Genomic DNA, 113,793 nt, shown 5'->3' on the forward strand with positions numbered 1-113,793 from the left:
GGGTAACCCGGCAGGACGCCGGGTTAGCCGTCCTGGGCCAGGGATGGCCCATGACGGCGGCCCACGGTCCAAAGCCGGAGTGAGGGCACACCGAGCCTAGGCGAGGTGCCGAGTGGTGGGGCAAGAGCGTTTTGCTTACTTTTGCGCTCTTCAAAAGTGAGCCGCTGTAAGAGCGGAACCAATAGAGGCCGTTACCCAAACAACGGATATGTACCCTCAACCGTGCTTCTTGTAACGACGAATCCGAATATCCGCCTGCTCCTTGTGCCCCGCAAACCCTTCCATCCCGCAAAGCCGCGAGCAGTATTCCCCTACCAACACCGAAGCCTCATCCGTCAGCACCCGCTGGTACGTGCACGTCTTGATGAACTTGCCGACCCACAGCCCGCCGGTGTACCGCGCAGTCCCGGTGGTAGGCAATGTGTGGTTAGTCCCAATCACCTTGTCGCCATAGGAAACGTTGGTGCGCTCACCAAGGAACAACGCGCCGTAATTGGTCATGTGCTCCAGGAAATACAACGGATCGCGGGTCATCACCTGCACGTGCTCGGAGGCGATGCGATCGGCTTCCTGCACCAGCTCGTCGATGCTGTCGCACAGGATGATTTCGCCATAGTCGCGCCAGGCGACAGAAGCAACCGGTGCGGTGGACAGGATCGCCAACTGCCGCTCGATCTCCGCCGGCAGGGTTTGCGCCAACTCCGCACTGTTCGTCAAAAACACCGCAGGCGAATTAACCCCATGCTCCGCCTGCCCCAACAAATCGGCAGCGATGATTTCAACATCGCTGCTGTCATCAGCAATCACCAGTGTCTCTGTAGGCCCGGCAATCAAGTCGATACCAATCTTGCCGAACAACTGACGCTTGGCCTCGGCCACATACGCATTACCCGGCCCAACGATCATATCCACCGGCTTGAACGTATCGGTGCCCAACGCAAACGCAGCAATCGCCTGCACCCCGCCCACGCAATAGATCTCATCGGCACCCGCCAAATACATCGCCGTCACAATGGCCGGATGAGGCTTGCCATCAAACGGCGGCGCGGCCGCAACAACGCGCTTCACCCCGGCCACCTTGGCTGTCAGCACGCTCATATGCGCCGACGCCAGCAACGGGTACTTGCCGCCCGGAATGTAGCAAGCCACCGAGTTCACCGGAATATTGCGATGCCCAAGGATCACGCCAGGCAAGGTCTCGACTTCCACATCGTGCATCGAGGCTTTTTGCACCTCGGCGAAGCGCCGGACCTGGGCCTGGGCAAAGGTGATATCGCCGATTTCCTGCTCGGACAGGCTCGCCACGCAGGCGGCAATTTCTTCGTCGCTCAGCCGGAAAGATACAGGCGACCACTGATCAAACTGCTTCGAGTATTCACGTACGGCCGCATCGCCGTTACGGGCGACGTTGGCGATGATGCGCTCAACGGTATCGCGGACTTGGGCGGCAATCTCGGCTTGGGCTTCGACCGGTTTAGGCGTTTTCAGGTAACGAATCATCAGTGGCTCCAGGTGGTTCTTGAGGGCACGCGACATGCCCCCGGCATTGGCAACCATCTTTTCCTACCCCCCTGCCCCGGGCAATTTCGCAGCCTCCCTATTGGTGACGCAACCTGACGCAACACAGACGCAGTGTTGAAGCACTGCGGCGGGCTGCTGATGTTATTCGTATAACCCCCGATGAAAAACATGTAAGCCCCATTGACTTAGGGATTCGGAGTGATAGGTTAAATAAGCGGTTATACGTATAACCTAACAATCACACCCAACGTAAAGAGGTGATCAACCGTGAGTCGAGTCTTGTATCTATTCGGTGGCTGGCCCGGCCATTTCCCCTACGAAATTGCGGCATGGGCGCGCACCGTTTTCCAGGAACTGGATTTCGAGGTCGAAGAGTCCACCGACATCTTCACACTGGACAGGGACTTGACCGGTTATGACCTGATCGTGATCGGCTGGAACAACGCCGTCACTACCGAGACGCTCACCGCGTCCCAGGAAAACCGCCTGCTGGAAGCGATCGAAAGCGGCACCGGCCTGGTGGGTTGGCACGGCGCAGGCGCGGCGTTTCGCGCCAGCCTCAAATATCACTGGGTGCTCGGCGGCTCATTCCTCGAACACCCGATGGGCGAAGGCTTTCCCCACCCGTACCAGGTCAACGTCATCGACCACAGCCACGAGGTGACCCAGGGCGTCGAGGATTTCGAGGTACGGTCCGAGCAGTACTACATGCAGGTCGACCCGAACATTCATGTGCTGGCTGAAACCACCTTCGACGGCAACCCCTTCCCCTGGCTCAACGGCCATCGCAGCCCGGTGGCCTGGGTGCGCCAGTGGGGCCAGGGGCGGGTGTTCTATCACTCCATCGGGCACGACACCAGCAACCTCGCCGACCCGAATATCCGCCGCCTGACCAAGCAAGGCCTGAACTGGGCGACACGCGGGCGTGCAGCCAGTACCGCCGAGGCAACCCCCTCCGTTTCATCAACCCAAGGAGTCCTGTCATGACTAAATTGACCGGCAGCCAGATCGTGGCTCAAACCCTGAAAAACTATGGCGTCGAATACGTCGCCGGTATTCCCGGCCACGGTATCTGGACCCTGACCGACGCCTTCCTCGAAGAAGACTCCAAGCTCAAGTTCATCCAGGTGTTCCATGAGCAGAGCGCGGTGCACCTCGCCGACGGTTACTACCGGGTGAGCGGCAAGCCGATGGCGGCAGTGACGTCCATCGGTGCCGGCGCCGCCAACACGGTGATCGGCATGGCCACCGCGTTTACCGACTCCACCAGCCTGATGCTGATCACCGGCGGGCCACCCACTCACATGCGTGGCCATGGCTTGCTGCAGGAGCTGGAGCGCTACACCGACAACGACTTCCCGAAAATCGCCGAGGCCGTGACCAAGCGTCATTGGGTGGCGACCCGTGTTGAAGAGTTGCCGTTCATGATGCACCGCGCCTGGAGCGCAATGGTCACCGGACGCCCGGGGCCGGTGCACCTGGAAATCCCGATGGATGTGCAGGCCGAGGCCGCTGAAGTGACCCTGCATGCCCTCGAAGAGCGCACCCCGATCGGCAAATGCTTCCCGGACCCGGCAGCCACCGCACGCGCAGTGGAAGAGCTGAAACTGAGCAAGCGCCCGGTGCTGGTGATCGGCGGCGGCGTGATTACCGGCGAAGCCAGCGCGGAATTGTTCGCCCTGGCCGAAGCCTGGAAGATCCCGGTGGTCACCACCTGGAACGGCAAGAGCGGCTTCCCGGAAGATCACCTGTTGTTCGCCGGCAGTGTCGGCCAGACCGGCACCCTGTGCGGCAATAAAGTCGCGTCCACCGCAGACGTGATCATCGCCGTGGGCTGCCGTTTCACCGACTGGTCGTCGTCCAGCTACGCCAAGGGCGTGACCTTCGCGATCCCGCCGTCGAAGCTGATCCACATCGACATCGACCCGCATGAAATCGGCAAGAACTACCCGGTGACCGTGGGCATTTGTGCCGACGCCAAATACGCCCTCGCCGCCATTGTCGAAAGCCTGAAAGGCGAGACGGTTGAACGCGAAGAGTACCTGAGCGACCTGCGCGGTTATCAGGAAGAATGGGAAACCAAACTGGCGGGCCGTCGTGACTCCGATCGCTTTCCGTTCACCTCGCAACGCCCCCTCGGCGCGCTGCGCAAAGTGTTCCCGCGGGACACCATCGTGGTGGTTGGCTCGGGCAATACCCAGGGCGCGGTCAAGCAGACTTTCCCGGTCTATACGCCACGTACCCACCTGACCTCCGGCGGCTTCTCGTCCATGGGCTGGGCCGTACCTGCGGCCATCGGTGCGAAGCTGGCGGCGCCTGACCAGCCGGTGGTGTGCATCCTCGGGGATGGCGATTTCCTGATGACCTCCCAGGAAATTGCGATCTGCGTGACCAACAATATCCCTGTGGTGTTCCTGATCCAGAACAACGCCGGCTACATGTCGATTCGCGGTGGCCAGCGCAAGCAGACCAGCCGCCATATCGGCACTGAATTCAACCACCCGGACGGCACGCCCTACAGCCCGGACTTCAAGGCGGTGGGCGAAGCCTTCGGCCTCAAATCCTACCGTGTGGAGCGCCCGGAAGACCTTGAGCCTATCCTGCAGGAAGCGCTGGATTTGAATGTGCCGGTGCTGATCGAAGTACCCACCGACCGCGATGCGGCTGGCCCTTGGGTGCCCGGCTGGTGGGACTTCCCGATTCCGGAATACATCACCGACGAACGCCAGGATGAGTACTGGCAAATCCGTAATTCCGAACAACACCTGTAAATGCCGGAGCGGCTCACATGAGTGATGCATTGATTTCGCATCATGCAGAGCTGAATCCACAACCGGGGGCGCCGCGCGAACCGCGCGCCCTCGACGTGGTGACACCTGATGCAGATGGCACGATCAACTGTGACGTGGTGATTATCGGCTCGGGCATGGGCGGTTCGACCTTCGCCCATGCCCTGCGTGACAGCGGGCTGGATATTGTGATCGTCGAACGAGGGGATTTCCTGCCCCGGGAAATCCAGAACTGGAGCGCTGAAGCGGTGTTCGGCCAAGGACGCTATCGCAATGCCGAACCGTGGCTGGACCAGGCCAACCAAGCATTTTCGCCGGGGGTGTTTTATTACGTCGGCGGCAACACCAAATTCTACGGCGCCATGCTGCCACGGTTTCGCGAGGCGGACTTTGGCGAGATCCAGCATGCCGAGGGCGTGTCGCCTGCGTGGCCCGTCAGCTACGCCGAGTTTGAACCCTGGTACGCCGAAGCGGAAAAGCTCTACCGCGTGCATGGCCAGGCCGGCATTGACCCCAGCGAACCCTGGCGTTCAGGACCCTTCCCGCAACCGGCACTCAAGCACGATCCGGCCCTGGTTGCGCTGGAGCAAAGCATGCAGCGTGCCGGACTCAAGCCGTTCGTGATGCCGGCGGCGGTGGACTATGGCGATGGCGGCGATTGCGTATTGTGCTCAACCTGCGATGGCTATCCGTGCCTGGTGGAGGCCAAGGCCGACGCTGAAGTTTCTGCGCTCAGGCCCGCCCTGCGCAGTGGCAGCATTCGGCTGATGACTCGCACCACGATCAGGCAGCTGAACACCGATAACGATGGCAAAACCGTGACTCAAGCGCGGGGTCTGTTCGATGGACGCGAGGTGACACTGCGTGCCAAACGCTTCGTGCTGGCGTGCGGCGCAGTCAACAGTGCGGCATTGCTGTTCAAGTCTGCGAACGCTCAACATCCTCATGGCCTGGGCAATAGCTCTGGGCAGTTGGGGCGTAACTACATGGTGCACAACAGCACCTTCATGCTGGCGGTGGACCCGCGACGCAAGAACAACGTGACCTTCCAGAAAACCCTGGCCATCAATGACTGGTACAGCGCCAGCCCGCACAACGCATTCCCCTTGGGTAACGTGCAGATGCTGGGGAAAATCCGCGAGCCGATGATCAGTGCCATGCGGCCCTGGCTGCCGAAATTCGCTTCACGCTATATCACTGACCACAGCGTAGACCTGTACCTGACCTCGGAAGATCTGCCGACCCAGGACAACCGCGTCACCTACGACACACAGCGCGGTGCGATCAAGGTTCACTGGACGCCGAACAACCTCAAGGCCCATGAAGGACTGGTGAGCAAGGCCACCCAAACCATGCGTGATGCAGGGTATCCGCTGATCCTCAAGGCGCGCATGGGCATCGCGACGAACTCCCACCAGTGTGGCACTGCCGTGATGGGCAAGGACCCAACCACCAGCGTGCTGGACCTGAACTGCAAGCTGCATGACCTGGAGAATGTATGGGTGGTGGACAGCTCGTTCTTCCCGTCGTCGGCGGCGGTTAATCCGGCACTGACCATCGCGGCGAATGCCCTCAGAGTAGCGGCACACTTCAAGGGGCAGCCCGGGTAAAGGTGGGAGCTGGCTTGCCTGCGATGCAGTCGACTGGGTCTGTCAGTGGTATTGAGTCGATGCCATCGCAGGCAAGCCAGCTCCTACAGCGATCCCTTAACAACGGGATCAGGCGTCTGCCTGCTGGATACTGCGGGTCGACGTACGCACCACCAGCTTGGTGGCGAAAATCTTCTGCTCGGGCGCCAGCGGCGCATCAACCGGGGCATTCAATTGCTCGGTCAGCATGCGTGCGGCGTACACGCCCTTCTCCACCATGGGTTGCGCAATGGTGGTCAAACCGAGTTGCACCGCCTCGGGAATATCGTCGAAGCCGATCACCGAAAGTGTCTGCGGCACTTGGCGACTGAGGGCGTGGGCGGTTTTCATGCAGGCAATCGCCATCACATCCGAGCACGCCACCACTGCCGTGACGTCGTTGGAGGTCAGCAATGTGAACGCTGCGGCCTGGCCGGACGTGGAATCCAGCCCACCGGCCTCGATCACGCTCAGGTCTTCAAACGCCAGGCCCGCGGCGGTGGCCGCCTCCACGTAACCGGTGAGGCGTTCGCGGACAATCCGCTCACTGGCACTTTTGAAGCGTTGCAGGTCAATCGGGCCGCGGTAACCATCCGGATTGAGGCGGTCAATGATGACGCCGATCTTGCGGTGGCCCAGGTCCAGCAGATGCTGCATTTGCGTGCGAGCCGCACCGCGATCGTCGATGCCGACAAAAAACGAATTCTCGACCAGCGGCGAGTCGATCACCACGAACGGAATACTGTGCTTCACCACCGCCAGCACCGCCGGGTGATCATCGGGCAGGGTCGAGATAATCAGGCCATCCACCAGCCCGCGCAGGGCCAGGCTGCCGTGGCTCGCCGCCGGGCCCCGGCCCACCAGGCGGTTGTTGTTGAGCGGAAACAGTGTCAGTGCGACATTTTCCAACTCGCCCACTTCACTGATGCCGCGCAGCATGGCGATGGTGCACGGGTCGGCAAAGGCCAGGGACAACTTGTCCATCATCATCAACCCGATGGCGCCGATCTTGCCCGAGCGCAGGCTGCGGCCCAGCACATTGGGGCCCGGGTAGCCCAATGAAGCGGCCACCTCGAGGATATGCTCGCGCTGGGCCGGGGACAGTTTGGAAGGTCGGTTGTAGGCGTAAGACACCGCAGGCTGGGACACCCCTGCCGCCAGTGCTACGTCTTTCATTGAAACGGCCATCGCTTGCTTCCCAATCCTTTTGAAACCTCATGCGAGGTCATGAAAAAACAGGCGCTCAGTGTACCCGTTGAGGGGAAACCTTCGGAACCAGTCGTGTGGCACTGAACATGATTGCGACCATCAGCGAGGCAACCGCCAGCAGCGCCCAGGATAGATTCGTCGCGTGGGCGAACAAGCCGATCACCGCCGGGCCCATCAGGATACCCAGATAACCGAGGCTGGTGGCAGCGGCAATCGCCAGTTCCCCCGGCATGGTCTTTTGCGCGCCCGCCAGCGACAGGTACACCGGCGCGATGTTGGCCAAACCAATGCCGATGACCGCAAACCCCACCAGGTTCACCTGCCAGTTCGTCGCGAGCACCACCGTGAGAAAGCCCAGGATTACAATCAGGCCACCGCCCACCAGTACTAGCCGGGCGCCGAGCCTGAGCAGAATCCGGTCGCCACTCAAGCGCCCCAACGCCATCATCACGGCGAAGCAGGCGTAGCCCAGGCCTGCAATGGAAGGCTCGACATCACGCACCTGGGTCAGGAACACCGCGCTCCAGTCGAGAATCGCACCTTCGGCCAGGAACGCGAACAGGCACAGAATCCCCAGCACCAGGACTTTACGCGTGGGCCGCACAAAGATCGGGCTGCCCTCTTCGCCGCTGCGCCCGAGCATCTGGCGCCCGTAACTCAGGACAAACGCAGCCAGTGCCGCCATCACCGCGCTGCTGGCCAGCAACGGCGTGGCGCCCAGCCAGAGCAGCGCGGTGATCCCCGCCGCACTGACAATCGTGCCCAGGCTGAACAAGCCATGAAAACCCGACATCAAGGACCGCCCGGTCGCACGCTCAACCATCACGCCCTGTACGTTCATCGTCACATCCACTGCGCCGCACCCTGCACCGAACACGGTCAGGGCAAACATCAAGCCCAAGAATGAATGTGTGGTCGCCAGCAGAGGCAGCGTCAGAAACACCAGGGCGATGCCGATGTGCATGGTAAAGCGGCAACCTTTGCGGGCGTTCAGGATGCCCGCCAGCGGCATCATCACCAGTGAGCCGAGGCCCAGGCACAGCAACAGGATGCCCAATGCGCCGTCGTCCACCCCGGCCCGGCTGCGCGCATAGGGAACCAGCGGCGCCCAGGCGCCCATGCACAGGCCGGACAGCAGAAACGTCAAGCGGTAGGCCGACATATGCGGCGTGGAGCACGGCAATAACAACTCTTGAGACGACACGGAAACCCCAATACCTGGACAGTTGGAGTTATACGTATAACTTAAAACTCAAGCGCCAGCCACTGCCTTGTGACTGTTACATATTCTGGATTGATAAAGCATTGACAGCCTACAGGGTGCAGGTTTTACTTCCGTAAGGTTATTCGTATAACCCAAAATTGCATAACCACCCCACAAAAACAAAAGGGACCATGCAGCGTGATAAGCACTTTCCAGAAAACCCCGATCCCCCCGCGTATTCGCAAGGCACGTATCGCCACCTTTCTCGGCTTCATGATGATCGGCGCCATGATGTACATCTGGTCCACCGGTGTAAGCGTGTTCAGGACCCAGCTTGGCCTGACGGGAGAACTCGGGGACTCGAGTTTCGGCCTGATTGCCCTCGGGGTCGGGGTCGGCTCCGCAGCCGGTGCGCTGCTGGTCGGGCGGCTGCTGGACACCTTCGGCGCCAAGCCGGTAATTACCCTTGGCGCCCTCGCCTATCCCCTTTCGATTATCCCGCTGGGCTTCGTCAACGGTTTCTGGTTTGCGCTGTGTTTCGGCTCTGTGCTGGGGCTGTTGCGCGGCGCCCTGGATACCGCCTTGAATGCCCACGGCGTGCAGGTTGAACGGTTTTATCGACGCTCGATCATGTCCGGCTTCCATGCCTTCTATTCCCTGGGCGGCTTCCTGCTGGGCATGGCATGCAGTTGGCTGACCCGGTTCTACACCGACAGCGTGCTGGTGCCTTACACCGTACTGGGCCTGGCGATGTTCATTCTGGGCTGTGTGTTCAGCCGATGGTTGCTGGGCAAGCATGATGTGCCCGACGCCCAGCTCGACGACTGGCAAGCCGGCACCCAGTCCCGGGACGAAACCGGCAAGGGCCCTTCGGCCAAGACGCTGCTGGTGATGATCGCTCTCGGCACCTTGCTGCTGGGCAGCATGATGGGCGAAAACGCAATTGCCGACTGGGGCCAGGAATACATTCGCCGGGAGTTCGCGACCACCACCTCGACCGCAGGCATGGCGGTCTCACTGTTCGTCGGTGCGTCATTCGTGGGGCGTCTTTTTGGCGACCGCCTGGCCGCTGCGTTCGGTAATGCGCAGGTGGTGTTTGGATGCGGTACGTTGTGCGTCCTCGGCATGATCACCACGATATTGGGCGGTACGGCCGTGACCGGCGTTGTCGGCTTCGCGTTGTTTGGCCTCGGCCTTTCGTGCATCGCACCGTTGATGATCTCCGCCGCCGGGCGCCGGGACCCGGCACATGCCGGGCGCAATATCGGCATCGTCAACTGCATCGGATTTTCCGGGATGCTGGTGGGCCCCGCCGTCATCACCGTCATCGTCAGCAACTTCGGCCTGAGCAAGCTGATGTTCTTCCCGCTGGTGATGCTCGGTTTGCTCGCGACGTTCGGCCCACTGCTGATGCGCGCGCCGAAGAAAACCGTTGCCCGCGGCAAAGCGCAAACCGAGGTGTGAGGGAGGCCCGCATCGTCACTGCACCGGCAGGAAATTCATCAGCAGCAAGCTTTGCGCGTAGTTGAGCCCGATGCGCCGGTAGCGTTCGTCGAGCATCTGGGTCAACAGGTCGAGGCGCGCGACGATCTTGCCGAACTCCACGGCAAAGCTGAGGTTGCTGCCCGCCTCCGAGATCTCGTTGGAGAACAGCAACAGCGAGCCATTGGCATCCTGGCGCTGACTGAGCAGCCAGGTGGCCTTCTCGATATTGCGCGCGGCATTGCTGACGAACTGCGGGTTGATCGAGTCCGTTATATAAAACTCGGTGCGCCCGCCGTGTGCCGTCACCAGCATGCTGCCGATCGCGTAGATGAAGGCGCCTACCCGGTCGCCGCGAAACTCCGGGCTCAGGGAATAGCTCAGCGCCGCCAGGTCGCGACGATCCCCCAGGGCGGGCAGTGGTTGGCGAAGTTCGATGGCCTGGCGGATTTGCCGGGCGGCGGTCACCGCGTCGGTGTAACCCGATTGACGCCACTGGTTGGGGTTGCGCAGGTAGAGCTTGCTCATCAGCAGATACAGGCTTTGCAGGTTGTCGCGCATGCTCAGGGTGGCCATGCGATCAACGCTGGTCTGGAAGAACTCGTCGGGCTTGCCGTTGCGGAACTGCGTGGCAATATCGCGCCCCTGCTGCTGGCTGCAACCGTTGGCGCAAAGCATCAAAACCGCAGCCAGCCACAGCGGCTGACGCATCCATCGGGTGATAAAAACAGGTAACGTGCGATCCATCGGCACCAGGTCTGGGTCTGCTGTCCACGCCGGAAATTAGTGTGGTCGGGACAGAGATAGATCGGAAGAACGGGAAAAAGTGCAGTGAGGGCGGCAAACCAATAATTTTTCCAGAGGTGCATCCACTTTGATCCTTGGTACGTAGATTCAATACCCTCACCCGGAGGGCACAAGCACCAAGGAGATACATCATGCACGCCATCTACAAAAAAATTGCTGCCGTTGCCTGCTTTACGATCCTCTCCGTCACCACATCCCTAAGTTTTGCCGCCGACACCGTAATGGTGGGCGGCGCGGCGATGTATCCGACGAAAACCATCGTCGAAAACGCAGTCAACTCAAAGGACCACACCACTCTGGTTGCGGCGGTCAAGGCAGCCGGACTGGTGGATACCCTTAACAGCAAAGGCCCGTTCACCGTATTCGCACCGACCAACGAAGCTTTCGCCAAGCTCCCCGCAGGCACCGTGGATACGCTTGTGAAACCTGAGCACAAAGCCGATCTCACAAAAATCCTGACCTATCACGTGGTGGCTGGCACTCATACCTCTGCACAACTGATGGCCGACGCCAAGAAGAACGGCGGTACCGTGATGTTGAAAACCGTGCAGGGTGAGTCGCTGACGATCAAGCTGCATGACGGCAAACTGTGGGTGGTGGATGCCAAGGGTGGCAAGGCCAGCATCAGCATTGCGGATGTGATGCAGTCCAATGGCGTGATTCATGTGGTTGATTCGGTGCTGATGCCGTAATCGTCGCTTGACACCGAAAAGCCCGACGCAGTGTGCGTCGGGCTGATTCGGATGCTTCAGTTGTCGGGGTGTTCACTCGCGACAGAATCAGCCGCATCCACATCCGACATATCCTCTTCCAGAGGGGCATCATCGTCCGGTGGTAGAGGCGCTTCAGGTTGATCGCGCCGAGGATCATGCCCGGTTTCATTGTCTGTACCGCGCGTTACGCCTTGCTGGGATACGTTCCCAGGGGCCTTCTCGTTAATTTCCATGCTGGCTCTCCGTTCTAGCGCGGGATGTCCGTGCTTGAACATGAGAAACGATGCGGTGTCGCGAGTGCCGGCCGATGGACGAACGGTGGGGATCAATTTCATAACGGCCCTAACGCTCCGAGAGACTCTATCCACCGCAGGATCGCGGGTTTCTCTGCTGGTTTTTCGCCAATGCAACACACCTCGGGGTCGGTGAGAGAACACCAGACAGACACCGGGTCTCCCACTCGCAAGCCATACGAGGCTTTACGAAGCGCCGTCGTTGACCAAGCGTCAACCGTCTCGTTGAGAGACTTGTGAAAGTGCTGCCCATTGACGCTATAGCTGAAGCTCATGAACTGGCGTCCGGCCCACGATGCCTCACGCCCGACGAAGGTTTCGTAGCCAGGCACCACTTGCCCCACGTCCATGGCGCTCATGAGTTCTCTCCTGAAAACAGCCCGGAAACACGTTTGTTTTTTGTGCTTTTACACTGTTATAGCTCAGAGGCCCGCAGCGCGACACGTCCTTGGTCGCCGCCTCCGGTGAGGCCTGAAACTGACTACCCTTTATATCTGACACACATTGACATATCGATAATTCTCGATATGATCGCGCCATGGACTTACTCGAAATATTCAAAGCCCTCTCAAACCAGACACGCCTCGAAATCCTGAAAGGTTTGAAGGACCCCGAGAAGAACTTCCCTGCACAAGATGAAGGGGACGTTCACACGGTGGGCGTGTGCGTCAGCAGTATTCAGGAAGGCATCGGGCTCTCGCAGTCGACGGTGTCTGGTTACCTGGCAACGCTGCAACGGGTGGGTCTGGTCGAAGTCAGGCGCATCGGCCAGTGGACTTACTACAAGCGCAATGAAGCCACCATCCGCAGGCTTGCCGAGATCATAGGGAAAGATTTGTAGTTTTTTTACCACAGAATATCGAGATTTCGCGATATCCCTTTTTATCGAAACGAGGAAATGCAATGAAGGCGTTGATACTCAAGTCATTTGGCGGCCCGGAATCATTCGAACTTCGCGACGTTCCCAAGCCCGTTCCGCACACGGGGCAAGTCCTGGTCCGCGTACACGCAACCTCCATCAACCCGCTGGATTACCAGGTCCGACGTGGCGACTACGCTGACCTGGTGCCGCTACCGGCGATTACCGGGCATGACGTATCGGGGGTCGTTGAGGAAGTCGGGCCGGGGGTTACGTCCTTCGCGCCAGGCGACGAAGTCTGGTACACCCCGCAAATATTTGACGGACCCGGCAGCTATGCCGAATACCACGTGGCGGCCGAAGGCATTATCGGGAAGAAGCCCCCTGCCCTGAGTCACCTTGAAGCGGCAAGCCTGAGCCTGGTCGGCGGCACCGCCTGGGAAGCGCTGGTGGTGCGTGCAGCCCTCAGGGTGGGAGAAAGCATCCTGGTGCACGGCGGCGCGGGCGGCGTCGGCCATGTGGCGATCCAACTGGCGAAAGCCATTGGCGCCCAGGTGTTCACCACCGTACGCGACGTCAATGTCGAGTTCGCGCGAAGCCTGGGTGCGGACGTAATCATCGACTACGAAAAGGAAGATTACGTCGACGCCATCCTGCGGGAAACGGGTGGCCGTGGCGTTGATGTGGTGTTCGATACCATCGGCGGCACCACATTGTCCCGTAGCCCGGACGCGCTTGCGCAACTGGGTCGCGTGGTCACGATTGTGGACACGGCGCACCCCCAGAACCTCGTCCAGGCCTGGGGCAGGAACGCGAGTTATCACTTCGTCTTCACACGACAGAACCGCGGCAAGCTGGATGAAATGAGCGCACTGATCGCCAACGGTCAACTGCGGCCACACGTTGGCGCGGTCTATTCCCTTGCCGACATCCCGCTCGCCCATTCCCGCCTGGAAAGCCCCAACAACGGCATTCAAGGGAAAATCGCGATTGCCGTGTCCGCCGGCTTACAGGAGGATTGGCGCAACGGTGCTTGAGCTGATCGCACTGAACCACTTTTTTGGAGAGCACGGGTAAATGGCAGAACTGATGGAAAGGCTCGACGGCCCAAGGACCGCACAGCAGGAACTGTTCTACGACCTCGAAGATGCGACGGCCGTTATCGCCTGGTCGGTCAATCAATTGGCCACTATCGCCGGGGTCGCCAAATCACCCGACGAAGCAGTCGCCCTGATGAAGATGGGTGCACTGCTCGCGGCTCAGCAGGAAAAGCTCAGCGGGTACGCGGATGAGGTGAAGGCCGGAAGGATTGTGCGAGGAGAGGATCACTCGTGATAAATACGCTACGCACCCAACAACCTTTCACATCCCTTTCACACTCGAGCGCTTATCGTCACTCCAGCTCCTAAGTGAACACCTTTAAGCCCGCACTCCCCATCGCGGGCTTTTCTTTGCCTGGAATTTGGTAAAAGGGATATCAAAACCTTCATCCAGTTTCATTTGTTGATGGCCTGGGCTGTCGCCTTAATGCTCCCACACGAACTCGTGCACAGGAGCAAAATATAATGAAAAAACGTCAACCGTTACTTCAGCTCAATACCTTGGCCGTGGCGCTGGCATTTGCCTTGCCGGCCATGAGCTATGCCAGCGATCAGTCCGACTCCAAGGGCTTTGTCGCCGACAGCAGCTTGAATATCCTCAACCGCAACCTGTTCTGGAACCAGAACGGCAACGGCGCCCACACCCGTGACTGGAGCCAGGCGCTGATGGCAACCTACAGCTCGGGCTTCACTCAAGGCACCATTGGCATCGGCATTGATGCGTTTGCCGACCTGGCGTTGCGCATCGACGGGGACACCGACCGCGCCGGTGGCCCGAACATACCGTCCGACGCCAATGGCAATCCGGATCATGGCTTCGCGAAGGCCGGTGGTGACGTCAAGTTCCGTATTTCCAATACCACGCTCAAGGTCGGCGACCTGCAGCCTACGTCGCCGGTGTTCGCCACCGCCGATAACTACCTGATGCCACAGACCGCAACAGGCTTCCAGATCGACAGCCATGAAATCACCGGCCTGAACCTGGAGGCCGGCCATTACACCTCCGGCACCGGTACCACCACCACCTCGCGCAGCGGCGACATTCTCGCCAGCTATGCGGGCGTGGAAGCGTCGTCGGCCAGCTTCGCGGGCGGCAAATACCAGTTCAGCAAGGAATTCACCGCGTCGCTGTACGGAGCACACCTGGAAGACGTGTGGAATCAGTACTACGTCAACCTGAACCTTGTTCATCCACTGACCGATGACCAATCCGTCGCGCTGGACTTCAACCTCTATCGCACACTGGACGACGGCAGCGCCAAGGCCGGGACCATCGACACCACCGCAGCCTCGCTGGCGGCTGCCTACACCCTGGGTGCACAGACCTTCACCCTGGCCGGGCAGAAAGTGCATGGTGACGAGCCGTTCGACTACGTCGGCTTTGGGGAGACCAATGCCGGCGTCGGTGCCGGGCGCTACGGCAACTCGATCAACCTGGCTGACTCGGTGCAATACTCCGACTTCAACGGCCCGGGCGAGCGGTCCTGGCAGATGCGCTATGACCTGGACATGGGAGCCTTTGGCGCCCCCGGCCTGAGCTTCATGGCCCGCCATATTCGCGGTGCCGGCATCGACGGTACGCATACCCCCGGCAATTCGGCCTACACCGGGTTCTATGGCGCCAACGACCAGGAACACGAAACCGACGCCGAAGTGAAATACGTCGTGCAGAGTGGCCCGGCCAAGAAGCTGTCCTTTCGCCTGAGGGAAGCCTGGCACGATGGCGATGCTTCCACCGGGGGGCATCTGGTGCAGACACGCCTGATTACCGAGTACCCGTTGAATATCTTCTAAACAGGCGGGAGTGCCCGGTTGATGGATCTACCGGGTACTCTGCGTAGCCAGGTATTGATCGGTAGGCGTTTTGATTCCACACACAAAAAAAGGCGCTACCAAGAGCGCCTTTTTTGTTACCGCTGACTTATTGCAAACTAACCTGACGCAGTTCGGGCTCTTTCCCGCTACCAATCGTGATGCGCTTGGGCTTGGCCTCTTCAGGAACCACGCGCAGCAAGTCGATGCTTAACAGCCCGTTGTTCATCGAAGCACCGCGCACCTCGATATGATCTGCCAGCCGGAACGACAGCCGAAATGCTCGTTGCGCGATGCCCTGGTGCAGATAAGTGACTGCTTTCTCGGTTTCGCGCTTGTCGCCAACGACTGTCAAAACGCCCTTCTCGACCTGAATATCCAGATCCGCTTCAGTAAGCCCAGCGACAGCAATGACAATGCGATATTCGTCATCACCGTGCTTTTCCACATTGTGAGGCGGATAAGTGTTCGGAGCCTCGCTGCGAAGCGCCGACTCAAACAGGTCATTGAAGCGATCGAAGCCCACGGATTGACGGAACAAAGGGGCCAAGGAAAGGGTAGTAGCCATCTCAAAATCTCCTGATTAAATCCAAGTGATTAAGTGCGCGACCCGCATTCGGCGTCGCGTGATAAAAATTTATGTTCGCCGGGAAAATTTTCAAGAGGGCAGATAAAAATTTTTACATTTGAGTACCAGCCGGGAACGGCTTGCTCGGTTGGATAGACAGGCCGCCCTCAGGCTGCGATGCGTAGTCAGCCCACCTTTCTCTTGAGTGCTTGCCTGGGTCGGGTTCAGCAAGCGGTGGCTTCGTGGAACTCTCTGGCATGTTCGCCATTACTCGCGGCATGTTTTAAAATATCCGGTTGCCGAAGAACCGCCATGACATATCCATGAAGGGCTTCAATCCTTTACAAGTAAGTGTGGTCAAGATGAACAAGCCTTTCATTTCGCTGTGCCCTGAAATTACGCGGGCGCACGCGCTGACGTTGATGGATTGGTTAGAGGATGAGCGCATCACCTGCTACCTGAGCGATTCGCGTCATGTCTCCCGCTCCATTGAGCAAGTCATTGATCGGACTCAGTTGCCGATCCTGACTCATCTATTCAACCAGGGCGGCAGATTCTTTATGGCCTATGACCGGCATGACGCCCCGGTGGGCTTTGTCCGTCTCATCAAGACCGGCTCAAATTGCGAGATTGTCCTGGTCATCGGAGACAGCGACAAATGGGGCCGGAACCTGGGCGCCAGCACGATCCGCGAAGGCATGAAACTGGCCTTCCTCGACATGCGGGCCGAGAAGCTCATCGCCAAGATTCACCCGGACAACTCGCGCTCGCTGAAAGCCTTTCTGCGCAGCGGCTTTATGCTGGAGAGCGAAACGCCGACATTGACGTCATTTTCCATGACGGCGGCGAGCTATTTCCAGTTCTTGCGCGAAGGCGCCGGTGGCGACTCCACCAGGATCTACATCACTGAAATCGACAAGGCCAGGCTCGAGGATCTGATCGCGTTCGAGCAAGGCCCGGCGGTTGTTGAACTCGAACATGAGCTTGAGCGGGCCATTGTCGTCAAGCCGCAGCAGGTGGCGTGCAATGTCATCACGATGAACTCCAGGGCCTTGCTGCAACTGGACGATGAAGAGTTCGAAGTGGCCTTGGTCTACCCTGAAGACGCGGACAGCAACGCAGCAAAGCATTCCGTGTATTCCGACATAGGCACCGCCATCCTTGGCTATCAGGAGGGAGACGCCATCGACTGGCGAATTGCTGACCGGACCCGCCGGATTGAGATCAAGAAAGTGCTTTACCAGCCGGAGGCTGCGGGCGACTTCCACCTGTAATTGCGCCTTTTCTCAGTAACGAATCACGCCAGACAGCGCGCCCGGCTTGGGTGCCTGACTTCTCCAGCGTGAACTGATAACCGAGACGGTTATCGGCGCGGGGGGTGAGATCGTGAAACCTACCCGCTGACGCCCACTTTTTGCAGAGTTGCGGAAACTGCCTGAAATGATACGGAAACGATTAGAGGTGTATTCCTGAACCCCAGAAACGCAAAAGCCCCGCAATAGCGGGGCTTTTGAGTAAATCTTGGCGGGAAACCAGGGATTCGAACCCTGGAGACGCTATTAACGTCCGCCGGTTTTCAAGACCGGTGCATTCAACCACTCTGCCAATTTCCCTTGTGCAACACAGGATTAGCATAGCCCATCCTGTCTCAGCGGGCGCCATAATACCCGAATGAAACACACTGTCAAACTCTCGCCATAGCTTGTTACAGAGCGTCTGTTATGATCCTTGCGACTGAATGTTTCAAAACTGAAGGAGTGTCGCCATGCGCGAACAAAATTACGCAGTGAATGGAAACGCGCAGGCTGAGCAGCTAGAAGTTAGCCGCGTCCTGCGCAATACGTACGGCTTGCTCGCTCTCACCCTCGCGTTCAGCGGCGTGATGGCCTTCGTAGCCCAGCAAATGCGCGTCGGCTACCCGAATATCTTCGTCGTGCTGATCGGCTTCTACGGTCTGTTCTTCCTGACCAACAAGCTGCGCGACTCGGCCTGGGGCCTGGTGTCGGCGTTTGCCCTGACCGGTTTCATGGGCTTTATCCTCGGCCCGATCCTTAACCGCTACCTCGGCATGGCCGGCGGCGCGGAAGTGGTCAGCTCGGCATTTGCCATGACTGCCCTGGTATTTGGCGGCCTGTCGGCCTATGTGCTGATCTCCCGCAAGGACATGAGCTTCCTGGGTGGTTTCATCACCGCCGGTTTTTTCGTGTTGCTGGCTGCCGTACTGGCAGGCATGTTCTTCCAGATCAGCGGCCTGCAACTGGCGATCAGCGCAGGTTTCGTGCTGTTCTCCTCGGCCTGCATCCTGTTCCAGACCAGCGCAATCATCCAGGGTGGCGAGCGTAACTACATCATGGCCACCATCAGCCTGTATGTATCGATCTACAACCTGTTTATCAGCCTGTTGCAGATCTTCGGCATCATGGGCCGCGACGACTGATCGCAGCCGCATGCAAAAAGCCCGCTTCGGCGGGCTTTTTGTTGCCTGCGGCTTTATCATTGCCACAGGTTTTGCCTTCAGAGTGTTCCATGAAGTTCGCGATTGCGCTTTTTTCCGCCGCCCATGCGCCCTCCTCGCGCCGTGCCTTGCTGTTCGCCCAGGCGGCGCTGGCGGGTGGACATGAGATTGTGCGGCTGTTTTTTTATCAGGATGGCGTCTACAGCGCGTCCACTAACATTGTTGCGCCGCAGGATGAGCAGGATATCGCCCGTCAGTGGCGCGAGTTTGTCAGCGAGCATCAGCTCGATGGCGTGGTGTGCATCGCCGCGGCCCTGCGCCGTGGCGTGCTGAATGCCGAAGAGGCCACCCGTTATCAGCGCAGCGCGGTGAACCTGGACGCGCCTTGGGCATTGTCCGGGCTTGGGCAGTTGCATGACGCCGCCCAGTCCGCTGACCGCTTGATCTGCTTCGGAGGGCCGTGACATGTCGAAATCCTTGCTGGTGATCAGCCGACAGGCGCCGTGGTCCGGCCCCAGCGCCCGTGAAGCGCTGGATATCGTATTGGCTGGCGGCGCGTTTGATTTGCCGATTGGCCTGTTGTTTCTGGATGACGGCGTGTTTCAACTGGCCGCGAGCCAGGACGCCAGGGCCGTGCAACAGAAAGACCTGAGCGCCAACCTCCAGGCCCTGGAATTATTTGGCGTCGAAGAGGTGTTTGCCTGCAGCCATAGCCTCGCCGTGCGCGGGCTGGCCACCTCCGGCAACGCACAGCCGCTGAGCAGTGAACAAATTTCACAGATGATTGACCGTTACGACCAGGTGATTACCCTCTGATGTCGACCTTGCATGTGGTATCCCACTCGCCTTTTACCGACAGCCGGCTGGACAGCTGCCTGCGCCTCTGTGGCACCCAGGATGCGATCCTGCTGTGCGGCGACGGCGCCTACGCCCTGCAACCCGCCAGCGCGACTTGCCAGGCCCTGCAGGCCAGGGGCGTGAAAGTGTTTGTACTGGCCGAAGACAGCCAGGCGCGTAACCTCGCCGTGCCTGAATGGGCCGGCAGTGTCGATTACCCGGCGTTCGTCCAGCTGTCGATCGACTATGACAAAGTCAACACCTGGCTATGAACACTTTGACCGTAGGTGAACGCACCCTCGAACTGGACAAGGACGGCTACCTCGTCGACCTGACCGAGTGGTCCAGCGACGTGGCCAACGCCCTCGCCACTACCGAGGAGCTGGAGCTGACCCCGGAACACTGGGAAATCCTCGAACTGCTGCGCGGCTTTTATACCGAATTCCAGCTGTCGCCCGCCACCCGCCCGCTGATCAAGTACACCGCCTTGAAGCTGGGCCCGGAAAAGGGCAACAGCCTGCACCTCAACCGACTGTTCAAAGGCACTCCCGCCAAACTCGCCGCCAAGCTGGCGGGCCTGCCCAGGCCGACGAATTGCTTATGACTGATTTTGCCCCGTTGATCACTGAAACCCCTGCCGAGCACCCGTTCGCGCCGTTCGTGCGCATCCTCGGCAAAGGCAAGCGCGGCGCCCGCAACCTCACCCGTGAGGAAGCCCGGGAAGCCATGGGCATGCTGCTGGACGAGAAGGTCGAAGACACCCAGCTCGGCGCCTTCCTCATGCTGCTGCGGCACAAGGAAGAAAGCCCGGAAGAACTCGCAGGCTTCACCGAAGCCGTGCGCGAGCGCCTGAATGCACCGTCGCTCAATGTGGATGTCGACTGGCCGACCTACGCCGGTAAAAAACGCCACCTGCCGTGGTACCTGCTGGCAGCCAAGTGCCTGGCACAGAACGGCGTGCGTATCCTGATGCACGGCGGCGGCGCGCATACGGCAGGCCGGCTCTACACCGAGCAGTTGCTGGATGGCTTGCAGATTCCGTTGTGCCGCAATTGGCAACAGGTGGAAGCGGCCCTTGAACAGGGCAACCTGGCGTTTATTCCCCTGGGGGACTGGGCGCCGCAACTGCAGCGCATGATCGACCTGCGCAACACCCTGGGCCTGCGCTCGCCGATCCATTCACTGGCGCGCATCCTCAACCCGTTGAGCGCCCGCTGCGGCCTGCAAAGCATCTTCCACCCGGGCTACCAGGGCGTACACCGCGATGCCAGCGGCCTGCTTGGCGACAACAGCATCGTGATCAAGGGCGACGGCGGCGAGATCGAGATCAACCCGGACACCATCAGCCACCTGTACGGCACTACCGGCGGCGAAAGCTGGGATGAAGAGTGGCCCGCCCTCTCCGCCCAGCGCCACGTCAAGCCTGCGGCCCTGGAGCCCGAGCATTTGAAGGCGCTATGGCGCGGTGAGGTGCAGGACAGCTACCCGCAACTGGCACTGATCGCCACCATGGCCCTGGCCTTGCGCGGCCTCGGCCACCCGCGGGAACAGGCGTTCGAACTGGCCCAACAGTACTGGGATGCCCGGGACAAATCGATTTAGTCGATCATTAACCCCCAGCCTTTGCGCTTTTTGTTCGAACTCAGACCTTTAGACTGCACTCCAACGCTTATTAGCCAAGGAGTCAGTCATGGGTTTGCTGATCGAAGGACGCTGGCATGACCAGTGGTACGAAAGTAGCGCAGACGGCGCCTTCCAACGGGAGCAGGCGCAACGCCGCAACTGGGTGACCGCCGATGGTGAACCCGGCCCGACCGGCGAAGGCGGTTTCGCGGCTGAAGCCGGTCGTTACCATTTATACGTATCCCTCGCCTGCCCCTGGGCGCACCGCACATTGATCCTGCGCAAGCTCAAAGGCTTGGAAAGCCTGATCGACGTGTCGGTGGTCAGTTGGCTGATGCTGGAAAACGGCTGGACCTTCGACAAGGCCCATGGCTCCAGCGGCGACAAGCTTGACGACTTCACCTTCATGCACCAACGCTACACCGCCGACACCGCCAGCTACACCGGGCGGGTCACAGTGCCGGTGTTGTGGGACAAGAAGCTCAAGCGGATTGTCAGCAATGAGTCGGCGGAGATTATTCGCATGTTCAACAGTGCGTTTAATGAACTGACCGGCAATCAACTGGATTTCTATCCCGAAGCCCAGCGCTCGACCATTGATGCACTGAACGATCGAATCTATCCCGCCGTGAACAACGGTGTGTACCGCGCAGGCTTTGCCACGTCACAAAAGGCTTATGAGGCCGCATTTGATGATGTGTTTGCCGAACTGGATCACCTTGAGCAGCACTTGGGTGAGCATCGTTACCTGGCGGGAGAATACCTGACTGAAGCCGATGTAAGGCTTTTCACCACGGCGATCCGGTTTGATGCGGTGTACTACAGCCACTTCAAATGCAACCTGCGGCGAATTGCGGATTATCCGAACCTGTCGAACTGGCTAAGGGAGTTGTATCAGTGGCCGGGGATTGCCGAGACGGTGGATTTTGCTCACATCAAGGGGCATTACTACGCCAGTCACCGCACGATTAATCCGACGGGGATTGTGCCAAAGGGGCCGTTGCAGACGTTTGAGGCGGAGCATGACCGGGAGCGGTTGAGCGGGAAAGGGATTTGGAGTTGATCCAAGCCCTGTAGGAGCAAGCTTGCTCGCGAAGGTCGTCAACGATAACGCGCTCATGCTGAATGAACGCGGTGACCTTGAGTTTTTCGCGAGCAAGCTCGCTCCTACAGTTGAACATCTGTCGCGGTTATCAGACTTGCGACTGAGCGCCTTCAAACCACTTCAGCTTCTCACGCAACTGCACCACTTCTCCCACAATCACCAGTGTCGGCGCATGAACCTCATGTTCCGCCACCATGCGTGGCAGGTCAGCCAGGGTACCGGTAAACACCCGCTGGTTGGACGTGGTGCCCTGCTGGATCAACGCCGCCGGCGTATCCGCCGAACGACCATGCTGGATCAGCTGTTCGCAGATGATCGGCAACCCGATCAAGCCCATGTAGAACACCAGGGTCTGCGAAGGGCCCACCAGGTCACTCCACGGCAGGTCCGAAGTCCCGTCCTTCAAGTGCCCGGTAATGAAGCGAACCGATTGCGCATAGTCGCGGTGGGTCAGCGGAATACCGGCATACGCCGCGCAACCACTGGCCGCGGTAATACCCGGCACCACCTGGAACGGGATGCCATGGGCCGCCAGCTCTTCGATCTCTTCACCGCCACGCCCAAAGATGAACGGATCGCCACCCTTGAGCCGCAGCACGCGCTTGCCTTGCCTGGCCAGGTCCACCAGTTGCTGGTTGATCTGGTCCTGCGGCACCGCATGGTCGGCGCGACGCTTGCCGACATACACCCGCTCGGCATCGCGACGGCACAATTCAAGAATCGCCGGCGCCACCAGGCGGTCGTACAGCACCACGTCGGCCTGTTGCATCAAGCGCAAGGCGCGGAACGTCAGCAGGTCCGGATCACCCGGGCCTGCGCCCACCAGGTAGACTTCGCCCGGTGCGTGGGGCGGTGCGCCGTTGATTTTCTCCACCAGCAGACGCTCGGCTTCATCGCCCTGCCCGGCCAGTTGCCGATCAGCAATCGGGCCTTGGAAGACGTCTTCCCAGAACGCGCGACGTTGCTGCACATCCGGGAACAAGACTTTGACCTGGCTGCGAAACCGCGCCGCCAACCCGGCCAACTGGCCATAAGTCGACGGAATCCAGGTTTCCAGCTTGGCGCGGATCAAGCGTGCCAGCACCGGCGCATCGCCGCCGCTGGACACTGCGATCACCAACGGCGAACGGTCGACAATCGCCGGGAAGATCACGCTGCACAAGGCCGGCGCATCCACCACATTGACCGGTACGCAACGACGCCGGGCATCGCTGGACACTTGCGCGTTCAGCGGCTCGTCGTCGGTCGCCGCGATGATCAGGGTGCAACCGTCGAGGTCAGCCTCCTGATAACCACGCAAAATCAGTTCACCGCCACTGCCCTGCACCAGTTCACGCAACTGGTCTTCAATCTGGGGAGCAACCACCCGCAACAACGCGCCGGCGTCGGCCAGCAGCCGGGATTTGCGCAAGGCAATCTCCCCGCCACCGACGACCAACACACGACTGCCGCGCAGGTTATGAAACAGCGGCAGAAATTCCATTTAGCCGATGACCTCAACGCCCGCCATGTACGGCTTGAGCACTTCAGGCACGCGGATCGAACCGTCAGCCTGCTGGTAGTTTTCCAGCACGGCCACCAGGGTACGGCCTACTGCCAGGCCCGAACCGTTGAGGGTGTGGACCAGCTCGGGCTTGCCGGTTTCCGGGTTACGGAAACGCGCCTGCATGCGACGGGCCTGGAAATCACCGCAGTTGGAGCACGACGAAATCTCGCGGTATTTGTCCTGGCTCGGCACCCACACTTCCAGGTCGTAAGTCTTCACGGCACTGAAACCCATGTCGCCGGTGCACAGCGCCAGAACGCGGTACGGCAGCTCCAGCAGTTGCAGGACGCGTTCGGCGTTGGCGGTCAGGCCTTCCAGCGCTTCCATGGAAGTCGACGGCTCGACAACCTGCACCATCTCGACCTTGTCGAACTGGTGCTGGCGAATCATGCCGCGGGTGTCGCGGCCCGATGCACCGGCTTCGCTGCGAAAGCATGGCGAGTGGGCGACAAACTTGATCGGCAACTGCTTGGCGTCGAGGATTTCCCCGGCCACGATATTGGTCAGCGATACTTCGGCGGTCGGGATCAGGTACAAGTCGGCTTCGCCATCGCGGCTGATCTTGAACAGGTCTTCCTCGAATTTCGGCAGCTGGCTGGTGCCCATCAGCGCCGGAGCCTGGACCAGGTACGGGGTGTAAGCCTCTTCGTAGCCGTGCTCGCCGGTGTGCAGGTTGATCATGAACTGCGCCAGGGCGCGGTGCATGCGTGCAATCGGGCCACGCAGCAAGGCAAAGCGCGCGCCGGACATTTTGGCCGCCGTTTCGAAGTCCAGGCCACCGGTCAGTTCGCCCAGGGCGACGTGGTCCTTGATCTCGAAATCGAAGGCTTTTGGCGTGCCCCAGCGACGGACTTCGACGTTGCCGTCTTCGTCTTCGCCGATCGGCACGGATTCGTGCGGCAGGTTCGGGATGCCCAGCAGGATCGAGTCCAGTTCGGTCTGGATAACGTCCAGCTCGACTTTGCCGGAAGCCAACTCGCCAGCCATACGCTCGACATCCGCCATCAACGGCGCGATGTCTTCGCCGCGCTGCTTGGCCTGACCGATGGATTTGGAACGCGCATTACGCTCAGCCTGCAGTGCTTCGGTGCGGGTCTGGACGGTCTTGCGCTGTTCTTCCAGCGCTTCGATGCGCGCAACATCCAAGGCAAAGCCACGGGATGCCAGGCGGTCCGCTACGTCCTGAAGGTTGCTACGTAACAGTTTGGAATCGAGCATGTCGGTCTCTCGTTTATCAAAGTTTGGTCAAGGACAGGCCAGCCCAGGTGGCGAGCAGCCCGCCGAACACGCTGACGGCCAGGTACCCGAAGGCGACCGGTGCCTGCCCGCTTTCCAGCAGGCGTAGCGTGTCCAGTGAAAAGGATGAAAAGGTCGTCAGACCGCCTACAAAACCGACAATCAAGCCGGCACGAATCTCAATCGGCACTTCCGGGCGAAGCAGAAACCACCCGTACAACAAGCCGATGATCAAACAGCCCACGAGGTTGACCGCCAGGGTCGCCGCATAAAAATGCTTCGGCCAATTGGCGCTGACCCAGGTGCTGGTGGCGAAACGCAATAATGTACCAGCGATGCCGGCCACGGACACGGCAAGAATCGTTCTGAGCACTACTTTCTCCGCTGTTTCGGACTGAGCCGGTCAAGTTGGGCCAGGTGATTGAGCTTTTCGCCGATCTTCAGCTCCAGGCCACGGGGCACCGGCTGGTAGAACGGCTGCGGCTCAAGGTCATCCGGGAAGTAATCTTCGCCAGCCGCATAGGCGTCCGGCTCATCGTGGGCGTAGCGGTATTCATCGCCGTAGCCGAGTTGCTTCATCAGCTTGGTCGGCGCATTGCGCAAGTGCAGCGGCACTTCCAGGGAACCATGCTCGGCGGCAGCACGCAGGGCGGACTTGAAGCCCATGTACACCGCGTTGCTCTTCGGTGCGCAGGCCAGATAGGTGATGGCCTGGGCCACCGCCAACTCGCCTTCCGGGCTGCCCAGGCGTTCCTGCACTTCCCAGGCGGCCAGGCACAGGCTCAGCGCACGCGGGTCGGCATTGCCGATATCTTCACTGGCCATGCGCACCACGCGCCGGGCCAGGTACAGCGGGTCGCAACCGCCGTCGATCATCCGCGCAAACCAGTACAGCGCGCCGTCTGGGTTTGAGCCGCGCACAGACTTGTGCAACGCGGAAATCTGGTCGTAGAACGCTTCGCCGCCCTTGTCGAAACGCCGGCGGGTGTCGCCCAACAGGCTCTGCAGCAAGTCGACGCCGATTTCGCTGCCATCCTCGGCCAGGTCGGAAGCGTTTTCCAGCAGATTGAGAAAACGTCGACCGTCGCCATCCGCAGCAGTCAGCAGGATCTTGAAGCCTTCCTCACTGACACTCAACTGGCGCTTGCCCAGGCCCTTGTCTTCGTTAAGCGCACGCTGCAAGAGCTTCTGCATCGCGGCTTCGTCGAGGCTCTTGAGCACATAGACACGCGCCCGGGACAGCAAGGCATTGTTCAGTTCAAAAGACGGGTTTTCGGTGGTGGCACCAATAAAGATCAGCGTGCCGTCTTCGACATACGGCAAGAACGCATCCTGCTGCGACTTGTTGAAGCGATGCACTTCGTCGACGAACAGGATGGTGCGCTTGCCGTACTGCCCGGCCTGCTGCTTGGCGACTTCCACCGCCTGGCGGATCTCCTTGACCCCGGCCAGCACCGCCGAGACCGTCTCGAAGTGTGCATCCGAGACTTTTGCCAGGAGCCGCGCCAGGGTGGTCTTACCCACGCCCGGCGGCCCCCAGAAAATCATCGAGTGCAGCGCACCCTGCTCAAGGGCCTCGCGCAAAGGCTTGCCGCGGGCGAGCAGGTGTTCCTGCCCGACGTACTCGTCCAGGTTGGTCGAGCGCAGGCGCGCCGCCAGAGGCTGAGCAATCGGGTCACTTCGAAACAGGTCCATGGGCAGCGTTTGAAACCTCTGGGCAGTTTATTCCTGGATCACGTCGGCACCCTTCGGGATGTCGAACTTGAACTTGGATGCCGGTACCGGCTGGTTGGCCTTGACCCCGGAGAACAGGATATCGGTGCGCTGGCCGACGCTGTCAATCAGACGCATGTTGTTGATCACGCCGTTGCCAAACGACAGGGACAGCGTGTCAAAGAGCGTGTCCTTGGATTTCGGCTTAAGGGTGAATTCAATCACGTTGCTGGTCTGCTTGGAGGTAATGTCGAAGCTGTCGTTGATCTTCGACACATCGCCCGACAGCAAGAGCGCTGGCGTCTGGTTCAGGCGCGGGTCGAGCTTCTTGATGGTCGCCTGCTCCAGGTCCGGGTCCCACAGGGTGACTTTCTGGCCGTCAGAGACGATGGTCTGCTCGGCCTTGCCTTCTGTGTGCCAGTAGAACAGCCCTGGGCGCTGCACAGCCATCTCGCCGGCGGTTTCCTGCAATTGGGTGCCACCGGCATCCAGCGTGAGCTGGGAGAAGCGAGCGGTCAGGGTCTGGGATTTGTCCAACAGGTTTTTCAGGCTCGCGACGGAAGCCGGGTCAGCATGAGCCGAAACAGCAGTCAGGGCCAATGCAGGCAACAACAGCATGCGGATAAGACGCATGGGAGTCCTCTTAGATTCGGTTGCAAGGCGTGCCGCGTGTTGCCACGCGGCACGTAATCAGTCACGCATCTGCGCTGGCGCAATCACTTCGCGCGAGCCGTTGGTGTTCATCGAGGTGACCACGCCGGCCATTTCCATGGCTTCGATCATGCGGGCAGCGCGGTTGTAGCCAATCTTCAGCTTGCGCTGTACGGCGGAAATCGAGGCGCGGCGGCTTTCAAGCACGAACTGCACCGCTTCGTCGTAGAGCGCATCGGTCTCGGCATCGTCGTCGCCACCGCCGCTGCCACCGTCGAAGCCGCTGCCGGCCTCTTCGACGCCGGCGAGGATGTCGTCGTTGTATTCCGGGGCGCCACGCAGCTTCCAGGCTTCCACCACACGGTGCACCTCATCGTCAGAGACGAACGCGCCGTGGACACGGATCGGCAAACTGGTGCCCGGCGGCATGTAGAGCATGTCACCGTGGCCCAGCAGTTGCTCGGCGCCGCCCTGGTCGATGATGGTCCGGGAATCGATCTTGCTCGACACCTGGAACGCCATGCGGGTCGGGATGTTGGCCTTGATCAGGCCGGTGATCACGTCCACCGACGGACGCTGGGTCGCGAGGATCAAGTGGATCCCGGCGGCCCGCGCCTTCTGGGCGATACGGGCGATCAGCTCTTCGACCTTCTTGCCGACGATCATCATCATGTCGGCAAATTCGTCGACCACCACCACGATGGTCGGCAATTTGGTCAACAGCGGCGCTTCGTCGTGGATGCTTTCACGCTTGTACAACGGGTCGGTCAGCGGCGTGCCGGCGTCCTGGGCTTCCTTGACCTTGGCGTTGAAGCCCGACAGGTTACGCACACCCATCTTCGCCATCAGCTTGTAGCGCCGCTCCATCTCGGCAACGCTCCAGCGCAGGGCGTTGGCCGCATCCTTCATGTCGGTCACCACCGGGCACAACAGGTGTGGAATGCCTTCGTAGATCGACAGCTCAAGCATTTTCGGGTCGATCATGATCAGCTTGGCGTCATCCGGGCCCGACTTGAACAGGATCGACAGGATCATCGCGTTCACACCCACCGACTTACCGGAACCGGTGGTACCGGCAACCAGCAAGTGAGGCATTTTCGCCAGGTCGGTGATCACCGGCTTGCCGCCGATGTCGTGGCCCAGGGCCAGGGTGACCGGCGATTTGAAGTTGTCGTATTCCGGGGTCGACAGCACTTCGGAGAAGCGCACGATCTGCCGGTCTTCGTTGGGAATCTCGATACCGACGGTAGTCTTTCCCGGAATCACTTCCACCACCCGCACGCTGGTCACGGCCAGCGAACGCGCCAGATCCTTGGCCAGGTTGGAAATGCGGCTGACCTTGACGCCGGCAGCCGGCTGGATTTCGTAGCGGGTAATCACCGGGCCCGGGTGGATCGAATCCACCGAGACTTCGACGCCGAATTCCTTGAGCTTGATTTCCAGCAGGTGGCCGACGGCCGCCAGGGATTCAGGGGAGTAATTGAGCTGTTTCTTTTCCGCAGGATCAAGAATCGAGATCGGCGGCAAGGTGCCTTCCACGGCGCTGTCGACAAACAACGGCGCCTGTTTCTCTTTCTGCACGCGGTGGCTTGGCTCGGGGGCCTTCGGCGGCGCAGGGGCAATCACCGGCGGCACTTGCTTCTCGCGGTCCGACATGTGCTTGGTCAGGGCCTGCTCGCGTTCGATCAGGCGTTCCTTGACCTTGGCCTGCTCACGCCGGTCCGGCGTGCTCGGGGCTACCACCTCGTTGACGCGGGTATCCACCTCGCGCAGTTGCGCAACCATGCGTTTGCGGTCCACCCGGGCCGACCACCAGCGATTCGCGGCGCCCTGGAACAGTTCGAGCAGGTCGAGGGTGATCTTGCCGGTCACGTCCATGACCTTGAACCAGGACAGGTCGGTAAACACGGTGAGGCCGAACAGGAACAGCGCAATAAACATCAGGGTGCTGCCCTGGATATTCAGGGTCCTGCGGGCCAGATCGCCGAGGCTTTCGCCCAGAGCGCCGCCGGCACCGGCCGGCAGACCGGTAGGTGCATGGAAATGGATATGGGCCAGGGCCGCGCCGGACAACACCAGGAACACCAGGCCGATCAGGCGCCAGGAGAACAGCCAGCCGCTCCATTGCCACGGCTCGTGACGCTGGCGGAAAATCTGCCAGGTCTTGATGGCCAGCAGCAACGGGAAGATGTAAGCGAAGTAACCCAGCACCATGAACAGGATGTCGGCGCTGTAGGAACCGGCCGGACCACCGAAGTTCTGCACGTCTTCGATCTTGCTGTTGTGGCTCCAGCCTGGATCGTCCTTACCATAGGTGAGCAAGGCCATCATCAGGAACAGGCACAGCGCGCCGATGGCGATCAGTGCACCTTCCTTGAGTCGGTAGTGCAGGTGCTGGCGCCAGGCGGGCACGACTGCGGCTTTAGGTGTTGCGGCGGATTTCTTCAAAACGGGTCTTTTCCTGCGCCTTTAGCGCGTCCATCTGTTGAATGACTGCAAAACACTGCCCAATCCGGGCAGGTAAAAAATGAACGAGTGCCAGTGGAGCTACTTTTAACACCCTGCTACTGATTCATGAAACGGCGATAACGCCCCAATGGCCGCATTGTACGGGTTTGTGTGCGCGATGCCACGCACTTGGCCCTACGTTACACAGCATAGCCAATGTTCAATTTCATAACGTTCAATTTGAGCATGCATTGTCTTTACTGACAAAGGCTTATGAGCTGTTTTTGCCAATCCAGGCTAGCTTGCCGACCGACGTACGCGATTACGACCACGCCCCCGGCATAGAGTTGCAGAAACACCCGTTCATGCTTATCTGCATCGATCCCATGTTCGGGGTAGCCCCAGAGCGTTTCGTCGACAATAATCACAGCTCTTGCAACGGACAACATCGCCGTTACCGCCCTCCCCTTCCGTAAGCCTGGATGCCATGCTGACCTGGTTACAACGCAACACCCTGACCTTCCCACCGCTGGCCAAGGCCATGCGCGAACCCAATGGCCTGCTCGCTGCCGGTGGCGACCTGTCGGCCGACCGCCTGATCCAGGCCTACCGCCACGGCTGCTTTCCCTGGTTCTCGGAAGGCCAGCCCATCCTCTGGTGGTCGCCCGACCCACGCACCGTACTGTTCCCCGATGAGCTGCACGTTTCCCGCAGCCTCGGCAAATTGTTGCGCCAGCAGCGTTACACAGTGACCTTCGACCAGGACTTCGCTGCGGTCATCCAGGCGTGCGCGGCGCCGCGCAGTTATGCCGATGGCACCTGGATCACCGAAGCCATGCAGAACGCCTACCTGCAACTGCACCAGCGCGGTTATGCGCATTCGGTGGAGGTGTGGGACGCGGGCGAACTGGTGGGCGGCCTGTACGGCCTGGCGATGGGCCAGTTGTTTTTCGGCGAGTCCATGTTCAGTCGCGCCGACAACGCCTCGAAATACGGCTTTGCCACCCTGGTTCGGCAACTACAGGCCTGGGGCTTTGTGCTGATCGACTGCCAGATGCCCACCGATCACCTGCACAGCCTCGGCGCCCGCGCCATTCCCCGCAGCGACTTCGCCAACTACCTGCGCGACCATTTGGACCAAACCAGCTCTGCTCCGTGGGTTTCCTAGGCGACTTCCCCGCACCTGGCTTACACTTATTTCAAAGCTTATCCGAGGGTTGATCATGACCGAGCTGGCGCGTTTGAAGTTTTATGCCACTCAACCCCACTCATGCAGCTATCTGCCCGATGAGCAGGCCACCACGCTGTTCCTCGACCCCAGCCAGCCGATGGACGTGCATGTGTATGCCGATTTGTCGGAAATGGGCTTCCGGCGCAGCGGCGACCACCTTTACCGGCCGCACTGCCAGAACTGCAACGCCTGCGTACCGGCGCGCATCCCGGTGGCGCAGTTCCTTCCGGACCGCAACCAGAAACGCATCCTGAAGCGCAACGCCGACCTGACCGTTACCGCCACCAAACCCGGCTTCAGCGAAGAATATTTCGACCTTTACCAACGCTACATCGAACAGCGCCACGCCGACGGCGACATGTTCCCGCCCAGCCGCGACCAGTTTTCCACCTTCCTGGTGCGCGACCTGCCCTTCTCGCGCTTCTATGAGTTTCGGCTCGAGGGACGACTGGTGGCGGTCGCCGTGACTGACCTGCTGCCCAATGGCCTGTCGGCGGTCTACACCTTTTATGAGCCCGCCGAGGAACGGCGCAGCCTGGGACGCTTTGCGATCCTGTGGCAGATCGGTGAAGCCTTGCGCCTGGAATTGGAGGCGGTGTACCTCGGATACTGGATCAAAAACTGCAAAAAGATGAACTACAAGACCCAATATCGGCCCATTGAGCTGCTAATTAACCAAAGATGGGTCACGTTGAACTAGAACCTCTTGGCTTAAACACCCTTTTTCGGGCACAATGCACGCCGCTTTTGCCTGGCGCAGTTGCACCGGGCCATTCACTGGATACCGAGGGCTTTACTGCATGTCGAAAGAAGACAGCTTCGAAATGGAAGGCACTGTCGTCGACACCCTGCCCAACACCATGTTTCGTGTGGAGTTGGAAAATGGGCACGTCGTAACCGCGCATATCTCCGGCAAGATGCGCAAGAACTACATTCGTATTCTTACCGGTGACAAAGTGCGCGTCGAACTGACGCCCTATGACCTGAGCAAAGGGCGCATCACTTACCGCGCCCGTTAATCAAGTCAATACAAAACGCCCGGTTATGCCGGGCGTTTTTGTGTGCGCGCGATTTACCTGAAACCAGAAATCCCTTGTGGGAGCGGGCTTGCTCGCGAATGCGGCATATCAGTCACTGACTGTGTCGACTGGCACACCGCATTCGCGAGCAAGCCCGCTCCCACATTTGATCTGCATCGGGTTCAAGGCAGCAAAAAGGCGCCTCTTGGCGCCTTTTTGTTTTGTTGCGTCAGCTATCAGGCCATTTCAGCCGTGGTTTCGAAGTCGAAGGTCAGCTCGCCGTCCTTCAGATCGATATGCACCACGCCACCATGGTCTGCCAGTTCGCCAAACAGGATCTCTTCCGCCAGTGGGCGCTTGATCTTGTCCTGGATCAGGCGAGCCATTGGCCGAGCGCCCATTGCCGCGTCGTAGCCACCTTCCGCCAGCCAGTTGCGCGCCGCGTCCGAGACTTCCAGCTGCACGCGCTTGTCTTCCAACTGCGCCTGGAGCTCGGTGAGGAACTTGTCCACCACGCTTTTGATGACCTCATGGCTGAGGCGACCAAACTGGATGATGGTGTCCAGGCGGTTGCGGAATTCCGGCGTGAAACTCTTCTTGATCACTTCCATGGCGTCGGAAGAGTGATCCTGATGAGTAAAGCCAATGGAAGCCCGCGCGGCCGTTTCGGCACCGGCGTTGGTGGTCATGATCACGATCACGTTGCGGAAGTCCGCCTTACGCCCGTTGTTATCGGTCAGGGTGCCGTGGTCCATGACCTGCAACAGCAGGTTGAAGACTTCCGGGTGCGCCTTCTCGATTTCATCGAGCAGCAGCACGCAATGTGGCTGCTTGGTGATCGCCTCGGTCAACAGGCCGCCCTGGTCGAAGCCGACATAGCCCGGAGGCGCACCGATCAGGCGCGACACGGTGTGACGCTCCATGTACTCGGACATGTCGAAACGCACCAGCTCGATCCCCATGGCCTTGGCCAATTGCCGCGCCGCTTCGGTCTTGCCGACGCCGGTAGGCCCGGCGAACAGGAACGAACCGACCGGCTTGTCCGGCGACTTGAGGCCAGCGCGGGACAGCTTGATCGCGGTGGACAGCGAGTCGATCGCCGCATCCTGACCAAACACGGTCAGCTTGAGGTCGCGCTCCAGGTTACGCAGCAGCTCCCGATCGGAGGTGTTGACGTGTTTTGGCGGAATCCGCGCGATCTTCGCCACGATATCCTCGACCTGAGGCACGTCGATGCGTTTCACACGCTTCTCTACCGGCTGCAGGCGCTGGTAGGCACCCGCCTCGTCGATCACGTCGATGGCCTTGTCCGGCATGTGCCGGTCATTGATGTAGCGCGATGCCAGCTCGGCGGCTGCACGCAGCGCCTCATCGGTGTACTCGATGCCATGGTGCGCTTCAAAGCGCCCCTTGAGCCCGCGCAGGATGCCAATGGTGTCTTCTACCGAAGGCTCGGACACATCCACTTTCTGGAAGCGGCGCGCCAGGGCGCGGTCTTTTTCGAAGATCCCGCGGAATTCCTGGAACGTGGTCGAACCGATGCAACGGATATCGCCCGAAGACAGCAGCGGCTTGAGCAGGTTCGACGCATCCATCACGCCACCGGAAGCAGCACCGGCACCGATGATGGTGTGGATTTCGTCAATGAACAGGATCGCCTGCGGGCGTTTTTTCAGCTCGCCGAGCAACGCCTTGAAGCGCTTCTCGAAATCGCCACGGTACTTGGTCCCGGCGAGCAATGCGCCCAGGTCAAGGGAGTAGACGACGCTGTTGGCCAGCAGGTCGGGCACCTGGTTATCAACAATGCGTTTGGCCAGGCCTTCGGCAATCGCGGTTTTACCCACGCCTGCCTCACCGACCAACAACGGGTTGTTCTTGCGGCGACGCGCCAGGATCTGCGCCACGCGCTCAACTTCCAGCTCACGCCCCACCAGCGGATCGATCCGCCCCTGGCGCGCCAGTTCGTTGAGGTTGCTGGCATAAGCGTCCAGCGGGTTGCTCGAAGAAGAAGACTCACCGCCCTCGTCATCCTGCATATCCTGCTCACCTTCCGAGTGATCGCCATGCCCCGGCACCTTGGAAATGCCATGGGCGATGTAGTTGACGACATCAATACGGGCAACGCTTTGCTGCTTGAGCAGGAACACAGCCTGGCTTTCCTGCTCGCTGAAGATCGCCACGAGCACATTGGCCCCTGTGACTTCGCGCTTGCCGGAGCTCTGTACGTGGAAAACGGCACGCTGCAGTACCCGCTGGAAGCCCAGGGTTGGCTGGGTCTCGCGGTCCTCGTCATGAACGGGGATCAACGGCGTGGTGGAGTCGATAAACTCCTGCAGGTCATGCTTGAGTTTGTCGAGATTGGCACCACACGCACGCAGTACGGTGGCGGCAGCTTCGTTATCCAAAAGTGCCAGCAGCAGGTGTTCGACGGTCATGAATTCATGACGCTTCGAACGGGCCTCCTTGAAGGCAAGATTGAGGGTGACTTCGAGCTCGCGGTTTAACATAGCTTCACCTCATACCCAAGTGGTCGGAGTTAACCGTCCTTCTCGATTTCACAGAGTAGCGGATGCTGGCTTTCCCTGGCGTACTGGTTGACCTGCATGGCCTTTGTCTCGGCGATGTCGCGGGTAAACACTCCACATACTGCCCGTCCTTCTGTGTGAACGGCCAGCATTACCTTGGTCGCCAACTCGCGGTTCAGGTTAAAAAACACCTCGAGCACTTCGACGACGAAATCCATCGGTGTGTAGTCATCATTGAACAAAACCACCTTGTACATCGGCGGCGCCTGTAAAGCAGGCTTGGCCTCCTGGATAGCAATGCCTGCAGAACCGTCGTCGTCTTCTTGATGATCCGGGCGATCCTGATTGAATGTTAGTCGAATCTGGCTGATTGCATGCATGGAAAGAAAGGTTCGTCAGTGGTTCAAATACAGTGGTGGGGGCGACCTGTCAGAATTTCAACTCTGACCGACTGGTCGCCTTGACTATCGGCAAATCAGTGTTACAACCAATAGAACCCACAGTGGGTAAAAAAGGTCCGCGCAGTCAACCTTATTTATTCGGGTTAGGACGGATAAACTGGATGATACTCCAGTGATGGAGTCTGGTGCAGAGGGATATGGGCATGGCGAGCGGTAAGGTCAAGTGGTTCAACAATGCCAAGGGTTACGGCTTCATCAACGAAGACGACAAGACTGACGACCTATTTGCGCATTACTCGGCTATCCAAATGGATGGCTACAAGACACTAAAGGCAGGGCAACCGGTTTCCTTCGACATCATTCAGGGACCCAAGGGCTTGCACGCAGTGAATATCAGCGCTCCAGTCAGCGCCACTACCCCCAAAGAGGGCGTCGCTCAAAAATCAAAAAGACAACTGGCCTGATCAGCCACTGAGCAAACGCTCTAAAAAAAACCGGCCCATCAGGCCGGTTTTTTTACGCCCCTGTATCAGCTTACATATGCGAAATCAGCGCATCCCCGAACGCCGACGACGACAGCAACTTGGCGCCGTCCATCAAGCGGTGGAAGTCATAGGTCACCGTCTTGGCCGAAATGGCGCCGTTGGTACCCTTGATGATCAGGTCCGCCGCTTCGGTCCAGCCCATGTGGCGCAACATCATTTCCGCCGACAGGATCAGCGAACCCGGGTTGACCTGGTCCTTGCCGGCATACTTCGGCGCAGTACCGTGGGTGGCTTCGAACATCGCCACGGTGTCGGACAGGTTGGCGCCCGGCGCAATACCGATACCGCCCACTTCCGCCGCCAGGGCGTCGGACAGATAGTCACCGTTAAGGTTAAGGGTGGCGATCACGTCGTATTCGGCCGGGCGCAGCAGGATCTGCTGGAGCATGGCGTCGGCAATGGCGTCCTTGACCACCACATTCTTGCCGGTGCGCGGGTTCTTGAATTGCATCCACGGGCCGCCATCCAACAGGGTCGCGCCGAACTCTTCGGCCGCCACTTCGTAGGCCCATTCCTTGAAGGCACCTTCGGTGAACTTCATGATGTTGCCTTTGTGCACAATGGTCAGCGAGTCGCGGTCGTTATCCACGACATACTGCAAGGCCTTGCGCGCCAGGCGCTTGGTGCCTTCCAGGGACACCGGCTTGATGCCGATCCCGCAGTTCTGGTCGAAACGGATCTTGGTGACGCCCATCTCTTCCTTCAGGAACTTGATGACCTTGATCGCTTCCGGGGAGCCGGCTTTCCACTCGATGCCGGCGTAAATATCCTCGGAGTTCTCGCGGAAGATGGTCATGTCCACATCGCCTGGCTTCTTGACCGGGCTTGGCACGCCTTCGAACCAGCGCACCGGGCGCAGGCACACATAAAGGTCGAGCTGTTGGCGCAGGGCCACGTTCAGCGAACGGATACCGCCACCGACTGGGGTGGTCAGCGGGCCCTTGATGGAAACCACGTAGTCCTTGACCGCATCCAGGGTTTCCTGGGGCAGCCAGGTGTCCTGGTCGTAAACCTGGGTGGCCTTTTCGCCGGCATAAACCTCCATCCAGGAGATTTTGCGCTTGCCGCCATAAGCCTTGTTAACAGCTGCATCGACCACCTTGATCATCACCGGGCTGATGTCGACGCCAATACCGTCACCCTCGATGAAGGGGATGATCGGGTTGTCAGGAACATTGAGAGAATGGTCTGCATTGACGGTGATTTTGTCGCCGACTGCCGGAACCTGAATCTTCTTGTATCCCATGCTGAACTCCATCTATGGATTGAACATCTGGCTGCGTTCGAGCCTACTCCAGATAAATGAGGACTGAAACCTCAGGCCCTGCACATTTGCGTCGAAAACAGCACATTTAGCGGCCTACAAGCTTGAAAGCAAAGGGAAAAGCGCCAATCTTGAGCACATCATGCGACTTTAGGCGCAACCCGCTGCCTGCGACCTTTAGACCAATGGACGACACACCTTTTGTATGAAGGCTCGGCGTAAGCATAGCGACCTATGTATAATGCCGCCGCTGACCAAAGAGTCACGACGGCCGACCGCTCTAGACAGACGCCCTCCGCCAGAAAAGCCGAGCTACTACAGTAGCTCACCCGCTTGACGCTCGACTGATGCAACCCAACATCACCGCGAAGAAACTTCGACATTTCGCTCATGGATGACTTTGAACGAACGCGCTTTACCCGGCGCATCTCGAGTTTCTGCGCATGCTTTCAGCAAAGAAGAGAGTTAATCCGAATATGCCCACCCGCTCGAAGATCATCTACACCTTCACCGACGAAGCCCCAGCCCTCGCCACCTATTCACTGCTGCCTATCGTAGAGGCCTTCACCGCTTCCGCTGATATTGCCGTGGAAACCCGCGACATTTCCCTGGCCGCGCGCATCCTCGCAAGCTTCCCCGAGCAACTGGGCGCCAAGGCCGTGCCGGACCACCTCGCCGAACTGGGCGACCTGGCCGTTACCCCTGAAGCCAACATCATCAAGCTGCCGAACATCAGTGCCTCGACCCCTCAGCTGCAAGCTGCGATCAAGGAACTGCAGGCCCAGGGCTACGCCCTGCCGGACTACCCGGAAACCGTAACCACCGACGCGGAAAAAGAAACCCGTGCACGTTACGACAAGGTCAAGGGCAGCGCCGTGAACCCGGTACTGCGCGAAGGCAACTCCGACCGCCGCGCCCCGCTGTCGGTCAAGAACTACGCTCGCAAGCACCCGCACAAAATGGGTGCCTGGGCTGCCGACTCCAAGTCCCACGTTGCCCACATGAGCAACGGCGACTTCTACGGCAGCGAGAAAGCCGTTCAGATCGAAGGCGCTGATGCCGTCAAGATCGAACTGATCGCCAAGGACGGTACTGCTACCGTCCTGAAGGAAAAAACCAGCGTACAAGCTGGCGAGATCATCGACACCGCCGTGCTGAGCAAGAAAGCCCTGCGCAGCTTCATCGCCGCTGAAATCGAAGACGCCAAGAAACAAGGCGTGCTGCTGTCGGTTCACCTGAAAGCCACCATGATGAAGGTTTCCGACCCGATCATGTTCGGCCAGATCGTTGCCGAGTTCTATAAAGACGCACTGGCCAAGCACGCTGTGGTGCTGGAGCAGATCGGCTTCAACCTGAACAACGGCATCGGCGACCTGTACGCTCGCATCAAGGCCCTGCCGGCCGATCAGCAAGCGCAGATCGAAGCCGACATCCAGGCGGTATACGCTGCTCGCCCTTCCCTGGCGATGGTCAACTCCGACAAAGGCATCACCAACCTGCACGTGCCGAGCGACGTCATCGTCGACGCATCGATGCCTGCCATGATCCGTGACTCCGGCAAGATGTGGGGCACCGACGGCCAGCTGCACGACACCAAGGCTGTGATCCCGGATCGCTGCTACGCCACTATCTACCAGGCAGTGATCGAAGACTGCAAGGCCAATGGCGCCTTCGACCCAACCACCATGGGCAGCGTGCCAAACGTTGGCCTGATGGCGAAAAAAGCCGAAGAGTACGGTTCCCACGACAAGACCTTCCAGATCAAGGCTGACGGCGTAGTCCGCGTCACCGACAGCAAGGGCAACCTGCTGATGGAACAGGCTGTTGAAGCCGGCGACATCTTCCGCATGTGCCAGACCAAAGACGCGCCGATCCAGGACTGGGTCAAACTGGCCGTCAACCGCGCCCGCGCCAGCAACACCCCGGCCATCTTCTGGCTGGACCCACAGCGCGCGCACGACGGCGTCGTGGTCGAGAAAGTTCAGGCTTACCTGAAAGACCACAACACCGAAGGCCTGGACATCCGCATCATGTCGCCGGTCGACGCGATGAAGTTCACCCTGGAACGCACCCGCAAGGGCCTGGACACCATCTCGGTGACCGGCAACGTTCTGCGCGACTACCTGACCGACCTGTTCCCGATCATGGAACTGGGCACCAGCGCCAAGATGCTGTCGATCGTGCCGCTGATGAACGGTGGCGGCCTGTTCGAAACCGGCGCTGGCGGCTCGGCTCCGAAGCATGTGCAGCAACTGGTTGAAGAGAACTTCCTGCGCTGGGATTCCCTGGGCGAGTTCCTCGCCCTGGCCGCATCCCTCGAGCATTTGGGTGTGACGTACAACAACCCGAAAGCCCTGGTACTGTCCAAGACCCTGGACCAGGCCACCGGCCAGTTCCTCGACAACAACAAGTCGCCATCGCGCAAAGTCGGCAACATCGACAACCGCGGCAGCCACTTCTACCTGGCGCTGTACTGGGCTCAAGCCCTGGCGGCCCAGACCGAAGACACTGCACTGCAAGCGCAGTTTGGCGAACTGGCCAAGACCCTGACCGCGAATGAGGCAACCATCGTTGCCGAGCTCAACGCTGTCCAGGGCAAGCCAGTGGACATCGGTGGCTACTACGCACCGAACGCCGAGCTGACCAGCAAGGCCATGCGCCCAAGCGCCACCCTCAACGCGGCAATCGCTGCGCTGGTGTAAGGTTGTAAGGATGCAAAGAAGCCCCGGCCCTGTGCCGGGGTTTCTGTTTCTGGACATGGCGCTTTTATTGAAGAAACCCAATCAAAATGTGGGAGCGGGCTTGCTCGCGAATGCGGTGGATCAGTCAATACGTCTTTAACTGACACGCCGTATTCGCGAGCAAGCCCGCTCCCACACTGAATGCAATCGCGCCTGAAGACAGCGTTACACCTTGAATCGAGGCACTTTATGACCTGGCTCCCCCACATCACCGTCGCCACCATCGTCGAAGACAACGGCCGCTTCCTGATGGTCGAAGAACTCAAGGGCGGCCGCGCCGTGCTCAACCAGCCCGCCGGCCACCTCGACCCGAACGAAACCCTGACCGAAGCCGCCGTACGCGAAACCCTCGAAGAGACCGGCTGGGACGTCGAAGCCACCGGGATTGTCGGGATTTACCTGTACACCGCTCCCAGCAATGGCGTGACCTATCAGCGCGTATGCTTCATCGCCAAGGCCCTGCAACACCACCCGGACTACCCACTGGACGACGGTATTCTGCGCGCCCGCTGGCTGACCCGTGACGAATTGATGGCCCTGCGCGAAGACTGGCGCAGCGAGCTGATTATCCGCTGTATCGATGATTATCTGGCCGGCCAACGCCACAGCCTCGAATTGATCCGCCCTTCTCTTTAGCCTTGCAGACGCGAGCCTGCTAGAATCGCGTCCTTTTTAAAGACTCCCGTTGAAATCCTATGCGTGATCCAGCCCCTTCTGACACACAAAAGAAGCGCGTCATCGTCGGTATGTCCGGCGGCGTGGATTCTTCCGTTTCCGCCGTTCTGCTCATGGAGCAGGGTTATGAGGTGGAAGGCCTGTTCATGAAGAACTGGGAAGAAGACGATGGAACGGAATATTGCACCGCCATGGACGACTTGGCGGATGCCCAGGCCGTCTGCGACAAAATCGGCATCAAGCTGCACACCGCCAACTTCGCCGCCGAGTACTGGGACAACGTGTTCGAGCACTTCCTGGCCGAATACAAGGCCGGTCGCACGCCGAACCCGGACATCCTGTGTAACCGCGAGATCAAGTTCAAGGCGTTCCTCGACTACGCGATGATCCTCGGTGCCGATCTGATTGCTACTGGCCACTACGTGCGCCGTCGCGACATCGATGGCCGCACCGAGCTGCTCAAGGGCCTGGACGCCAACAAGGACCAGAGCTACTTCCTGCACGCCGTCGGCGGCGAACAGATCGCCAAGACCCTGTTCCCGGTGGGCGAGCTGGAAAAGCCCGAAGTGCGCGCCATTGCCGAGAAACACGGCCTGGCCACCGCCAAGAAGAAGGATTCCACCGGGATCTGCTTTATCGGCGAACGCCGTTTCAGCGACTTCCTCAAGCAGTACCTGCCGGCGCAACCGGGCGAGATCAAGACCACCGAAGGCGAGATCATCGGCCGTCACCACGGCTTGATGTACCACACCATCGGCCAGCGCCAGGGCCTGGGCATCGGCGGCCTGAAAGACGCCGGCGAAGAGCCGTGGTACGTGCTGGTCAAGGACCTGGAGCACAACGAGCTGATCGTGGGCCAAGGCAATGACCACCCATGGCTGTTCTCCCGCGCGCTGCTGGCCTCGGACATCTACTGGGTCAACCCGGTGGACCTCAGCAGCCCGCGCCGCCTGACGGCCAAAGTGCGCTATCGCCAGAGCGACCAGCCCTGCACCCTGGAAAAAACCGCCACCGGCTATCGCGCCACCTTCGACGACCCGCAGCGCGCCGTAACGCCGGGCCAATCGGTAGTGTTCTATGACGGAGAGATTTGCCTGGGGGGCGGTGTGATCGAAGTTGCCGAACCCTGGAGCAGCCAGGCATGAGCCCGACCCAGGAGCAACTGACGGCACTGGGCGGCGTATTTCTCGCCGCGGTGCTGGTGGACAAGATCGCCAAGACCGGCCAGGTCACCGAGGCAGGCCTGACCTGCATGCTCGGCAGCCTGCTGATCCGCGACCCGAAGGACACCCTGGAAGTGTACGGCGGCGACGACCTGGCCCTGCGCGAAGGTTATCGCGCACTGGTCGGCGCCCTCGAGCGCGATCCAAGCACCTTGCAGCGCGAGCCGCTGCGCTACGCCCTGTCGATGCTCGGCCTGGAGCGTCAATTGGCCAAGCGCGACGACCTGCTGGACACCATCGGCAAGCGCCTGCCGCAGATCCAGTCCCAGGTCGAGCATTTTGGCCCGGCCCACGAAAACGTGATCGCAGCCTGTGGCGCCCTGTACCAGGACACCCTGAGCACCTTGCGCCAGCGGATCCAGGTGCACGGCGATATGCGCAACCTGCAACAACCAAACAACGCCTCGAAAATCCGCGCCCTGCTGTTGGCCGGTATTCGTTCGGCGCGGTTATGGCGCCAATTGGGCGGTCATCGCTGGCAGTTGGTGGTCAGCCGACGCAAATTGCTGAAAGAGCTTTACCCGTTGATGCGCAACGAATAAGTCGCAGCAACCGATTTTTTTATAGCCCCACGCGTAATACGCCGGTCAGTTGGCAACGGACCGGCGGATTTTTTCATGTATGATACGCGCCCCATTTCGTTGCCCGACTGTCCGAGAACACCCCATGCAGCTTTCTTCGCTCACTGCGGTTTCCCCTGTTGACGGCCGCTACGCCGGCAAAACCCAGGCCCTGCGCCCTATTTTCAGCGAATACGGCTTGATCCGTGCTCGTGTTCTGGTTGAAGTGCGCTGGCTCCAGCGCCTGGCCGCTCACCCTGGCATCAGCGAAGTGCCGGCGTTCTCTGCCGAAGCCAACGCTGTGCTGAACGCCCTGGCGGAAAACTTCGCTCTGGAGCACGCCGAGCGTGTCAAAGAGATCGAGCGCACCACCAACCACGACGTTAAAGCCATCGAATACCTGCTCAAAGAGCAAGCGGCCAAGCTGCCGGAACTGGCCAAGGTCAGCGAGTTCATCCACTTTGCCTGCACCAGCGAGGACATCAACAACCTGTCCCACGCCCTGATGCTGCGCGAAGGCCGTGATGACGTGATGCTGCCACTGATGCGCCAGACTGCCGACGCCATCCGCGAACTGGCGATCCGTTTCGCCGACGTTCCGATGCTGTCGCGCACCCACGGCCAGCCGGCTTCGCCGACCACCCTGGGGAAAGAACTGGCCAACGTGGTGTACCGCCTGGAGCGCCAGATCGCTCAAGTTGCAGCCGTACCACTGCTGGGCAAGATCAACGGCGCCGTAGGCAACTACAACGCCCACCTGTCAGCCTATCCTGAGATCGACTGGGAAGAAAACGCCCGCGCCTTCATCGAAGACGAACTGGGCCTGGGTTTCAACCCGTACACCACGCAAATCGAACCCCACGACTACATCGCCGAGCTGTTCGACGCGATTGCGCGCTTCAACACCATCCTGATCGACTTCGATCGCGATATCTGGGGCTACATCTCCCTGGGCTACTTCAAGCAGCGCACCATTGCCGGCGAAATCGGTTCATCGACCATGCCGCACAAGGTCAACCCGATCGACTTCGAAAACTCCGAAGGCAACCTCGGGATCGCCAACGCCCTGTTCCAGCACCTGGCCAGCAAGTTGCCAATCTCCCGCTGGCAGCGCGACCTGACCGACTCCACCGTACTGCGCAACCTCGGCGTGGGCTTCGCCCACAGCGTGATCGCGTACGAAGCCAGCCTCAAAGGCATCAGCAAACTGGAGCTCAACGAGCAGAAGATCGCCGCTGACCTGGACGCTTGCTGGGAAGTCCTGGCCGAGCCGATCCAGACCGTGATGCGCCGCTACAACATCGAAAACCCGTACGAGAAGCTCAAAGAGCTGACCCGCGGCAAGGGCATCACCTCCGAAGCGCTGCAAACTTTCATTGACGGCCTGGACATGCCAGCCGCCGCCAAGGCCGAGCTGAAACTGCTCACCCCGGCCAACTACATCGGCAACGCTGTGGCTCAAGCCAAACGCATCTGATAGAAGCTTGACCCCTTGAGACGCCCGGCAGCGCCGGGCGTTTTTATTCCCGTCTGAAAAGTGCTTTTTTTCAATAGGTTACACATGAATCCTGACATTCCTCTTCAACTTCTGGGCGGCATCACGGCACGGGAATTCCTGCGCGACTACTGGCAGAAAAAACCCCTGCTGATCCGCCAGGCCATCCCTGACTTCGAAAGCCCGATCGACGCCGACGAACTGGCCGGCCTGTCGCTGGAAGAAGAAGTCGAGTCGCGCCTGATCATCGAACACGGCGAACGCCCGTGGGAGTTGCGCCGCGGCCCGTTCGCCGAAGATGCCTTCAGCACCCTGCCCGAGCGCGAGTGGACCCTGCTGGTGCAGGCGGTCGACCAGTTCGTGCCGGAAGTGGCCGAACTGCTGGAAAACTTCCGCTTCCTGCCAAGCTGGCGCATTGACGATGTGATGATCAGCTACGCCGCCCCGGGTGGCAGCGTGGGCCCGCACTTCGACAACTACGACGTGTTCCTGCTGCAAGGTTCCGGCAAGCGCAACTGGAAGATCGGCCAGATGTGCAACTCCGAAAGCCCGCTGTTGCAACACGCGGACCTGCGCATCCTCGCCGAATTCGAAGAAACCGCCGAATGGGTGCTGGAACCGGGCGACATGCTCTACCTGCCGCCACGCCTGGCCCACTGCGGTGTGGCCGTGGATGATTGCATGACCTACTCCGTAGGCTTCCGCGCCCCGAGCGCCGCTGAAGTGCTGACCCACTTCACCGACTTCCTCAGCCAGTACCTGACTGACGAAGAGCGCTACACCGACGCCGATGCCCAGCCGGTCAGCGACCCGCACCAGATCCAGGGCGACGCCCTCGACCGCCTGAAAAGCCTGTTGGCCGAGCACATGAGCGACGAGCGCATGCTGCTGACCTGGTTCGGCCAGTTCATGACCGAGCCGCGCTACCCGGAACTGGTCGCCGGCCCGGAAGTGGAAGAAGAAGACCTGCTGGGCAGCCTGGAAAACGGCGCCGTGCTGATCCGCAACCCGAGCGCCCGCCTGGCCTGGTCCGAAGTCGACGACGACCTGCTGCTGTTCGCCAGCGGCCAGAGCCGCCTGTTGCCGGGCAAGCTGCGGGAACTGCTGAAGCTGGTGTGCGCCGCCGACGCCCTGCACATCGACAACCTCGGCCCATGGCTGGCGGATGAAGATGGCTGCGCCCTGCTGTGGGAACTGGTCAAGCAAGGGAGCCTGGGGTTTGCCGATGAATAAGATTCACGTAAGTGTCGCGGACTGGCAAAAGGATATCGCCGAGATACGGCGCATTCGTGAAGCGGTATTTATCGCTGAACAATCGGTTCCACCGGAGCTGGAATGGGATGCAGACGACGCGAGTGCCGTGCATTTCCTGGCGTTCGAAGGCGACTTTCCCATCGGTACTGCACGCCTGCTGCCTACCGGCGAGATCGGCCGCGTGTCGGTTCTCAAAGACTGGCGCGGCCTGAAGGTCGGCGACAAGCTGATGGAAGCGGTGATCGGCGTGGCCGAGAAACGCGGCCAGACCCGGCAGATCCTCAGTGCACAGGTCCATGCGGCGCCGTTTTATGAGCGCCTGGGCTTCAAGATTGTCAGCGATGAGTTTTTGGAAGTCGGGATTCCTCACGTTGATATGGTGCGCGAGGGCTGATCCGAGACCGAGTCGCTCCCTTCGCAGGCAAGCCAGCTCCCACATTCGATCCAGTACATCCTTTGGAATGAGGTCAAATGTGGGAGCGGGCTTGCTCGCGAAGGCGCCATCAGCAACACCTCAAAAGGCCCTGCCATCCCCCGATGCCAGGGCCTTTTGCCGTCCAGGATTCAACTTGCACCCCGCCAGGCCGACAAACTGGCAATATCTAGCCTAAATGACTCGCAGAGATAACGGACATGTCCCTACGCACCCTGCTCACCCTGTTGCTCCTGGCCACCAGTTTCTCGGTGATGGCCGCCACCGAAGTCGTGCCCCTGAGCAACCGCACCAGCGCCGACCTGCTGCCGGTGGCGCAGAACTTTATCGGCAAGGACGGCACCGTCAGCGCCTACGGCAACCAACTGATCGTGAACGCCGAGCCCGACAAGATCCAGGGCCTGCGCGCCCTGCTCGCGCAACTGGACACGCCTTCCAAGCGCCTGCTGATCACCGTCGACACCAACGAAAACAACCAGCAGAGCAACGGCAACAATCAAACACAGGTCATCACCTACAGCACCGAAAGCCGTGACGGCGGGATCCAGCAGATCCAGGCCAGCGAAGGCGTGCCCGCGCTGATCCAGATCGGCCAGAGCGTGCCCCTCACCACCACCCAGCCCGATGCCTACGGCCGCCCACAGAACCAGACCCAGTATCGCAACGTAACCCAGGGCTTCTACGTGACGGCCAGCGTCACCGGCGAGACCGTTCACCTGAGCATCAGTACCAATCGTGACCGCATGAGCCAGGAACGTCCCGATGTAGTGAACGTGCAAAGTACCGACACAACTGTCAGCGGACGCCTGGGCGAGTGGATCACCCTGGCCGGTATCAACCGCCAGACCCAGGCCGACAAAACCACTACAACCCGCAGCTACTCTACTCAAGGGCGCGATGACCTGACATTGCGGGTCAAAGTCGACACGCTGAACTGAAGCACCAAAAACTGACTGGCGAGTCGTATTAGACTAAAGATGTAGTGCTTGAAAAAAAGCACTACAAAACATTTGACGATCCAAAAAAGCATGGGCATGATGGCCTCGCTCCCGCTAATCAGGGGCCCTGGCAAGGGCCTTCGGATCGTCGCTCAAAGCCACCCACCTGAGCCGATTCGTGTCTGTACCGCCCACAAGGTGTGTTTGACGAGGTTGCGACTGGAACGAAGTTGTCCCGAGGGACGGAAGCTAACCAGGTAACCCGGCAACACACTGATGGATCGTACAAAGGCCCACGACGCCCGAAGACTGTTCGCAGTTCGCCCTTACCTGCTCAACTCCCCCTTGAGCCTATCGTTCATCCCGTCGCCTTCCCCGCCAAGCCTGACTTGACCGCCTAAGCTTCTGGTCAGCGAGCAGCCATAACCACGCACTGATTACGTGGCTGGCAAATGGAATTTTCCACCTAGACCTATGCGACGAGGTTTTTCCCCATGGCACTGACACGCGAACAGCAAATTGCAGCCCTTGAAAAAGACTGGGCTGAAAACCCACGCTGGAAAGGCGTGACCCGCGCTTATTCCGCTGCTGACGTCGTCCGCCTGCGTGGCTCGGTTCAACCTGAGCACACCTTTGCAAAACTCGGCGCCGAGAAGCTGTGGAAGCTGGTCACCCAGGGTGCCAAGCCGTCCTTCCGTCCCGAAAAAGATTTCGTCAACTGCATGGGCGCCCTGACTGGCGGCCAAGCGGTTCAACAGGTCAAAGCCGGTATCCAGGCGATCTACCTGTCTGGCTGGCAAGTGGCAGCGGATAACAACTCCGCTGAATCCATGTACCCCGACCAATCGCTGTACCCGGTGGACTCCGTGCCAACCGTGGTCAAGCGCATCAACAACTCGTTCCGCCGTGCCGACCAGATCCAGTGGAAAGCCGGTAAAGGCCCGGGCGATGAAGGCTACATCGACTACTTCGCACCGATCGTTGCAGACGCTGAAGCCGGTTTCGGTGGCGTACTGAACGCCTACGAGCTGATGAAGAGCATGATCGAGGCAGGCGCTGCCGGCGTTCACTTCGAAGACCAGCTGGCTTCGGTGAAGAAATGCGGCCACATGGGCGGCAAGGTACTGGTTCCAACCCAGGAAGCTGTTCAAAAGCTGACGGCTGCTCGTCTGGCTGCTGACGTTGCTGGCACTCCGACCATCATCCTGGCCCGTACCGATGCCAACGCGGCTGATTTGCTGACCTCGGATTGCGACCCGTACGACCAGCCGTTCGTGACTGGCGAACGTACCCAGGAAGGTTTCTATAAAGTGCGCGCCGGTCTCGACCAGGCGATCGCTCGTGGCCTGGCCTACGCGCCGTACGCCGACCTGATCTGGTGCGAAACCGCCAAGCCGGACCTGGACGAAGCTCGCCGCTTTGCCGAAGCCATCAAGAAGGAATACCCGGATCAACTGCTGTCCTACAACTGCTCGCCTTCCTTCAACTGGAAGAAGAACCTGGACGACGCGACCATCGCCAAGTTCCAGCGTGAACTGTCTGCCATGGGCTACAAGCACCAATTCATCACCCTGGCCGGCATTCACAACATGTGGCACAGCATGTTCAACCTGGCACACGACTACGCCCGCAACGACATGACTGCCTACGTGAAGCTGCAGGAACAAGAGTTCGCTGATGCTGCCAAGGGTTACACCTTTGTGGCGCACCAGCAGGAAGTGGGCACCGGCTACTTCGACGACATGACCACCGTGATCCAGGGCGGCACCTCGTCCGTGACTGCGCTGACCGGTTCGACCGAAGAAGAGCAGTTCCACTAAGTACTGAGTACACGGCCACTGCGGCCCCACGGAAGACCTAACCGCAGTGCCGCACAGCAATCACGCCCCGACTGGTTCGGGGCGTTTTTTTTGCGCTGATGAAACCCTGCCTGACACAACACAGATCAAAATGTGGGAGCGGGCTTGCTCGCGAATGCGGTGTATCAGTCAACAGATTCATTGGCTGACCCACTGCATTCGCGAGCAAGCCCGCTCCCACAAGGGGAATGTGTGCATTCTGAAAATTTGTGCAAAACATTGATCTAGAGCGGTATCTGCATCAACCAGATCGGTTAAAAGATCTCCGTCAGCAACTAAGCGACAATCTAGCAAGTAACGGCAACTTCCCCCGCCACACGAGAAACATTCGCTTAAACCCCACGCAAACAATATTCATTATCATTTAGAGCATGAAAACTTCTTTACCGGTTAAACAAAACACAATTCGTGAAAAGCCCGCTAATGCCCGCAGCACAAGGGCTACAGCCCCAAGAAGGTGCACTATGTGCTTATTCCATCGAATAATTTCGCTATAGGAATTTTACTTGCCCGGTGTTTAGCCATAAAATCACCGCGATTGATTGCGCTGCGACATATCGTCACTGCATCGTTACTTTTTCGAGCTCAGAGACCTTTGCTCTCTGTTAAGGATTTCCAGCATGACCGAAGCGACAGGACTCATGGCCCACAACTGGGGCTTTGCCATTTTCCTCCTCGGTGTAGTCGGCCTTTGCGCCTTCATGCTTGGCGTCTCCAGCCTCCTCGGGTCAAAAGCCTGGGGCCGCAGCAAAAACGAACCGTTCGAGTCCGGCATGCTACCTACAGGTGGCGCCCGCTTGCGGCTCTCAGCCAAATTCTATCTGGTCGCGATGCTCTTCGTGATCTTCGACATCGAAGCCCTTTTTCTCTTTGCCTGGTCTGTGTCCGTCCGCGAAAGCGGCTGGACCGGATTCGTCGAAGCCCTCGTTTTCATAGCAATTCTGTTGGCAGGCCTTGTCTACCTATTTCGAGTGGGCGCCCTTGACTGGGCTCCGGAAGCTCGTCGCAAGCGGCAAGCGAAGCTGAAACAATGAGGCTTTGGCGATGCAATACAATCTCACCAGGATCGACCCGGATGCTCCTAACGAGCAGTACCCAATCGGCGAACGGGAAACCGTTTCCGACCCGTTAGAAGACCAAGTCCACAAAAACATCTACATGGGCAAGCTGGAAGACGTGCTGAGTGGCGCGGTCAACTGGGGACGTAAGAACTCCCTGTGGCCGTACAACTTCGGTCTGTCCTGCTGCTACGTGGAAATGACCACCGCCTTCACGGCGCCCCACGACATCGCGCGCTTTGGCGCCGAAGTTATCCGGGCATCGCCGCGTCAGGCGGATTTCATGGTTATCGCCGGTACCTGCTTTATCAAGATGGCGCCGATCATTCAGCGTCTCTACGAGCAAATGCTCGAGCCAAAGTGGGTTATCTCCATGGGTTCGTGCGCCAACTCCGGTGGCATGTACGACATCTACTCCGTGGTTCAGGGGGTGGACAAGTTCCTGCCCGTGGACGTCTACGTGCCTGGCTGCCCGCCCCGCCCTGAAGCATTTCTGCAAGGCTTGATGCTGTTGCAGGAATCGATTGGCAAGGAGCGTCGCCCACTTTCCTGGGTTGTCGGAGATCAAGGCGTATACCGCGCCGAGATGCCGTCACAAAAGGAACAGCGCCGCGAACAGCGTATTCAGGTAACCAACCTGCGCAGCCCCGACGAAGTCTGATCCAGAACCGCTTCTTTTATAGAACGAAAACCTGGCTTCATTCTTTACGTTGACCGAAAGCGATAAAAAACCATGACTACAGGCAGTGCTCTGTACATCCCGCCTTATAAGGCAGACGACCAGGATGTGGTCGTCGAACTCAACAACCGTTTTGGCCCTGACGCCTTCACCGCCCAGGCCACACGCACCGGCATGCCGGTGCTGTGGGTGGCGCGTGCCAGGCTCGTCGAAGTCCTGAGCTTCCTGCGCAACCTGCCCAAGCCGTACGTCATGCTCTATGACCTGCATGGCGTGGACGAGCGCCTGCGCACCAAGCGCCAGGGGCTGCCGAGCGGCGCCGACTTCACCGTGTTTTACCACTTGATGTCGCTTGAACGTAACAGCGACGTGATGATCAAGGTGGCCCTCTCCGAGAGCGACCTGAGCGTTCCGACCGTGACCGGTATCTGGCCCAACGCCAACTGGTACGAGCGTGAAGTGTGGGACATGTTCGGCATCGATTTCCCGGGCCACCCGCACCTGTCGCGCATCATGATGCCGCCGACCTGGGAAGGTCACCCGCTGCGCAAGGACTTCCCTGCCCGCGCCACCGAATTCGATCCATTCAGCCTGACCCTCGCCAAGCAACAGCTTGAAGAAGAGGCTGCGCGCTTCCGTCCGGAAGACTGGGGCATGAAGCGCTCCGGCACCAACGAGGACTACATGTTCCTCAACCTGGGCCCGAACCACCCTTCGGCTCACGGTGCCTTCCGCATCATCCTGCAACTGGACGGCGAAGAAATCGTCGACTGCGTACCGGACATCGGCTACCACCACCGTGGTGCCGAGAAGATGGCCGAGCGTCAGTCGTGGCACAGCTTCATCCCGTACACCGACCGTATCGACTACCTCGGCGGCGTGATGAACAACCTGCCGTACGTGCTCTCGGTCGAGAAGCTGGCCGGCATCAAGGTGCCGGACAAGGTCGACACCATCCGCATCATGATGGCCGAGTTCTTCCGGATCACCAGCCACCTGCTGTTCCTGGGTACCTATATCCAGGACGTCGGCGCCATGACCCCGGTGTTCTTCACCTTCACCGACCGTCAGCGTGCGTACAAGGTCATCGAAGCCATCACCGGTTTCCGCCTGCACCCGGCCTGGTACCGCATCGGCGGCGTCGCCCACGACCTGCCGCGTGGCTGGGAACGCCTGGTCAAGGAATTCATCGACTGGATGCCCAAGCGTCTGGACGAATACCAGAAAGCCGCCCTGGACAACAGCATCCTCAAGGGCCGGACCATCGGCGTCGCCCAGTACAACACCAAAGAGGCCCTGGAATGGGGCGTCACCGGTGCTGGCCTGCGTTCCACCGGTTGCGATTTCGACCTGCGTAAAGCACGCCCGTACTCCGGCTACCAGAACTTCGAATTCGAAGTGCCGCTGGCGGCCAACGGCGATGCCTACGACCGCTGCATCGTGCGCGTCGAAGAAATGCGCCAGAGCCTGAAGATCATCGAACAGTGCATGCGCAACATGCCGGAAGGCCCGTACAAGGCGGATCACCCGCTGACCACGCCGCCGCCGAAAGAGCGCACGCTGCAACACATCGAAACCCTGATCACGCACTTCCTGCAAGTTTCGTGGGGCCCGGTAATGCCGGCCAACGAATCCTTCCAGATGATCGAAGCGACCAAGGGTATCAACAGTTATTACCTGACGAGCGATGGCGGCACCATGAGCTACCGCACCCGGATTCGTACGCCAAGCTTCCCGCACCTGCAGCAGATCCCTTCGGTGATCAAAGGTGAAATGGTCGCGGACTTGATTGCGTACCTGGGTAGTATCGATTTCGTTATGGCCGACGTGGACCGCTAAGCATGAATAGCACGCTTATCCAGACAGACCGTTTCACCTTGAGTGAAACCGAGCGCTCGGCCATCGAGCACGAGCTGCATCACTATGAAGACCCGCGCGCGGCGTCGATCGAAGCCTTGAAGATCGTCCAGAAGGAACGTGGCTGGGTGCCGGACGGCGCCCTCTACGCCATCGGCGAGATCCTCGGCATCCCCGCCAGCGACGTTGAAGGCGTGGCGACGTTCTACAGCCAGATCTTCCGCCAGCCGGTCGGCCGCCACATCATTCGCGTGTGCGACAGCATGGTCTGCTACATCGGTGGCCACGAGTCCGTGGTCAGCGAGATCCAGAGCAAGCTGGGCATCGGCCTGGGCCAAACCACTCCGGACGGGCGCTTCACGCTGCTGCCGGTGTGCTGCCTGGGCAACTGTGACAAGGCGCCGGCGTTGATGATCGACGACGACACATTCGGCGACGTGCAGCCTGCTGGCGTCACCCAATTGCTCGAGGGCTACCCATGACCCTGACTTCCTTCGGTCCTGCCAACCGCATCAAGCGGTCGGCCGAGACTCACCCGCTGACCTGGCGCCTGCGTGACGACGGCGAGCCTGTATGGCTTGACGAGTACCAGGCCAAGAACGGTTACGCGGCCGCGCGCAAAGCCTTTGCCGACATGGCCCAGGACGACATCGTCCAGACCGTGAAAGACGCAGGCCTTAAGGGCCGCGGCGGTGCAGGCTTCCCCACGGGTGTCAAGTGGGGCCTGATGCCCAAAGACGAATCCATCAACATCCGCTACCTGCTGTGCAACGCGGATGAAATGGAGCCGAACACCTGGAAAGACCGCATGCTGATGGAGCAACTGCCCCATCTGCTGATCGAAGGCATGCTGATCAGTGCTCGCGCCCTGAAAACCTACCGGGGCTACATCTTCCTGCGTGGCGAATACACCACCGCCGCCAAGCACCTGAACCGTGCCGTGGAAGAAGCCAAGGCCGCTGGCCTGCTGGGCAAGAACATCCTTGGTTCGGGTTTCGACTTCGAACTGTTCGTGCACACCGGCGCCGGGCGTTATATCTGCGGTGAAGAAACCGCACTGATCAACTCCCTCGAAGGCCGCCGCGCCAACCCGCGTTCCAAGCCGCCCTTCCCTGCCGCCGTGGGCGTGTGGGGCAAGCCGACCTGCGTGAACAACGTTGAAACCCTGTGCAACGTGCCGGCAATCATCGGCGACGGCGTGGAGTGGTACAAATCGTTGGCCCGCGAAGGCAGCGAAGACATGGGCACCAAGCTCATGGGCTTCTCCGGCAAGGTCAAGAACCCGGGCCTGTGGGAACTGCCTTTCGGCGTGACCGCACGCGAGCTGTTCGAGGACTACGCCGGCGGCATGCGCGATGGCTACACCCTCAAGGCCTGGCAGCCAGGCGGCGCCGGTACCGGCTTCCTGTTGCCAGAACACCTGGACGCTCAAATGTACGCCGGCGGCATCGGCAAGGTGGGCACCCGTATGGGTACCGGCCTGGCCATGGCCGTGGACAACACCGTGAACATGGTGTCGTTGCTGCGCAACATGGAGCAATTCTTCTCCCGCGAATCCTGTGGCTTCTGCACCCCGTGCCGCGACGGTTTGCCATGGAGCGTCAAGCTGCTGATGGCCCTGGAAAACGGCGAAGGCCGCGAGGGCGACATCGAGACCCTGCTGGGTCTGGTCGGTTTCCTCGGCCCAGGCAAGACCTTCTGTGCTCACGCACCGGGCGCCGTGGAGCCATTGGGCAGCGCGATCAAATACTTCCGCTCGGAGTTCGAAGCCGGCATCGCGCCTACCAGCGCCGCCGTCCCGCCTCTGGCAAGGCCGATCGTAGTCGGCGCGTAACGCTTAAAAAGGCGAAGGGTCCGTGCCCTTCGCTTTCTCATGTGCTGACGCCTTCAAGGCTGTGTTGATGCACATGAATAACAAGATTCCATTAGCCACGCCCGCTGACACCGGGCCAACGAAGAACTTTGAACCATGGCCACTATCCACGTAGACGGCAAAGAGCTCGAAGTCGATGGGGCAGACAACCTGTTACAGGCGTGTCTGTCGCTAGGCCTCGACATTCCATATTTCTGCTGGCACCCCGCCCTTGGCAGCGTTGGCGCTTGCCGCCAGTGCGCGGTCAAGCAGTACACCGACGAGAACGACACCCGTGGTCGTATCGTCATGTCCTGCATGACCCCTGCCACCGACGGCAGCTGGATCTCCATCGAAGACGAAGAAGCGAAAGTGTTTCGCGCCAGCGTCGTCGAATGGCTGATGACCAACCACCCGCACGACTGCCCTGTGTGTGAGGAAGGCGGTCACTGCCACCTGCAAGACATGACCGTGATGACCGGCCACAACGAACGCCGGTATCGCTTCACCAAGCGTACCCACCAGAACCAGCAACTGGGCCCGTTCATTTCCCACGAGATGAACCGCTGCATCGCTTGCTACCGCTGCGTGCGCTTCTATAAGGACTACGCCGGCGGTACCGACCTCGGTGTGTTTGGCGCCCACGACAACGTGTACTTCGGTCGCGTTGAAGACGGCACCCTGGAAAGCGAATTCTCCGGCAACCTCACCGAGGTCTGCCCGACCGGTGTGTTCACCGACAAGACTCACTCCGAGCGCTACAACCGCAAGTGGGACATGCAGTTCTCGCCGAGCATCTGCCATGGCTGCTCCAGCGGTTGCAACATCTCCCCGGGCGAACGCTACGGCGAACTGCGTCGGATCGAAAACCGCTTCAACGGTTCGGTCAACCAGTACTTCCTGTGCGACCGTGGCCGTTTCGGCTACGGCTACGTCAACCGCGAAGACCGCCCGCGTCAGCCACTGCTGGCCGACGGCGCCAAGCTGAGCCTCGACGAAGCACTGGATAAAGCCGCTGACCTGCTGCGCGGTCGCAACATCGTCGGAATCGGTTCGCCCCGCGCCAGCCTCGAAAGCAACTACGCGTTGCGCGAACTGGTGGGTGCCGAGCACTTCTACTCGGGTATCGAAGCCGGTGAACTGGAGCGCATCCGCCTGGTGCTGCAAGTCTTGAACGACAGCCCGCTGCCGGTTCCGAACATGCGCGACATCGAAGACCATGACGCGATCTTCGTCCTCGGTGAAGACCTGACCCAGACCGCTGCCCGTGTCGCCCTGTCCCTGCGCCAGTCGGTAAAAGGCAAGGCCGAAGACATGGCCGACGCCATGCGCGTCCAGCCATGGCTCGACGCTGCGGTGAAAAACATCGGCCAGCACGCGCTGAACCCGCTGTTTATCGCCAGTCTGACCGCCACCAAGCTCGACGACATCGCAGAAGAATGCGTACACGCCGCGCCTGACGACCTGGCCCGCATCGGTTTCGCCGTGGCCCACGCCCTCGACGCCAGCGCGCCTGCCGTTGAAGGCCTGGACGCTGAAGCCGTTGAACTGGCCCAGCGCATCGCCGACGCCCTGCTGGCCGCCAAGCGTCCTCTGATCATTGCCGGTACCTCGTTGGGTTCCAAGGCGCTGATCGAAGCCGCTGCCAACATTGCCAAAGCCTTGAAGCTGCGCGAGAAGAACGGTTCCATCAGCCTGATCGTGCCGGAAGCCAACAGCCTTGGCCTGGCCATGCTCGGTGGCGAGTCCCTGGACGCCGCCCTGCAAGCCGTGACCGACGGCAGCGCCGATGCGATCGTGGTGCTGGAAAACGACCTGTACACCCGCACTGATTCGGCCAAGGTCGACGCAGCGCTGAACGCGGCCAAAGTGGTGATCGTTGCCGACCACCAGAAAACCGCCACCAGCGACCGTGCCCACCTGGTACTGCCCGCCGCCAGCTTTGCTGAAGGCGACGGTACCCTGGTCAGCCAGGAAGGCCGCGCCCAGCGCTTCTTCCAGGTGTTCGATCCGAAGTACATGGACGCCAGCATCCTGGTTCACGAAGGCTGGCGCTGGCTGCATGCCCTGCGCGCCACCCTGCTGAACCAGCCGATCGACTGGACCCAGCTCGACCACGTGACCGCTGCCGCCGCTGCCGCTGCACCGCAACTGGCACGCATCGTCGACGCTGCACCGTCCGCCGCGTTCCGCATCAAGGGCATGAAACTCGCCCGTGAACCGCTGCGTTACTCCGGCCGTACCGCCATGCGTGCTGACATCAGCGTGCATGAGCCACGTACGCCACAAGACATCGACACCGCGTTCGCCTTCTCCATGGAAGGTTACTCGGGTTCGGTCGAGCCACGTCAGCAGGTGCCATTTGCCTGGTCGCCGGGCTGGAACTCGCCGCAAGCCTGGAACAAGTTCCAGGACGAAGTCGGTGGTCACATCCGCGCTGGCGACCCGGGCACCCGCCTGATCGAAAGCACCGGCGACTCGCTGAACTGGTTCACCAGTGTTCCGCGTCCGTTCAACCCGGCCCAGGGTACCTGGCAGGTTGTGCCGTTCTTCCACCTGTTCGGCAGCGAAGAAACCTCTTCCAAGGCCGCGCCGGTACAAGAGCGCATCCCTCAAGCCTACGTGTCCGTTGCCAAGTCCGAAGCCGACCGCCTGGGCGTCAACGACGGTGCCCTGCTCAGCGTGAACGTCGCCGGCAAGACCCTGCGTCTGCCGCTGCGCATCGACGAAGAGTTGGGTGCTGGCCTGGTTGCATTGCCAAAAGGCCTCGCGGGGATTCCTCCGGCGATCTTCGGCCTTACCGTTGACGGTCTGCAGGAGGCAGCTCAATGACCTGGTTCACCCCTGAAGTGATCGACGTGATCATCGCGGTGGTCAAGGCCATCGTGATCCTGTTGGCCGTGGTCGTGGCGGGCGCCCTGCTCAGCTTCGTCGAACGTCGCCTGCTGGGCTGGTGGCAGGACCGTTACGGTCCGAACCGCGTTGGCCCGTTTGGTATGTTCCAGATCGCCGCCGACATGCTGAAAATGTTCTTCAAGGAAGACTGGACCCCGCCGTTTGCCGACAAGGTGATCTTCACCCTGGCACCGGTCGTGGCCATGAGCGCCTTGCTGATTGCCTTCGCAATCATCCCGATCACCCCGACCTGGGGCGTGGCGGACCTGAACATCGGCTTGCTGTTCTTCTTCGCCATGGCCGGCCTGTCGGTCTACGCGGTGCTGTTCGCCGGTTGGTCGAGCAACAACAAGTTCGCCCTGCTGGGCAGCTTGCGGGCTTCGGCCCAGACCGTGTCCTACGAAGTGTTCATGGGCCTCGCGCTGATGGGCATCGTGGTGCAGGTGGGCTCGTTCAACATGCGCGACATCGTCGAGTACCAGGCGCAGAACCTGTGGTTCATCATTCCGCAGTTCTTCGGCTTCTGTACCTTCTTCATCGCTGGCGTCGCCGTGACTCACCGTCACCCGTTCGACCAGCCGGAAGCGGAACAGGAACTGGCCGACGGTTACCACATTGAATACGCCGGCATGAAATGGGGCATGTTCTTCGTTGGTGAATACATCGGCATCATCTTGATCTCGGCCCTGCTGGTCACGCTGTTCTTCGGCGGCTGGCACGGTCCGTTCGGCATCCTGCCGCAGCTGGCGTTCTTCTGGTTCTTCCTGAAGACCGCGTTCTTCATCATGCTGTTCATCCTGCTGCGCGCTTCCATCCCGCGTCCACGGTATGACCAGGTGATGGATTTCAGCTGGCGATTCTGCCTGCCGCTGACCCTGATCAATTTGCTGGTGACTGCTGCCGTTGTGTTGTCGAACACGCCAGCGGGCGCGGTTCAGTGAGGATTTGACCCATGTTCAAATATATTGGCGACATCGTTAAGGGTACCGGTACCCAGTTGCGAAGCCTGGTGATGGTGTTCGGTCACGGCTTTCGCAAACGCGACACCCTGCAATACCCGGAAGAAGCGGTGTACCTGCCGCCGCGTTATCGCGGCCGCATTGTCCTGACCCGCGACCCCGACGGCGAAGAGCGCTGCGTGGCCTGCAACCTGTGCGCCGTGGCGTGCCCGGTGGGTTGCATCTCGCTGCAGAAAGCTGAAACCGAAGACGGTCGCTGGTACCCGGACTTCTTCCGCATCAACTTCTCGCGCTGCATTTTCTGCGGCCTCTGCGAGGAAGCTTGCCCGACCACCGCGATCCAGCTGACACCGGATTTCGAGATGGCCGAGTTCAAACGTCAGGACCTGGTGTACGAGAAAGAAGATCTGCTGATCTCTGGTCCCGGTAAAAACCCTGATTACAACTTCTATCGTGTTGCAGGTATGGCCGTTGCCGGTAAGCCGAAAGGCGCCGCACAAAACGAAGCCGAGCCGATCAACGTGAAGAGCTTGCTGCCTTAAGGAAGAAAGATGGAATTCGCTTTCTATTTCGCATCGGGTATTGCAGTGGTGTCCACGCTTCGCGTGATCACCAACACTAACCCTGTGCACGCCCTGCTCTACCTGATCATTTCGCTGATCGCCGTGGCCATGACCTTCTTCAGCCTCGGCGCACCGTTCGCCGGTGTACTGGAAGTGATCGCCTACGCCGGCGCCATCATGGTGCTGTTCGTGTTTGTGGTGATGATGCTCAACCTGGGGCCGGCGTCTGTCGCCCAGGAACGCGTCTGGCTCAAGCCCGGCATCTGGCTCGGCCCGGTGATCCTGGCAGCCCTGCTGCTGGCTGAACTGCTGTATGTGCTGTTCGCTCACCAGAGCGGCCAGGCCATCGGCCACACCACCGTAGACGCGAAAGCCGTGGGCATCAGCCTGTTCGGCCCGTACCTGCTGGTGGTCGAACTGGCTTCGATGCTGCTGCTCGCTGCAGCCATCACCGCCTTCCACTTGGGCCGCAACGAAGCCAAGGAGCAATGACGATGCCTGCTATCCCTTTGGAGCATGGTCTGGCGGTCGCCGGCATCCTGTTCTGCCTTGGCCTGGTCGGCCTGATGGTTCGCCGCAACATTCTGTTCGTGTTGATGAGCCTGGAAATCATGATGAACGCCGCGGCACTCGCGTTCATCGTGGCCGGTAGCCGTTGGGGCCAGCCGGATGGACAAGTGATGTTCATCCTGGTGATCAGCCTGGCAGCCGCCGAGGCCAGTATTGGCCTGGCGATCCTGCTGCAACTGTATCGTCGCTTCCACACGCTTGATATCGACGCTGCCAGTGAGATGCGCGGATGAACATGATCTTTCTGACTTTCGTATTTCCCCTGATCGGTTTCCTGCTGCTGTCGTTCTCCCGTGGACGCTGGTCGGAAAACCTCTCGGCCCTGGTCGGCGTAGGTTCCATTGGCCTGTCGGCAATTGTCGCCGCCTACGTCATCTGGCAATTCAACGTCGCACCGCCTGAAGGCGGTCACTACACCCTGGTGTTGTGGCAGTGGATGTCGGTGGAGGGCTTCAAGCCCAACTTCGCCCTCTACGTCGACGGCCTGTCGATCACCATGCTCGGCGTGGTGGTGGGTGTGGGCTTCCTGATCCACCTGTTCGCGTCCTGGTACATGCGCGGTGAAGCCGGTTACTCGCGCTTCTTCGCCTACACCAACCTGTTTATCGCCAGCATGCTGTTCCTGGTGCTGGGCGATAACCTGTTGTTCCTGTACTTCGGCTGGGAAGGCGTGGGCCTGTGCTCGTACCTGTTGATCGGTTTCTACTACAGCAACCGCAACAACGGTAACGCCGCACTCAAAGCCTTTATCGTGACCCGGATCGGTGACGTGTTCATGGCCATCGGCCTGTTCATCCTGTTCCAACAGGTGGGCACGCTGAACATCCAGGAACTGCTGGTGCTGGCACCGCAGAAATTCCAGGTCGGCGACTTCTGGATCACCCTGGCGACCCTGATGCTGCTGGGTGGCGCTGTCGGTAAATCCGCGCAACTGCCGCTGCAAACCTGGCTGGCGGATGCGATGGCCGGTCCTACCCCGGTTTCGGCACTGATCCACGCCGCGACCATGGTAACCGCCGGTGTCTACCTGATTGCCCGTACCCACGGCCTGTTCACCCTGGCACCGGAGATTCTGCATCTGGTGGGCCTGGTGGGTGGCGTGACCCTGGTACTGGCAGGTTTTGCTGCCCTGGTTCAGACCGACATCAAGCGTATCCTCGCCTACTCGACCATGAGCCAGATCGGCTACATGTTCCTGGCCCTGGGCGTTGGCGCCTGGGACGGCGCGATCTTCCACCTGATGACCCACGCCTTCTTCAAGGCCCTGCTGTTCCTTGCTTCCGGTGCGGTGATCGTTGCCTGCCACCACGAGCAGAACATCTTCAAGATGGGCGGCCTGTGGAAGAAACTGCCGTTGGCCTACGCCAGCTTCATCGTCGGCGGCGCGGCCTTGTCGGCCCTGCCACTGGTGACCGCAGGTTTCTACTCGAAAGACGAAATCCTCTGGGAAGCCTTTGCCAGCGGTAACCACGGCCTGCTGTACGCCGGCCTGGTAGGTGCGTTCATGACCTCGCTGTACACCTTCCGCCTGATCTTCATCACGTTCCACGGTGAAGCCAAGACTGAAGCCCACGCAGGCCATGGCATTTCCCACTGGCTGCCACTGTCGGTGCTGATCATCCTGTCGACCTTCGTCGGCGCCATGATCACCCCGCCACTGGCCGGTGTTTTGCCGGAAAGCGCCGGCCATGCCGGTGGTGCAGCCAAGCACAGCCTGGAAATCGCCTCGGGCGCCATCGCCATCGCGGGTATCCTGCTGGCGGCCCTGCTGTTCCTCGGCAAGCGCCGCTTCGTCACCGCCATCGCCAACAGTGGCATTGGCCGCTTCCTTTCGGCCTGGTGGTTCGCTGCCTGGGGCTTCGACTGGATCTACGACAAACTGTTCGTCAAGCCGTACCTTGCGATCAGCCACGTACTGCGCAAAGACCCGCTCGACCAGACCATCGGTTTGATCCCGCGTGCCGCCAAGGCCGGTCACACCGCCCTGAGCCGCAGCGAGACCGGCCAATTGCGCTGGTATGCAGCTTCCATGGCGGCCGGTGCCGTCCTGGTAATCGGCGCCATCATCGTGGTCGCGGTCTGACTATGCACATTGCGAACTTTGCGAACTTGCGAAAGGAAACGAGCCCGTCATGATTCTGCCCTGGCTAATCCTGATCCCCTTTATCGGCGGCCTGCTCTGCTGGATGGGTGAACGCTTCGGCGCCACCCTCCCCCGCTGGATTGCGTTGCTGACCATGTCCCTGGAACTCGCGCTCGGCCTCTGGCTGTGGGCCCACGGTGACTATTCATTTGCTCCGGCACCGGGTGTCGATCCCACCTTCGCGCTTGAATTCAAGCACGTGTGGATCCAGCGCTTCGGCATCAACGTGCACCTGGCCCTCGACGGCCTGTCGCTGTTGATGATCCTGCTGACCGGCCTGCTGGGTATCCTCTCGGTACTCTGCTCCTGGAAAGAGATCCAGCGTCACGTGGGCTTCTTCCACCTGAACCTGATGTGGATCCTGGGCGGCGTTGTCGGCGTGTTCCTCGCCCTCGACCTGTTCATGTTCTTCTTCTTCTGGGAAATGATGCTGGTGCCGATGTACTTCCTCATCGCGCTCTGGGGTCACAGTTCTTCGGACGGCAAGAAAACCCGGATCTACGCGGCGACCAAGTTCTTCATCTTCACCCAGGCTTCCGGCCTGATCATGTTGGTGGCGATCCTGGGCCTGGTACTGGTCAACTTCAACAGCACGGGCGTGATCACGTTCAACTACGCCGACCTGTTGAAAACCAAGATGTCCCTGACCACCGAGTACATCCTGATGCTGGGCTTCTTCATCGCGTTCGCGGTGAAGCTGCCGGTGGTGCCGTTCCACTCCTGGTTGCCTGACGCTCACGCCCAGGCGCCGACTGCAGGTTCCGTCGACCTGGCCGGTATCCTGTTGAAGACGGCGGCCTACGGCCTGCTGCGTTTCGCCCTGCCGCTGTTCCCGAATGCCTCGGCCGAGTTCGCGCCGATCGCCATGACCCTTGGTCTGATCGGGATCTTCTACGGTGCGTTCCTGGCCTTCGCCCAAACCGACATCAAGCGTCTGATTGCCTTCTCGTCCGTTTCCCACATGGGCTTCGTACTGATCGGCATCTACTCCGGCAGCCAACTGGCACTGCAAGGCGCCGTGATCCAGATGCTGGCTCACGGTGTGTCGGCAGCGGCACTGTTTATCCTCAGCGGCCAACTGTACGAGCGCCTGCACACTCGTGACATGCGCGAGATGGGTGGCGTGTGGTCACGTATCGCCTACCTGCCGGCCATCAGCCTGTTCTTCGCCGCCGCATCCCTGGGCTTGCCGGGTACCGGTAACTTCATCGGCGAGTTCCTGATCCTGATGGGTGCCTTCGTGCATACGCCGTGGGTCAGTGCGATCGCTACGTCTGGCCTGGTGTTCGGTTCGGTCTACTCGCTGATCATGATCCACCGCGCATACTTCGGTCCGGCCAAGTCCGACACCGTGTTGCACGGCATGGACGGTCGCGAACTGATCATGGTGCTCGGCCTTGCGGTACTGCTGGTGTTTATCGGCGTGTACCCGCAACCGTTCCTGGATACTTCTGCCGCAACGATGCATGGCGTGCAGCAGTGGTTCGGCACCGCCTTCTCTCAACTCGCTTCGGCCCGGTAAGAGCGCTATGGAATTCACGATCCAACACTTTATCGCGCTTGCGCCGCTGCTGATCACCAGCCTCACCATCGTGGTGGTGATGCTGGCGATCGCCTGGCGCCGCAATCACTCGCAAACGTTCCTGCTGTCCTGTGCGGGCTTGAACCTGGCCCTGCTGTCGATTATCCCGGCACTCAAGGTCGCGCCACTGGCCGTGACCCCGCTGATGATGGTCGATGACTTCGCGCTGCTGTATATCGCGCTGATCCTGGTTGCCACCCTGGCCTGCGTCACGCTTGCCCACGCCTACCTCGGCGAAGGCGGCACCGGCTACCCGGGCAACCGCGAAGAGCTGTACCTGCTGATCCTGCTGGCTGCGGCCGGTGGTATCGTGCTGGTCAGCGCGCAGCACCTGGCCGGCTTGTTCATCGGCCTGGAACTGCTGTCGATCCCGGTCTACGGCCTGGTAGCGTATGCCTTCTTCAACAAGCGCTCCCTGGAAGCCGGCATCAAGTACATGGTGCTGTCGGCTGCCGGTTCGGCGTTCCTGTTGTTCGGTATGGCCCTGCTCTACGCAGAAGCCGGCAGCCTGAGCTTCAGCGGTATCGGTCACGCCCTGGCAGCCTCCGGCAGCCCTGCGCCAATTGCCCAACTGGGCATGGCCATGATGCTGATCGGCCTGGCGTTCAAGCTGTCGCTGGTGCCGTTCCACCTGTGGACCCCGGACGTGTACGAAGGCGCCCCGGCGCCGGTGGCTGCTTTCCTGGCTACCGCGTCGAAAGTCGCCGTGTTTGCCGTGATGGTGCGTCTGTTCCAGATCTCTCCTGCGGCCAACACCGGTGTACTCAGCAACGTGCTGACCATCATCGCCATCGCCTCGATCCTGTTCGGCAACCTGCTGGCGCTGACCCAGAACAACCTCAAGCGTCTGCTGGGTTATTCGTCCATCGCGCACTTCGGTTACCTGCTGATCGCCCTGGTGGCGAGCAAGGGCCTGGCGATGGAAGCCATCGGCGTGTACCTGGTCACCTACGTGATCACAAGCCTGGGTGCATTCGGTGTGATCACGCTGATGTCCTCACCTTACAAAGGCCGCGACGCCGACGCCCTGTACGAATACCGCGGCCTGTTCTGGCGCCGTCCGTACCTGACCGCCGTACTGACCGTGATGATGCTGTCCCTGGCGGGTATCCCGCTGACTGCGGGCTTCATCGGCAAGTTCTACATCGTGGCCACCGGTGTTGAAGCGCACGAATGGTGGTTGGTTGCTTCCCTGGTACTGGGCAGCGCCATCGGCGTTTTCTACTACCTGCGCGTGATGGTGACCTTGTACCTGATCGAGCCAAACCTGCGCCGTGTGGACGCCGAGTTGCACTGGGAACAGAAAGCAGGCGGCGTGATGCTGCTGGCAATCGCCCTGCTGGCGTTCTTCCTGGGTGTGTACCCACAACCGTTGCTCACCCTGGTGCAGCATGCGGTGATGGCGGGTTGATTGCTTAGTTAAACGCAGCAAGCAAAACGGCGCCTTAGGGCGCCGTTTTGCGTTTCTGGCGTATTAATTTGTTGTCTGACACACAAAGGGAATTTTCCTCGTCGAGATGCCTCCCCTTCCGGCATCACCCTGCCTGGGTCGCTCGTATCGTGGTTGCGTTTTAGGAAACATCCCACAGCAGGGTCACTTGACCCACCGCAGATGGGCCACCAAACTATACGCAGGCTACGTACAGAACATGGATGCTCTATTTATCGAATTGCCAGCCTTTGAGCGGCACCGCAGGGATTATCTGAGTGATGAGTTATTTCACGGCTTTCAACAAGAGTTGATGAGAAACCCGCAAGCGGGCAACGTGATAGAGGGAACCGGCGGGTTACGCAAGGTGCGCTTTGTCGACGAGCGACGCAACAAGGGCAAACGGGGTGGCCTGCGAGTCATCTATTACTGGTGGTCGGGCGGTACGCAGTTCTGGCTGTTCACCCTTTATGGCAAACACGAACAGGACGACCTGAGCGCTCAACACAAAACGGCGCTCAAACACCTGCTGGACAGGGAAATCAAAGCGAGAAAATCTTATGAAACGTGACATCTTTTCCGAACTGGTCGAAGGCTTCGACGCGCTGGCAGATGAACGAGAAGGCAAGGTAACGCTGCGCAGCCACAAGGTGCAGTTGAGCAAGCTGGCACCGCTCACTGCCGACGAAGTAGTCGCTGTGCGTCAACAACTCAATCTGTCGCGCTCGGTGTTTGCGATGTACCTGCGCACCAACACCCGGACCCTGGAAAATTGGGAGCAAGGCCGGGCCACACCCAATGCTCAGGCGGCAACCTTGATTCGGCTGGTGTCGAAGTTTCCGGAGACGGTGGAACGTTTGGCGCTGTTGACCTGATCGATCAATCCAGCCAACCCCATCGGCAACAGGACGTTGCCGATGGGCGAAAGCCTGCAATCAAATCCTGAACTGCCCCACCAACTGACCCAACCGCTGCCCCAGGTCCGCCAGGCTGCGGGAGGTCTGGGCACCCTGTTGGGTTTCATCGGCCACGCAGTCAACCGCCACCGCGATCTGATGCACGCTGCGGTTGATCTCTTCGGCCACGGCGGTTTGTTCTTCCGCCGCGCTGGCGATCTGCGCGTTCATCGAGTTGATGGTGCCGATCAGCTGCGCCATGGTGTCCAGGGACGCTCCGGCTTCGTTGGCCTGGGCCGATGTGCCGTCACCGGCGTCACTGGAACGGCGCATGGACTCCACGGCGGCTTCGGTGCCTTTTTGCAGGCGGTCGATCATGCCCTGGATCTCCTGGGTGCTTTGCTGGGTGCGGCTGGCCAGCGCCCGTACTTCGTCAGCGACCACGGCAAAACCACGACCGGCCTCCCCTGCCCGCGCGGCCTCAATGGCGGCGTTGAGGGCGAGCAAGTTGGTCTGTTCGGCAATCGAGCGGATCACGCCAAGCACGCTGACAATCGACGACACATCCTGCTGCAAGCTGTCCAGGGACACGCCGCTGCTGCGGATGTCGTTCACCAGCGCGTGAATCTGCGCGATGCTGCCATCCACGACTTTTTTCGCGGCCTGGCCTTCGGCGTCGGTTTGCTGCGCAGCGACGGCTGCGCCTTGGGCACTGCGCGCCACTTCATGGGCCGCGGAGGACATTTCGTTGATCGCGGTAGCCACCTGGTCGGTCTCGTGACGCTGGCGCTCCATGGCCTTTTCCGAGCGGTTGGCTTGCTCGGCGACCTGGCTCACCAGGCCGGTAAGCTGGGAGGTCATCTCGGTGATCTGGCGTACCAGGCTGTGGATCTTGTCGACAAAGCGGTTGAAAGAGCCTGCCAGTTCGCCAAGCTCGTCCTGGCTGGTGATGGCCAGGCGGCGGGTCAGGTCACCCTCACCGGCGGCGATGTCGTCGAGGTTGATCTTCATCAGGTGCAACGGCCGCAGGATGGTATTGGCCACCAGCATGCCCACGGCGGCAATCACCAACAGCACCACCACGGCAATGCCGATGATGCTCAGCACCACGCCTTCCATGCGTTTCTCCACCTTGGCCTGAACCTCAGCAACCTGGGCGTCGATGCCGTCCAGGTTCACCGAGGTACCGATCACCATGTCCCACTTGGGCAAGTATTCGGTGTAGCCAAGCTTGGGCACCAACTCGGTCTGGCCGGGCTGCGTCGAGCTGTATTGCAGGTAGTGGGTGCCGTCCTTGCCGACTTTCACCAGGTCGCGGTTGACGTAGACGCCGTTCGGGTCGCGGTTTTCCTTGAAGCTTTTGCCGACGCCGTCCGGGCTGTTGCCCTTGAACAGGCGAATGGTCTCGGAGTCGTAGCCGAAGAAATAACCGTCCTTGCCATAGCTGGTGTTGGACAGCAGCTTGACCACTTGCGCCCGTGCGGCCGTATCGCCTTGGGCGGCAGCGTCGTACAGCGGCTTGATGGTGGTCATCGCCACCTCGACGTAGCCGCGCAAGGTGGTCTTGGCGTCGTTGAGCAGGTTCTGACGGGTTTCTTCGACCTCGTTGCGGGCCTGCTCCCGAAGGATCCACACCGTGGTCAGGCTGATGATCACGGCAAACAACAACACGGGCAGGACAGCAAGGGACAGTACTTTGGCCTTTAGACTCAGACGCATGGCTCTTCTCTCTTGAGGGACAACTCAAGAGGTTAACGGCTAGTTACAATAAATCTGTAGGACAATCCCGTCAGAGCGTCATCGCGGCAAACCAGCCAAACGCCAGCAGCGGAATGTTGTAGTGCAGGAAGGTTGGTACCACGGTGTCCCAGATATGGTGGTGCTGGCCATCGATGTTCAAACCGGAAGTCGGGCCGAGGGTGGAGTCCGACGCAGGCGAGCCGGCATCACCCAATGCCCCGGCCGTGCCGACGATGCACACGATCGCCAGCGGGCTGAAGCCCAGCTGCACGCACAGCGGCACAAAGATCGCCGCCAGGATCGGCACCGTGGAAAACGACGAGCCGATGCCCATGGTCACCAGCAAGCCCACCAGCAGCATCAGCAGCGCGCCCACACCGCGGCTATGGCCGATAAACGCCGCGGAGGCTTGCACGAGTGTCTGCACTTCACCGGTGGCCTTGAGCACTTCGGCAAAGCCTGACGAGGCGATCATGATGAAGCCGATCATCGCCATCATCTTCATGCCTTCGGTGAACAGGTCATCGGTGTCGCGCCAGCGCACGATGCCCGACACCGAAAAGATCAGGAACCCGGCCAGGGCGCCAATGATCATCGAGTCCAGCCACAGCTGGATAATGAACGCCGCCGCAATCGCCAGGCCGGCCACCAGCAGGGTCAGCGGGTTGTAGTGCACCGCCACCTGCTCGACTCGCTCGATCTTCTCCAGGTCGTACACACGCTTCTTGCGGTAGCTGACAAACACCGCCACCAGCAAACCGACCACCATGCCCAGCGCCGGTAGGCCCATGGCATGGGTGACATTGACCTGGCTGATGTCGACACCGCTCTTGGCCACGTTGGCCAGCAGGATCTGATTCAGGAAGATGTTGCCGAAGCCCACCGGCAGAAACATGTAGGGCGTGATCAGGCCGAAGGTCATGACGCAGGCGATGAGACGGCGGTCCAGCTGCAGTTTGGTCAGCACATATAAAAGCGGCGGTACCAGCAGCGGGATAAACGCGATGTGGATAGGCAGGATGTTCTGCGAGGCGATGGCCACCACCCAGAGCAGACCGATCAGCAGCCATTTGACGTGACTGCCGCCCGTGGCTTCCTGGCGATCCACCAGCAGCAGGGCTTTATCGGCCAGCGCATGGGCCAGGCCTGATTTGGCAATCGCCACGGCGAACGCGCCGAGCAGCGCGTAGGACAACGCCACCGTCGCACCGCCACCCAGGCCGCTGTTGAACGCCTTGAGCGTCGCGTCGATACCCAGGCCGCCGGTCAGGCCACCCACCAGGGCGCCGACAATGATCGCGATCACCACATGCACGCGGGACAAGCTGAGCACCAGCATGGTGCCGACCGCGGCGATTACTGCATTAATCATCGTTACCTCAAGACAGAAAACATGAAAAAAGCACGCACCTGCCCGGGCTGCTGTCGGGAACGGCTGCCGCAAACCAGGTTTTAAGGGAGTTTTATTAGAGGGCGCGCACTTTGCAGCACCCGGCCTGCCTTGTCAAAAAAGTGGGGAGAAGGTTTGTCAGTGGTTAGGGGATTTGTCTGTGGCGAGGGGGCTTGTCCCCCGTTGGAGTGCGCAGCGCTCCCGCTTTTCTTGGGGCCGCTAAGCAGCCCAACGGGGGACAAGCCCCCTCGCCACACAAACAGGTTTAAATTGATCGTTTGAATAAAGAAAATTTCCGAGCGGCCGATACAGGCAGATCGTCTCTGTCGTATCGAAAGGTTAAGGAAGGCTCCATGTCGCTCAGACAGCTGTCCATTCAATGGAAAATTACCCTGCTGGCCGGTCTTTGCCTGCTGGGCATCGTGACCTTGCTGGTAGGTCTCTCGCTGTACCGCATGGCGCAGAGCTCCGACCTGGTCAAGGCTTCCAGTATGGAAATGCTCGACGAAGCCGCCCAGGCACGCATCGAAGCCCAGGGTGAGGTCCAGGCCTTGGGCATTCGCCAGCAGTTCATGGACGCCTATCAATACGGCCACGGTTTTTCCCGGCAGGTGTTGTTCCTGCGCGAACAGGCCGAGAAACGCTTCCTGGATGCCTTCGACCTGCGCGAAGACCTGACCCGCCAGGTCAAGGCTGCGCTGCAGGCCAACCCTGACCTGCTGGGCCTGTCCCTGGTATTCGAGGCCAACGCACTGGATGGCAAGGACGAACTGTTCGCCAACCAGCAAGAGCTGGGCAGCAACGACAAGGGCCGCTTTGCGCTGTACTGGTCCCAGCCGACTGCGGGCAAGCTGACTTCAATGTCGCTGCCCGAAAGCGACATGTCCGACACCAGCGTCGGACCCAGCGGCGAAAAAGCCAACGCCTGGTTCACCTGCCCGCGCACCACACTCAAGCCCTGCGTGATCGAGCCGTACTTCTATGTGATCGATGGGCAAAAGGTGCTGATGACCAGCATCGTCTTCCCGCTGATGGTCAACGGCAAAGTCATCGCCTCGCTGTCGGTGGACATCAACCTCAACAGCCTGCAAGCCGTCAGCCAGGGCGCCAGCCAGAAACTCTATGACGGCCAGACCAGCGTCAGCATCATCAGCCCGGTGGGCCTGCTGGCCGGCTACAGTCCGGACGCCGGCAAACTCAGCCAGCGCCTGGATGCCGTCGACACCGCCAACGGCGCGCAATTGATCAGTTCGCTTTCCACCAGCACCCAGACCCGCAGCGTGCGCACCGACCACCAACTCAAGGTGCTCGCGCCGTTCCAGCCGATCCCCGATGGCAAGCCGTGGGGCGTGTTGCTGGATGTTCCGGAAAAAGTCCTGGTGGCTCCGGCTGAAGCCCTGAAGTCCAAACTGGACGCCGATAACGCCAAGGGCACCCTGCTGGAACTGAGCCTGGGCCTGCTGGCAGCAATCGTCGGCCTGTTGCTGGTGTGGCTGATGGCCCGCAGCGTGACCCGGCCGATCCTCGGTGTGGCGCGCATGCTGGAAGACATTGCCAGTGGCGAAGGTGACCTGACCCGCCGCCTGGCCTACGACAAACACGACGAACTCGGCGAATTGGCCGGCTGGTTCAACCGCTTCCTCGACAAGCTGCAGCCGATCATTGCCCAGGTCAAACGCTCAGTGCAGGACGCCCGTGGCACCGCCGACCAGTCGGCCGCCATCGCCACTGAAACCAGTGCCGGCATGGAGCAGCAATACCGTCAGGTCGACCAGGTGGCCACCGCCTCCCACGAGATGAGCGCCACCGCCCAGGACGTCGCCCGCAGTGCCGCGCAAGCCGCCCAGGCTGCCCGCGATGCCGATCAGGCGACGCGTGAAGGTTTGACCGTGATCGACCGCACCACCACCAGCATCGGCCACCTGGCGGCGGATATGAGCACCGCGATGACCCAGGTTGAAGGACTGGCGGCCAACAGCGAGAAGATCGGTTCGGTACTGGAAGTGATTCGTGCAATCGCCGAGCAGACCAACCTGCTGGCACTGAACGCCGCTATCGAGGCCGCCCGTGCGGGTGAAGCCGGTCGCGGTTTTGCAGTGGTCGCCGATGAAGTGCGCAACCTGGCGCGACGTACCCAGGAGTCGGTGGAAGAAACCCGCCTGGTGATCGAGCAACTGCAAAGCGGTACCCAGGAAGTGGTCGGTTCCATGAGCAACAGCCATCGCCAGGCCCAGGGCAGCGTCGAACAAGTGGGCCAGGCCGTGACCGCCTTGCGCCAGATCGGCGATGCGGTAACGGTAATCAGCGACATGAACCTGCAGATCGCCAGCGCCGCCGAAGAGCAAAGTGCGGTGGCCGAGGAGATCAACAACAACGTGGCGACGATTCGGGATGTGACGGAGTCGTTGTCCGAACAGGCGAATGAATCGGCGCGGGTCAGCCAGGCGTTGAACAGCCTGGCGAATCAGCAGCAGGGCCTGATGGATCAGTTCAGGGTTTGATGAGTTGCGGGATACTCCGGCAATCAGCCCGAGTATCCCGTAGCAGCTGTCGAGCCTTGGCGAGGCTCGACAGCTGCTACGGTTTGTTTTCAATGGCGGCGTGGCAGGTCGATGATGACCTTTAACCCGCCCAGCTCGCTCTCCTGCAACAGAAGCACCCCGCCCCACACCTCGACAATATCCCGCACGATCCCCAGCCCCAGACCATGCCCGTCAGTCTGCTCATCCAACCGCGTGCCTCGGCTGAACACCTGATCACGCTGGCTCTCGGGAATCCCCGGCCCGTCATCTTCGACAGCCAACCGAAAGCCTTCCGGGGTTTCGCCGATGCTCAACACAATCTCCGCATCCGCCCATTTGCACGCGTTGTCCAGCAGGTTGCCCAACAGTTCCAGCAGGTCTTCGCGGTCCCACGGCAATTGCAAACCGGGCGGCACGCGGTAACTCAAATCCAGGTGTTCGCCATGGATCATGTTCAGGGTCGCGAGCAACCCCGGTAATTCGCCGTCGCAATCGAACAAGGCACCCGGCAGTGTCTCTCCGGCCAGGCGGGCACGATTGAGTTCACGATTAAGCCGTTGCTGCACCTGCTCCAACTGTTCCCGCAGCAGCTTGCTCAGTTGCGGATGGTCCTTGAGCTGTTCGCTGGATGCCACGCTCAGCAACACCGCCAACGGGGTTTTCAAGGCATGGCCGAGATTGCCCAGGGCATTGCGCGAGCGCTTGAGGCTGTCTTCGGTGTGGGCCAGCAGATGGTTGATCTGCGCCACCAGCGGCTCCAGTTCCACCGGCACCTGGGTGTCCAGTTGCGAGCGCTGGCCCTGCTGCAGTTGGGCGATCTGGTTGCGCGCGGTCTCCAGCGGGCGCAAGGCGCGGCGCACGGTGACCCGTTGCAGAATCAGGATCAGCAACAGCGCCGCCAGCCCCAGCACCAGGCCGATCTGGCGCATCAGCCGAAAGCTTTCTCTGACGGGTGTGTAGTCCTGGGCCACGCTGATGGAAATCGACTGGCCAAACCGTTTGTAGTCCGAACGCAGTACCAGCAACTGCTGGCCTTCCGGCCCCAACTGCAGGTTGCCCTTCAGCCCGGCGTGGGGCAACTGCGGCAGTTCCTGGTCCCACAGCGAGCGGGAACGCCAATGGGTATCGGCAAAATCGATACGGAAATAGTGCCCGGAAAACGGACGCTGGTACGCAGGAGACAACCGCTGCTCATCCAGTTGCACACCCGCCGGCCCGCGCACCAGCGCCACCAGCAGGTTCTCGCTGTCGTTGCGCAAGCCGGACTCCAGGTAACGTTGCAGGCCCATTTCGAACAGCCACAGGCTGGTCTGCGCCAGCACCAGGCCGACGATCACCATCACACTGATCAGCCCCAGGCTCAGGCGCCGCTGGATCGACTTCATGCCGGGCTGGCACCAAACCGGTAACCCTGGCCGCGCCGGGTCTCGATCACGCTGCGGCCCAATTTGCGGCGCAGGTGGTTGACGTGGACCTCCAACACATTGGAGTCACGCTCGGTCTCGCCATCGTACAAATGTTCGGCCAGGTGACTTTTTGAAAGGATTTGCTCGGGGTGCAGCATGAAGTAACGCAGCAGCCGAAACTCGGCCGCGGTCAGCTGGATCTCCTCGCCATCACGCATCACACACTGGCGACCCTCATCCAGGTGCAAGCCGGCAGCCTGCAAGGTGGGCTGATTGGCGTGGCCATGGGAACGACGCAGCAAGGCCTGGATACGCAGGTGCAGCTCTTCGGGATGGAACGGTTTGCTGAGGTAGTCGTCGGCCCCGGCCTTGAGCCCTTCGATGCGCTCGGCCCAGGAGTCGCGGGCAGTGAGGATCAGCACCGGCGTGGCCAGGCCGGCGGCACGCCATTGCGTCAACACCTCAAGCCCGGGCAAACCCGGCAGGCCGAGGTCAAGGATGATCAAGTCGTAGGGTTCGCTGCGCCCCTGGTACACCGCATCGCGCCCATCCGCCAACCAGTCGACGGCATAGCCCTGGCGATTGAGCCCGGCCATCAACTCATCGGCCAGGGGTACGTGGTCTTCCACCAGCAGCAGGCGCATCAGTCGTCTTCCTTGTCTTTGAGCAGTTGACCGGTGTTGGCATCGAGTTCGATCTCGCGCACTACGCCTTCCACCGTCAATAGTTCGATTTCATAGATATAGCGCACAGGGCGATCCTTGTGCTCTTCAAGCTCGGCGTCCAGCAGCTTGGCGCCAGGGTAGCGCTCGAAAGCCGGGCCCAGCAGATGCTCAAGCGGCGCGATCACACCCTCCTGGCGCAGGCGAAGCGCCTCGTCCTGGCCCAGGTCACGAGCGGCCAGGCCTGAGCAAAATGCCAGGAGCACCAGCGCCACTTGAACGCTGGTGCGTAGATTTACCTTCATTACGTATCCTGATGATCCTTGAGGACGGCGCCGGTGACGGCGTCCAATTCCAGGTCCCACTCGACGCCCTGGGCGTCGCGCAGTTCAACCTGATAAAGGTACTTGCCGTATTCCTCTTCAAGCTCGGTTTCATGCACGGTGGCGCCGGGATGTTTGGCCAACGCCGTGGCGTTGAGCTTCTCGAAAGACACAATGGTACCAGCGTCGCGCAACTTCAGTGCTTCGTCCGGCCCCAGGTCGCGAGCCTGGGCGACGCCTGCGGTGAGGGCGATGATACTGCTGGCGATCAAGGCTGTGAGGGTTTTCATGGTGAGTCTCCGTTTCGGGATATTTTGCCTACGGGGCTCACGGTACTGGATCCAACTTAACTGAAACTGAATTGCCACCATGGCAATTCTCTGCGAGACCTTTGCCTGCAACCGGGCAAGATTTTCTATACTGCCCTGCTCGCGGTAAATGAGACCGGTATGACTGCTATCCATATGAAGTTCCCCGCCTTGACCCTCAAGGCCGGTAAACGCGCTTTTGCACGCATTCGTGAGCAGGGGCTTGCGCCTGCGGACGTCGGCATCCTTCCCGGCGCTGCCGGCGGGCCCAAGGCGCTGGGCATCCAGGGTCTGGACCTGGCGCTGTTTGGTGACTGGCTGCCCCGGGCGCCCCGCGAGCGTGCGCTGATCGGCGCCTCGATAGGCTCCTGGCGGTTTGCCAGTGCGTGCCTGCCCGACCCGGTGCAAGGCCTGCTCGACCTGGGCCGGCTGTACAACGCACAAAGCTTTGCCAAAGGCGTGACCATGGCCGAAGTCAGCCAGAGCTGCGTGCGCATGCTCGATGACTTGCTGGCCGGCCGCGATGCCCGCGTGCTCGACAACCCGCACTACCGGCTGAACATCATGGTGGTCAAAAGCCATGGCCTGCTCGCCGACGATCATCGCGGTCGGCTTGGTTTGGGGTTGTCCTCGGTGATCGCCGACAACCTGAGGGGCCGCGCGCGGTTGTCCCGGCACTTCGAACGGCTGATCGTCCACGATCCACGCCAGGCGCCACCGCTGCATGCGCTCAAGGATTTCCCGTCGCGCTTCCTTGATCTGGAACTGGGCAACCTGCGCCAGGCCTTGCTGGCGTCGGGCTCGATCCCCATGGTGATGCAAGGCGTACGCGACCTGCCGGGTGCAGGCCAAGGCACTTACCGCGATGGCGGCCTGCTGGACTATCACCTCGACCTGCCCTACCACGGCGATGATATCGTGCTGTACCCGCACTTCACCGACCGGGTCATTCCCGGCTGGTTCGACAAAGGCTTGCCGTGGCGCCGCGCCAATCAACAGGGTTTGCAGGATGTCCTGCTGCTGGCGCCGTCGAAGGAATACCTGGCCCGCCTGCCCCACGGCAAACTGCCGGACCGCAGTGACTTCAAGCGCTTCATGGGGGATGACCCGGGCCGCAACAAGTACTGGCAAACCGCAATGAGCGAAAGCCAGCGGCTGGGGGATGAGTTTCTGCAACTGGCCGACAATGGCCAATTGGGCGAACGCCTGCTGGCTCTCTAGCGCCCTCTCCGTAGCAGCTGTCGAGCCCAAGCGAGGCTGCGTCGGCAGCACCTCGGTTTGTCAGACAAATCGCAAACGCAGCCTCGCCATGGCTCGACAGCTGCTACGCGGTATGCGCGCGGCCGCGACAAACTGTTAAACTCGCCGCCTGCCAGACACCTCACCGAGCTGAAAAACCCTGTGGAAATTTTCAAAGAGTTTACCTTCGAGTCCGCCCACCGCCTGCCCCACGTTCCGGAAGGCCACAAATGCGGGCGCCTGCATGGCCATTCGTTCAAGGTGGCGATCCACCTCAGCGGCGACCTCGACCCGCACACCGGCTGGATCCGTGACTTCTCGGAGATCAAGGCGATTTTCAAGCCGCTCTACGAACGCCTCGACCACAACTACCTCAACGACATCCCGGGCCTCGAAAACCCCACCAGCGAAGTGCTGGCCAAGTGGATCTGGAATGAACTGAAACCGCTGTTGCCGGAACTCAGCGCGATTCGCATCCATGAGACCTGCACCAGCGGCTGCATCTATCGCGGCGAATAAGCCGGCGATGTAAAAAACCACCCTTGCGGTGGTTTTTTTATGCCGTTGACTCCCTTACAGTCGTGGCCTCTTGTACAGGAAGCGCTGCGATGCCAACCCATATCCGCCCCGCTACCGGCGACGATATCGCCGCTATTGAAGCGATCGTCCACGCCGCCTACTCCCCTTACATCCAGCGAATCGGGCGCAAGCCAGGGCCGATGCTGGATGACTATCGCCAGCAGGTCGCTGCCGAACGAGTGCATGTGCTGGAGAGTGCGGGCCAGGTCCACGGCTTTGTCGTACTGATTCATCACGATGAGTACCTGCTGCTGGATAACCTGGCCGTCGACCCCGGTGCCCAGGGCTTGGGTTACGGGCGCCTGTTGCTGGGCTTCGCGGAAGGCCAGGCCAGGCATGGCTCCATCCGTCTCTACACCAATGAAGCGATGACCGAAAATATCGCGCTGTACACCCGCAAAGGCTATGTGGAAACCCACCGGGCCGAGGAAAACGGCTTGCGTCGGGTCTACATGCAAAAAGACCTCACTGCCTCGCACTGAAGGAGCTCCCATGGAAAACACCTGGCTGGCCCAGGCCAAGCGCCTGCAAGCATTGGCCTCCACAGGGCTGCACTTCTGCACCGATGACTTCGAGCGCGAGCGCCTCGAGGAAATCGCCCAGATTGCCCACAGCATGCTGGCGCAATTGGGCGAAGTACCGCTGGAGCGCATCACCGGGCTGGTGCCGGATTTTGCCAAACGTTATTCGACGCCCATGATTGATGTGCGGGGCGCAGTGATTGACGGTGACCGGATCCTGTTGGTCCGCGAGCTCACGGATGGCTGCTGGGCATTGCCCGGCGGTTATGCGGATATTGGTTTGTCGGCGGCTGAAAACATCGTCAAGGAAATTCGCGAAGAGGCCGGGCTGACGGTCACGGCCAAGGCGCTGTACAGCGTCACCCACAAGGCCAAAGGCTTGTACCGGCCGGATATCCGGGACTTCTACAAACTCTACTTTCTGTGCGAACGGGTTGATCAACTGGCGCCGGCGGCCGGTTTCGAAACCACCGAAGTTGGCTTCTTCAGCCTGGACGATCTGCCGCCGCTGTCCCGTGGCCGCACCATTGAAAGCGACCTTGAGGCCGCTTTTGCCTTTCATCGCGGGCAGACCACTCACACCCTGTTCGATTGAATCACGGGTGATCCAATTTGTATCACCCTGCACCGCTTTCGCGCCTGAGTGGGCAGAAAGACCAATCCCGCCTGCGTGTTTCCCCTGTTTGGCTATAAATACTGTGCAACCTGCACAGTCCTGACCGTGCGCCCGTCACTGCCTCGCACTTGGCACGACGGGTGCAATAGGCCTGCGTCACTCATTCAGGGAGAACGGCACATGACGCAGAACGAACCGGGCAATGACTACCCTCTCAGCGAGGTGCCCATGCATGCCCGCAAAGGCCTGGCCTCCACCGCCATGGTGCTGCTGGGCTTTACCTTTTTTACCGCGACCATGTTCGCCGGCGGCAAGCTGGGGGTGGCCTTCAGCTTTACCCAGATGCTCGGCGTCGTGGCCCTGGGTAACCTGCTGTTGGGTATCTACGCCGCAGGCCTGGGTTACATCGCGTTCAAGAGCGGTTTGAACTCGGTGCTGATGGGGCGCTTCTGCTTCGGTGAAGTGGGCAGCAAACTCAGCGACTTGATTCTCGGTTTTACCCAGATCGGCTGGTACGCCTGGGGCACCGCCACCGCAGCCGTAGTACTGGGCAAGTATTTCGAGTTGAGCCAGGGCAGCGTACTCGGGCTGATGGTGCTGTTTGGCATGGTGTTCTGCGCGACGGCCTACGTGGGCTATCGCGGGTTGGAGATTCTGTCCTACATCGCCGTGCCGGCCATGGGTATTTTGTTGTTTCTGTCGATGTGGGTCGCCACCGTCAAGGTCGGCGGGCTCGATGGACTGCTGGCGGTGGTGCCGACCGGTGAGCTGGACATGTCCACGGCTATCACGCTGGTGTTCGGCACCTTTGTCAGCGGCGCGACCCAGGCTACCAACTGGACGAGGTTCTCACGCTCGGCCAGGGTCGCGGTGCTGGCCAGCCTGATCGGCTTCTTTATCGGCAACGGCTTGATGGTGTTGATCGGTGCCTATGGCGCCATCGTCTACCAGCAGCCCGACGTGGTCGAAGTGTTGCTGCTGCAAGGCTTCGCCATGGCGGCCATGGCGATGCTGTTGCTGAATATCTGGAGCACCCAGGACAACACCATCTACAACTTCGCCGTCGCCGGCTGCAACCTGCTGCGCACCAAGCGCCGTAAAACGGTGACCCTGGCCGGTGCGGTAATCGGCACCCTGCTGGCGTTGCTGGGCATGTACGACATGCTGGTGCCCTACCTGATCCTGCTGGGCACGGTGATCCCACCGATTGGCGGGGTGATCATGGCGGATTTCTTCTATCGCTACCGCGGCCACTATCCGCGCCTGGCCGATACACGCCTGCCGGCCTTCAACTGGCCAGGGCTGATCGCCTATGCCGTGGGTACGGTGCTGGCCTTTCATTCACCCTGGGTGGCGCCATTGGTGGGGATCGTGGCGGCGTCCCTGACCTACATCGTGCTGACCAGCGTATTGCGGGTGCGGGCACCTTTGGCTGACGTCCAGGCATGAGCCTGACAGTCGCCGATGTGCTGGCCTTGCCCGGCCTTGAATCGATGTGCCTGCGGGCCGGGGAAGCCGGCCTGGAGAACACGGTGCGCTGGCCCTATGTCGCAGAAAACAGCGGCATTGCCGAATGGGTGCTGGGGGGCGAACTGGTGTTCGTCACCGGTATCAATCACCCACGGGACGAGGCCAATCTGTTGGTGCTGCTGGACGAAGCCTGTCAGCGCCAGGTCGCCGGCCTGGTGATCCTCACGGGGCCGGACTATATCCAGGCGATTCCCCAGCGTTTGCTGGAAGCGGCGCAAGCGGCGGGCATGCCGCTGATCGAACAGCCTTACTCGTTGAAGATGGTACTGGTGACCCAGGCCATCGGTTCGGCGTTGATCCAGTCGCAGCAGTTGGGGCGCTCGCGACACGATGTGCTGGAGCGCCTGCTGGCCGGTGATTACCAATCCCTGGATTTGCTGCTGCACCGCGCTGCGCAGTTGGACATGCCGCTGGCCGGCCATTGGCAACTCGTCCAGTTGCAACTGGACGGCAGCGACGCGCTGTTTGCCCAGGGTGAGGCGCCAGTGGTCGAGGCGCAGCTTGCCCGACAACACGATGCGATTACCCGCCGTCTGCGCCAGTTTGCTGCGCAGCATCCGTCGCGCCTGCCCGTGCTGGGGCGTGCCGGACAATGGACGTTGCTGCTGCCTGCGATAGACGCGGGTGCGGCATTGGCCAACCGTCAGTTGTTGGCGGGTTGGTTGAAGGCACTGAATCTGCGCCTGGCACCGTTGAAACTGTTTATCGGCCTGAGTGCTGCCGCGCACCCACCCGCGCGCCTGGCCCAGGCCCTGGATGAGGCGCGCCAGGCATTGGCCGCTGCGCGACGGTTCAGTGAACGCGCCGGGCTGTGTGTCTACGATGAGTTGGGCGTACTCAAGCTGCTCAGTGGCGTACGTGATCGCGCCCTGCTCGATCAGTTCCTCAACGAACGCCTGGGGCCGCTGCTGCGCCACGACCTGCACCATGGCCCAAGCCTGATGCCGACCCTGGAGGCCTGGTTCCACGAGAATGGTAACCTTGTGGCCGCAGCCCAACGGCTGGCGGTTCACCGCAACACCCTGACGCACCGCGTCCAGCGTATCGAAGCCCTGTGCGGGCTGACGCTGGACAATGCTTATGACCGCCTGGACATCGGCATCGCGCTGATGATCTGGCGGCTGTCTGCCTGACTGTTTTTTGCCAAGAGGAACTTGCCCATGCACATCATCAACGCCCGCCTGCGCAACCGTGAAGGCCTGCATGATCTGCACCTGGAACACGGCCGGATCGCCAGCATCACCCAACAAGGCGCGGCCCCCCTGGCAGGCCCCGACGACCTGGACGCCGCCGGCAACCTGGTGGTCCCGCCTTTCGTCGAGCCGCACATTCACCTCGATGCCACCCTGACCGCCGGCGAGCCGCGCTGGAACATGAGCGGCACCCTGTTTGAAGGCATCGAGTGCTGGGGCGAGCGCAAGGCCACCATCACCCTGGAAGACACCAAGACCCGCTCCAAAAAAACCATCCAGACCCTGGCCGCCCATGGCATCCAGCATGTGCGCACCCATGTCGACGTCACCGACCCGGACCTCACCGCGCTCAAGGCCATGCTTGAAGTACGCGAGGAAAGCGGCCACCTGATCGACCTGCAAATCGTCGCGTTCCCCCAGGAAGGCATCGAGTCGTACCGCAATGGCCGCGAGCTGATGGAAGAGGCCATTCGCCTGGGCGCCGACGTGATCGGCGGCATCCCGCACTTTGAATACACCCGTGACCAAGGGGTGAGTTCGGTGAAGTTCCTGATGGACCTGGCCGAACGCACCGGTTGCCTGGTCGATGTGCATTGCGACGAAACCGACGACCCACACTCGCGCTTTCTTGAAGTGCTGGCCGAAGAGGCCCGCAGCCGTGACATGGGCGCCCGCGTGACCGCCAGCCACACCACGGCCATGGGCTCCTACGACAATGCTTACTGCGCCAAACTCTTCCGCCTGCTGGGGCATTCGGGCATCAGCTTTGTCTCCTGCCCTACCGAAAGCATCCACTTGCAGGGCCGCTTCGACACCTTCCCCAAACGCCGCGGCGTGACCCGGGTCAACGAACTGCTGGAGGCTGGCATGAACGTCTGCTTCGGCCAGGACTCCATCGTCGACCCTTGGTATCCCTTGGGTAACGGCAACATTTTGCGGGTGCTGGAAGCCGGGTTGCATATCTGCCACATGCTTGGCTACCGCAACCTGCAAAGTGCTCTCGACCTGGTCACCGACAACAGCGCCCGGGCGATGGCCCTGGGGGATCGTTATGGCCTGGAACCGGGACGCCCGGCGAACCTGTTGATCCTGTCTGCAGACAGCGACTATGAAGTGATTCGCAGCCAGGGCTTGCCGTTGTATTCGATTCGAGCGGGCAAAGTGTTGATGAAACGCCGGCCGGCGCAGGTGGAGTTTTTGTAGGCTCATACGATTGAATCTATATCGAGGGTTTGTGGCTTTCCCCAGCCATCATCCGATTGTGGCGGGATGCTCGCCACTTGGGTGAGTACGCGGTTTTGCGGGTGAGCGAACCAGCGTTTCAGGCTGGATTGCAGGGTTGGGGATGAAGCGTGGCTGCCGTAGACGTCGCGGGCCTGGAGGCGGCGCCAGCGGAGGGTTGCCAGGCGGTCGCGACTACTTTGCAGACGATCAGCTTCGATGCTCAAGGCCTGGATATCTTCATAACCACGCTGATTGGTCGGTCGATAGCGGTCCAGTTCTCGTTTTTTCTCCCGCAGTTGTTGCCGCATGCTGATCAGCGCTTTTTCGATCAGCTCAAATTCACTCGCAGTCATCAGTGTTCCGTCGGCGTCCACGGTTTGCTGCCAACGGCGTAACGTCGCCCAGGCTGCCGGGATGTAGCTTGCGGTCATAAAGTGCTGCTTGTATTGGACTAGCTGCTTGATCAGGTTGGCCCGGTCCGGCATATCACCGCTGAGTTGAATCGCGCGATTGCATGCAGCTTCTTCGATCGACTCACACCCGGGGTTCCACAATATTGAAGACTGTGTGCCGTCGGGCAAGGCAATCGGCATGAAATGCTGCTGGGAGCCGTGATGCTGATAGGCGTTCCCGCCCACCCGCACCAACCCAAGTGCGAACAGCAGGCCAGCAGGTGCAGGATTGCTGAACAGGGTAACAAGCCCGGGAATCCAGAGTTTGGCAGTTGTGTTCATCCAGGGTGCCGGGACGCTGGGTACCGGGTCGTTATGATTGACGATGCGGTGATGCACCAAAGATGAAGCACCGTCAGTGAACTCAGAGTCGGCAGCGCGGGGAGCGCCATAGGTGTAAAGAAGGATGTTGCGGTCGTAACCTGGAATTCGCCTAAGAGACTCTGCCAGCAGCAGTGCTATGGCGCCGCCGAGACTATGGCCACAAATTATGATGCGCTGGCCTATGTAGAACCGGTCGAGGTAATGCAGCGCAAAATCACGCATCGCCCGATACGCGCCATAAAAGCCCTCATGAACCTTACCAACACCCTCGACAAAAGCGACCTGGTGAGCATTGGCATCCCTCAGCCCATCGGAACGGCTTGCAGTGCCCCGCACTGCGATCAGGATCACATGGTCGTGATGGCTGATAAACGCCTGAGTATCAGTGCCATTCTCCTCGTCATCAAAAAAATGCAGCTTCGCTGGGTGGGTCGGGGACTCTCCTTGCCCCGATCGATTTTGCTCATACAACTCAGGATCAAAAGGCAACACCTCGAATCGTTGCGAGTACGGCACGTCTTCATACACGGGATAAAAGTGTTCCACCTGGTCGGAATCGAACTTCCAAGCCTCCTGATAGCCCGACAGTTGTTCGGAAAAAAAATTGCCCACACTAGGCTCTATGGGAAAGCTGACCTGGTCCATCGGCGGAGTCGACGGTTCCTGCCCAAAATCGCAATAACTCAAGGTGGCCATAAGCGCCAACTGATAAAGGTTCAAGGCACAGAACTGGTCTTCAATCGACAACAACGGGCGTAACGCACGCAGCGGCCTTACCTCCAGCACAGTGTGCAGGTCAGGAAATAAAACCAGCCCTGTCAGCTTGGGCTGAGGGGGGCCAAACCCAAGTTCAGCCAGCATGCGGAGCGCATGCCGCGGTGGTCGATGGGTTCTGGGCGCCAAGGGAGGCAAATGAGCAGTGTGCAAGACCAAGTCACTGACCTCGACTTGATAGAATTTGCCTGTTTCCCGCCCTGCCGGGTTTCGCTCGACGCGCTCCCCGTCTACACGTGAAAACCGCGTCTGTTCGGCTCGTACCTGAAGCTCGGTGATAGGCAGTGGATAACAACCACGCGTTTGCAACGTTGCGTAGTAATCCCCGCTCATTTCATATGGCGCATCGAAGATCAGAACCACAGGCCCTCGATATGGGTTGTCCAACTTTGCGAAACCGTTTCCATCCAAACGACCTGCATATTGTTGACCTGTGCTGTCAAAAACCTTGTACGCAAGACCCCCATAAGCGTTTCCGTCACCTGATTCGTCCACAAGACAAAAACTCAGCCAACATCCACGCACTGCACAAGCCGGCATTTTCCCGCTGAAAAAGGGTTGTTTCCATTCTGTAAGCGCCATCGCTGAATATCCTTATTCAGTAAAAGTTAAAGATAAGTACGCTCCCCATCAGATTTCCCCAAACACGAGCCTCACCGTTTTGCCGTTCAACTCATCACGCTGCACACGACCACCCGTTGCTGTCGTTGGCGGCAGTCCTCTTGCATCCACCAGGTTGCATTGAAATACGTTATCAGTCGCCTGCGTTGGCCCTGCCGGCCTGAGTAACCACTGACAGGCCCCCGGCACCTCCAAGGTACCTGGCCCCGGCATTCGAGACATATGGGGTTCAACCCAATCATGCACACCGATAAACGCAAAATCCCCCCCACTGTCCGACAAGTGCTCAGCCGACTTCGCATAGACATCAAACGTCATGTAACGCAGCACTAACGGACACCCGTTCACCGTCTCCGTCAGAGGCAACTCGAAGCTCGCCCGATTCGCCACCGACTTCTCAAGAGCGTCGAATATCTTGATCTCTGGCAGATCACCTGGACGCCATCGTAAAGTGCAAGTCTCACCTGTTCCGGGGACGTAAGTTGCATCGCCTCTGAGTCTGTAATTCGCCGGCAAATCGACCTCCAAAGTGAAACTATCAGCAGGCTTCATCACACAACCGGAAACACCCAGCACACTGCAAACGAATACCCCTCGCCACACGCCCGACATAAATCCCCTACGCATCCTGCTGCTTCCGCTCCACCCGACGCCACTCCCCAACCACCCGCTGAAAATGATCCTCCGCCACTTCCCCACGCATCGGCTGCCATCGAATAAGCACGTCCCCAGTGGCTTCCAACAGCCGCCGCACGACCAAAAACTCCAGCTGTTCCGGCCTGTCCCATTGCCAGGCCCGCGCTTGCTCCAGCACCTGCGCCAACCAGACTCTCGGGTCTTGAAACTCAACCAGTGCGCTCAACGCCTCGCTGTACTCGGCCAGCAGGTAACGCAGGATATTGGCTTGCAGAATCACTCCCGCCTGGGGATTCGGCACCTCCAGCCACGGCGCAGGATCGGGTACCGGATACGCCCCCGGAGCCGGGTTATCGACACAACTCCAACGCTCACCCTGCCAGTAACACACGCCGATCAGCGGCCCGAGAAAAACAGGCCAGTCCCGAGCAGGCAGGTGAACCAAGGCCCGCGCCAAGGTGCGGTTATCGTGGAAGCGGTACAGCGCCTGACTGCCCGCCGTTCCCACCACCAACCTGTCGCGCCAGTGCCGGGTAACACCCGATAAATCATCACCAGCCAGGCTGCCCAACCAGCCCCAATTACGCTGGGGGTTTTGCAGCAAACCCACCAATGCGGGCTCGCTGACATGGTCGAGCAACAGGAGCATCGGCCCATCCGCTGCCATTTCCGATGCGACGGTTTCACCAAAGAGGCAGCGATACTCAGCGACCGTGCGTGTCGCCAGCAGTACCCCACGCGCATCGCTTTCACCCTGTAGAACCAGGCACAGCCGGCGCCCTGCCTGCTGCTGTTCAGCCATCCACTGGCCAGGCGCGATCTCCATCAAGCCGCCCTCCCCGTGGATTCGCACAGGCCTTCACGGCAGCGCTCGCACACTGGACAGAAGTCCGCATCCAGTCTTCTGGCCAGCTCCATGACTGCGCCTTGGATAACCGAAACCTTCGGCCCATCCGCTGCAAATGCGGGCGAAGCAGCCACGTCACCCGGTCCAACTGGGTTGGCTGTGCGAATCACGGCAGGCGCACCGCCCAACGTGATCGGCCGACTGCTGAAAATCCCGCCGGCCTGAATCAGCAAATGCTCACCACCGGCCTTGAAGCTCAACTGCGCACCGGCATCGATAACCAGGTTGGCCCCCGCCTTCAGATGGACCTGTTGCCCCGCTTCGATCACCAGGGTCTGGCCGACAAGGGTCTGGCTGTTGCCCTGCACGTGCAAGTGATCATCAGCCCCAAGCCGAACCTTGCGGTCGCCGGCGATGCTGCGGTGTTCCTCGTCTTCCAGGGTGGTGGCACTCAAGCCGTGGATGGTTTCCCGACGTTCGCCCACCACCTCCAGCCGACTGTCGTGGCCGACCTGCTGCTCCAGATCGCGTTGGGCGCGCAGGTAGATGAGTTCCTGGCCGCTGCGGTCCTCGAGGTGCAGCTCGTTGGCCCCCGTCCCGCCCGGCGAACTGCGGCTGCGTAGCACACTGCGGGTCTTGTGTTGGGGCAACGGATAGGCAACAGGCTGCAAGGTATTGGGCAGGCAACCATTGATCACTGGCCGATCTGGATCACCTTCCAGGAACGTCACCAGTACCTCCATGCCCACACGCGGGATCATCACCGCGCCATAGCTGTCACCCGCCCATCCGGACGCCACACGCACCCAGCAGCTGCTCTTGTCGTCGTGCTGGTCCAGGCGGTCCCAATGAAAGCGAATTTTCACCCGGCCGTGAGCGTCGCAATGCACGTCTTCACCCTCGGGCCCGGTGACGGTTGCGGTCTGGCTGCCGCTGATACGCGGTTTGACGTGCTTGAGCGGCGGGCGGTAAGCGGCGCGCCAGGGCGTTGCGGTAAATCGATTGCGGTAGCCGTGGAATGCCTCGACATCCACCACCGCCTCCTCCAGCACCTGCGGTTGATAGCCTTCGTGACGTACGCCGGTGATCAGCCACAAGTCATTACAGGTGCGGTCCGGATGGCCGCGCAGTTCCAGGAAATGCCCGCTGCGCAAAGCCGGCTGGTCACTGCGGCCCAGGGCCCGATGACGGTCGCGTTGATGACGTTCCAGGCCACGCCGGGCCAACTGCGAACCTCGCAGATGCCCCGTGAATCCCGCAGGGTATTGATAGTCTTCAAGTGCCGGGAAAGATCCGGCCTGCTCCTGCAAGCGCAGCGACGGATGTTCGAAGTCGTAGTCACGCCGAACAACCTGAGCACTGCGCGTGGCCAGGCGCACATCGAAACGCTGGATCACCAGCGTTTCGGCAGCCGGGCCTCCGGCCGGGCAGTAGCGTTGCGCCGGCAAACGATGAAACACCGTCTGGTCATCACCCAACACCAGTACATGGGCGTCTGCACTGTGGCGAAAGTGGTAGTGAATGCCCTCTTCCTCGCACAGCCGCTGGATAAAGTGCAGGTCGGTTTCCGCGTATTGCACACAGAACGTACGCGGTGGGTAAACCACCGGCCCCAGTTCGAAGGTATAGGCATCAGCAAGGATGCCGTGCTGCTCAAGCACTGCCGCGATGATTTGCGGCACGCTGCGCTGCTGGAAAATCCGCTGGTCGCAACGATGGGCCAGGTACGCCACGCGCGGCGCAAGGGTGAGGTGGTAGCGGGTCAGCCGCTGCCCCGGGCCTTCCCGGCCAATGCTGTAGATTTGCCCGTGCAGGCCTTCACCGGGCTCGCCAAAATCCAGATAGGCCGGTTGGTGAAGCAACTTCTCCAGATCCAGGCTGGGGTTTTCACTGACCCACTGCACTTCAATGAAAAAAGGCTGGTCAATCGTTTCGCTGCCTTTAAAAGCCAGCACCTGAAATGCCTGGTTCATTCCTGCAACGACCAGTTTGAAACGTGACGAAACAAGCGTATTGAACATCCGTTGTTACCCGCCATTCATTGTCGAGCTGAAATAACTTCTCCCGTAAAACGCAGATAAAGCCACTCAATTCGAAGCAGATAAAAAGTGCCTGAACCCCAGGAATACTAGCGATTTCAGGCGAAATTCGGCCGCCTCAAAATAAAAAAGAAGATTCGTACATTGATATTGGAAGGGTCTTTTATAAATACAGAAATGCAGTTAAACAGCCAGTACTGACTAACGAGAATACTCTTACACCACCATTCACCAGAGCTGCTTATTTATAGAGAAACAGCTGACAAAGATGATTAAGCCCGCCACTGCCTTTTTCAAACTTCCTGCAGCCGCGCAGTCCCGAACAGGCTAACGCTCAGCAACTCACCCGGCTCTGCTTGCAACCGTACGGGTGCGGTACCGCCCGGCATCACCACCGCCACCTGACCCGCCGTCACCCATCCTACAGACCAGGCGGCGCATGCCACCGCACTGGCGCTGGTCCCGGAGGACGCCGTGGGCCCCTCACCACGCTCAAACACCCGCGCGATCACGCGATTGCCTGAATCCCGGGCGACCCATTGCAGGTTGACCCCGGAAATACAAGGTTGGCCGGCCCCGGCAGGTGGTGCGAAAGCAATCGCCCTCAGCGGATCGAACCAGGCTGATCGATGCAACTGGGCGTTGTCCGGCAACGCTGACGCGTCCTGTACCAGCGTCACACAATGCGGGTTGCCCACACGCACAAACTGGCTGTGATTCCACTCGGGGTTGAGCGCAGCCAGTGGCGAAACATGGCTCACCTCAGTTCCCTCAAGCGAGACCGCGCCCACACCAACAGCCCCTACCGCCAAAGGCCCGAACTCGGGACGCCCGAGCGCCAGCCAAAAGCCCTGCACCTGTTCGTACTCCGCCGGCTCAACCCGCGTAACCACCGGCGACAGTGCGTCTGTCTTGTCGTGATGCACCCGCAACTCACAGCCTTGCGCCATCAATCCCTGGTCGGTCAACGACTGGGCAAAGATCGTCAGGCCATTGCCACTGCGTTCGGCCAGGGAACCGTCGGTGTTGACGATCAACAGGTCAAAAGGCGGCGCGGCCTGGAACGGCCCCACCAACAAACCGTCACAACGATGCGCCTTGGCCTCTGCCGGGCGCGGCAACTCATCCCAACCGCACTCGGCGGCAATCGCCGCCAATGCCCAAACACCTCGGGTGCCAGCGGCCAAGTCGGCACGGTCCGGCACGTCGATACCCTTGCTGCGTAACTGCGCCGGGCTTACCACCCCGTAGATATTCCCGCGGGCGTCGTAGAACAGGGTCATTGCGCAGTCCGCATAAAGATTCGTACCACCTCTTCCAGGTGCTTGCGCATCGCCTGTCGCGCACCCTCCACGTCTCGCTGTTCCAGTGCATCGAGGATCTTGCGATGCTCGTCTTCCGAGCGATGGGGCATGTCGTCCGAGGTGTAATGCGCCTGCAACCGCTGGAACATGCTGCCGTAACGATGCCCCAGCAAGTGCGCAATCATCAACGCATACGCCGGATTGCCCGAGGCCTGGGCGATGCGAATGTGAAACAGGCGATCGCCCGGATGGGTATGGGAGCCGTCGCGGTTGTCCTGCACATTACGCTCGAAGGCCTCGCGGATCCCCGCCAGCTCTTCGTCGGTGGCATGTTTGGCGGCCAGGGCGGCGGCTTCCGGCTCAATCAGGCGACGGGCCTGGAGCAGGGAAAACGGTGGAATCTCGGCATTGAAGTCGACGTGCAGGTTGAGTTCCGGATCGAACTCTTTCCATTGATCCCGGGTGGCCTGGGCCATCACCGGTTCCTGGCTGACTGTCGGTTTCACGGGTTCACACACCAGCACGCCGTTGCCCACCCGCACGTCTACCAGGCCGATCACCTCCAGGGCAATCATCGCCTCACGCACGGAAGCGCGACTCACGCCCAGCAGTTTGGCGAGTTCACGCTCAGCGGGAAGTCGACTGCCCGGCGGAAATTCTCCGCTGTCGATCAACGCTCGCAACTGGTCGGCAATCTGTCGATAAAGACGTTGGTTATCAATTACTTGAAATGGCATCTAGGCTCAGCTCGATTCATGCACAGCACGGTCAAAGCGATCAACCCGCAAAAAAGCCGCTTGTTGACCGGGATGACCCATGCTAAAAATTGGATCAATGGCCTGACCATTGGATCGTTTCCAGTGTGCTGATCATAGCAAACCCACCAGGGTTCGCTATGCCGCAGATGCAGGCGTTTCACGCCCTCAATGGCCTGACCATTGAGCCAATAACAATAATCAAGGGAGTCTGTCATGGACCTCACCGGTAAACGCGTGCTGATCACCGCCGCCGCCCAGGGCATTGGCCGCGCCAGCGTCGAAGCCTATCTGGCGGCAGGGGCCGAAGTGATTGCAGCCGACATCAATCAACAGGCGCTCGCTGACTTGTCGGGCGCGCAAACGGTCTTGCTCGACGTCACCGACGCCAGCGCTATTCAACGCCTTGCTGCCGAGATCGGCCCGCTCGACGTGCTGTTCAACTGCGCAGGCGTGGTGCATGCCGGCAATATCCTCGAATGCCCGGAAAGCGACTGGACGTTTGCCCTGGACCTGAACGTCACCGCCATGTACCGCATGATCCGCGCGTTTCTGCCGGGGATGCTGGCGGCGGGCGGCGGCTCGATCATCAACATGTCGTCGGTGGCCTCCAGCCTCAAGGGCGTGCCCAACCGCTTTGCCTATTGCGCCAGCAAGGCGGCCGTCATCGGCCTGACCAAATCCGTCGCGGCCGACTTTGTTACCCAGCGCATCCGCTGCAACGCTATCTGCCCGGGCACCGTGGAGTCGCCTTCGCTGCAGCAACGCATCGTCGAACAAGCCAGTCGTGAAGGCCGCCAGCAGGATGAGGTATACGCCGCATTCACCGCCCGCCAGCCGATGGGACGCCTGGGCACGCCCCAGGAAATTGCCCAGCTGGCGCTGTACCTTGGCTCCGATGCCAGCGCGTTTACCACCGGCACCACCCAGATCATTGACGGCGGCTGGAGCAACTGACCGCCCACTTCCAATAAGAGGATTGCTCATGAAATTGCTGCGCTATGGTGAAAAAGGTCAGGAACGCCCGGCCCTGCTGGACGCTGATGGACGTCTGCGTGACCTGTCCGCCCACATCAGTGATATCGCCGGTGACGCCCTGCTCCCGCAAAACCTCGCTCGCCTGCAAGAACTCGACCCCGCGAGCCTGCCCCTGGTACCGGGCAATCCGCGTTTGGGCGCCTGTGTCGGCCAGGTAGGAAAATTCATCTGCATCGGCCTGAACTACGCCGATCACGCTGCCGAAACCGGCGCCCCCATCCCTGACGAACCGATCATCTTCAACAAGTGGACCAGCGCCATCGTCGGCCCCAACGACACCATCGAAATCCCCCGCCACTCCACCAAGACCGACTGGGAAGTGGAGTTGGGCGTGGTGATCGGCCAGGGTGGCCGCTACATCGAGGAAAGCCAGGCCATGCAGCACGTGGCCGGCTACTGCGTGATCAACGATGTCTCCGAGCGCGAGTTCCAGCTGGAACGCGGCGGCACCTGGGACAAGGGCAAGGGCTGCGACACCTTCGGCCCGCTCGGCCCCTGGCTGGTCAGCCGCGATGAGATCGCCGACCCGCACCAACTGTCGATCTGGCTGGAAGTCGACGGCCACCGCTACCAGAACGGCAACACCCGCACGATGATTTTCCAAATCCCCAAACTGATCAGCTACCTCAGCCAGTTCATGAGCCTGCAACCGGGGGATGTGATTTCCACCGGCACCCCGCCCGGTGTCGGCCTGGGGATCAAGCCCACGCCGGTCTACCTCAAGCCCGGGCAAAAAATCCGCCTGGGTATCGAAGGCCTCGGCGAACAGAACCAGACCACGGTCGACGCCTGACAAGAGACTAGGAGCCGTTCATGACTACCATTACCGCGATTCGCGTCGAAGATATCCGCTTTCCTACGTCCCAGTCCCTGGACGGTTCCGACGCCATGAACCCGGACCCGGACTACTCGGCCGCCTATGTGATTTTGCAGACCGACAACCCGGCCCTTGAAGGCCATGGCCTGACCTTCACCATCGGCCGTGGCAACGAGATTTGCTGCGCGGCGATCCAGGCCATGCAGCCGCTGCTGGTGGGCTTGACCCTGGAATGGATCGCCGAAGACATGGGCCGCTTCTGGCGGCATGTCACCAGTGACAGCCAGTTGCGCTGGATCGGCCCGGACAAGGGCGCAATCCACCTGGCCACCGGCGCGATCGTCAATGCCGCGTGGGACTTGTGGGCCAAGGCCGAAGGCAAACCCCTGTGGCGCCTGGTCGCCGACATGAGCCCGGAACAGCTGGTGCGCTGCATCGATTTCCGCTACATCACCGACTGCATCACCTCCAGCGAAGCCCTGGCCTTGCTGCGCCAACGCGCCGAAGGCAAGGCTGAACGCCTGGCCGACCTGCAAGCCAACGGCTACCCCTGCTACACCACCTCCGCCGGCTGGCTCGGTTACGGCGACGAAAAGCTGCGCAGGCTGTGCCAGGAAGCGGTGGATGCCGGCTTCAACCACGTCAAGCTCAAGGTCGGCCACGACTTGCAGGATGACCTGCGGCGCGTACGCATCGCCCGCGAAGTATTGGGCCCGGACCGCCAATTGATGATTGACGCCAACCAGGTGTGGGAAGTCGACACCGCCATCGATTGGGTGCGCGAATTGGCGTTTGCCAAGCCGTGGTTCATCGAGGAACCCACCAGCCCCGACGATATCGAGGGCCATCGCAAGATCCGCCTGGGCGTGGCGCCGGTCAAGGTCGCCACCGGCGAGATGTGCCAGAACCGGATCATCTTCAAGCAATTGATCATGCGCGAAGCCATCGACGTGGTGCAGATTGACGCCTGCCGCCTGGGCGGGGTCAACGAGGTGCTGGCAGTGATGCTGATGGCGGCCAAATATGGCTTGCCCGTGTGCCCGCATGCCGGCGGTGTCGGGCTTTGCGAGTACGTGCAGCACCTGTCGATGATCGACTACCTGTGTATTGCCGGCACCCACGAAGGCCGGGTGATCGAGTATGTCGACCACTTGCACGAGCATTTCGAGGAACCTTGCGTGGTGCGCGGTGCGGCCTATCTGCCGCCGAAGGCGCCGGGCTTTTCGATCCAGATGAAAGCCGCGTCCCGGGAGCAATACCGCCACCGGCCGTGAGCTGAACCGCAATTTGAATGGACGGAGCACAATAACAATGTCGTCCCCATCACCTTTGAGGCTCGATGCGCACCAGCATTTCTGGCGCTACCGGGCCGCTGATTATCCGTGGATCGGTACGGCTGAGGCTGACCTGCGGCGGGACTTTCTCCCACAGGACTTGCGGCCGTTGCTCGACGCTGCCGACCTGGATGGCTGCATTGCCGTGCAAGCCCGCGCCGGTGAGCAGGAAACCGACGCGCTGCTGGAAATGGCGCGGCAGCACCCATGGATACTCGGCGTCGTCGGCTGGGTCGACCTGTGCGACCCACGCCTGGAACAGCACCTGGAACAGTGGCGCGACGCACCGGGACTCAAGGGCTTTCGGCATCAGATTCAGGATGAGCCTACGCCTGCCAGCTTTATGGCCGACGCCAGGTTCTCCCGTGGCCTGCAACACCTGCAGCAACAAGGCTACGTCTACGAGGTGCTGATCCGCTGCGCCGACCTCGACGCCGCGACAGCCCTGTGCCAGCGCCACGACCGGCATCATCTGGTGCTGGACCACCTGGGCAAACCGGACATCGCCAACGGCCCCGTCGGTTGGGCCGAACACCTGGCGCCACTGGCCGCCCTGCCCCACGTCAGTTGCAAGCTGTCGGGCCTGCTCACCGAAGCCGGGCCCGAGCAACGCAACGCCCGAGCCCTGCGCCCCTACATCGAACTGGCGCTGGAATTGTTCGGCGCCGAGCGCCTGATGTTCGGTTCGGACTGGCCGGTGTGCCTGCTGGCCGGGGAATACCAGGGCACCTGCCAATTGCTGCAACAGACCCTCGGCCCACTGTCGCCCGATGAACAGCAAGCCATCTGGGGCGGCACGGCCCAGCGGGTCTATCACCTTGAAGGAAACTGCCCATGAATCTGCATTTGCAGGACCGCGTGATCATCGTCACCGGCGGCGGCTCGGGGATTGGCGCCGCCATTTCCCTGGGATTGATTGCCGAAGGCGCAATCCCGGTAATTTTCGGCCATCAACCGTTGTCGCCGGCCTTCGCGGCCGAGCTTGAGCAGCACGGTCAAAGCCACTTCATCCGTGTCGAGTTGCGCGATGAGGACGCCTGCCGCGCAGCCGTCAACGAAGTGTTGCGACGTTTCGGACGCATCGACGGCCTGGTGAACAACGCCGGGGTCAACGACGGCGTGGGCCTGGATGCGGGCCGTGCAGCGTTCGTCGAATCCCTGGAAAAGAACCTGATTCATTACTACTTGATGACCCACTTGTGCCTCGATGCCCTCAAGGCCAGCCGCGGGGCAATCGTGAATATCAGCTCCAAGACGGCCCTCACCGGCCAGGGCGGTACCAGCGGTTATACCGCCGCAAAAGGTGCGCAGCTGTCACTGACCCGGGAATGGGCCGCCTCCTTGCTGGAGTTCGGCATCCGGGTCAATGCCGTGGTGCCCGCCGAGGTGCTGACGCCGCTGTATCAACGCTGGATCGACGGCTTCGACAACCCCGAGGCCAAGCTCGCCGCCATCGTCGAAAAAATCCCCTTGGGCAAACGGATGACCACTCCCGAGGAAATTGCCGACAGCGTGCTGTTCCTGCTCTCACCCCGCGCCTCCCACACCACCGGACAGTGGCTGGTGGTGGATGGAGGCTACACCCACCTCGACAGGGCGCTGACATGAGCGGCCAACGTTACTGCCTGGCGCTGGACCTGATCGACGATGCGGCATTGATCGCCGAGTACCAGCAGCTGCATCGACGCATCTGGCCTGCCGTGGCAGAGCATCTGCGCAGCCAGCAAATCCTGGAAATGCAGATCTGGCGCCTGGGCACGCGGCTGTTCATGGTCATGGACACCGCGGCCGGGTTCAGCTTCGAAGGGCTGGACCACGCTGCACGCGCCAACCCCGACGTGCAAGCCTGGGAAACCCTGATGTGGCGCTTCCAGGCCCCCACGCCGTGGACTGACCCCGGCGGCAAATGGCAGCCCCTGGAGCAGATTTTCTGCCTTACCGACCAACCCTGATACCCGCTGCATCGCACGCCTTGATCCCATAAAAACAACAGGAGAAGCGTCATGTTAAGCAAAGATACACACCTGCCAGGCACCCGTGCCGTGCCGACCTATCGCTGGGCGCTGATGCTGGTGACCAGTCTGTTTTTCCTCTGGGGCTTGTCCTACGGTTTGCTCGACGTACTGAACAAGCACTTCCAGGAAGTCCTGCACGTCAGCAAGGCCCAGTCCGGGCTGTTGCAAAGCGCCTATTTCGGCGCGTACTTCCTGATCGCCCTGCCGGCCGGGCTGTTGATGGACCGCCACGGCTACAAAGCCGGGATCCTGCTGGGCCTGTGCCTGTATGCGGCGGGCGCGCTGCTGTTCATGCCGGCGGCTGCGGCGGCGAGCTTTCCGTTTTTCCTGTTCGCGCTGTTTGTCATCGCCTGCGGCCTGGGCTGCCTGGAGACCGCTGCCAACCCCTATGCCACCGTGCTGGGCGAACCCCAGGGCGCCGAGCGGCGGTTGAACCTGGCGCAATCATTCAATGGCCTTGGCCAGTTCTTCGGCCCGCTGATTGGCGGCGCGATGTTCTTCAGCGCCGGCAGCACACCGGCCTCGGACATGAGTTCGTTGCAGACCACCTACGTGGTGATCGCGGTCCTGGTACTGCTGGTGGCGCTGCTGATCGCCCGCACGCCGCTGCCGGATTTGCGCGCGCAGGAACAGGCACTGCAACCGACGGCCGGCAAGGGTCTGTGGCAGCACCGGGAGTTCGTCGGTGGGGTGATCACGCAGTTTTTCTATGTGGCGGCCCAGGTCGGAGTCGGCGCATTTTTCATCAACTACGTCACCGAGCATTGGGCACAGATGGGCAATCAGCAAGCCGCCTACCTGCTGTCGATCGCAATGCTGGCCTTCATGTTCGGGCGCTTTTTCAGTACCTGGCTGATGGGCCGGGTCAGCGCGCAGAAGCTGCTGCTGATTTATGCGCTGATCAATATCGCGTTGTGCGGCCTGGTGGTGATCGGCCTGGAAGGTATCTCGGTGATCGCGCTGATCGCAGTGTTCTTCTTCATGTCGATCATGTTCCCGACGCTGTTCGCCATGGGCGTGAAGAACCTCGGGCCGCACACCAAGCGCGGCAGTTCGTTCATGATCATGGCGATCGTCGGCGGCGCCCTGATGCCCTACTTGATGGGCAAGGTGGCGGACAACAGCACAGTGGCGCTGGCTTACCTGTTGCCTATGGGGTGTTTCGTGATTGTGGCGGTATATGCCCGTAGTCGCTTGCGCCATCCGTGAAGTACCGCCCCGGCGTCGTCCCGAATGTACGCCGGAACATCGCAATAAAGGCACTGACGTTTTCATAACCCAGGTCCAGCGCAACCCGGGTCACGGGTGCATGCGCCGCCAGCAACTCCAGGGCGCGCAACAATCGCGCGCGCTGGCGCCACTGGCTGAAGGTGAACCCGGTCTCGGCAACAAACCGCCGGGCCAGGGTACGCGGCGAGACACCGGCCCACTGCGCCCAGTGTTCCAGAAGGCGGTTGTCGTCGGGACTGTCGGCCAGCGCCTGGGCGATGCGCAACAGGCGCGGGTCCCGGGGCAGCGGCAAGCCGAATGGTTCCTGGGGCAACCCGGCGATTTCATCAAGGATCACCTGGGCGATCCGTGACTGAGGCGGCTCGAGCAGCGCCTGGCTCCAGGTTGCCGCGCGCCTGACGGCTTCCAGCAACAAGGCCGACGTGGCGATAACGCACGTCTGTCGGGGCAGCCCTGCGCATGCCTGGGGTTCGACATACACACTCCAGCCATCAAACGGCCCGTGGGAACGCAAGGCGTGGGAACAATCGGGGGCAATCCACACCGCGTGGGTGGCCGGTACTACCCAATGCTGGTGCGCCGCCTGCACCGACAACAACCCGCGCTGGGCTCCGAGCAATTGCCCGCGGGCATGCTGATGAAGGGCCGTGGTGCGTGCTACCGGACTGCTGCGCAACGTCGCCACCAGCAACGGACCGCCGGTCGCATTGGCGAGCTGGGCTGAAACGAGTGTTGACGGCATATGGCAGCTTTACCGTATTGAATGACCTGGATAAGGCAGTGTAGCCATTTGCGCACGCCCAGACTGCGGATTCATTCATTGAGGGCTCCGCCATGCGTGCAGAAGACGTGCTTCCCGACCATCTCGACCAAGGCCAATTCAATGGCGTGACCGTGCGCAAGGGCACGGTGGGCGCATTCCTCGCCAACGCCAGAACCTGGTGCGATCCGGCCACCCCGGACGAGCAGCGCTTGCTGGCCGAACAGGACATCCTGCAAGCCCTCCCCGCCCTGCAGGCCCTGGGCCTGTTTGAAGTGTTGCAGGTGCGGGATGGCAAACTGGCGCGGCTACTGAAGTGAGAGGATCGGCCTGGAAGGTGGTAATCCGTCGCTGGAAGCCCGGGGTTCACCAGTTCTCGCGGGGATTACGCACCTTCCAGGCCACCTCGCACCTCAAGTGGTTACTTGTCCTACGAACTGATAGTGGTTGGAAAGGCCCGTCGCGTTCCATGATCCTGGAAAAAATGTTTGGCCCTGTGTTCAGGCATGCCAAGGGAACCCGGCTCGCTCGATACGGCCTGATGTGCAAGGATGTTGCGCTGCACATCGTTCGTTGAACGCAAAACCAAGGATTTTTCATGACCGCCATCAGCACCCCAGCGCCCGTGGTACCCGGGCGGCTGGAACAAATGTCGACCCGCATCGCGTTTTTCATCGCCGGCTTCGGCATCGCCGCCTGGGCACCACTGGTGCCTTATGCCAAGGCCCGCGCCCAACTCAATGAGGGCACCCTCGGCCTTTTGCTGTTGTGCCTGGGGGTGGGCTCGATGATCGCGATGCCGGTCGCCGGGGCCCTGGCGTCGCGCTACGGTATCCGGCGAGTGGCCACCGGCGGCACCCTCCTGATCTGCCTGGGCCTGCCGATGCTGGCCACCGTCACCTCGATTCCGTTGCTGATGGCCGCGCTGTTTGTGTTTGGTGCCGGCCTGGGCACGGTGGACTCCACGGTCAACCTGCAAGCGGTGATGGTCGAACGGGCCAGCGGCAAGACCATGATGTCGGGCTTCCACGGGCTGTTCAGCCTGGGCGGGATCGTCGGGGCGGCAGGTGTCAGCGGGCTGCTGGGGTTGGGCTGGTCGCCGTTGCAGGCCACCCTCGCCGTGATCGTCGTCATCGTAGTGGCCTTGCTCAAGGCCGGGCCACACCTGCTGCCTTACGGCAGTGAAAGCTCCGGGCCGGCCTTTGCCGTGCCCCACGGCGTGGTGCTGTTTATCGGCTGCCTGTGCTGCATCGTGTTTCTTGCCGAAGGCGCCGTGCTGGACTGGAGCGCGGTGTTCCTGAGCGCCGAGCGCGGCCTTGACGAAGCCTATGCGGGCCTTGGCTACGCAGCCTTTGCCTTGACCATGACCGTCGGGCGCCTTACCGGCGACAGGATAGTTCGCCGCCTGGGCGCAACCCGGGTGATTGTATTCGGTGGCGCGCTCGCCGCCGGCGGCATGCTGTTGGCGACGCTATTCCCTGCGTGGGAAACCGCCCTGCTGGGGTATGCGTTGGTCGGTGCCGGGTGTTCGAACATCGTACCGGTGCTGTACACCGCCGTCGGCAAGCAGACCGTCATGCCGGAACACATTGCGGTGCCCGCCATCACCACCCTGGGCTACACCGGCATTCTCGCCGGCCCTGCGGTGATCGGCTTCATCGCCCATGGCAGCAGCTTGAGCACTGCCTTTGTGCTGATTGCCGTACTGCTGATCGGTGTGGCGATCAGCGGGAAAATACTGCGGGTCTGACCACCCAGCCCCATCACGCCTCGTATATTGAGGCGTCAACCCGGGGTCATTTGGCTTTCTGGAGTTCCAGCCAGCGATCAAGGGTTTTGTTGCTGAGCCAGCCCGCCTGGTGATGGCTGCCGAAAATTCGCCGACCGCTGTCGGCGGTGTTTTCCAGCGACCGCAACAATCCCGGCCGGTCCACAAGGTTTTTCGCCATATACACCTGCTGTTCGTCGTATTTCTTCTTCGGTAGCCCCGTGGCCGGGTCCAGTACAACTTGGCCATGGCTGTCGAGCTCATCCGGGTCTTTGCTCATCATCGCCAGCACCTCGATATTGACGTAGCAGATCTGCTCGAAAAACCCCATGCGGTCCCGCGACCGGTCCCGTAACTCGGTGAACATTTCCTTGAACAGACGGACGAGATCGGCATTGTTTTTTGTGTGGAAAGGGTCCGGGCTGAAGGCACTGGGATCGCTGTTGCCGAACACGACGTTCTCGGCCTGTGCCAGGCTTTCGCGGGTGATGTAGCCGTCCTGGTCGAGGATCGCATCGATCAGGCGCGGACGCTGGATGATCGCCTTGGCAAGCAGGATAGCGCTGTCGGCCTCTCGGCTGGCACCGAGCTTTTTACTGGCGATTCGTTGCAGTGAAGACAGCTTCAGTCCGTCAGTTCTCATGGAGTTTTTTCAGCATGGCAAATTGGGCGTTCGCCGCGCTCACCAAATCGCTGTCCGGCAAACGAATGTAGGGATTGGGCCCGCGGAGGCGGCTGGCCACTTCGTTCTGAAGCCCCAGGTGTTGCAGCAGACTCCTGCAGTGACTCTCCCCCCGCAAAGGAGGCCGATAGCCTGATGAGCGGACAGGCGCCCCGCCGGATTGATGGCTGTGCTTTCGCGCAGCCTCACCGGGTTCACTTGAAGCGGCGTGAATTGCCCGTGTACCGCCGTCCAGTGCCGGGGCAATACAGGGTGTAGCACCGAGGTGCTGGCAGACCGACCCGCCGTTGATTGTCATGATTCATCTCCACCATTTTCCGGTTCCACATTGACCTGGTCATCATCCCGGCAATCGCCGTATCGCTCAGGTGAAAACAGGCCAAAGGTGTGTGGTGTGCCGGTGGCAATGGTTCCGAGATAGAGCAGCGTTCCAATGACAACATGTAAAAACCGAAGAATCAGTCGGCTTTTCGAGACCCTGGCGAGGTCGGTTTTGTCTCCTGCCAAAGGTCTTTGATCGCTGCGACCATAGCGCCCATCACCGCGCGCAACGGGCGTAACCCAGGCGCGTGGGAGGCAGGCAACTGCCCGTGCGGCAACATGCCTTTGATGAAGTCGTCAGCCGCCGGGGCCTGGAATGTGTGCTGCCCGGTGAAGTTCTTCACTCGCCGGGCTTCGGCGCCCTCTTCGCACCGTTTGCCCGGTGCGGCAACGGGGGGCGGTTGCAGGGTATCGCTGCCCGTCGGCGCAAGACAGGCTGGCTGATAGCCAGGATTTTGCGATCCACACGAAGGTGTAGCCATGTCTGAGCCCTGGCTGAGAGTTTGAAAGCAGCGGATTGAGCAAGGCAGGTCATCACGCCGCGAGAGGGTCGCGGCGTGATCGAGCTAAAACAGGTTCAGAGAGAGGTGGCGCAGGGCGGCTCTGCCGATCTTGCCGTCATACCGGTCAAGAGAGTCCATCAGCGTTAACAGGCTTGAGCGCTGAGTGACTTCCTTGGCCAACTCGATGAGCCGCTGTTGCTTTGGGTCGCTCGACGACGATGCGGCCAATTTTTTCAAATCTTTGATACTGATGGAGCGGCTCCAGATACCCTTCAGGGCGTCGAAGTCCTTCAACATCTGTTCGGCGAGCTGTTTGTCGGTCTTGTACTTCAAGGCGTTGCTGGAGTCGAGCACGGCGTTGAGGTCCCGCCGGGAGATTCGACCATCCAGATCACCGGTCCTGCCGGCTCGGTCAAAGGCTTGTATTACGTCTGGGCGTCGCAGCAGTTCCCGGGCCAACAGAATGTTCTCATTACGGTCCTGGTCGTTGGTCAACCGTCTGCCCGCCATCTCCTCCAGGCTTTGTTTTGTGATGAAGGGCTGGCCCGGCACCGTGAACGCATCAAATTTGTTCTTGAGGAGGTTCCCCAGTTGATCGGGGGTTTGCCTCGAAAAGTGTGGGTCCGGGCGACCGTATCCCGGGTCAGGCTTGCAGGGGGTCGGACGGCAGTGTCCGGGAAGAGGCCTGAGTGGAATGGAAGGGTCAGGACGACCATAACCGGGGTGAGGCCGGAACGGATTGAACAGCTTGTGCAGAAAGTCCTGAAGCTGTCCGATCAGCCCGCCCAGGAACGAGTTTGCATAGGACGCCCGGAATGAGTTGTTGGCGGCACCATGGGGATCCATCGTGCTCTGCGTCGTCGTCCAATTCGAATATCCCGGGCCGATCCCATTCTGTGGCAAGTTGAAGCTGATGTGGATCGACCCCTGCCCGGAGCGTGAGCGTGACTGCGTCGATGTGGCGGCATCAGTATGCGGCTGCGCGGCGTTATCAGAGGGGTTGGCAACAGTTGAGTTGGATAAGGTTACCGACATAGGCATCTCCAGTTCGGCGTATTGACACGATTCACTCCCGGCTCAAAGACACCTCGGCGATACAAGGTATCCCATGGAAAGTGGGCACCTCCTTGTGTGGTAGACCTGTCGGATTCAGTTCCTGCGGACGCAGAAAATCGTTAGAAAAAGAGTAGGAAGAAGGGCTATGGCGAGGGGGCTTGCGCCCCCTCGTCACTGTCGATACCTGGGATCAGGCACGCATCAGAAGCCGACGCTGGCCTGCACGAAGAACGTGCGCGGTTCACCCAGGTAGATCCCGGAGTTGTTGTCGCTGGAGCGGGTGTAGTGTTCCTGGTTGAACACGTTTTTTACCCCGACGCCCAGCTTCAGGTTCGACAGTTGCGCACCGAAGTCATAACCGCTGCGCACGTTCACCGAGACGTAGCCGGGAATATCCCCGTACTGGCCATCAGCAGTCGGCTGGGTGATGTAGGTGGTACCGGTGCCCGGCGCACGCTGGCCGGACTGGGCATAGACGTCCAGGTTGTGGGTCCAGTGGTTGATGTCGTAACGCAGCCCCAGGGTGGCCACTTCACGGGAGTACAGCGGCAAGTCGCGGCCCTTGAAGGCAACGTCGCCTTCGGAGGTGGCCCTGGTGTAGGTGAAGCCGGCGTTGGCGGTCAGGCCGTCCAGGCGCGGGTCGAGGTTCGACAGGTCGTAATGGGCCGACGCTTCGATGCCCTCGTGCTTGGTAGCGCCGAGGTTGGTCCAGCCCACATCGTTGCTGACGTATTGCAACTCGTCCGAGAAGTCGATGTAGAACAACGTCACTTCGCCGCCCCAGACGCTGTCGTTGTAGCGGGTACCGATTTCGTAGGTCTTGGCTTTTTCCGGGTTCAGGCCGTTCGCGGTCTGGTCGCCGTTACCGCCCTGGCCCAGCTGGAAGTATTGCAGGCTGCCGAAGGAGGTTTCGTAGTTGGCAAACAGCTTCCAGGCATCGGAGACGTGGTACATCACGCTCAAGGCCGGCAGCGGTTCGTTGTTGTGGATCTCGCGACGTTTCTCCTGAACCGTGGCGCCATTGAGGCCTACCACCGGACGGTCGTGCCATTCGGTGCGAATCTGCTCAAAGCGAATGCCCGGGGTGACGGTCCATTTGCCGATATCAATCTTGTTGTCGATATAGAACGAGTTGGCCTCGGTGCCACCGGTACGGTCCTGGTACACGTGGCCGTCACTCTGGCCCACGGGCGTCGGCACGTTGTTGACCAGCGCCAGGCTGGTGGCCTGTTCGTGCATGCCTTCCTTGAGGTAGCGATAACCGACGCTGACTTCCTGGGTGCTCGGCCCCAGGTCAAATACATGGGACACACGCGGCTCGATGCCGAAGGTGTAGTAGGTGCGAGGGTAGGAACCCAGGGTCTTCAGGTCGCGGTTGGCGATGTTGCTGCCGCGGAAACTGTCGGAGTAGTAGGTCAGCACTTCAGCCTGGGTGCGGTCGTCGATCTGCCGGATGTACTTGAAGGACATATCCTTGCGCCGGCCATTGAAGTTGTCCCAGTCACGTACCGATTGATACGGGTTGGCGTCGTACTGCTTCTGGGTCAGGCCGCCGGGCATGTCGGCGCTGGCGTCGTAGTAGTGGAAATTCAGCGAGAAATCGTCTTGATCGGTCGGCGCCCAGTGCGTCTTGAAGATCACGTCGTCGATGTCGTTGGAGTTGTTGCGGTCGCGGTAACCATCGCCCTTGGTCCCGGAATACAGCAACGCAGCACCGATACCGTTGTCGGCGGTGCCGCCGATGAAGGCGTTTTCAATGTGTTTCCAGCCGCCGTGGGCCGCGGTTTCCAGGGTGGTGCCGACTTCGCCGGAGAATTTTTCCGGGATGGCCCGGGTGACGAAGTTGATCACGCCGCCGACGTTCTGTGGTCCATAACGTACGGAGCCTGCGCCACGCACCACGTCGATGCTGTCGAGGTTGCCGGAGGAAATCGGCGCCATCGACAACTGCGGCTGGCCGTAGGGTGCAAACGCTGCCGGCACGCCGTCGATCAATACCGTGGAGCGTGGCGACAGACGCGAGGTCAGGCCGCGTACCCCGACGTTGAGGGAAATATCACTGCCACCGGTGCCGTTGGCCTCCTGTACCTGCACCCCGGGAATGCGCCGCAGCACGTCACCGACGTTCATCGCGCCCTGCTCCACCATGGCTTCACGGCGCACCACGGTGCGCGCCCCCGGGTGGTTCTGCACCACTTGGGCATTCGCGTCGCCGAGCCAGTCGCCAACCACCTTGATGTCGGTGGCACCCAACTCCAGCGGCGAACCGGCTTCGCCGGTGCCCTTGCCCAGCGGGCGCAGGGTCACGGAGCCCGCATCGATCTGGTAATCCAGGCCGCTGCCCTGCAGCAACTGGCGCAGCGCTTGTTCGGGCGACAGGTTGCCGTCGACGGCCGGGGCTTGTTTGCCGGCCACCATGTCGGGGCTGAAGAACACTTGCAGCGACGTCTGCTGACCCAATTGGCTCAAGGCCGAACCCAGGGACTGGGCCTGGATATGAATGCCATCGTCAGCATAGGCCGCCGGCAGTGCGGCGCTGACGGCCAGCGCCAGGGCGAGGGGTGCCCAGCGGGATGATTTATTGTTTTTCATGGCGAGTTTTTTCACGTCGAACGTAGTCCTGTGATCGCAAGAGAGTGCGGCTGTTAATGCAAACCAGTTGCAGTTGCACAAGAAGACGAAGAACTCGAAAAAAACCTGAATCTATCGCGAAATTATTTCCTGGCTACCGTCCGGCAAGGTGCGCAAGGCCACCGGAAGAATGTGCGGCAAGGCCTTGAGCAAGGCGTCGGTGTCGGTGGATTTGAACACGCTGGTCAAGCGCAGGTTGCTCACCGCGGGCGCGCTGACCCGCAAAGGTTGCTCGCGGTAACGTGAGACCTCCCGAGCCACTTCGCCGAGAGTGGCGTTGTTGAACACCAGCTTGCCGGTGCGCCAGGCCGTGAGCTCTTCAGGGTTGACGGCGTAGGCAGCCGCCACCTGGCCCCGGGTATCCACATGGGTGCCCCGACCGGCCGTGAGCATCACGATGTCATCGGATGAGCGCCCTTGCACTTTGACCGTACCGGCCTCGACCACCACGCGGGTCTGGTCGTCATCGCGGCGCACGTCGAAACGCGTACCGGTGACCGTCACCTGCCCTGCCCCGGCGTCCACCACGAAGGGCCGGCTGGTGTCGTGCTCGACGCTGAACATGGCCTCGCCCTGCTTGAGCTCGATGCCGCGCTGGCCTTTTACATAGTGCACGGCCACCACGCTGCGGCTGTTCAAGTCCATCAGCGAGCCGTCGGGCAACGCCACCTGCCGGTGCTCCCCCAATGCAGTGCGGAACTCGGCGTTATACGTCGCCGGATGATCCAGGCCACTGAACAACCCCAGGCCCAGGGCCACCGCCAGCACACTTGCAGCCACTGCATAACGCAGCACGGGCCGGCGCTTCGCACGCGGTTGCGGGGCATCGCACAACGCCTGCAAGCGCGCCTTGGGCACCAGGTCGGTGGCACTCCACAAACCTTGCAGCACATCAAATTCGTACTGGTGCTCGGCATGCTCTGCACGCCAGGCATCAAAACGCTCGCGTTCTTCTGCGCTCAATGGGCTGTCCTGCACACGCACAAACCATTGCGCCGCCTCGTCGCGGGCCGTCGCACTGCCGCAGGCACACTCACGGGTATCCATCATGGAAGATCCTGTTTCAAAGCGGGCATTGGTCATGGTGCCATCGCATCCAGGCGGTCACGTAGATGCCGCAGGGTGCGGATCATATACTTTTCCACCATGTTTTTAGACAGGCCCAGGCGTTCGGCGATTTCCTGCTGGGTCAGGCCCTCGATTTTCTGCCAGATGAAAATCTTGCGGCAATTGAGCGGCAGCTCGGCCAGGGCTCGCTCGATGGAATCCGCCAGCTGGATCGCGTGCATGAAATGCTCCGGGTCGCCACTGTGGGGCGAACTCTGATCAAAGGCTTCCAGGGCCATCGCCTCCCGCCGGTCCTCGCGGCGATAGGCGTCAACGGCGATATTGCGCGCCGTTTGATGCAGATAGGCGCGAGGTTGCTCAACCTTGGTGGCGTTGGACTCAAGCACCCGCACAAAAGTGTCGTGGGCCAGGTCTTCGGCCTGCTGACGGTTTCTCAGGCGGCGCGTCCAGGTCCCGATCAACTCTTCGTAGTGCTCGAAAAAGCCTGTTCTGCGGGGCGGCTGAGGAGTCATCAAGGAAGCACTGGGGAGGCGGGGCGTGAATAGTAATGCTTCCTATTAAGTGGAGCAATGCTACCCGTCAGCTATCAATCACCCGCTGCAAATGAATCGCCAATTCCGTGGCAAACCGCCGTTCCGGCGTTTCCACATCAATCCCGAACAACTCCTGGATCCGCGCCAGCCGATAGCGCAGCGTCGTCACATGCACCCCCATCGCGTCCGCGCATGCCTGGCTGCGGCAGCTCTCCCGCAGATACGCCGTCAGGGTTTCCAGGTACGGCGTCTGGTGCTTGCGGTCATGGGCGAGCATGGCGCCAACGCTGTCGTTGACGAAGGTGCGAATATCCTCGCCGCCCACGGCCGCGACGAAGATCGGGATCGGCCCGAAATCCTGATCGGAGATCGGCCCGCTGCGGCCGAACGAGCGGGCAATCTCGATCAGCCGCCGGCAGCGCTCCCACGCGGCAGGATAATCCGCCAGCGCCCGGCACACCCCGCTGGCCAGCAGGATCGGCTCGGCACCCAGGTAGTGCGCCAGGTCATCGGTAATCTGCCGTTTGATTTTGCTCAAGCGCTCGCCTTCCGCCGGCACCAGGCACACCAAACCGTTGTCGACGATGATCACCGTGGCCTGCATCCCTGCACGCTGCAGGATGCGCGCGACGTTGTGGTGCAGGTTCTTCGCCTCCCGGGCCTTGGCGCCGTAGTCGACGATGATCATCTGCTGCGCGGTGCTGAAGCTGATGCCCAGCCGCTGGGCGCGCTGCTGGATGTCATCGGCATCGCGCCAGCGGCCCTCGAGCACTTCGAGCAGCAGCTCGGTCTGGGTGCGGGTTTCAAAACGAAAGCGGATAAAACTGCGCATCATCTGCACGCTCAAGGCGAACTTGGCGCTTTCCAGCATCAGCAGGTCCAGCTCGTTGACCGGCGCCGCCACCGGGAACAGCACCAGCGCGCCCACCAGTTCGTGGTCGACCATCAACGGTTCGATCTGCGCCCGCAGGGTGAACTGGCGCTGGCCATCGTCGAGGAACAGGTTGAACGTACTGCGCAGGGCGCTGCGCAAACTTTCCTGGGCGGCCTTGGTGATCTGCACGCTGAGCACCCCGGCGACTGCGGCCTGCCAGGCATTGTCGTCAAACAATGCGGGATCCGGCGAACGCCCCGCCACCACTTGGTTGGCGGTGAAGTCCACGGCGATCACCGGGTTGGGCAACTGGTCGCCGACCATCAGCGACAACGATGTCACCGAACCGCCGCCCAATACGTGTTCAAGCATCGTGGTATGCACATGCAACGCCTGCTGCAGGCGCTCGGCGGCGCGGCGTTCGGCTTCCAGCTGGCGCTGGCGCTCCACGGCAATGGCGCCCAGGTGGATGATCATGCCGAGGAACACCCGGTCTTCTTCCGAAACGTCCATCAGCGTGCGGGAAATCACACTGAGCACCATGGGCCGGCCGTCGAAGTCGGTGCAGTTCATCGGCATCACCATCACCGTGCGGTAATCGCGCTCCAGGGATTCGCGGCGGTAGCCGGGGTACTCGCATTCGCGCACATCGCGGATGAACACCGCCTCGTTGCGTTGCAGGGCGGTCATCACCGGGCTGGAAGACAGCTCCCAGCAATCCACCAGCGGGCGCTGCACCAGGGTCGGGTCATGGCGGGCGATCACGTGGCCGAAGCCGGCGTCCATGTCGATGGCCATGATCGAACTCATGGTCCAGTGGGTGTGGCGGCAACTGGCGTACACCAACTGGTGCAGCATCGACTGCAGGTCACCGCCGGAGTTGATCTGACTGGCCACATCGCGCAACGACAGTATCTGCATTTCTCGATTCAAGGCGCTCACCCGAACATGGAGGTCACGGCAGCCACGTTGCCTGCCAGGCCCGCCTGATACTTGCTCCGGTTCAGAGCAATGTCCAGTGGATTTGCACTGCGTAACCACGGAAGACGCTGCTGCCCAACGCTCCTAGCCTAAGGCCACAACCAACAGCCAAAAGGGCGACGAGTGATCATGAATCTGGAAAATCTGGGCGTCAGGAAGTACTGCACCTTTATCGAAGAAACCTTTATCGAAGGCGGCAAGGACGCCGGCAAACCGATCACCCTGATCGTGGTGGCAGCCGTGTTGAAAAACCCTTGGGCCGGCCAGGGCTTCGTCGAAAACCTGCGTCCGGAAATCCTGCGCCTGGCCCCCGGCCTGGGCCATGAGATGACCCGTCGCCTGATCGCCCTGATGCCCGGGGGCAAGGTCGAAGCCTTCGGCAAGGCGGCGGCTGTCGGGGTCAACGGCGAAATCGAACACGCCTCGGGCCTGATCCACACCCTGCGCTTCGGCAACCTGTTCCGCGAAGCCGTGGAAGGCACCGCCTACTTGAGCTTCACCAACACCCGCAATGCACCGGGCGCCCTGCTTTCGCTGCCGATGGTGCACAAAAGCGAAACCGGCAAGCGCTCGCACTTTCTCACCGCCAACTTCCAGGTCGCCGATGCCCCGGGCCCCGACGAAGTGCTGATCGCCATCGGCGCCAGCGACGGCTCCCGTGCCCACCCACGGATTGCCGACCGCTACCAGGACATGGCCGAGATGGAAGCGGAACAACCCAAGGACTGACGTCTGGCTGAAGAACGACGCTCAGTTGTGGCGAGGGAGCTTGCTCCCGCTGGGTCGCGGAGCGGCCCCATGAGCCCCGCAATAGTCCGCCTGAAAGAACCCGGTTGCCGTTGTGGGGCTGCTTCGCAGCCCTGCGGGAGCAAGCTCCCTCGCCACAGGGTTGATGTTTGCCACAGAAATGCCGGAGCACTGCGAAACGAAGCAAAACTTTCGTCTTCGCTACCATTTTTCGACGCAAGCCCACGGTTTCCCTTGCTCGTAGGCTTGCTTCACACCACAAGAACAAAGGAGTACCCCGATGCCGAGCACCGCGATCAGCGCCAACGTTGCAGCCGTCGATCCGGGCGCCTTGCGCCAGGCCTTCGGCACCTTCGTCACCGGCGTCACCGTCATCACCACCCATGACACCGATGGCAACCCGCGCGGCATGACCGCCAATTCGTTTACCTCAGTGTCCCTCGACCCGCCGCTGCTGCTGGTGTGCGTGGGCAAGTCGGCCGCCAGCTACACCGCGTTTGCCAGCACCGAACAGTTTGCCGTGAACCTGTTGCACGAAGGCCAGGTGGACGTCTCCGGGACCTTCGCCTCCAAGTCGCCAGACAAATTCCACACCGTCAACCACGACACCGTGCACACCGGCGCCCCGATCCTCACCGACAGCCTGACCTGGTTCGACTGTAGCGTGCACCAGCGCATCGAAGCCGGCGACCACCTGGTGCTGATCGGCCAGGTCCGCGCCTTCGGCACCAGCCCCAAGCTGCCGCTGTGCTTCTGCCGGGGCCGCTACGCGAACATCCAGGACCCGCTGCCGGCCAGTTGGCTGGACTCCCACAAGATGATCATCGGCTACCTGATCGAAGCCGGCGACGCGATCCTGTTTCGCGCCGATGGCCAGGGCGGCTGGACGCTGCCGGTGGCCGGCAAGCGCAAGGGTTTTATCGACGCCGGCGACAGCTCGCTGCCGGTGGAGCTGGAATCGACCTTCCTGTACTCGGCGTTCGATGTCGACGACACCGACCCCGGCTACCTGATCTACCGCGCCCAGCTCGGCCCGTTCGACGCCGAGCTGCCCGACACCCTGCGCTTCTTCCCGCTGGACGCGTTGCCCATCGAGCAGATGCCGGTCAACGAACTGCGCTCGGTGGTGCGCCGCTATGCCCGCGAGCGCCAGAACCAGCAGTTCGGCATCTACACCGGCTCTGCCGCCAGCGGCCGCATCGCGATGCTCGAAAACGCGCCCCTTTGACACGCACCTACAGGACTCTTGCATGAAAACCACGGTCAGCGCCCTTGAGGGCAACCGCCTCAACCTGTTTATCGACGGTCGCTTTGTCGCTCCCGACAGCGGCAGCTATGTCGACAGTTTCGACCCCACCACCGGCCAGTCCTGGTACCAGTTCGCCCAGGCCGATGCCGGCGACGTGGCCCGCGCCGTCGCTTCCGCCCACAAGACCTTCAACGACCCGCAGTGGCGCAACATGACACCCACCGCACGCGGCAAATTGTTGTATCGCCTGGCCCAGCTGGTGGCCGAGCACGCCGAAGAACTGGCGCTGCTGGAAACCCGCGACAACGGCAAGCTGCTGCGGGAAATGCGCGCGCAAATGAGCGCCCTGCCCGATGCCTACGTCTACTTCGCCGGCATGGCCGACAAGCTGCAAGGCGAGGTGATCCCGGTCAACAAGCTCAACCAGCTCAACTACAGCAGCCGCGAGCCGTTGGGCGTGGTCGGCATGATCACCCCGTGGAACTCGCCGCTGATGCTGCTCACCGGCACCCTCGCACCGTGCCTGGCCATCGGCAACACGGTGGTGATCAAGCCCTCGGAACACGCCAGCGCCTCCACACTGGCGCTGGCCGAACTGATCATCGAAGCCGGCTTCCCGGCGGGTGTGGTCAACGTAGTCACCGGCAACGGCGCCGTCACCGGCGAGGCCCTGACCCGCCATCCCGACATCGCCAAATACGTGTTCACCGGCAGCACCGAAACCGGTCGGCGTATCGCTGGCAACGCCGCCAATAACCTGGTGCCGTGCCAGATGGAACTGGGCGGCAAATCGCCCCACGTGGTGTTTGCCGATGTGGATATCGAGAAGGCCGTGAATGGCGTGGTCTCCGGGATCTTCGCCGCCGCCGGGCAAAGTTGCGTGGCCGGTTCGCGCTGCTTTGTCGAAGCGCCGATCTACGACAAGTTCGTCGAGGCCCTGGTGGCCCGCACCCAACAGATCAGCGTCGGCCACCCGATGGAAGAACACACCGACATCGGCCCGCTGGCTCTGCAAGCCCAACTGCAAAAGCTCGAAGGCTACATCGCCAGCGGCGCCCAACAAGGCGCGCAGATCGCCGTCGGCGGCAAGCGCCCCAGCGCCGCGCGCCTGTCCGAAGGCTGGTACTTCGAGCCCACGGTGATGGCCAACGCCACCAACGACATGCCGTTCATGCGCGACGAATTGTTCGGCCCGGTAGTGGGTGTGATGCCCTTCACCACCGAAGAGCAAATGCTCAGCCTGGCCAACGATACCCACTACGGCCTGGCGTCCGGAATCTGGACCCAGAACATCGACCGCGCGATGCGCTTTGCCAACCGCATCGACGCCGGCACGGTGTGGATCAACACCTACCGCAGCTCGGCCTACATGTCCGCCAACGGCGGCTTCAAGCACAGCGGATATGGCCGTCGCGGCGGCTTTGACGTGATGCGCGAGTTTTCCCGGGCCAAGAACGTGGTCATCGATTACTCCGGCGAAATGCAGGACCCCTTCGTCATTCGCCTGCGCTGATTATTCAAGGAGCATCTTATGAAATTCGCCGTATCCCTGAGCATGGAACGCTTCTCGCCAGACGTGCCGATGCAGACCGTCATGGCCAACCTGCTGGAGCTGGCAAAGATCGCCGATGCCGGCGGCTTTGAAACCCTGTGGACCTCCGAACACCACACCCTGGAATGCACCATCGCGCCCAACCCGTTCCAGACCCTGACCTGGCTCGGCCAGCACACCGAGCGTATCCGCCTGGGCACCGCAACCCTCGCTGCCGCCTATTGGCATCCGATCCGCCTTGCCGGTGAAGCCGCGCTGTGTGATCACCTGACCCACGGCCGCCTGGAATTCGGCATCGCCCGCGGTTCCTACCAGTACGAGTTCGACCGCATGACCCCCGGCCTGCAACAGCAGGAAGGTGTGGGCTACATGAAGGAACTGGTGCCGGCGGTGCAAAAGCTCTGGACCGGCGACTACGCCCACGACGGCCACTACTGGAAATTCCCGCAGACCGCCGCCGTACCGAAGCCGCTGCAAAAAGGCCACCCGCCGATCTGGGTCGCCGCACGGGACCCGGGCACCTTCGACTGGGCAGTGAGCATTGGCGCCAACATCCTGTCCACCCCGCTCTCGCTGCCGGCGGCCGAAATCGCGGTGCTCGGCGAAAAATTCAACAAGGCCGTGGCCGACAACCCCCACGTGCCGCGCCCGCGCTTCATGATGCAGCGCCGCACCTGCGTGTACGCCAACCCCAACGACTGGGAACTGCCGGTCAAGCACAGCATGGATTTTGGCCGCGCCTTCGAGAACCTGATGCAGAACATCGGCACCGTGCACAACGGTTTCCCCGAGCCGGTGCCGTTTGAAAGCGTGCGCGGCAAAGACAACTACAACCCGGAAAACCTGCGACGCAACTTGATGTTCGGCACCCCGGAAGAAATCATCGAAAAGCTGCTCGACTACGAAGCCGCCGGTGTCGACCAGTATTGCCTGGGCCTGACCTTCAACCTGCCGTTCGAACTGCAGAAGCAGACCCTGCGCCTGTTCATCGATGAAGTGATGCCATTCTTCGCCGAGCGCGAACGCGCCAGACAACGCGACCAGGTCAGCGCGTGATGGGCCAGGCACAACGTTTCAGCGTGGCCAACGTCACGCTCAACTATCGCCTGGACGGGCATGGACCGCGCCCGCTGGTGTGCATCCATGGCGTGGGTTCCAGCCTTGAGGCGTGGGCTGAAACGGTGGCGGGTCTGCAGGAGCAATTCACCGTGCTGACCTTCGACCTGCGCGGCCACGGCCAGTCGTCCCGCACGCCCGGGCGTTATGAGATTGATCATTTGGTGGGTGAGGCGCTGGCCCTGGCGGATCACGTGGGCTTCAAGCAGTTCGACCTGGCCGGGTTCTCGTTGGGCGGGCTGATCGCCCAACGCATGGCCCTGACTCATCCGTCGCGGGTTCACCGGTTGGTGCTGCTGTCGACCGTCGCCGGGCGTAACGCCGAGGAGCGCGAGCGGGTACACGCGCGCCTCGCCGCCTTGCAGGCCGGGGAGCCGGTGGCTCACTACGAGGCATCGCTGTCGCGTTGGCTGACCGAGGATTTTCAGGCGCGCAATCCCGAGGCTGTTACCCGTCTGCGCCAACTGAATGCCGACAACGACCCGGGCTGTTATGCCGCGGCGTATCGCATCCTGGCCGAGTCGGATTTCGGCGAACAGCTGTCACGGATCCGCTGCCCCACGCTGATTGCCACCGGTGCCGAAGACGCCGGCTCCAACCCACGGATGGCGACGTTCATGCACGATCGCATCGAGGGTTCGCAACTGCGGATTCTGCCTGGGCTGCGCCATTGCATCCTGATCGAGGCGCCGCAACAGGTGGCCGCCCTGATACGCGATTTTCTAACCCCTTCGGAGACTCACCATGGATAAATCATTGCAGGCCCAAGGCGAAAGCGTTCGCCGCCAAGTCCTCGGGGATAGCTACGTCGACCAGGCCCTGGGCCGCGCCGACGACTTTTCCCGGCCCTTCCAGGCGGTGCTCAACGAGTACTGCTGGGGCATGGTCTGGACCGACGACAGCCTGGACCTCAAGCAACGCAGTCTGCTCAACCTGGGAATGCTCGCGGCGCTGGGGCGCATGGACGAATTCGGTACGCATTTCTGCGGCGCCCTGCGCAACGGACTGAGCGACGACGAACTGCGCGCCGCCCTCGTGCAGATCGCGGTGTACTGCGGCGTGCCGGCGGGTGTCGAGGCGTTTCGCGTGGCCCGCAAAGCCCGGGAAAGCATGGCTCCATCGGATTCAACGACCGGTTGACGCCCAACCCTTGCACTCGCCACACCGCTCATGCTGTAAGTGCCTTGGCACCACAACAAGAAATTTTTGCGACTGCGCCTTGCGTCGCCTTAGCTCGAAGATTTTTAACTGCCAGTAGCCCAAAAATTTCTATTGATGAAGTTTTCCGCAGATTGCAAAACAACAATTGGAGGCAATTGGTGAGCGAACGACTAAAGATTGAGAACCTCTACAAGGTCTTTTCCTCAACCCCGGACAGGGCCATGCAGCTCTTGACCGCCGGGGCCAGCAAAGACCGGATCCTGGCCGAGACCGCCACCGTGGTCGGCCTCAACAACGTATCGCTGTCGATCCCCAGCGGGGCGATCTACATGATCATGGGCCTCTCGGGCTCGGGCAAATCCACCCTGGCGCGCTGTATCAACCGCCTGAATGAACCGACCGCGGGCAAGATCCTGCTGGACGGCGAAGACCTGGTGAGCCTCGACGAAAACCAACTGCGGGAAGTGCGCCGCACGCGTATCTCCATGGTGTTCCAGCACTTCGCGCTGCTGCCGAATAAAACCGTGATCGAGAACACCGAGTTCGGCCTCAAGCTGCGCGGTGTCTCGGCGGCCGAGCGGCGCAAGCGGGCCCTGGAAGTACTGGCGATTGTCGGCCTGGCCAAGTGGGCCGACCACCATCCCCACGAGCTGTCCGGCGGCATGCGCCAGCGCGTCGGCCTGGCCCGCGCACTGGCCACCGACGCCGACGTGCTGATCATGGACGAGGCCTTCAGTGCCCTCGACCCATTGATCCGCACCGAGATGCAGGACGAGTTGCTGCGCCTGCAACGCACCCTGAAAAAAACCATCCTGTTCATCACCCACGACTTCCAGGAAGCCCTGAAGCTGGGCACACGCATCGCGATCATGGCCGACGGCCAAGTGGTGCGCGAGGGCACGCCCCAGGAAATCGTGATGGACCCGGGCAGCGATTACGTCGCGGCGTTCACCCGGGAGGTGGACCGTTCGCGGCTGTTCGATGCGCGCTCGATCATGGAAAAAGCCCACACGCTGCTGGTGCAGGGTGACACCCGGGTGGTGGGCAATGACAGCACGGCTGCATTCGTACTGAACACCAGCGGCAAGGCGGTCGGCGTGCTGGACTCGGCAGCGCTGCTGGCCGTGGGCGGCGGCGCCGACGCACTGCAACGGCTGTCGAGCCAGTTCGTTTGCGTGCCGGCCAGCGCCAAGCTGGTGGAAGCCGCGCGCCTGCTCAAACCGGGTTTGCCGGTGGCGGTGGTGGATGGCGACGGGCAGTTCGTCGGCACCCTCAACAGCGCGCACATTCTTGATTGCATAGCCAGCGTCCCGGCCCCGCGCCCTGCCGCTGCGGAGGTTGCACAGCATGCTTAGTTCAGAAGACCTCGCGGTTTTACCCGTAGACCAGTGGATCAGCCAGGGTGTGGAGTGGCTGGGGATTCACCTGCGGCCAATGTTCCAGGCGATTCGCTGGCCGGTGGAGCATTTGCTGGGGCTGAGTGACACGGTGATCCACGCGATCCCGTTCCCGGTCATGGTGTTGCTGATGTTCCTGATCGCCTACCGTGCGGCGAGCCTGGGGGTGGCGGTGTTCAGCGCCGTGGCCCTGGTGATGATCGCCGCGTTGGGGGTGTGGGACGAGGCCATGACCACCTTGTCGCTGATCACCACGGCGATTGTGATCTGCATGGTGGTGGGCATTCCGGTGGGCATCTGGTGCGCCCGCAGCGAGCGGGTGTGGGGCGTGATGCGGCCGATCCTCGACATCATGCAAACCACCCCGACCTTCGTGTACCTGGTGCCGGTGGTGATGCTGTTTGGCGTCGGCACGGTGTCGGGTGAAGTGGCGGTGGTGATCTCCGCCTGCCCGCCGCTGATTCGCTTTACCTACCTGGGCATCCGCATGGTCGACACCGAACTGGTGGAAGCCGGCCACGCCTTTGGTGCGGACAAGCGCCAATTGCTCTGGGAAATCCAGCTGCCCCTGGCGATCCCGACGATCCTCGGCGGCCTCAACCAGACCGTGCTCACGGCCATGGTGATGTCGGTGGTGGTGGCGATGATCGGCGCCGAAGGCCTCGGCCTGGTGGTGCTGCAAGGCCTGGGCCGGATGGACGTGGGTCGCGCGGCGGTGGGCGGGATTGCCATTGTGCTGCTGGCGATGATGCTCGACCGGATCACCCAGAACCTGGCGCAACCGACAATGCGCAAGCGCAAGTCGCTGTTCAAGCGACTGCTCAATCCGAACCCGGTAAACGCATAACAAAAAGAACCTCATGAATGCCCGTTGTTGACTGCCAACCCTAACCATAACGAGAAAAAAAGAGGAAATCATGATGCATCCATTCAAAGCCTTGCTTGGATTTGCAGCAGTGTTGTACCTGGCAAGTACGCAGGTGTGGGCCGAGGATTTGCCGGGCACCGGCAAGACCATCCGCTTCGTGCAATCGGAAAGCACCGGCGGCAACTACGTACTGACCAAAATCGCGATCGAGGCCACCAAGCGCCTGGGCTACGCGAGCAAGTTGAGCACCGTCAACACCACCCTGTTCTTCCCCGCCGCGGCCCAGGGCGACCTGGACCTGTCGATGGACGTGACCTTGCCGATGCTGCAACCGAGCTTTGACAAGGTGAAGGACCGTACCGAAGTGGTGGGCTCGGGCTTCATTACGGGCGCGGGCTATAACGGCTACATGATCGACAAGAAAACCGCCGACGCGTACGGCATCACCAGCCTGGAACAAATGAAGGACCCGAAAATCGCCGGGCTGTTCGGCAAGGACGGCAAGGCCAACCTGATCAGTTGTGATCCGGGCTGGGGCTGTGGCGATGTGGTGGATTACCAGCTCGACAAGTTCGGTCTCAAGGACACGGTTAACCCGGTACGCGGCAAATACGAAGCACTGATGTTCGAAAACGTCGCCCGGCTGAAACGTGGCGAGCCGGTGTTTTTCTATGCGTGGGCACCGTCGTGGATGACCAACACCATGGTGCCGGGCAAGGACGTGGTGTGGCTGCCGACGCCGTTTGATGCGTTGCCGGGCAATGTGCCGAGCACCACTTCGGCACTGACGCCCGGGGTTGCCGGGTGCGCCGGCGGGGCTGATCCATGCCGCATGGCGATGG

General features: G+C 60.9%; 107 protein-coding genes, 1 tRNA gene and 2 pseudogenes (1 of these 110 only partly in view). 72 read left to right on the forward strand and 38 right to left on the reverse strand.

The annotated features are described in order from the left end of the window. Positions 1-216 precede the first annotated feature (216 nt). Positions 217-1,500: a histidinol dehydrogenase gene (gene hisD, locus HX805_RS07560; RefSeq protein WP_177116743.1), complete on the reverse strand. Its 1,284-nt coding sequence runs from the start codon at positions 1,498-1,500 to the stop codon at positions 217-219. 288 nt (positions 1,501-1,788) lie between these two features. Here hisD and HX805_RS07565 point away from each other — a divergent pair, with 288 nt between their 5' ends. Genes HX805_RS07565 through HX805_RS07575 form a run of 3 tightly spaced genes read left to right on the forward strand, consistent with a single transcriptional unit; the run spans position 1,789 to position 5,920 of the window. Next, the gene (locus HX805_RS07565) at positions 1,789-2,508 is read left to right on the forward strand and encodes a ThuA domain-containing protein (RefSeq protein WP_032898774.1); all 720 of its coding nucleotides are present in this window, start codon (positions 1,789-1,791) and stop codon (positions 2,506-2,508) included. Further along, a complete protein-coding gene (locus HX805_RS07570; protein ID WP_177116732.1) occupies positions 2,505-4,292 on the forward strand; it encodes a thiamine pyrophosphate-binding protein in 1,788 nt (595 codons plus the stop codon). The genes HX805_RS07565 and HX805_RS07570 overlap by 4 nt, the downstream gene beginning before the upstream one ends. Positions 4,293-4,309: 17 nt before the next feature. Then, positions 4,310-5,920: a GMC oxidoreductase gene (locus HX805_RS07575; RefSeq protein WP_102369430.1), complete on the forward strand. Its 1,611-nt coding sequence runs from the start codon at positions 4,310-4,312 to the stop codon at positions 5,918-5,920. A gap of 108 nt (positions 5,921-6,028) precedes the next feature. Here HX805_RS07575 and HX805_RS07580 read toward each other — a convergent pair whose 3' ends face one another. Both HX805_RS07580 and HX805_RS07585 read right to left on the reverse strand, forming a co-directional pair. Beyond that, complete coding sequence (locus HX805_RS07580; RefSeq protein ID WP_177116733.1) at positions 6,029-7,126, reverse strand: LacI family DNA-binding transcriptional regulator; 1,098 nt, start codon at positions 7,124-7,126, stop codon at positions 6,029-6,031. Between the two features lie 55 nt (positions 7,127-7,181). Next, entirely contained in the window at positions 7,182-8,309 is a 1,128-nt protein-coding gene (locus HX805_RS07585) for an MFS transporter (protein WP_177116744.1), read from the reverse strand. A gap of 243 nt (positions 8,310-8,552) precedes the next feature. On the opposite strand from HX805_RS07585, the gene HX805_RS07590 reads away from it, so the two are divergent. Further along, complete coding sequence (locus tag HX805_RS07590) at positions 8,553-9,815, forward strand: MFS transporter (RefSeq protein WP_102604557.1); 1,263 nt, start codon at positions 8,553-8,555, stop codon at positions 9,813-9,815. 15 nt (positions 9,816-9,830) lie between these two features. Here the strand turns inward: HX805_RS07590 and HX805_RS07595 are convergent, their stop codons facing one another. Beyond that, a complete protein-coding gene (locus HX805_RS07595) occupies positions 9,831-10,580 on the reverse strand; it encodes a hypothetical protein (protein WP_177116734.1) in 750 nt (249 codons plus the stop codon). A gap of 191 nt (positions 10,581-10,771) precedes the next feature. On the opposite strand from HX805_RS07595, the gene HX805_RS07600 reads away from it, so the two are divergent. Further along, a complete protein-coding gene (locus HX805_RS07600; RefSeq protein WP_003219652.1) occupies positions 10,772-11,332 on the forward strand; it encodes a fasciclin domain-containing protein in 561 nt (186 codons plus the stop codon). Between the two features lie 56 nt (positions 11,333-11,388). On the opposite strand, the gene HX805_RS07605 is transcribed toward HX805_RS07600, so the two are convergent. Beyond that, positions 11,389-11,586, reverse strand: a complete 198-nt coding sequence (locus HX805_RS07605; RefSeq protein ID WP_023658951.1) for a hypothetical protein — start codon at positions 11,584-11,586, stop codon at positions 11,389-11,391. A gap of 98 nt (positions 11,587-11,684) precedes the next feature. Then, positions 11,685-12,005: a hypothetical protein gene (locus HX805_RS07610; protein WP_177116735.1), complete on the reverse strand. Its 321-nt coding sequence runs from the start codon at positions 12,003-12,005 to the stop codon at positions 11,685-11,687. Positions 12,006-12,184: 179 nt separating this feature from the next. On the opposite strand from HX805_RS07610, the gene HX805_RS07615 reads away from it, so the two are divergent. From HX805_RS07615 to HX805_RS07630, 4 genes are all read left to right on the forward strand, one after another. After that, positions 12,185-12,487 (forward strand): helix-turn-helix transcriptional regulator, encoded by a 303-nt coding sequence (locus tag HX805_RS07615; RefSeq protein ID WP_003219649.1) that lies wholly within the window; start codon positions 12,185-12,187, stop codon positions 12,485-12,487. A 62-nt stretch (positions 12,488-12,549) separates the two neighbouring features. Beyond that, positions 12,550-13,542, forward strand: coding sequence for a zinc-dependent alcohol dehydrogenase family protein (locus HX805_RS07620; protein ID WP_003219647.1), 993 nt, complete (start codon positions 12,550-12,552; stop codon positions 13,540-13,542). Between the two features lie 40 nt (positions 13,543-13,582). Beyond that, positions 13,583-13,840, forward strand: coding sequence for a hypothetical protein (locus tag HX805_RS07625; RefSeq protein WP_102604527.1), 258 nt, complete (start codon positions 13,583-13,585; stop codon positions 13,838-13,840). 230 nt (positions 13,841-14,070) lie between these two features. Then, positions 14,071-15,399 carry an OprD family porin gene (locus HX805_RS07630; RefSeq protein WP_003219643.1) on the forward strand — a complete coding sequence of 443 codons (1,329 nt, stop codon included), beginning with the start codon at positions 14,071-14,073 and terminating at the stop codon, positions 15,397-15,399. Between the two features lie 127 nt (positions 15,400-15,526). Here the strand turns inward: HX805_RS07630 and HX805_RS07635 are convergent, their stop codons facing one another. Next, a complete protein-coding gene (locus HX805_RS07635) occupies positions 15,527-15,985 on the reverse strand; it encodes an Hsp20 family protein (protein ID WP_003219642.1) in 459 nt (152 codons plus the stop codon). 362 nt (positions 15,986-16,347) lie between these two features. Between HX805_RS07635 and HX805_RS07640 the strand changes: the two genes are divergently transcribed. Beyond that, the gene (locus HX805_RS07640) at positions 16,348-17,259 is read left to right on the forward strand and encodes a bifunctional GNAT family N-acetyltransferase/nucleoside diphosphate kinase regulator (protein ID WP_177116745.1); all 912 of its coding nucleotides are present in this window, start codon (positions 16,348-16,350) and stop codon (positions 17,257-17,259) included. Between the two features lie 248 nt (positions 17,260-17,507). Here the strand turns inward: HX805_RS07640 and HX805_RS07645 are convergent. Further along, positions 17,508-17,598, reverse strand: a tRNA-Ser gene (locus HX805_RS07645). A gap of 152 nt (positions 17,599-17,750) precedes the next feature. On the opposite strand from HX805_RS07645, the gene HX805_RS07650 reads away from it, so the two are divergent. The 7 genes from HX805_RS07650 (at position 17,751) to HX805_RS07680 (ending at position 21,963) form a co-directional block, all read left to right on the forward strand. Next, the gene (locus HX805_RS07650) at positions 17,751-18,422 is read left to right on the forward strand and encodes a Bax inhibitor-1/YccA family protein (protein WP_003219636.1); all 672 of its coding nucleotides are present in this window, start codon (positions 17,751-17,753) and stop codon (positions 18,420-18,422) included. A gap of 89 nt (positions 18,423-18,511) precedes the next feature. Then, positions 18,512-18,904, forward strand: coding sequence for a sulfurtransferase complex subunit TusD (tusD, locus tag HX805_RS07655; protein WP_003219632.1), 393 nt, complete (start codon positions 18,512-18,514; stop codon positions 18,902-18,904). A gap of 1 nt (position 18,905) precedes the next feature. After that, entirely contained in the window at positions 18,906-19,256 is a 351-nt protein-coding gene (gene tusC / locus HX805_RS07660) for a sulfurtransferase complex subunit TusC (protein ID WP_087693046.1), read from the forward strand. Then, positions 19,256-19,549 carry a sulfurtransferase complex subunit TusB gene (gene tusB / locus HX805_RS07665; RefSeq protein WP_177029081.1) on the forward strand — a complete coding sequence of 98 codons (294 nt, stop codon included), beginning with the start codon at positions 19,256-19,258 and terminating at the stop codon, positions 19,547-19,549. The genes tusC and tusB overlap by 1 nt, the downstream gene beginning before the upstream one ends. Next, positions 19,546-19,881, forward strand: coding sequence for a TusE/DsrC/DsvC family sulfur relay protein (locus tag HX805_RS07670; protein WP_177041787.1), 336 nt, complete (start codon positions 19,546-19,548; stop codon positions 19,879-19,881). The genes tusB and HX805_RS07670 overlap by 4 nt, the downstream gene beginning before the upstream one ends. After that, positions 19,878-20,879 (forward strand): glycosyl transferase family protein, encoded by a 1,002-nt coding sequence (locus tag HX805_RS07675; RefSeq protein ID WP_102369435.1) that lies wholly within the window; start codon positions 19,878-19,880, stop codon positions 20,877-20,879. Before HX805_RS07670 ends, HX805_RS07675 begins: the two co-directional genes overlap by 4 nt. An 88-nt stretch (positions 20,880-20,967) precedes the next feature. Next, positions 20,968-21,963, forward strand: a complete 996-nt coding sequence (locus tag HX805_RS07680; protein WP_177080931.1) for a glutathione S-transferase family protein — start codon at positions 20,968-20,970, stop codon at positions 21,961-21,963. A gap of 130 nt (positions 21,964-22,093) precedes the next feature. Here HX805_RS07680 and cysG read toward each other — a convergent pair whose 3' ends face one another. From cysG to ftsK, 6 genes are read right to left on the reverse strand one after another with little or no spacing between them, the layout of a single operon-like run. Continuing rightward, a complete protein-coding gene (gene cysG, locus HX805_RS07685; RefSeq protein WP_177116736.1) occupies positions 22,094-23,488 on the reverse strand; it encodes a siroheme synthase CysG in 1,395 nt (464 codons plus the stop codon). Further along, entirely contained in the window at positions 23,489-24,769 is a 1,281-nt protein-coding gene (gene serS, locus HX805_RS07690; RefSeq protein WP_003219618.1) for a serine--tRNA ligase, read from the reverse strand. It lies immediately after the preceding gene. 16 nt (positions 24,770-24,785) lie between these two features. Further along, positions 24,786-25,160 carry a fluoride efflux transporter CrcB gene (gene crcB / locus HX805_RS07695; RefSeq protein ID WP_003219617.1) on the reverse strand — a complete coding sequence of 125 codons (375 nt, stop codon included), beginning with the start codon at positions 25,158-25,160 and terminating at the stop codon, positions 24,786-24,788. Continuing rightward, a complete protein-coding gene (locus HX805_RS07700; protein WP_003219616.1) occupies positions 25,160-26,482 on the reverse strand; it encodes a replication-associated recombination protein A in 1,323 nt (440 codons plus the stop codon). Before HX805_RS07700 ends, crcB begins: the two co-directional genes overlap by 1 nt. Before the next feature lie 27 nt (positions 26,483-26,509). After that, a complete protein-coding gene (gene lolA / locus HX805_RS07705; RefSeq protein WP_003219615.1) occupies positions 26,510-27,133 on the reverse strand; it encodes an outer membrane lipoprotein chaperone LolA in 624 nt (207 codons plus the stop codon). A gap of 57 nt (positions 27,134-27,190) precedes the next feature. Continuing rightward, positions 27,191-29,599, reverse strand: a complete 2,409-nt coding sequence (gene ftsK / locus HX805_RS07710) for a DNA translocase FtsK (RefSeq protein ID WP_003219614.1) — start codon at positions 29,597-29,599, stop codon at positions 27,191-27,193. Between the two features lie 487 nt (positions 29,600-30,086). Here ftsK and aat point away from each other — a divergent pair, with 487 nt between their 5' ends. The 3 genes from aat to infA all read left to right on the forward strand — a co-directional run bounded on the left by aat (position 30,087) and on the right by infA (position 31,849). Then, positions 30,087-30,767: a leucyl/phenylalanyl-tRNA--protein transferase gene (aat, locus tag HX805_RS07715; RefSeq protein WP_003219611.1), complete on the forward strand. Its 681-nt coding sequence runs from the start codon at positions 30,087-30,089 to the stop codon at positions 30,765-30,767. A 55-nt stretch (positions 30,768-30,822) separates the two neighbouring features. After that, a complete protein-coding gene (locus HX805_RS07720; RefSeq protein ID WP_003219609.1) occupies positions 30,823-31,530 on the forward strand; it encodes an arginyltransferase in 708 nt (235 codons plus the stop codon). Positions 31,531-31,630: 100 nt separating this feature from the next. Beyond that, positions 31,631-31,849: a translation initiation factor IF-1 gene (gene infA / locus HX805_RS07725; protein WP_002553999.1), complete on the forward strand. Its 219-nt coding sequence runs from the start codon at positions 31,631-31,633 to the stop codon at positions 31,847-31,849. Positions 31,850-32,085: 236 nt separating this feature from the next. On the opposite strand, the gene clpA is transcribed toward infA, so the two are convergent. Together clpA and clpS are read right to left on the reverse strand one after the other, a co-directional pair. After that, positions 32,086-34,356, reverse strand: coding sequence for an ATP-dependent Clp protease ATP-binding subunit ClpA (gene clpA, locus HX805_RS07730; RefSeq protein ID WP_003219606.1), 2,271 nt, complete (start codon positions 34,354-34,356; stop codon positions 32,086-32,088). A 29-nt stretch (positions 34,357-34,385) separates the two neighbouring features. Beyond that, positions 34,386-34,754: an ATP-dependent Clp protease adapter ClpS gene (gene clpS / locus HX805_RS07735; protein WP_177116737.1), complete on the reverse strand. Its 369-nt coding sequence runs from the start codon at positions 34,752-34,754 to the stop codon at positions 34,386-34,388. Positions 34,755-34,978: 224 nt separating this feature from the next. Here clpS and cspD point away from each other — a divergent pair, with 224 nt between their 5' ends. Further along, positions 34,979-35,239, forward strand: a complete 261-nt coding sequence (gene cspD / locus HX805_RS07740) for a cold shock domain-containing protein CspD (protein WP_023658953.1) — start codon at positions 34,979-34,981, stop codon at positions 35,237-35,239. A gap of 70 nt (positions 35,240-35,309) precedes the next feature. On the opposite strand, the gene icd is transcribed toward cspD, so the two are convergent. Further along, positions 35,310-36,566 carry an NADP-dependent isocitrate dehydrogenase gene (gene icd / locus HX805_RS07745; RefSeq protein ID WP_003219599.1) on the reverse strand — a complete coding sequence of 419 codons (1,257 nt, stop codon included), beginning with the start codon at positions 36,564-36,566 and terminating at the stop codon, positions 35,310-35,312. A gap of 494 nt (positions 36,567-37,060) precedes the next feature. Between icd and HX805_RS07750 the strand changes: the two genes are divergently transcribed. From HX805_RS07750 to HX805_RS07865, 24 genes are all read left to right on the forward strand, one after another. Further along, complete coding sequence (locus HX805_RS07750; RefSeq protein ID WP_087693052.1) at positions 37,061-39,286, forward strand: NADP-dependent isocitrate dehydrogenase; 2,226 nt, start codon at positions 37,061-37,063, stop codon at positions 39,284-39,286. A 228-nt stretch (positions 39,287-39,514) separates the two neighbouring features. Further along, positions 39,515-39,961: an NUDIX hydrolase gene (locus HX805_RS07755; protein ID WP_008431568.1), complete on the forward strand. Its 447-nt coding sequence runs from the start codon at positions 39,515-39,517 to the stop codon at positions 39,959-39,961. Between the two features lie 59 nt (positions 39,962-40,020). Further along, entirely contained in the window at positions 40,021-41,145 is a 1,125-nt protein-coding gene (gene mnmA / locus HX805_RS07760; RefSeq protein WP_003219588.1) for a tRNA 2-thiouridine(34) synthase MnmA, read from the forward strand. Next, positions 41,142-41,765, forward strand: coding sequence for a high frequency lysogenization protein HflD (gene hflD / locus HX805_RS07765; RefSeq protein ID WP_003219586.1), 624 nt, complete (start codon positions 41,142-41,144; stop codon positions 41,763-41,765). The genes mnmA and hflD overlap by 4 nt, the downstream gene beginning before the upstream one ends. Positions 41,766-41,889: 124 nt before the next feature. Further along, on the forward strand, positions 41,890-43,260 hold the full coding sequence (gene purB, locus HX805_RS07770; protein WP_003219584.1) for an adenylosuccinate lyase: 1,371 nt from the start codon (positions 41,890-41,892) through the stop codon (positions 43,258-43,260). An 84-nt stretch (positions 43,261-43,344) separates the two neighbouring features. Further along, complete coding sequence (locus HX805_RS07775; RefSeq protein WP_177116738.1) at positions 43,345-44,511, forward strand: cupin domain-containing protein; 1,167 nt, start codon at positions 43,345-43,347, stop codon at positions 44,509-44,511. Beyond that, positions 44,504-44,926 carry a GNAT family N-acetyltransferase gene (locus tag HX805_RS07780; protein ID WP_003219580.1) on the forward strand — a complete coding sequence of 141 codons (423 nt, stop codon included), beginning with the start codon at positions 44,504-44,506 and terminating at the stop codon, positions 44,924-44,926. The genes HX805_RS07775 and HX805_RS07780 overlap by 8 nt, the downstream gene beginning before the upstream one ends. Before the next feature lie 239 nt (positions 44,927-45,165). Next, positions 45,166-45,903: a secretin N-terminal domain-containing protein gene (locus HX805_RS07785; protein ID WP_008432800.1), complete on the forward strand. Its 738-nt coding sequence runs from the start codon at positions 45,166-45,168 to the stop codon at positions 45,901-45,903. Positions 45,904-46,397: 494 nt separating this feature from the next. After that, complete coding sequence (gene aceA, locus HX805_RS07790; RefSeq protein WP_003219577.1) at positions 46,398-47,723, forward strand: isocitrate lyase; 1,326 nt, start codon at positions 46,398-46,400, stop codon at positions 47,721-47,723. 659 nt (positions 47,724-48,382) lie between these two features. Continuing rightward, positions 48,383-48,796, forward strand: coding sequence for an NADH-quinone oxidoreductase subunit A (locus HX805_RS07795; protein ID WP_003219575.1), 414 nt, complete (start codon positions 48,383-48,385; stop codon positions 48,794-48,796). A 10-nt stretch (positions 48,797-48,806) separates the two neighbouring features. Beyond that, on the forward strand, positions 48,807-49,481 hold the full coding sequence (locus tag HX805_RS07800; protein ID WP_003219572.1) for an NADH-quinone oxidoreductase subunit B family protein: 675 nt from the start codon (positions 48,807-48,809) through the stop codon (positions 49,479-49,481). A gap of 72 nt (positions 49,482-49,553) precedes the next feature. Beyond that, positions 49,554-51,338, forward strand: a complete 1,785-nt coding sequence (gene nuoC / locus HX805_RS07805; protein ID WP_003219570.1) for an NADH-quinone oxidoreductase subunit C/D — start codon at positions 49,554-49,556, stop codon at positions 51,336-51,338. A gap of 2 nt (positions 51,339-51,340) precedes the next feature. Then, entirely contained in the window at positions 51,341-51,838 is a 498-nt protein-coding gene (gene nuoE / locus HX805_RS07810; RefSeq protein WP_003219568.1) for an NADH-quinone oxidoreductase subunit NuoE, read from the forward strand. Further along, positions 51,835-53,190: an NADH-quinone oxidoreductase subunit NuoF gene (nuoF, locus tag HX805_RS07815; RefSeq protein ID WP_003219566.1), complete on the forward strand. Its 1,356-nt coding sequence runs from the start codon at positions 51,835-51,837 to the stop codon at positions 53,188-53,190. The genes nuoE and nuoF overlap by 4 nt, the downstream gene beginning before the upstream one ends. A gap of 135 nt (positions 53,191-53,325) precedes the next feature. Next, positions 53,326-56,040 (forward strand): NADH-quinone oxidoreductase subunit NuoG, encoded by a 2,715-nt coding sequence (gene nuoG / locus HX805_RS07820; RefSeq protein WP_177116739.1) that lies wholly within the window; start codon positions 53,326-53,328, stop codon positions 56,038-56,040. After that, positions 56,037-57,044 (forward strand): NADH-quinone oxidoreductase subunit NuoH, encoded by a 1,008-nt coding sequence (nuoH, locus tag HX805_RS07825; RefSeq protein ID WP_177116740.1) that lies wholly within the window; start codon positions 56,037-56,039, stop codon positions 57,042-57,044. Before nuoG ends, nuoH begins: the two co-directional genes overlap by 4 nt. 11 nt (positions 57,045-57,055) lie before the next feature. Then, on the forward strand, positions 57,056-57,604 hold the full coding sequence (gene nuoI / locus HX805_RS07830; RefSeq protein ID WP_003174725.1) for an NADH-quinone oxidoreductase subunit NuoI: 549 nt from the start codon (positions 57,056-57,058) through the stop codon (positions 57,602-57,604). Positions 57,605-57,613: 9 nt separating this feature from the next. Then, a complete protein-coding gene (gene nuoJ, locus HX805_RS07835) occupies positions 57,614-58,117 on the forward strand; it encodes an NADH-quinone oxidoreductase subunit J (protein ID WP_017476146.1) in 504 nt (167 codons plus the stop codon). Between the two features lie 2 nt (positions 58,118-58,119). Beyond that, positions 58,120-58,428 (forward strand): NADH-quinone oxidoreductase subunit NuoK, encoded by a 309-nt coding sequence (gene nuoK, locus HX805_RS07840; RefSeq protein ID WP_003219560.1) that lies wholly within the window; start codon positions 58,120-58,122, stop codon positions 58,426-58,428. Further along, entirely contained in the window at positions 58,425-60,278 is a 1,854-nt protein-coding gene (gene nuoL / locus HX805_RS07845; protein ID WP_003219559.1) for an NADH-quinone oxidoreductase subunit L, read from the forward strand. Before nuoK ends, nuoL begins: the two co-directional genes overlap by 4 nt. Positions 60,279-60,327: 49 nt before the next feature. Further along, a complete protein-coding gene (gene nuoM / locus HX805_RS07850; protein ID WP_003219558.1) occupies positions 60,328-61,860 on the forward strand; it encodes an NADH-quinone oxidoreductase subunit M in 1,533 nt (510 codons plus the stop codon). Positions 61,861-61,867: 7 nt separating this feature from the next. Then, the gene (gene nuoN, locus HX805_RS07855) at positions 61,868-63,331 is read left to right on the forward strand and encodes an NADH-quinone oxidoreductase subunit NuoN (RefSeq protein ID WP_177080927.1); all 1,464 of its coding nucleotides are present in this window, start codon (positions 61,868-61,870) and stop codon (positions 63,329-63,331) included. A 238-nt stretch (positions 63,332-63,569) separates the two neighbouring features. Next, positions 63,570-63,920 carry a toxin gene (locus tag HX805_RS07860; RefSeq protein ID WP_032899042.1) on the forward strand — a complete coding sequence of 117 codons (351 nt, stop codon included), beginning with the start codon at positions 63,570-63,572 and terminating at the stop codon, positions 63,918-63,920. Next, positions 63,910-64,224: a DNA-binding transcriptional regulator gene (locus tag HX805_RS07865; protein ID WP_003219555.1), complete on the forward strand. Its 315-nt coding sequence runs from the start codon at positions 63,910-63,912 to the stop codon at positions 64,222-64,224. Before HX805_RS07860 ends, HX805_RS07865 begins: the two co-directional genes overlap by 11 nt. 60 nt (positions 64,225-64,284) lie before the next feature. On the opposite strand, the gene HX805_RS32555 is transcribed toward HX805_RS07865, so the two are convergent. The 3 genes and pseudogenes from HX805_RS32555 to HX805_RS07875 all read right to left on the reverse strand — a co-directional run bounded on the left by HX805_RS32555 (position 64,285) and on the right by HX805_RS07875 (position 67,354). Beyond that, positions 64,285-65,106: a methyl-accepting chemotaxis protein gene (locus HX805_RS32555; RefSeq protein ID WP_371317070.1), complete on the reverse strand. Its 822-nt coding sequence runs from the start codon at positions 65,104-65,106 to the stop codon at positions 64,285-64,287. 36 nt (positions 65,107-65,142) lie between these two features. After that, positions 65,143-65,964, reverse strand: a pseudogene (locus tag HX805_RS32560) (cache domain-containing protein); the annotation flags it as partial. A 70-nt stretch (positions 65,965-66,034) separates the two neighbouring features. Beyond that, positions 66,035-67,354 carry a Na+/H+ antiporter family protein gene (locus HX805_RS07875; RefSeq protein ID WP_161635727.1) on the reverse strand — a complete coding sequence of 440 codons (1,320 nt, stop codon included), beginning with the start codon at positions 67,352-67,354 and terminating at the stop codon, positions 66,035-66,037. A gap of 1,517 nt (positions 67,355-68,871) precedes the next feature. On the opposite strand from HX805_RS07875, the pseudogene HX805_RS32565 reads away from it, so the two are divergent. Next, positions 68,872-69,018: pseudogene (locus tag HX805_RS32565) on the forward strand (HAMP domain-containing protein); the annotation flags it as partial. Between the two features lie 102 nt (positions 69,019-69,120). Continuing rightward, positions 69,121-69,876, forward strand: coding sequence for a methyl-accepting chemotaxis protein (locus HX805_RS32570; RefSeq protein ID WP_371132963.1), 756 nt, complete (start codon positions 69,121-69,123; stop codon positions 69,874-69,876). 89 nt (positions 69,877-69,965) lie between these two features. Here the strand turns inward: HX805_RS32570 and HX805_RS07885 are convergent, their stop codons facing one another. Genes HX805_RS07885 through HX805_RS07900 form a run of 4 tightly spaced genes read right to left on the reverse strand, consistent with a single transcriptional unit; the run spans position 69,966 to position 72,578 of the window. Next, positions 69,966-71,282, reverse strand: a complete 1,317-nt coding sequence (locus HX805_RS07885; protein WP_008432791.1) for a sensor histidine kinase — start codon at positions 71,280-71,282, stop codon at positions 69,966-69,968. Next, positions 71,279-71,947: a response regulator transcription factor gene (locus tag HX805_RS07890; protein ID WP_003219550.1), complete on the reverse strand. Its 669-nt coding sequence runs from the start codon at positions 71,945-71,947 to the stop codon at positions 71,279-71,281. Before HX805_RS07890 ends, HX805_RS07885 begins: the two co-directional genes overlap by 4 nt. Beyond that, positions 71,947-72,270 carry a PepSY domain-containing protein gene (locus HX805_RS07895; RefSeq protein WP_008432790.1) on the reverse strand — a complete coding sequence of 108 codons (324 nt, stop codon included), beginning with the start codon at positions 72,268-72,270 and terminating at the stop codon, positions 71,947-71,949. The genes HX805_RS07890 and HX805_RS07895 overlap by 1 nt, the downstream gene beginning before the upstream one ends. Further along, positions 72,270-72,578 carry a PepSY domain-containing protein gene (locus HX805_RS07900; RefSeq protein ID WP_003219548.1) on the reverse strand — a complete coding sequence of 103 codons (309 nt, stop codon included), beginning with the start codon at positions 72,576-72,578 and terminating at the stop codon, positions 72,270-72,272. The genes HX805_RS07895 and HX805_RS07900 overlap by 1 nt, the downstream gene beginning before the upstream one ends. A 159-nt stretch (positions 72,579-72,737) precedes the next feature. On the opposite strand from HX805_RS07900, the gene HX805_RS07905 reads away from it, so the two are divergent. The 7 genes from HX805_RS07905 to codA all read left to right on the forward strand — a co-directional run bounded on the left by HX805_RS07905 (position 72,738) and on the right by codA (position 79,477). Next, entirely contained in the window at positions 72,738-73,817 is a 1,080-nt protein-coding gene (locus tag HX805_RS07905) for a hypothetical protein (RefSeq protein WP_003219547.1), read from the forward strand. Positions 73,818-73,997: 180 nt separating this feature from the next. Beyond that, entirely contained in the window at positions 73,998-74,354 is a 357-nt protein-coding gene (gene queD, locus HX805_RS07910; RefSeq protein WP_003190259.1) for a 6-carboxytetrahydropterin synthase QueD, read from the forward strand. Positions 74,355-74,443: 89 nt separating this feature from the next. Next, the gene (locus tag HX805_RS07915) at positions 74,444-74,896 is read left to right on the forward strand and encodes a GNAT family N-acetyltransferase (protein ID WP_087693060.1); all 453 of its coding nucleotides are present in this window, start codon (positions 74,444-74,446) and stop codon (positions 74,894-74,896) included. 10 nt (positions 74,897-74,906) lie between these two features. After that, positions 74,907-75,530 carry an NUDIX hydrolase gene (locus HX805_RS07920; protein ID WP_008432778.1) on the forward strand — a complete coding sequence of 208 codons (624 nt, stop codon included), beginning with the start codon at positions 74,907-74,909 and terminating at the stop codon, positions 75,528-75,530. Between the two features lie 201 nt (positions 75,531-75,731). Next, complete coding sequence (gene codB, locus HX805_RS07925) at positions 75,732-77,000, forward strand: cytosine permease (RefSeq protein WP_003219542.1); 1,269 nt, start codon at positions 75,732-75,734, stop codon at positions 76,998-77,000. Further along, positions 76,997-78,214 carry a PucR family transcriptional regulator ligand-binding domain-containing protein gene (locus HX805_RS07930; protein WP_177029075.1) on the forward strand — a complete coding sequence of 406 codons (1,218 nt, stop codon included), beginning with the start codon at positions 76,997-76,999 and terminating at the stop codon, positions 78,212-78,214. The genes codB and HX805_RS07930 overlap by 4 nt, the downstream gene beginning before the upstream one ends. 27 nt (positions 78,215-78,241) lie before the next feature. Continuing rightward, positions 78,242-79,477, forward strand: coding sequence for a cytosine deaminase (gene codA / locus HX805_RS07935; protein ID WP_003219538.1), 1,236 nt, complete (start codon positions 78,242-78,244; stop codon positions 79,475-79,477). Between the two features lie 2 nt (positions 79,478-79,479). Here the strand turns inward: codA and HX805_RS07940 are convergent, their stop codons facing one another. From HX805_RS07940 to HX805_RS07965, 6 genes are all read right to left on the reverse strand, one after another. Next, positions 79,480-81,630 carry a lipase family protein gene (locus HX805_RS07940; protein ID WP_177080924.1) on the reverse strand — a complete coding sequence of 717 codons (2,151 nt, stop codon included), beginning with the start codon at positions 81,628-81,630 and terminating at the stop codon, positions 79,480-79,482. A gap of 48 nt (positions 81,631-81,678) precedes the next feature. Beyond that, the gene (locus HX805_RS07945) at positions 81,679-82,221 is read right to left on the reverse strand and encodes a hypothetical protein (RefSeq protein ID WP_143495382.1); all 543 of its coding nucleotides are present in this window, start codon (positions 82,219-82,221) and stop codon (positions 81,679-81,681) included. A 67-nt stretch (positions 82,222-82,288) separates the two neighbouring features. Next, positions 82,289-83,131: a DUF4123 domain-containing protein gene (locus HX805_RS07950; protein WP_177080923.1), complete on the reverse strand. Its 843-nt coding sequence runs from the start codon at positions 83,129-83,131 to the stop codon at positions 82,289-82,291. Beyond that, entirely contained in the window at positions 83,131-85,173 is a 2,043-nt protein-coding gene (locus HX805_RS07955) for a type VI secretion system tip protein VgrG (RefSeq protein ID WP_177080922.1), read from the reverse strand. The genes HX805_RS07950 and HX805_RS07955 overlap by 1 nt, the downstream gene beginning before the upstream one ends. A gap of 311 nt (positions 85,174-85,484) precedes the next feature. After that, entirely contained in the window at positions 85,485-86,474 is a 990-nt protein-coding gene (locus HX805_RS07960; RefSeq protein ID WP_003219528.1) for a diaminopimelate epimerase, read from the reverse strand. After that, positions 86,471-87,232, reverse strand: a complete 762-nt coding sequence (locus tag HX805_RS07965; RefSeq protein ID WP_177080921.1) for a FadR/GntR family transcriptional regulator — start codon at positions 87,230-87,232, stop codon at positions 86,471-86,473. The genes HX805_RS07960 and HX805_RS07965 overlap by 4 nt, the downstream gene beginning before the upstream one ends. 234 nt (positions 87,233-87,466) lie before the next feature. Between HX805_RS07965 and HX805_RS07970 the strand changes: the two genes are divergently transcribed. Genes HX805_RS07970 through HX805_RS08000 form a run of 7 tightly spaced genes read left to right on the forward strand, consistent with a single transcriptional unit; the run spans position 87,467 to position 93,663 of the window. Further along, on the forward strand, positions 87,467-88,207 hold the full coding sequence (locus tag HX805_RS07970) for an SDR family oxidoreductase (protein WP_177080920.1): 741 nt from the start codon (positions 87,467-87,469) through the stop codon (positions 88,205-88,207). A 28-nt stretch (positions 88,208-88,235) separates the two neighbouring features. Further along, positions 88,236-89,081 carry an ureidoglycolate lyase gene (locus tag HX805_RS07975; RefSeq protein WP_177080919.1) on the forward strand — a complete coding sequence of 282 codons (846 nt, stop codon included), beginning with the start codon at positions 88,236-88,238 and terminating at the stop codon, positions 89,079-89,081. 20 nt (positions 89,082-89,101) lie between these two features. Next, positions 89,102-90,379, forward strand: coding sequence for an L-fuconate dehydratase (locus HX805_RS07980; RefSeq protein WP_008432761.1), 1,278 nt, complete (start codon positions 89,102-89,104; stop codon positions 90,377-90,379). A 37-nt stretch (positions 90,380-90,416) separates the two neighbouring features. After that, the gene (locus HX805_RS07985; protein WP_023658957.1) at positions 90,417-91,277 is read left to right on the forward strand and encodes an amidohydrolase; all 861 of its coding nucleotides are present in this window, start codon (positions 90,417-90,419) and stop codon (positions 91,275-91,277) included. Then, positions 91,274-92,047: an SDR family oxidoreductase gene (locus HX805_RS07990; RefSeq protein ID WP_003219518.1), complete on the forward strand. Its 774-nt coding sequence runs from the start codon at positions 91,274-91,276 to the stop codon at positions 92,045-92,047. The genes HX805_RS07985 and HX805_RS07990 overlap by 4 nt, the downstream gene beginning before the upstream one ends. Beyond that, positions 92,044-92,391, forward strand: a complete 348-nt coding sequence (locus HX805_RS07995) for an L-rhamnose mutarotase (protein ID WP_003219515.1) — start codon at positions 92,044-92,046, stop codon at positions 92,389-92,391. The genes HX805_RS07990 and HX805_RS07995 overlap by 4 nt, the downstream gene beginning before the upstream one ends. 51 nt (positions 92,392-92,442) lie before the next feature. Next, positions 92,443-93,663: a sugar MFS transporter gene (locus HX805_RS08000; RefSeq protein WP_003219513.1), complete on the forward strand. Its 1,221-nt coding sequence runs from the start codon at positions 92,443-92,445 to the stop codon at positions 93,661-93,663. Here the strand turns inward: HX805_RS08000 and HX805_RS08005 are convergent. Then, entirely contained in the window at positions 93,605-94,426 is an 822-nt protein-coding gene (locus HX805_RS08005) for a helix-turn-helix domain-containing protein (protein WP_177023249.1), read from the reverse strand. The two genes, HX805_RS08000 and HX805_RS08005, sit on opposite strands and share 59 nt — an antisense overlap. Before the next feature lie 92 nt (positions 94,427-94,518). Between HX805_RS08005 and HX805_RS08010 the strand changes: the two genes are divergently transcribed. Next, positions 94,519-94,764, forward strand: a complete 246-nt coding sequence (locus tag HX805_RS08010) for a hypothetical protein (protein ID WP_008432748.1) — start codon at positions 94,519-94,521, stop codon at positions 94,762-94,764. Positions 94,765-95,042: 278 nt separating this feature from the next. Next, positions 95,043-96,194 carry an MFS transporter gene (locus tag HX805_RS08015; RefSeq protein WP_087693074.1) on the forward strand — a complete coding sequence of 384 codons (1,152 nt, stop codon included), beginning with the start codon at positions 95,043-95,045 and terminating at the stop codon, positions 96,192-96,194. Between the two features lie 46 nt (positions 96,195-96,240). Here HX805_RS08015 and HX805_RS08020 read toward each other — a convergent pair whose 3' ends face one another. The 7 genes from HX805_RS08020 to HX805_RS08050 form a co-directional block, all read right to left on the reverse strand. Next, positions 96,241-96,855 carry a hypothetical protein gene (locus HX805_RS08020; RefSeq protein WP_008432744.1) on the reverse strand — a complete coding sequence of 205 codons (615 nt, stop codon included), beginning with the start codon at positions 96,853-96,855 and terminating at the stop codon, positions 96,241-96,243. A 497-nt stretch (positions 96,856-97,352) separates the two neighbouring features. Continuing rightward, a complete protein-coding gene (locus tag HX805_RS08025; protein ID WP_238544218.1) occupies positions 97,353-97,697 on the reverse strand; it encodes a hypothetical protein in 345 nt (114 codons plus the stop codon). An 84-nt stretch (positions 97,698-97,781) separates the two neighbouring features. Further along, positions 97,782-98,753: a type III secretion protein gene (locus HX805_RS08030; RefSeq protein WP_177080917.1), complete on the reverse strand. Its 972-nt coding sequence runs from the start codon at positions 98,751-98,753 to the stop codon at positions 97,782-97,784. Between the two features lie 222 nt (positions 98,754-98,975). After that, positions 98,976-101,381 carry a TonB-dependent receptor gene (locus HX805_RS08035; RefSeq protein WP_177009178.1) on the reverse strand — a complete coding sequence of 802 codons (2,406 nt, stop codon included), beginning with the start codon at positions 101,379-101,381 and terminating at the stop codon, positions 98,976-98,978. A 96-nt stretch (positions 101,382-101,477) separates the two neighbouring features. After that, positions 101,478-102,452, reverse strand: a complete 975-nt coding sequence (locus tag HX805_RS08040) for a FecR family protein (protein ID WP_087693093.1) — start codon at positions 102,450-102,452, stop codon at positions 101,478-101,480. Positions 102,453-102,484: 32 nt separating this feature from the next. Continuing rightward, entirely contained in the window at positions 102,485-102,985 is a 501-nt protein-coding gene (locus tag HX805_RS08045; RefSeq protein WP_087693078.1) for a sigma-70 family RNA polymerase sigma factor, read from the reverse strand. Between the two features lie 67 nt (positions 102,986-103,052). Continuing rightward, positions 103,053-104,801 carry a helix-turn-helix domain-containing protein gene (locus HX805_RS08050; protein ID WP_177080916.1) on the reverse strand — a complete coding sequence of 583 codons (1,749 nt, stop codon included), beginning with the start codon at positions 104,799-104,801 and terminating at the stop codon, positions 103,053-103,055. A 189-nt stretch (positions 104,802-104,990) separates the two neighbouring features. Between HX805_RS08050 and HX805_RS08055 the strand changes: the two genes are divergently transcribed. The 9 genes from HX805_RS08055 to proX all read left to right on the forward strand — a co-directional run. After that, complete coding sequence (locus HX805_RS08055) at positions 104,991-105,590, forward strand: amino acid synthesis family protein (RefSeq protein WP_003219487.1); 600 nt, start codon at positions 104,991-104,993, stop codon at positions 105,588-105,590. Between the two features lie 298 nt (positions 105,591-105,888). Further along, on the forward strand, positions 105,889-106,836 hold the full coding sequence (locus HX805_RS08060; protein WP_003219486.1) for a flavin reductase family protein: 948 nt from the start codon (positions 105,889-105,891) through the stop codon (positions 106,834-106,836). A 22-nt stretch (positions 106,837-106,858) separates the two neighbouring features. Next, positions 106,859-108,370 (forward strand): aldehyde dehydrogenase, encoded by a 1,512-nt coding sequence (locus HX805_RS08065; protein WP_177080914.1) that lies wholly within the window; start codon positions 106,859-106,861, stop codon positions 108,368-108,370. 18 nt (positions 108,371-108,388) lie between these two features. Next, positions 108,389-109,465, forward strand: a complete 1,077-nt coding sequence (locus HX805_RS08070; RefSeq protein WP_177080913.1) for an LLM class flavin-dependent oxidoreductase — start codon at positions 108,389-108,391, stop codon at positions 109,463-109,465. Then, positions 109,465-110,277, forward strand: a complete 813-nt coding sequence (locus tag HX805_RS08075; RefSeq protein ID WP_102369460.1) for an alpha/beta fold hydrolase — start codon at positions 109,465-109,467, stop codon at positions 110,275-110,277. Before HX805_RS08070 ends, HX805_RS08075 begins: the two co-directional genes overlap by 1 nt. Continuing rightward, on the forward strand, positions 110,270-110,665 hold the full coding sequence (locus HX805_RS08080; RefSeq protein ID WP_003219479.1) for a carboxymuconolactone decarboxylase family protein: 396 nt from the start codon (positions 110,270-110,272) through the stop codon (positions 110,663-110,665). Before HX805_RS08075 ends, HX805_RS08080 begins: the two co-directional genes overlap by 8 nt. A 242-nt stretch (positions 110,666-110,907) precedes the next feature. After that, positions 110,908-112,041, forward strand: a complete 1,134-nt coding sequence (locus HX805_RS08085; protein ID WP_102604560.1) for a glycine betaine/L-proline ABC transporter ATP-binding protein — start codon at positions 110,908-110,910, stop codon at positions 112,039-112,041. Continuing rightward, positions 112,034-112,930, forward strand: a complete 897-nt coding sequence (locus tag HX805_RS08090; RefSeq protein WP_177009181.1) for a proline/glycine betaine ABC transporter permease — start codon at positions 112,034-112,036, stop codon at positions 112,928-112,930. The genes HX805_RS08085 and HX805_RS08090 overlap by 8 nt, the downstream gene beginning before the upstream one ends. Before the next feature lie 70 nt (positions 112,931-113,000). Then, positions 113,001-113,793, forward strand: the 5' portion of a protein-coding gene (gene proX, locus HX805_RS08095) for a glycine betaine/L-proline ABC transporter substrate-binding protein ProX (protein ID WP_023842851.1). 233 nt of this gene lie beyond the right edge of the window; only the first 793 of its 1,026 coding nucleotides appear in the window; it begins with the start codon at positions 113,001-113,003; the stop codon falls past the right edge of the window.

This window comes from Pseudomonas sp. G5001 (assembly GCF_013385475.1).
Lineage (GTDB): Bacteria > Pseudomonadota > Gammaproteobacteria > Pseudomonadales > Pseudomonadaceae > Aquipseudomonas.

What these genes read in the sequence shown, in the direction of transcription:
- hisD (WP_177116743.1), bottom strand. Translation starts at nt 1,500, where the DNA reads ATGATTCGTTACCTGAAAACGCCTAAACCGGTCGAAGCCCAAGCCGAG.
- HX805_RS07570 (WP_177116732.1), top strand. Translation starts at nt 2,505, where the DNA reads ATGACTAAATTGACCGGCAGCCAGATCGTGGCTCAAACCCTGAAAAAC.
- HX805_RS07575 (WP_102369430.1), top strand. Translation starts at nt 4,310, where the DNA reads ATGAGTGATGCATTGATTTCGCATCATGCAGAGCTGAATCCACAACCG.
- HX805_RS07580 (WP_177116733.1), bottom strand. Translation starts at nt 7,126, where the DNA reads ATGGCCGTTTCAATGAAAGACGTAGCACTGGCGGCAGGGGTGTCCCAG.
- HX805_RS07585 (WP_177116744.1), bottom strand. Translation starts at nt 8,309, where the DNA reads ATGTCGGCCTACCGCTTGACGTTTCTGCTGTCCGGCCTGTGCATGGGC.
- HX805_RS07595 (WP_177116734.1), bottom strand. Translation starts at nt 10,580, where the DNA reads ATGGATCGCACGTTACCTGTTTTTATCACCCGATGGATGCGTCAGCCG.
- HX805_RS07600 (WP_003219652.1), top strand. Translation starts at nt 10,772, where the DNA reads ATGCACGCCATCTACAAAAAAATTGCTGCCGTTGCCTGCTTTACGATC.
- HX805_RS07605 (WP_023658951.1), bottom strand. Translation starts at nt 11,586, where the DNA reads ATGGAAATTAACGAGAAGGCCCCTGGGAACGTATCCCAGCAAGGCGTA.
- HX805_RS07610 (WP_177116735.1), bottom strand. Translation starts at nt 12,005, where the DNA reads ATGAGCGCCATGGACGTGGGGCAAGTGGTGCCTGGCTACGAAACCTTC.
- HX805_RS07615 (WP_003219649.1), top strand. Translation starts at nt 12,185, where the DNA reads ATGGACTTACTCGAAATATTCAAAGCCCTCTCAAACCAGACACGCCTC.
- HX805_RS07620 (WP_003219647.1), top strand. Translation starts at nt 12,550, where the DNA reads ATGAAGGCGTTGATACTCAAGTCATTTGGCGGCCCGGAATCATTCGAA.
- HX805_RS07625 (WP_102604527.1), top strand. Translation starts at nt 13,583, where the DNA reads ATGGCAGAACTGATGGAAAGGCTCGACGGCCCAAGGACCGCACAGCAG.
- HX805_RS07630 (WP_003219643.1), top strand. Translation starts at nt 14,071, where the DNA reads ATGAAAAAACGTCAACCGTTACTTCAGCTCAATACCTTGGCCGTGGCG.
- HX805_RS07635 (WP_003219642.1), bottom strand. Translation starts at nt 15,985, where the DNA reads ATGGCTACTACCCTTTCCTTGGCCCCTTTGTTCCGTCAATCCGTGGGC.
- HX805_RS07640 (WP_177116745.1), top strand. Translation starts at nt 16,348, where the DNA reads ATGAACAAGCCTTTCATTTCGCTGTGCCCTGAAATTACGCGGGCGCAC.
- HX805_RS07650 (WP_003219636.1), top strand. Translation starts at nt 17,751, where the DNA reads ATGCGCGAACAAAATTACGCAGTGAATGGAAACGCGCAGGCTGAGCAG.
- tusD (WP_003219632.1), top strand. Translation starts at nt 18,512, where the DNA reads ATGAAGTTCGCGATTGCGCTTTTTTCCGCCGCCCATGCGCCCTCCTCG.
- tusC (WP_087693046.1), top strand. Translation starts at nt 18,906, where the DNA reads ATGTCGAAATCCTTGCTGGTGATCAGCCGACAGGCGCCGTGGTCCGGC.
- tusB (WP_177029081.1), top strand. Translation starts at nt 19,256, where the DNA reads ATGTCGACCTTGCATGTGGTATCCCACTCGCCTTTTACCGACAGCCGG.
- HX805_RS07670 (WP_177041787.1), top strand. Translation starts at nt 19,546, where the DNA reads ATGAACACTTTGACCGTAGGTGAACGCACCCTCGAACTGGACAAGGAC.
- HX805_RS07675 (WP_102369435.1), top strand. Translation starts at nt 19,878, where the DNA reads ATGACTGATTTTGCCCCGTTGATCACTGAAACCCCTGCCGAGCACCCG.
- HX805_RS07680 (WP_177080931.1), top strand. Translation starts at nt 20,968, where the DNA reads ATGGGTTTGCTGATCGAAGGACGCTGGCATGACCAGTGGTACGAAAGT.
- cysG (WP_177116736.1), bottom strand. Translation starts at nt 23,488, where the DNA reads ATGGAATTTCTGCCGCTGTTTCATAACCTGCGCGGCAGTCGTGTGTTG.
- serS (WP_003219618.1), bottom strand. Translation starts at nt 24,769, where the DNA reads ATGCTCGATTCCAAACTGTTACGTAGCAACCTTCAGGACGTAGCGGAC.
- HX805_RS07700 (WP_003219616.1), bottom strand. Translation starts at nt 26,482, where the DNA reads ATGGACCTGTTTCGAAGTGACCCGATTGCTCAGCCTCTGGCGGCGCGC.
- lolA (WP_003219615.1), bottom strand. Translation starts at nt 27,133, where the DNA reads ATGCGTCTTATCCGCATGCTGTTGTTGCCTGCATTGGCCCTGACTGCT.
- aat (WP_003219611.1), top strand. Translation starts at nt 30,087, where the DNA reads ATGCTGACCTGGTTACAACGCAACACCCTGACCTTCCCACCGCTGGCC.
- HX805_RS07720 (WP_003219609.1), top strand. Translation starts at nt 30,823, where the DNA reads ATGACCGAGCTGGCGCGTTTGAAGTTTTATGCCACTCAACCCCACTCA.
- infA (WP_002553999.1), top strand. Translation starts at nt 31,631, where the DNA reads ATGTCGAAAGAAGACAGCTTCGAAATGGAAGGCACTGTCGTCGACACC.
- clpA (WP_003219606.1), bottom strand. Translation starts at nt 34,356, where the DNA reads ATGTTAAACCGCGAGCTCGAAGTCACCCTCAATCTTGCCTTCAAGGAG.
- clpS (WP_177116737.1), bottom strand. Translation starts at nt 34,754, where the DNA reads ATGCATGCAATCAGCCAGATTCGACTAACATTCAATCAGGATCGCCCG.
- cspD (WP_023658953.1), top strand. Translation starts at nt 34,979, where the DNA reads ATGGCGAGCGGTAAGGTCAAGTGGTTCAACAATGCCAAGGGTTACGGC.
- icd (WP_003219599.1), bottom strand. Translation starts at nt 36,566, where the DNA reads ATGGGATACAAGAAGATTCAGGTTCCGGCAGTCGGCGACAAAATCACC.
- HX805_RS07750 (WP_087693052.1), top strand. Translation starts at nt 37,061, where the DNA reads ATGCCCACCCGCTCGAAGATCATCTACACCTTCACCGACGAAGCCCCA.
- HX805_RS07755 (WP_008431568.1), top strand. Translation starts at nt 39,515, where the DNA reads ATGACCTGGCTCCCCCACATCACCGTCGCCACCATCGTCGAAGACAAC.
- mnmA (WP_003219588.1), top strand. Translation starts at nt 40,021, where the DNA reads ATGCGTGATCCAGCCCCTTCTGACACACAAAAGAAGCGCGTCATCGTC.
- hflD (WP_003219586.1), top strand. Translation starts at nt 41,142, where the DNA reads ATGAGCCCGACCCAGGAGCAACTGACGGCACTGGGCGGCGTATTTCTC.
- purB (WP_003219584.1), top strand. Translation starts at nt 41,890, where the DNA reads ATGCAGCTTTCTTCGCTCACTGCGGTTTCCCCTGTTGACGGCCGCTAC.
- HX805_RS07775 (WP_177116738.1), top strand. Translation starts at nt 43,345, where the DNA reads ATGAATCCTGACATTCCTCTTCAACTTCTGGGCGGCATCACGGCACGG.
- HX805_RS07780 (WP_003219580.1), top strand. Translation starts at nt 44,504, where the DNA reads ATGAATAAGATTCACGTAAGTGTCGCGGACTGGCAAAAGGATATCGCC.
- HX805_RS07785 (WP_008432800.1), top strand. Translation starts at nt 45,166, where the DNA reads ATGTCCCTACGCACCCTGCTCACCCTGTTGCTCCTGGCCACCAGTTTC.
- aceA (WP_003219577.1), top strand. Translation starts at nt 46,398, where the DNA reads ATGGCACTGACACGCGAACAGCAAATTGCAGCCCTTGAAAAAGACTGG.
- HX805_RS07795 (WP_003219575.1), top strand. Translation starts at nt 48,383, where the DNA reads ATGACCGAAGCGACAGGACTCATGGCCCACAACTGGGGCTTTGCCATT.
- HX805_RS07800 (WP_003219572.1), top strand. Translation starts at nt 48,807, where the DNA reads ATGCAATACAATCTCACCAGGATCGACCCGGATGCTCCTAACGAGCAG.
- nuoC (WP_003219570.1), top strand. Translation starts at nt 49,554, where the DNA reads ATGACTACAGGCAGTGCTCTGTACATCCCGCCTTATAAGGCAGACGAC.
- nuoE (WP_003219568.1), top strand. Translation starts at nt 51,341, where the DNA reads ATGAATAGCACGCTTATCCAGACAGACCGTTTCACCTTGAGTGAAACC.
- nuoF (WP_003219566.1), top strand. Translation starts at nt 51,835, where the DNA reads ATGACCCTGACTTCCTTCGGTCCTGCCAACCGCATCAAGCGGTCGGCC.
- nuoG (WP_177116739.1), top strand. Translation starts at nt 53,326, where the DNA reads ATGGCCACTATCCACGTAGACGGCAAAGAGCTCGAAGTCGATGGGGCA.
- nuoH (WP_177116740.1), top strand. Translation starts at nt 56,037, where the DNA reads ATGACCTGGTTCACCCCTGAAGTGATCGACGTGATCATCGCGGTGGTC.
- nuoI (WP_003174725.1), top strand. Translation starts at nt 57,056, where the DNA reads ATGTTCAAATATATTGGCGACATCGTTAAGGGTACCGGTACCCAGTTG.
- nuoJ (WP_017476146.1), top strand. Translation starts at nt 57,614, where the DNA reads ATGGAATTCGCTTTCTATTTCGCATCGGGTATTGCAGTGGTGTCCACG.
- nuoK (WP_003219560.1), top strand. Translation starts at nt 58,120, where the DNA reads ATGCCTGCTATCCCTTTGGAGCATGGTCTGGCGGTCGCCGGCATCCTG.
- nuoL (WP_003219559.1), top strand. Translation starts at nt 58,425, where the DNA reads ATGAACATGATCTTTCTGACTTTCGTATTTCCCCTGATCGGTTTCCTG.
- nuoM (WP_003219558.1), top strand. Translation starts at nt 60,328, where the DNA reads ATGATTCTGCCCTGGCTAATCCTGATCCCCTTTATCGGCGGCCTGCTC.
- nuoN (WP_177080927.1), top strand. Translation starts at nt 61,868, where the DNA reads ATGGAATTCACGATCCAACACTTTATCGCGCTTGCGCCGCTGCTGATC.
- HX805_RS07860 (WP_032899042.1), top strand. Translation starts at nt 63,570, where the DNA reads ATGGATGCTCTATTTATCGAATTGCCAGCCTTTGAGCGGCACCGCAGG.
- HX805_RS07865 (WP_003219555.1), top strand. Translation starts at nt 63,910, where the DNA reads ATGAAACGTGACATCTTTTCCGAACTGGTCGAAGGCTTCGACGCGCTG.
- HX805_RS32555 (WP_371317070.1), bottom strand. Translation starts at nt 65,106, where the DNA reads ATGACCTCCCAGCTTACCGGCCTGGTGAGCCAGGTCGCCGAGCAAGCC.
- HX805_RS32570 (WP_371132963.1), top strand. Translation starts at nt 69,121, where the DNA reads ATGGAGCAGCAATACCGTCAGGTCGACCAGGTGGCCACCGCCTCCCAC.
- HX805_RS07885 (WP_008432791.1), bottom strand. Translation starts at nt 71,282, where the DNA reads ATGAAGTCGATCCAGCGGCGCCTGAGCCTGGGGCTGATCAGTGTGATG.
- HX805_RS07890 (WP_003219550.1), bottom strand. Translation starts at nt 71,947, where the DNA reads ATGCGCCTGCTGCTGGTGGAAGACCACGTACCCCTGGCCGATGAGTTG.
- HX805_RS07895 (WP_008432790.1), bottom strand. Translation starts at nt 72,270, where the DNA reads ATGAAGGTAAATCTACGCACCAGCGTTCAAGTGGCGCTGGTGCTCCTG.
- HX805_RS07900 (WP_003219548.1), bottom strand. Translation starts at nt 72,578, where the DNA reads ATGAAAACCCTCACAGCCTTGATCGCCAGCAGTATCATCGCCCTCACC.
- HX805_RS07905 (WP_003219547.1), top strand. Translation starts at nt 72,738, where the DNA reads ATGACTGCTATCCATATGAAGTTCCCCGCCTTGACCCTCAAGGCCGGT.
- HX805_RS07915 (WP_087693060.1), top strand. Translation starts at nt 74,444, where the DNA reads ATGCCAACCCATATCCGCCCCGCTACCGGCGACGATATCGCCGCTATT.
- HX805_RS07920 (WP_008432778.1), top strand. Translation starts at nt 74,907, where the DNA reads ATGGAAAACACCTGGCTGGCCCAGGCCAAGCGCCTGCAAGCATTGGCC.
- codB (WP_003219542.1), top strand. Translation starts at nt 75,732, where the DNA reads ATGACGCAGAACGAACCGGGCAATGACTACCCTCTCAGCGAGGTGCCC.
- HX805_RS07930 (WP_177029075.1), top strand. Translation starts at nt 76,997, where the DNA reads ATGAGCCTGACAGTCGCCGATGTGCTGGCCTTGCCCGGCCTTGAATCG.
- codA (WP_003219538.1), top strand. Translation starts at nt 78,242, where the DNA reads ATGCACATCATCAACGCCCGCCTGCGCAACCGTGAAGGCCTGCATGAT.
- HX805_RS07940 (WP_177080924.1), bottom strand. Translation starts at nt 81,630, where the DNA reads ATGGCGCTTACAGAATGGAAACAACCCTTTTTCAGCGGGAAAATGCCG.
- HX805_RS07945 (WP_143495382.1), bottom strand. Translation starts at nt 82,221, where the DNA reads ATGAAGCCTGCTGATAGTTTCACTTTGGAGGTCGATTTGCCGGCGAAT.
- HX805_RS07950 (WP_177080923.1), bottom strand. Translation starts at nt 83,131, where the DNA reads ATGGAGATCGCGCCTGGCCAGTGGATGGCTGAACAGCAGCAGGCAGGG.
- HX805_RS07955 (WP_177080922.1), bottom strand. Translation starts at nt 85,173, where the DNA reads ATGTTCAATACGCTTGTTTCGTCACGTTTCAAACTGGTCGTTGCAGGA.
- HX805_RS07960 (WP_003219528.1), bottom strand. Translation starts at nt 86,474, where the DNA reads ATGACCCTGTTCTACGACGCCCGCGGGAATATCTACGGGGTGGTAAGC.
- HX805_RS07965 (WP_177080921.1), bottom strand. Translation starts at nt 87,232, where the DNA reads ATGCCATTTCAAGTAATTGATAACCAACGTCTTTATCGACAGATTGCC.
- HX805_RS07970 (WP_177080920.1), top strand. Translation starts at nt 87,467, where the DNA reads ATGGACCTCACCGGTAAACGCGTGCTGATCACCGCCGCCGCCCAGGGC.
- HX805_RS07975 (WP_177080919.1), top strand. Translation starts at nt 88,236, where the DNA reads ATGAAATTGCTGCGCTATGGTGAAAAAGGTCAGGAACGCCCGGCCCTG.
- HX805_RS07980 (WP_008432761.1), top strand. Translation starts at nt 89,102, where the DNA reads ATGACTACCATTACCGCGATTCGCGTCGAAGATATCCGCTTTCCTACG.
- HX805_RS07985 (WP_023658957.1), top strand. Translation starts at nt 90,417, where the DNA reads ATGTCGTCCCCATCACCTTTGAGGCTCGATGCGCACCAGCATTTCTGG.
- HX805_RS07990 (WP_003219518.1), top strand. Translation starts at nt 91,274, where the DNA reads ATGAATCTGCATTTGCAGGACCGCGTGATCATCGTCACCGGCGGCGGC.
- HX805_RS07995 (WP_003219515.1), top strand. Translation starts at nt 92,044, where the DNA reads ATGAGCGGCCAACGTTACTGCCTGGCGCTGGACCTGATCGACGATGCG.
- HX805_RS08000 (WP_003219513.1), top strand. Translation starts at nt 92,443, where the DNA reads ATGTTAAGCAAAGATACACACCTGCCAGGCACCCGTGCCGTGCCGACC.
- HX805_RS08005 (WP_177023249.1), bottom strand. Translation starts at nt 94,426, where the DNA reads ATGCCGTCAACACTCGTTTCAGCCCAGCTCGCCAATGCGACCGGCGGT.
- HX805_RS08010 (WP_008432748.1), top strand. Translation starts at nt 94,519, where the DNA reads ATGCGTGCAGAAGACGTGCTTCCCGACCATCTCGACCAAGGCCAATTC.
- HX805_RS08015 (WP_087693074.1), top strand. Translation starts at nt 95,043, where the DNA reads ATGACCGCCATCAGCACCCCAGCGCCCGTGGTACCCGGGCGGCTGGAA.
- HX805_RS08020 (WP_008432744.1), bottom strand. Translation starts at nt 96,855, where the DNA reads ATGAGAACTGACGGACTGAAGCTGTCTTCACTGCAACGAATCGCCAGT.
- HX805_RS08025 (WP_238544218.1), bottom strand. Translation starts at nt 97,697, where the DNA reads ATGGCTACACCTTCGTGTGGATCGCAAAATCCTGGCTATCAGCCAGCC.
- HX805_RS08030 (WP_177080917.1), bottom strand. Translation starts at nt 98,753, where the DNA reads ATGTCGGTAACCTTATCCAACTCAACTGTTGCCAACCCCTCTGATAAC.
- HX805_RS08040 (WP_087693093.1), bottom strand. Translation starts at nt 102,452, where the DNA reads ATGGATACCCGTGAGTGTGCCTGCGGCAGTGCGACGGCCCGCGACGAG.
- HX805_RS08045 (WP_087693078.1), bottom strand. Translation starts at nt 102,985, where the DNA reads ATGACTCCTCAGCCGCCCCGCAGAACAGGCTTTTTCGAGCACTACGAA.
- HX805_RS08050 (WP_177080916.1), bottom strand. Translation starts at nt 104,801, where the DNA reads ATGCAGATACTGTCGTTGCGCGATGTGGCCAGTCAGATCAACTCCGGC.
- HX805_RS08055 (WP_003219487.1), top strand. Translation starts at nt 104,991, where the DNA reads ATGAATCTGGAAAATCTGGGCGTCAGGAAGTACTGCACCTTTATCGAA.
- HX805_RS08060 (WP_003219486.1), top strand. Translation starts at nt 105,889, where the DNA reads ATGCCGAGCACCGCGATCAGCGCCAACGTTGCAGCCGTCGATCCGGGC.
- HX805_RS08065 (WP_177080914.1), top strand. Translation starts at nt 106,859, where the DNA reads ATGAAAACCACGGTCAGCGCCCTTGAGGGCAACCGCCTCAACCTGTTT.
- HX805_RS08070 (WP_177080913.1), top strand. Translation starts at nt 108,389, where the DNA reads ATGAAATTCGCCGTATCCCTGAGCATGGAACGCTTCTCGCCAGACGTG.
- HX805_RS08075 (WP_102369460.1), top strand. Translation starts at nt 109,465, where the DNA reads ATGGGCCAGGCACAACGTTTCAGCGTGGCCAACGTCACGCTCAACTAT.
- HX805_RS08080 (WP_003219479.1), top strand. Translation starts at nt 110,270, where the DNA reads ATGGATAAATCATTGCAGGCCCAAGGCGAAAGCGTTCGCCGCCAAGTC.
- HX805_RS08085 (WP_102604560.1), top strand. Translation starts at nt 110,908, where the DNA reads ATGCAGCTCTTGACCGCCGGGGCCAGCAAAGACCGGATCCTGGCCGAG.
- HX805_RS08090 (WP_177009181.1), top strand. Translation starts at nt 112,034, where the DNA reads ATGCTTAGTTCAGAAGACCTCGCGGTTTTACCCGTAGACCAGTGGATC.